89 protein-coding genes, 6 tRNA genes and 2 riboswitches are annotated in these 82,538 nt (G+C 47.3%); of the genes, 27 read left to right on the forward strand and 68 right to left on the reverse strand.

All coding sequences use genetic code 11. From position 1 onward, the window contains the following. The first annotated feature begins 181 nt into the window (after window positions 1-181). Window positions 182-343: a hypothetical protein gene (locus ACTTK7_RS09360; protein ID WP_462867651.1), complete on the forward strand. Its 162-nt coding sequence runs from the start codon at window positions 182-184 to the stop codon at window positions 341-343. 423 nt (window positions 344-766) lie between these two features. On the opposite strand, the gene ACTTK7_RS09365 is transcribed toward ACTTK7_RS09360, so the two are convergent. Beyond that, window positions 767-1,303, reverse strand: a complete 537-nt coding sequence (locus ACTTK7_RS09365; RefSeq protein ID WP_462867653.1) for a YceI family protein — start codon at window positions 1,301-1,303, stop codon at window positions 767-769. Window positions 1,304-1,548: 245 nt separating this feature from the next. Here ACTTK7_RS09365 and ACTTK7_RS09370 point away from each other — a divergent pair, with 245 nt between their 5' ends. Continuing rightward, on the forward strand, window positions 1,549-1,914 hold the full coding sequence (locus ACTTK7_RS09370; RefSeq protein ID WP_462867655.1) for a cupredoxin domain-containing protein: 366 nt from the start codon (window positions 1,549-1,551) through the stop codon (window positions 1,912-1,914). Between the two features lie 618 nt (window positions 1,915-2,532). Then, on the forward strand, window positions 2,533-3,303 hold the full coding sequence (locus ACTTK7_RS09375) for an SDR family NAD(P)-dependent oxidoreductase (RefSeq protein WP_462867657.1): 771 nt from the start codon (window positions 2,533-2,535) through the stop codon (window positions 3,301-3,303). A gap of 102 nt (window positions 3,304-3,405) precedes the next feature. Here the strand turns inward: ACTTK7_RS09375 and ACTTK7_RS09380 are convergent, their stop codons facing one another. Both ACTTK7_RS09380 and ACTTK7_RS09385 read right to left on the reverse strand, forming a co-directional pair. Beyond that, window positions 3,406-3,624 (reverse strand): hypothetical protein, encoded by a 219-nt coding sequence (locus tag ACTTK7_RS09380; RefSeq protein WP_462867659.1) that lies wholly within the window; start codon window positions 3,622-3,624, stop codon window positions 3,406-3,408. A 58-nt stretch (window positions 3,625-3,682) separates the two neighbouring features. Further along, window positions 3,683-4,057 carry a PilZ domain-containing protein gene (locus ACTTK7_RS09385; RefSeq protein ID WP_462867661.1) on the reverse strand — a complete coding sequence of 125 codons (375 nt, stop codon included), beginning with the start codon at window positions 4,055-4,057 and terminating at the stop codon, window positions 3,683-3,685. Window positions 4,058-4,443: 386 nt separating this feature from the next. On the opposite strand from ACTTK7_RS09385, the gene ACTTK7_RS09390 reads away from it, so the two are divergent. From ACTTK7_RS09390 to ACTTK7_RS09400, 3 genes are all read left to right on the forward strand, one after another. Further along, entirely contained in the window at window positions 4,444-5,226 is a 783-nt protein-coding gene (locus tag ACTTK7_RS09390; protein WP_462867663.1) for a TerC family protein, read from the forward strand. Between the two features lie 178 nt (window positions 5,227-5,404). Beyond that, window positions 5,405-6,190 (forward strand): alpha/beta fold hydrolase, encoded by a 786-nt coding sequence (locus ACTTK7_RS09395; protein ID WP_462867665.1) that lies wholly within the window; start codon window positions 5,405-5,407, stop codon window positions 6,188-6,190. A gap of 188 nt (window positions 6,191-6,378) precedes the next feature. Beyond that, complete coding sequence (locus ACTTK7_RS09400) at window positions 6,379-6,963, forward strand: hypothetical protein (protein ID WP_462867667.1); 585 nt, start codon at window positions 6,379-6,381, stop codon at window positions 6,961-6,963. Window positions 6,964-7,061: 98 nt separating this feature from the next. On the opposite strand, the gene ACTTK7_RS09405 is transcribed toward ACTTK7_RS09400, so the two are convergent. The 7 genes from ACTTK7_RS09405 to ACTTK7_RS09435 all read right to left on the reverse strand — a co-directional run bounded on the left by ACTTK7_RS09405 (window position 7,062) and on the right by ACTTK7_RS09435 (window position 13,967). Next, on the reverse strand, window positions 7,062-7,904 hold the full coding sequence (locus tag ACTTK7_RS09405) for a phytoene/squalene synthase family protein (protein ID WP_462867669.1): 843 nt from the start codon (window positions 7,902-7,904) through the stop codon (window positions 7,062-7,064). Window positions 7,905-7,968: 64 nt separating this feature from the next. After that, window positions 7,969-9,417: a phytoene desaturase family protein gene (locus tag ACTTK7_RS09410; RefSeq protein ID WP_462867671.1), complete on the reverse strand. Its 1,449-nt coding sequence runs from the start codon at window positions 9,415-9,417 to the stop codon at window positions 7,969-7,971. Beyond that, window positions 9,414-10,910, reverse strand: a complete 1,497-nt coding sequence (locus ACTTK7_RS09415; protein WP_462867673.1) for a phytoene desaturase family protein — start codon at window positions 10,908-10,910, stop codon at window positions 9,414-9,416. Before ACTTK7_RS09415 ends, ACTTK7_RS09410 begins: the two co-directional genes overlap by 4 nt. 143 nt (window positions 10,911-11,053) lie before the next feature. Further along, on the reverse strand, window positions 11,054-11,908 hold the full coding sequence (locus ACTTK7_RS09420; protein ID WP_462867675.1) for a fructosamine kinase family protein: 855 nt from the start codon (window positions 11,906-11,908) through the stop codon (window positions 11,054-11,056). Next, window positions 11,908-12,375 (reverse strand): low molecular weight protein-tyrosine-phosphatase, encoded by a 468-nt coding sequence (locus ACTTK7_RS09425; RefSeq protein WP_462867677.1) that lies wholly within the window; start codon window positions 12,373-12,375, stop codon window positions 11,908-11,910. The genes ACTTK7_RS09420 and ACTTK7_RS09425 overlap by 1 nt, the downstream gene beginning before the upstream one ends. Window positions 12,376-12,387: 12 nt before the next feature. Next, window positions 12,388-12,825 (reverse strand): YaaR family protein, encoded by a 438-nt coding sequence (locus tag ACTTK7_RS09430; RefSeq protein WP_462867679.1) that lies wholly within the window; start codon window positions 12,823-12,825, stop codon window positions 12,388-12,390. 17 nt (window positions 12,826-12,842) lie between these two features. Further along, a complete protein-coding gene (locus ACTTK7_RS09435; protein WP_462867681.1) occupies window positions 12,843-13,967 on the reverse strand; it encodes a M20/M25/M40 family metallo-hydrolase in 1,125 nt (374 codons plus the stop codon). Between the two features lie 102 nt (window positions 13,968-14,069). On the opposite strand from ACTTK7_RS09435, the gene prli42 reads away from it, so the two are divergent. Next, on the forward strand, window positions 14,070-14,150 hold the full coding sequence (gene prli42 / locus ACTTK7_RS09440) for a stressosome-associated protein Prli42 (RefSeq protein ID WP_156847924.1): 81 nt from the start codon (window positions 14,070-14,072) through the stop codon (window positions 14,148-14,150). A 71-nt stretch (window positions 14,151-14,221) separates the two neighbouring features. On the opposite strand, the gene ACTTK7_RS09445 is transcribed toward prli42, so the two are convergent. From ACTTK7_RS09445 to ACTTK7_RS09455, 3 genes are all read right to left on the reverse strand, one after another. Continuing rightward, window positions 14,222-15,238, reverse strand: coding sequence for an aromatic acid exporter family protein (locus tag ACTTK7_RS09445; protein ID WP_462867683.1), 1,017 nt, complete (start codon window positions 15,236-15,238; stop codon window positions 14,222-14,224). A gap of 171 nt (window positions 15,239-15,409) precedes the next feature. After that, window positions 15,410-15,484, reverse strand: a tRNA-Arg gene (locus tag ACTTK7_RS09450). Window positions 15,485-15,557: 73 nt separating this feature from the next. After that, entirely contained in the window at window positions 15,558-15,920 is a 363-nt protein-coding gene (locus ACTTK7_RS09455) for a hypothetical protein (RefSeq protein ID WP_462867685.1), read from the reverse strand. Between the two features lie 169 nt (window positions 15,921-16,089). Here ACTTK7_RS09455 and ACTTK7_RS09460 point away from each other — a divergent pair, with 169 nt between their 5' ends. Next, the gene (locus ACTTK7_RS09460) at window positions 16,090-16,326 is read left to right on the forward strand and encodes a hypothetical protein (protein ID WP_462867687.1); all 237 of its coding nucleotides are present in this window, start codon (window positions 16,090-16,092) and stop codon (window positions 16,324-16,326) included. Window positions 16,327-16,393: 67 nt separating this feature from the next. Here the strand turns inward: ACTTK7_RS09460 and ACTTK7_RS09465 are convergent, their stop codons facing one another. The 22 genes from ACTTK7_RS09465 to ACTTK7_RS09570 all read right to left on the reverse strand — a co-directional run bounded on the left by ACTTK7_RS09465 (window position 16,394) and on the right by ACTTK7_RS09570 (window position 38,035). After that, window positions 16,394-16,822 carry a BrxA/BrxB family bacilliredoxin gene (locus ACTTK7_RS09465; RefSeq protein WP_022793566.1) on the reverse strand — a complete coding sequence of 143 codons (429 nt, stop codon included), beginning with the start codon at window positions 16,820-16,822 and terminating at the stop codon, window positions 16,394-16,396. A gap of 80 nt (window positions 16,823-16,902) precedes the next feature. Beyond that, the gene (locus tag ACTTK7_RS09470) at window positions 16,903-17,889 is read right to left on the reverse strand and encodes a metal ABC transporter solute-binding protein, Zn/Mn family (RefSeq protein ID WP_462867689.1); all 987 of its coding nucleotides are present in this window, start codon (window positions 17,887-17,889) and stop codon (window positions 16,903-16,905) included. 129 nt (window positions 17,890-18,018) lie between these two features. Beyond that, entirely contained in the window at window positions 18,019-19,269 is a 1,251-nt protein-coding gene (locus tag ACTTK7_RS09475) for a dihydrolipoamide acetyltransferase family protein (RefSeq protein WP_462867691.1), read from the reverse strand. 13 nt (window positions 19,270-19,282) lie between these two features. After that, on the reverse strand, window positions 19,283-20,266 hold the full coding sequence (locus tag ACTTK7_RS09480; protein ID WP_462867693.1) for an alpha-ketoacid dehydrogenase subunit beta: 984 nt from the start codon (window positions 20,264-20,266) through the stop codon (window positions 19,283-19,285). Window position 20,267: 1 nt separating this feature from the next. After that, window positions 20,268-21,275 (reverse strand): thiamine pyrophosphate-dependent dehydrogenase E1 component subunit alpha, encoded by a 1,008-nt coding sequence (locus tag ACTTK7_RS09485; protein ID WP_462867695.1) that lies wholly within the window; start codon window positions 21,273-21,275, stop codon window positions 20,268-20,270. 20 nt (window positions 21,276-21,295) lie between these two features. After that, complete coding sequence (gene lpdA / locus ACTTK7_RS09490; RefSeq protein WP_462867697.1) at window positions 21,296-22,711, reverse strand: dihydrolipoyl dehydrogenase; 1,416 nt, start codon at window positions 22,709-22,711, stop codon at window positions 21,296-21,298. 204 nt (window positions 22,712-22,915) lie between these two features. After that, a complete protein-coding gene (locus tag ACTTK7_RS09495; RefSeq protein WP_462867699.1) occupies window positions 22,916-24,016 on the reverse strand; it encodes a Leu/Phe/Val dehydrogenase in 1,101 nt (366 codons plus the stop codon). Between the two features lie 31 nt (window positions 24,017-24,047). Next, window positions 24,048-24,818: a sporulation transcription factor Spo0A gene (gene spo0A, locus ACTTK7_RS09500; protein WP_462867700.1), complete on the reverse strand. Its 771-nt coding sequence runs from the start codon at window positions 24,816-24,818 to the stop codon at window positions 24,048-24,050. Between the two features lie 133 nt (window positions 24,819-24,951). Continuing rightward, complete coding sequence (recN, locus tag ACTTK7_RS09505; RefSeq protein WP_462867701.1) at window positions 24,952-26,676, reverse strand: DNA repair protein RecN; 1,725 nt, start codon at window positions 26,674-26,676, stop codon at window positions 24,952-24,954. 25 nt (window positions 26,677-26,701) lie between these two features. Further along, complete coding sequence (ahrC, locus tag ACTTK7_RS09510) at window positions 26,702-27,151, reverse strand: transcriptional regulator AhrC/ArgR (protein WP_079476774.1); 450 nt, start codon at window positions 27,149-27,151, stop codon at window positions 26,702-26,704. Between the two features lie 142 nt (window positions 27,152-27,293). Continuing rightward, window positions 27,294-28,121: a TlyA family RNA methyltransferase gene (locus ACTTK7_RS09515; RefSeq protein ID WP_462867703.1), complete on the reverse strand. Its 828-nt coding sequence runs from the start codon at window positions 28,119-28,121 to the stop codon at window positions 27,294-27,296. Next, window positions 28,118-30,016 (reverse strand): 1-deoxy-D-xylulose-5-phosphate synthase, encoded by a 1,899-nt coding sequence (gene dxs, locus ACTTK7_RS09520; RefSeq protein WP_462867705.1) that lies wholly within the window; start codon window positions 30,014-30,016, stop codon window positions 28,118-28,120. Before dxs ends, ACTTK7_RS09515 begins: the two co-directional genes overlap by 4 nt. Window positions 30,017-30,026: 10 nt before the next feature. Then, window positions 30,027-30,638 carry a hypothetical protein gene (locus tag ACTTK7_RS09525; RefSeq protein ID WP_462867706.1) on the reverse strand — a complete coding sequence of 204 codons (612 nt, stop codon included), beginning with the start codon at window positions 30,636-30,638 and terminating at the stop codon, window positions 30,027-30,029. An 858-nt stretch (window positions 30,639-31,496) separates the two neighbouring features. Next, window positions 31,497-32,384 (reverse strand): polyprenyl synthetase family protein, encoded by an 888-nt coding sequence (locus ACTTK7_RS09530; protein WP_462867707.1) that lies wholly within the window; start codon window positions 32,382-32,384, stop codon window positions 31,497-31,499. Beyond that, on the reverse strand, window positions 32,381-32,617 hold the full coding sequence (xseB, locus tag ACTTK7_RS09535) for an exodeoxyribonuclease VII small subunit (protein ID WP_322525944.1): 237 nt from the start codon (window positions 32,615-32,617) through the stop codon (window positions 32,381-32,383). Before xseB ends, ACTTK7_RS09530 begins: the two co-directional genes overlap by 4 nt. Continuing rightward, on the reverse strand, window positions 32,617-34,002 hold the full coding sequence (xseA, locus tag ACTTK7_RS09540; protein WP_462867709.1) for an exodeoxyribonuclease VII large subunit: 1,386 nt from the start codon (window positions 34,000-34,002) through the stop codon (window positions 32,617-32,619). The genes xseB and xseA overlap by 1 nt, the downstream gene beginning before the upstream one ends. A gap of 4 nt (window positions 34,003-34,006) precedes the next feature. Continuing rightward, complete coding sequence (folD, locus tag ACTTK7_RS09545) at window positions 34,007-34,867, reverse strand: bifunctional methylenetetrahydrofolate dehydrogenase/methenyltetrahydrofolate cyclohydrolase FolD (RefSeq protein WP_462867711.1); 861 nt, start codon at window positions 34,865-34,867, stop codon at window positions 34,007-34,009. Continuing rightward, window positions 34,864-35,277 (reverse strand): transcription antitermination factor NusB, encoded by a 414-nt coding sequence (gene nusB / locus ACTTK7_RS09550; protein WP_022793584.1) that lies wholly within the window; start codon window positions 35,275-35,277, stop codon window positions 34,864-34,866. Before nusB ends, folD begins: the two co-directional genes overlap by 4 nt. A gap of 96 nt (window positions 35,278-35,373) precedes the next feature. Beyond that, entirely contained in the window at window positions 35,374-35,778 is a 405-nt protein-coding gene (locus ACTTK7_RS09555) for an Asp23/Gls24 family envelope stress response protein (RefSeq protein WP_462867714.1), read from the reverse strand. 30 nt (window positions 35,779-35,808) lie between these two features. Further along, window positions 35,809-36,192, reverse strand: coding sequence for a hypothetical protein (locus ACTTK7_RS09560; protein WP_462867716.1), 384 nt, complete (start codon window positions 36,190-36,192; stop codon window positions 35,809-35,811). A 140-nt stretch (window positions 36,193-36,332) separates the two neighbouring features. Beyond that, window positions 36,333-36,890, reverse strand: coding sequence for an elongation factor P (gene efp / locus ACTTK7_RS09565; protein WP_322525821.1), 558 nt, complete (start codon window positions 36,888-36,890; stop codon window positions 36,333-36,335). Window positions 36,891-36,964: 74 nt separating this feature from the next. Next, window positions 36,965-38,035, reverse strand: a complete 1,071-nt coding sequence (locus tag ACTTK7_RS09570; protein ID WP_462867718.1) for a M24 family metallopeptidase — start codon at window positions 38,033-38,035, stop codon at window positions 36,965-36,967. Window positions 38,036-38,476: 441 nt separating this feature from the next. On the opposite strand from ACTTK7_RS09570, the gene ACTTK7_RS09575 reads away from it, so the two are divergent. Continuing rightward, window positions 38,477-38,848 (forward strand): hypothetical protein, encoded by a 372-nt coding sequence (locus tag ACTTK7_RS09575; RefSeq protein ID WP_462867720.1) that lies wholly within the window; start codon window positions 38,477-38,479, stop codon window positions 38,846-38,848. A gap of 20 nt (window positions 38,849-38,868) precedes the next feature. On the opposite strand, the gene mntR is transcribed toward ACTTK7_RS09575, so the two are convergent. After that, window positions 38,869-39,285: a transcriptional regulator MntR gene (gene mntR / locus ACTTK7_RS09580; RefSeq protein WP_462867722.1), complete on the reverse strand. Its 417-nt coding sequence runs from the start codon at window positions 39,283-39,285 to the stop codon at window positions 38,869-38,871. A 235-nt stretch (window positions 39,286-39,520) separates the two neighbouring features. Here mntR and dat point away from each other — a divergent pair, with 235 nt between their 5' ends. After that, window positions 39,521-40,396, forward strand: a complete 876-nt coding sequence (gene dat, locus ACTTK7_RS09585; RefSeq protein WP_462867724.1) for a D-amino-acid transaminase — start codon at window positions 39,521-39,523, stop codon at window positions 40,394-40,396. Between the two features lie 77 nt (window positions 40,397-40,473). Here dat and ACTTK7_RS09590 read toward each other — a convergent pair whose 3' ends face one another. Then, complete coding sequence (locus ACTTK7_RS09590; protein ID WP_462867726.1) at window positions 40,474-41,310, reverse strand: lipoate--protein ligase family protein; 837 nt, start codon at window positions 41,308-41,310, stop codon at window positions 40,474-40,476. Between the two features lie 164 nt (window positions 41,311-41,474). Between ACTTK7_RS09590 and ACTTK7_RS09595 the strand changes: the two genes are divergently transcribed. Beyond that, a complete protein-coding gene (locus ACTTK7_RS09595; RefSeq protein WP_022793593.1) occupies window positions 41,475-41,867 on the forward strand; it encodes a rhodanese-like domain-containing protein in 393 nt (130 codons plus the stop codon). A gap of 69 nt (window positions 41,868-41,936) precedes the next feature. Here ACTTK7_RS09595 and gcvPB read toward each other — a convergent pair whose 3' ends face one another. The 3 genes from gcvPB to gcvT are packed head-to-tail and all read right to left on the reverse strand — an operon-like array spanning window position 41,937 to window position 45,909. Beyond that, the gene (gcvPB, locus tag ACTTK7_RS09600; protein ID WP_462867728.1) at window positions 41,937-43,418 is read right to left on the reverse strand and encodes an aminomethyl-transferring glycine dehydrogenase subunit GcvPB; all 1,482 of its coding nucleotides are present in this window, start codon (window positions 43,416-43,418) and stop codon (window positions 41,937-41,939) included. Next, complete coding sequence (gcvPA, locus tag ACTTK7_RS09605) at window positions 43,405-44,766, reverse strand: aminomethyl-transferring glycine dehydrogenase subunit GcvPA (RefSeq protein WP_462867730.1); 1,362 nt, start codon at window positions 44,764-44,766, stop codon at window positions 43,405-43,407. The genes gcvPB and gcvPA overlap by 14 nt, the downstream gene beginning before the upstream one ends. 18 nt (window positions 44,767-44,784) lie before the next feature. After that, a complete protein-coding gene (gene gcvT / locus ACTTK7_RS09610; RefSeq protein WP_462867732.1) occupies window positions 44,785-45,909 on the reverse strand; it encodes a glycine cleavage system aminomethyltransferase GcvT in 1,125 nt (374 codons plus the stop codon). 64 nt (window positions 45,910-45,973) lie between these two features. Continuing rightward, window positions 45,974-46,062: riboswitch (glycine riboswitch) on the reverse strand. Between the two features lie 3 nt (window positions 46,063-46,065). Next, window positions 46,066-46,154: riboswitch (glycine riboswitch) on the reverse strand. A 193-nt stretch (window positions 46,155-46,347) separates the two neighbouring features. On the opposite strand from gcvT, the gene ACTTK7_RS09615 reads away from it, so the two are divergent. Beyond that, window positions 46,348-46,989, forward strand: coding sequence for an MBL fold metallo-hydrolase (locus ACTTK7_RS09615; protein ID WP_462867733.1), 642 nt, complete (start codon window positions 46,348-46,350; stop codon window positions 46,987-46,989). Between the two features lie 101 nt (window positions 46,990-47,090). Here ACTTK7_RS09615 and ACTTK7_RS09620 read toward each other — a convergent pair whose 3' ends face one another. Together ACTTK7_RS09620 and ACTTK7_RS09625 are read right to left on the reverse strand one after the other, a co-directional pair. Further along, window positions 47,091-48,245, reverse strand: a complete 1,155-nt coding sequence (locus tag ACTTK7_RS09620) for a CapA family protein (RefSeq protein WP_462867735.1) — start codon at window positions 48,243-48,245, stop codon at window positions 47,091-47,093. Window positions 48,246-48,340: 95 nt separating this feature from the next. After that, window positions 48,341-48,814: a hypothetical protein gene (locus ACTTK7_RS09625; protein ID WP_462867737.1), complete on the reverse strand. Its 474-nt coding sequence runs from the start codon at window positions 48,812-48,814 to the stop codon at window positions 48,341-48,343. 216 nt (window positions 48,815-49,030) lie between these two features. Here ACTTK7_RS09625 and ACTTK7_RS09630 point away from each other — a divergent pair, with 216 nt between their 5' ends. The 4 genes from ACTTK7_RS09630 (at window position 49,031) to ACTTK7_RS09645 (ending at window position 52,334) form a co-directional block, all read left to right on the forward strand. Next, a complete protein-coding gene (locus ACTTK7_RS09630; RefSeq protein WP_462867739.1) occupies window positions 49,031-49,303 on the forward strand; it encodes a hypothetical protein in 273 nt (90 codons plus the stop codon). A 156-nt stretch (window positions 49,304-49,459) separates the two neighbouring features. After that, window positions 49,460-50,590: a 5-methyltetrahydropteroyltriglutamate--homocysteine S-methyltransferase gene (locus tag ACTTK7_RS09635; RefSeq protein WP_462867740.1), complete on the forward strand. Its 1,131-nt coding sequence runs from the start codon at window positions 49,460-49,462 to the stop codon at window positions 50,588-50,590. Between the two features lie 158 nt (window positions 50,591-50,748). Continuing rightward, the gene (locus tag ACTTK7_RS09640; RefSeq protein ID WP_462867742.1) at window positions 50,749-51,111 is read left to right on the forward strand and encodes a DUF2513 domain-containing protein; all 363 of its coding nucleotides are present in this window, start codon (window positions 50,749-50,751) and stop codon (window positions 51,109-51,111) included. Between the two features lie 515 nt (window positions 51,112-51,626). Then, the gene (locus ACTTK7_RS09645; protein ID WP_462867744.1) at window positions 51,627-52,334 is read left to right on the forward strand and encodes a 3D domain-containing protein; all 708 of its coding nucleotides are present in this window, start codon (window positions 51,627-51,629) and stop codon (window positions 52,332-52,334) included. 76 nt (window positions 52,335-52,410) lie between these two features. On the opposite strand, the gene cynS is transcribed toward ACTTK7_RS09645, so the two are convergent. Then, on the reverse strand, window positions 52,411-52,857 hold the full coding sequence (gene cynS / locus ACTTK7_RS09650) for a cyanase (protein WP_462867746.1): 447 nt from the start codon (window positions 52,855-52,857) through the stop codon (window positions 52,411-52,413). A 384-nt stretch (window positions 52,858-53,241) separates the two neighbouring features. On the opposite strand from cynS, the gene ACTTK7_RS09655 reads away from it, so the two are divergent. Beyond that, entirely contained in the window at window positions 53,242-54,093 is an 852-nt protein-coding gene (locus tag ACTTK7_RS09655; RefSeq protein WP_462867748.1) for a glycosyltransferase family 8 protein, read from the forward strand. A gap of 34 nt (window positions 54,094-54,127) precedes the next feature. On the opposite strand, the gene ACTTK7_RS09660 is transcribed toward ACTTK7_RS09655, so the two are convergent. From ACTTK7_RS09660 to ACTTK7_RS09680, 5 genes are all read right to left on the reverse strand, one after another. Further along, complete coding sequence (locus tag ACTTK7_RS09660; RefSeq protein ID WP_462867750.1) at window positions 54,128-54,823, reverse strand: Na-translocating system protein MpsC family protein; 696 nt, start codon at window positions 54,821-54,823, stop codon at window positions 54,128-54,130. 355 nt (window positions 54,824-55,178) lie between these two features. Beyond that, the gene (locus ACTTK7_RS09665) at window positions 55,179-56,486 is read right to left on the reverse strand and encodes a Na+/H+ antiporter family protein (RefSeq protein WP_462867752.1); all 1,308 of its coding nucleotides are present in this window, start codon (window positions 56,484-56,486) and stop codon (window positions 55,179-55,181) included. Window positions 56,487-56,612: 126 nt separating this feature from the next. After that, complete coding sequence (locus ACTTK7_RS09670; protein WP_462867754.1) at window positions 56,613-57,065, reverse strand: N-acetyltransferase family protein; 453 nt, start codon at window positions 57,063-57,065, stop codon at window positions 56,613-56,615. Window positions 57,066-57,235: 170 nt separating this feature from the next. Beyond that, window positions 57,236-58,954, reverse strand: coding sequence for an assimilatory sulfite reductase (NADPH) hemoprotein subunit (gene cysI / locus ACTTK7_RS09675; RefSeq protein ID WP_462867756.1), 1,719 nt, complete (start codon window positions 58,952-58,954; stop codon window positions 57,236-57,238). 27 nt (window positions 58,955-58,981) lie between these two features. After that, on the reverse strand, window positions 58,982-60,835 hold the full coding sequence (locus tag ACTTK7_RS09680; protein ID WP_462867758.1) for an assimilatory sulfite reductase (NADPH) flavoprotein subunit: 1,854 nt from the start codon (window positions 60,833-60,835) through the stop codon (window positions 58,982-58,984). A gap of 307 nt (window positions 60,836-61,142) precedes the next feature. On the opposite strand from ACTTK7_RS09680, the gene comGA reads away from it, so the two are divergent. Genes comGA through ACTTK7_RS09720 form a run of 8 tightly spaced genes read left to right on the forward strand, consistent with a single transcriptional unit; the run spans window position 61,143 to window position 65,170 of the window. Further along, window positions 61,143-62,147, forward strand: coding sequence for a competence type IV pilus ATPase ComGA (gene comGA / locus ACTTK7_RS09685; protein WP_462867760.1), 1,005 nt, complete (start codon window positions 61,143-61,145; stop codon window positions 62,145-62,147). Continuing rightward, window positions 62,144-63,184, forward strand: a complete 1,041-nt coding sequence (comGB, locus tag ACTTK7_RS09690) for a competence type IV pilus assembly protein ComGB (protein WP_462867762.1) — start codon at window positions 62,144-62,146, stop codon at window positions 63,182-63,184. The genes comGA and comGB overlap by 4 nt, the downstream gene beginning before the upstream one ends. Window positions 63,185-63,199: 15 nt before the next feature. Continuing rightward, complete coding sequence (locus ACTTK7_RS09695; RefSeq protein WP_462867764.1) at window positions 63,200-63,352, forward strand: hypothetical protein; 153 nt, start codon at window positions 63,200-63,202, stop codon at window positions 63,350-63,352. Next, complete coding sequence (gene comGC / locus ACTTK7_RS09700; RefSeq protein ID WP_322525795.1) at window positions 63,345-63,644, forward strand: competence type IV pilus major pilin ComGC; 300 nt, start codon at window positions 63,345-63,347, stop codon at window positions 63,642-63,644. The genes ACTTK7_RS09695 and comGC overlap by 8 nt, the downstream gene beginning before the upstream one ends. Then, on the forward strand, window positions 63,644-64,096 hold the full coding sequence (comGD, locus tag ACTTK7_RS09705; RefSeq protein WP_462867766.1) for a competence type IV pilus minor pilin ComGD: 453 nt from the start codon (window positions 63,644-63,646) through the stop codon (window positions 64,094-64,096). The genes comGC and comGD overlap by 1 nt, the downstream gene beginning before the upstream one ends. Next, a complete protein-coding gene (locus ACTTK7_RS09710; RefSeq protein WP_462867768.1) occupies window positions 64,080-64,406 on the forward strand; it encodes a hypothetical protein in 327 nt (108 codons plus the stop codon). Before comGD ends, ACTTK7_RS09710 begins: the two co-directional genes overlap by 17 nt. Then, window positions 64,309-64,821, forward strand: coding sequence for a competence type IV pilus minor pilin ComGF (locus tag ACTTK7_RS09715; RefSeq protein ID WP_462867770.1), 513 nt, complete (start codon window positions 64,309-64,311; stop codon window positions 64,819-64,821). The genes ACTTK7_RS09710 and ACTTK7_RS09715 overlap by 98 nt, the downstream gene beginning before the upstream one ends. Then, entirely contained in the window at window positions 64,757-65,170 is a 414-nt protein-coding gene (locus ACTTK7_RS09720) for a hypothetical protein (protein WP_462867798.1), read from the forward strand. Before ACTTK7_RS09715 ends, ACTTK7_RS09720 begins: the two co-directional genes overlap by 65 nt. Before the next feature lie 36 nt (window positions 65,171-65,206). Here the strand turns inward: ACTTK7_RS09720 and ACTTK7_RS09725 are convergent, their stop codons facing one another. From ACTTK7_RS09725 to ACTTK7_RS09820, 20 genes are all read right to left on the reverse strand, one after another. Then, window positions 65,207-66,229, reverse strand: coding sequence for an MTH1187 family thiamine-binding protein (locus ACTTK7_RS09725; RefSeq protein WP_462867771.1), 1,023 nt, complete (start codon window positions 66,227-66,229; stop codon window positions 65,207-65,209). Window positions 66,230-66,237: 8 nt separating this feature from the next. Next, a complete protein-coding gene (aspA, locus tag ACTTK7_RS09730) occupies window positions 66,238-67,656 on the reverse strand; it encodes an aspartate ammonia-lyase (protein ID WP_462867773.1) in 1,419 nt (472 codons plus the stop codon). 36 nt (window positions 67,657-67,692) lie between these two features. Beyond that, window positions 67,693-68,664 (reverse strand): ROK family glucokinase, encoded by a 972-nt coding sequence (locus ACTTK7_RS09735; protein WP_462867775.1) that lies wholly within the window; start codon window positions 68,662-68,664, stop codon window positions 67,693-67,695. A 4-nt stretch (window positions 68,665-68,668) separates the two neighbouring features. Beyond that, a complete protein-coding gene (locus ACTTK7_RS09740) occupies window positions 68,669-68,869 on the reverse strand; it encodes a YqgQ family protein (RefSeq protein WP_462867776.1) in 201 nt (66 codons plus the stop codon). Window positions 68,870-68,929: 60 nt separating this feature from the next. Beyond that, window positions 68,930-70,111 (reverse strand): rhomboid family intramembrane serine protease, encoded by a 1,182-nt coding sequence (locus ACTTK7_RS09745; RefSeq protein WP_462867778.1) that lies wholly within the window; start codon window positions 70,109-70,111, stop codon window positions 68,930-68,932. Then, on the reverse strand, window positions 70,104-70,859 hold the full coding sequence (locus ACTTK7_RS09750; RefSeq protein WP_462867780.1) for an HAD family hydrolase: 756 nt from the start codon (window positions 70,857-70,859) through the stop codon (window positions 70,104-70,106). Before ACTTK7_RS09750 ends, ACTTK7_RS09745 begins: the two co-directional genes overlap by 8 nt. 55 nt (window positions 70,860-70,914) lie before the next feature. After that, window positions 70,915-71,685, reverse strand: a complete 771-nt coding sequence (locus ACTTK7_RS09755) for a DUF92 domain-containing protein (protein WP_462867782.1) — start codon at window positions 71,683-71,685, stop codon at window positions 70,915-70,917. After that, entirely contained in the window at window positions 71,675-72,238 is a 564-nt protein-coding gene (locus ACTTK7_RS09760; RefSeq protein ID WP_462867784.1) for a 5-formyltetrahydrofolate cyclo-ligase, read from the reverse strand. The genes ACTTK7_RS09755 and ACTTK7_RS09760 overlap by 11 nt, the downstream gene beginning before the upstream one ends. An 85-nt stretch (window positions 72,239-72,323) precedes the next feature. Next, on the reverse strand, window positions 72,324-72,473 hold the full coding sequence (gene rpmG, locus ACTTK7_RS09765; protein ID WP_079476821.1) for a 50S ribosomal protein L33: 150 nt from the start codon (window positions 72,471-72,473) through the stop codon (window positions 72,324-72,326). 185 nt (window positions 72,474-72,658) lie between these two features. After that, on the reverse strand, window positions 72,659-74,782 hold the full coding sequence (locus ACTTK7_RS09770) for a peptidoglycan D,D-transpeptidase FtsI family protein (protein ID WP_462867786.1): 2,124 nt from the start codon (window positions 74,780-74,782) through the stop codon (window positions 72,659-72,661). Window positions 74,783-74,924: 142 nt separating this feature from the next. After that, a complete protein-coding gene (locus ACTTK7_RS09775; protein WP_091611828.1) occupies window positions 74,925-75,536 on the reverse strand; it encodes a superoxide dismutase in 612 nt (203 codons plus the stop codon). A 365-nt stretch (window positions 75,537-75,901) separates the two neighbouring features. Then, window positions 75,902-75,994: transfer RNA gene (locus ACTTK7_RS09780), tRNA-Ser, on the reverse strand. A gap of 29 nt (window positions 75,995-76,023) precedes the next feature. Beyond that, window positions 76,024-76,100, reverse strand: a tRNA-Ile gene (locus tag ACTTK7_RS09785). A 24-nt stretch (window positions 76,101-76,124) separates the two neighbouring features. Further along, window positions 76,125-76,200 (reverse strand) — tRNA-His (locus ACTTK7_RS09790). Window positions 76,201-76,221: 21 nt separating this feature from the next. Next, a tRNA-Met gene (locus ACTTK7_RS09795) sits at window positions 76,222-76,298 on the reverse strand. Between the two features lies 1 nt (window position 76,299). Next, window positions 76,300-76,374, reverse strand: a tRNA-Asn gene (locus ACTTK7_RS09800). A gap of 79 nt (window positions 76,375-76,453) precedes the next feature. After that, window positions 76,454-76,936 carry a DUF456 domain-containing protein gene (locus tag ACTTK7_RS09805; RefSeq protein WP_462867788.1) on the reverse strand — a complete coding sequence of 161 codons (483 nt, stop codon included), beginning with the start codon at window positions 76,934-76,936 and terminating at the stop codon, window positions 76,454-76,456. 89 nt (window positions 76,937-77,025) lie between these two features. Further along, window positions 77,026-78,657 carry a Na/Pi cotransporter family protein gene (locus ACTTK7_RS09810; protein WP_462867790.1) on the reverse strand — a complete coding sequence of 544 codons (1,632 nt, stop codon included), beginning with the start codon at window positions 78,655-78,657 and terminating at the stop codon, window positions 77,026-77,028. A gap of 193 nt (window positions 78,658-78,850) precedes the next feature. After that, window positions 78,851-79,498 carry an NfeD family protein gene (locus tag ACTTK7_RS09815; protein ID WP_462867792.1) on the reverse strand — a complete coding sequence of 216 codons (648 nt, stop codon included), beginning with the start codon at window positions 79,496-79,498 and terminating at the stop codon, window positions 78,851-78,853. 193 nt (window positions 79,499-79,691) lie between these two features. Then, window positions 79,692-80,591: a DUF1002 domain-containing protein gene (locus tag ACTTK7_RS09820; RefSeq protein ID WP_462867794.1), complete on the reverse strand. Its 900-nt coding sequence runs from the start codon at window positions 80,589-80,591 to the stop codon at window positions 79,692-79,694. Between the two features lie 315 nt (window positions 80,592-80,906). On the opposite strand from ACTTK7_RS09820, the gene ispG reads away from it, so the two are divergent. Continuing rightward, a complete protein-coding gene (ispG, locus tag ACTTK7_RS09825) occupies window positions 80,907-82,034 on the forward strand; it encodes a flavodoxin-dependent (E)-4-hydroxy-3-methylbut-2-enyl-diphosphate synthase (RefSeq protein WP_079476828.1) in 1,128 nt (375 codons plus the stop codon). A gap of 154 nt (window positions 82,035-82,188) precedes the next feature. Continuing rightward, window positions 82,189-82,538, forward strand: a 350-nt coding sequence (locus tag ACTTK7_RS09830; protein ID WP_462867796.1) for a transposase family protein, incomplete at its 3' end; no start/stop codon positions are given.

Genomic DNA, 82,538 nt, shown 5'->3' on the forward strand with positions numbered 1-82,538 from the left:
ATCTCAGCCTGCGGATTCGCCTGGAAACCGGAAACCATCGACGACAACTCGTCAAGTCCATATTTTGGTGAAGAGCCATTTTTAAACATATAAACCATATATCATCTATAGACCTATTGTAAAAGCCGTAAAAATCCAACATACTGACTTTAGCGATAACTATTAGAAAGAGGGGCTTGAAATGAAAAAGAAAAATAGTACAGACTGTCCAAAAGTATTGGCTGAGCTGGATGAAAAACAAGCGCGTCTCGATAAGTACCGGAAAGACATACGGGAAGGCAATAACAAAGATGTGAAAGACCTTGAAGATTTAAACAGACCTTTCGAAAACCAAAAGAATTAAATTAAATTTTATATACCACGCTGATCCATCGTTTTAAAATAAAGAAGCATTTTATTGCTACAGCTTTTCATTAAAAAGAGCAGGGCCGCTTTTTCTGGGCAGAGCCTGCTCTTTTTGGTATTATTATCTTTATACGTCCTGCCTGTTTCCTTTATTGTATTTATTACTGACCGCGCTTTACAGCGTTATCCACATTTCCTTTCGAAAGGAGAAAGCAACGTTATGTGGCATTTTATCAAATTGTATTTTGGACTCGCCGTCGGGCTCGCAGTATTTTTTGCTCTTGTGCTGTTAGCTTCCGGTGCTTACGGATAAGTTCTCTCTTTCAATAGAGGGATAATGGTTTTCTCACAGGAAAAGGCCTTTTAGAAATCTCCAAAGGAGCTCTAAAAGGCCTTTTTTAAACGATACTGTGTGTAAGCTTTAGTCCTGTTTATGCAGCTCGAGCTCAATATTAATTCTCACATCTTCGCCAACGAGCACTCCGCCTGTTTCAAGCGTGGCATTCCATGTTAAACCAAATTCTTTGCGGTTGATGGTGGTCTGACCACTGAATCCAGCTACTATATTTCCGCTCATCGGATCTTTGCTCTGTCCCTCGTACGTAACATCAACGGTAACTTCTTTGGTTGTACCTTTAATCGTAAGATCTCCGGTCACGTCATATTCACTTTCTCCCGTTTTTTTAACCTCTTTGCCTACAAACTTCATGTTGGGATAGTTTTCGACGTCAAAAAAATCTTCTGAGCGTAAATGACCGTCACGGTTTTCATCGCTTGTATTAATGCTCGCCACATCGATTACCACTTCGATTTCCGCATCTGTTAAATCTTCCACATCCACCTTTAACGTTGCATCAAATTGATCAAATGTTCCCTTCGCTTTTGAAATCATCATGTGCTTTACCGAAAAGCCAATTTCACTGTGGACAGGGTCAACGGACCAGACTGTTTTTGCCATAAGTAACTCCTCCTAAAAATTCATTCGGTTGAATCAATGAAGCTACAACTATTATAAAGGTATCAAGTCTTTAAATCTACTTTTCTGTATTGAAAATAACAAAAATTCCGTCATTTCCAAATGATTTCTTTTAAACTGTAAGTCTGTTTTTGTTTTTACCTGTCATTATGTTTTACACTAAGTGTGCATCCGATGGTATGCTTTTTTGTATCACCTCATATACTATATTGAGAGGAGATTTTACTGTGAAATTTTCTGTGTCAGCACTTTTTCTTGCCTTAGTTGTTTTTCTTTCCGGCTGCGGCAGTGATGAAGGTAACGAATCCGAAAGCACCAGTGAAAACGCTGATGCTCAAACAATGGATGTTACCGCTACTGACTTTGAATTCGATAAGGAGGAGTATACAGTTAATGCCGGGGAGCCTGTGAACGTCAGCTTAACGAGTCAGGAAGGCGGACACGGGCTTGCTATCGATGGCTTTGATGTTGACATTCAGGGGGAAGGAGAAACCACGTTCACCCCGGAGGAGCCCGGGGAGTATAACATCTACTGCAGTGTGCCATGCGGGGAGGGGCATGCAGGCATGACCGCTACCCTAATTGTTCAATAGGCCCTGGAGCTTTTCGGCCTGTTTTTATTTTCTCTTCGGAGCAAAAAGCCGCCGCGCCTTTATTCAGGCGCGACGGCTAAAATTTTAATTTTGATTACTCTTTAATTGGAAGCGGCGCTTCAGTGGAAACCAGTTTTTCTTTACGCAACTCCTGCCAGAAGGCTGCAGGAATATCAGCATTTAATGCGTGGTTAGTCTTATGCATCTTATCGATAAAAAACTCACACTCTTACCAATGCTCGCTTTATTTTAGTTACCTTTCAAACCAGAATTTAAACATCAGCTTCTGACCGAATGTTACCTGCCTCCCACCAGCCCTCTTTCAGGCAAAACTGCTTATTTAATAATTGGGTACACCGTTCTTTAGCCGATACTATTATTAATACGACATCATTAAAAATCAAAAGTCACGGTAATACTGCTGCGCGCAGTGACTACCAAGCATTGATTTTCCAAGCATGTGCCAGTTACATGCTTTTTTTGTTTATACGAATGACCTGCCTTCAAATACAGAGAAAGCCGGTAAGTCTTTATCTCGGTTTTACATCTTTAGACTGAGGGGAAAACGATAAAAGGATCATTTTATAAAATAAATCCTTATATGAAAGGGGTTTTTTCATGAAAAGACTGGAAGGGTATACGTCGATAATAACTGGAGGAGCTGGAGGCATCGGCAAGGCTGCTGCTAAGAGGTTTCTTCAGGAAGGCGCCAATGTGATGCTCGTTGATATGAATCAGGAAGCTTTGGACAGTGCTAAAGCTGAACTCGATGAGTACGAGCCAGTAGAAACAACGATGGCCGATGTGACCAATGAAGACGATGTTAAAAATTACGTGGACCAGACTGTGCACCAGTTTGGCACGTTAGATGTATTTTTTAACAACGCAGGTATCGAAGGCAGAGTAGCTCCTATTCCGGAACAGACTACAGAGGATTTTATGAAGGTGATGAACGTCAACGTACTGGGCAGCTTTCTCGGTTTAAAATATGTCATGCCAGTTATGGCGAAACAAAACAGCGGCAGCATTATTAACACTTCTTCTGTGGCTGGTTTGATGGGTACGCCGGGCGTTAGTCCATACATTACCTCTAAACACGGAGTGGTCGGCCTGACCAAAACGGCGGCTCTCGAAGTCGCAGATTCCAATGTGCGCGTGAACTCTATTCATCCATCGCCGCCAAATACCCGAATGATGCGTTCACTTGAAAAAGGATTCAACCCGGATGATGCTGAATCCGCACGAACCGAACAGGAGCAGGCCATCCCAATGAACCGCTACGGAGAATCTGAAGACATTGCAAATCTCGCTTTGTTCCTTGCCTCTGACGAATCAAGCTTTATCAGTGGCTCCCAGTATCGTATTGACGGTGGCATGGCGGCCCAGTAAAAAACAGGACCCACGGGCCACAGATCCTCCGGCAGAAGGCTGGAGGATCTGTTTATATTAAAAGGCTATCCTGATATTTTTCTCTTCCCAAGGGGGCTTAGGTTACACGTTGATAAATCGGTTGCCCTTTTCTGTAACTGCCGGGTCCACATATTCGACCTTTTCTTCGTCGTCTGTTACTTTTTCTGCTTCGAGCATCGCTTCTTTGATCAAGTAATCAAAATGAGCCTCTTCATTGGCATCATCCGGGGTAATAGTTCCCTCTTCTTTAGCAGCAATACGGGCAATCAGCAGCAGCTCTTTTAATAGATCGTTATCCATACAAACCCCTCTCTTCTATCTACATGCTGAGTTAATAGTAACTTTCAGCGCCGTCGTCTTAACTTCCACGTTCTTTTTGTTCGAGGTTCAATTGATGAACCGTGCGCACCAGGTCATTTTTTTGGTCATTGGCTTTATCCGGAAAAAAGACGCCGTACATGAAGCCGTCGCTTTGCTTTTCCTTTCTTTTTATATGGCCATGGAGGATGAAGCTTTTATGGAGCGAACGAAAGGAAAAAGTCAAAAGCACACGGTCTGTAACTGGCAGATTCAAGCGGGAAAAAACCCGCAGGCCTCCCCCGGAAAGATCATAGATAACCATGTCTCCTTCTGCACTGTTTACGATCGTACTGTCCATACGGTAAATGAAAAAGGTTCCGTGCAGTGGCTGATTTTTGAAGTAGTAGCGTAGGTTTTTTCTTGAATCCGGCATACCTTTCTCCTTTTATATTCCGTGGAATAAGTGCTTTATCCATAGTATATAGTCTCTGCCAGTGGATTTCAAAACCGTTTATGCACCAGCCGCACGGGATTTTCAATGCTTTTTAATCTTCCTTCTTATATTCAGCAAATAACGATTGACTTTACCTGCCTTCCAGAATATGATTAACATAGAATAAAAGGGGAGTAGCTTTTCAGCATCTGCATCGTCATGACGGGCCTTGACGCCCCGGTGCTGATGGTAGTTATCCGACTATAAGCGAGACCTTTTCTTCTCCGCAGCACTTTCGGGGAGGAAAGGGTTTTTTTGTGCCTTTTCCTTCGAATCATTCAGGGAAAAGGCTTTTTTCATGCCTTTCCCTAAAGGAGAGAAAAGAAATGGATGTAGGTTTATTAATGGAGTACAGCTGGGTTCTGGTAATACTGGTCCTGCTTGAGGGCGTGTTAGCAGCCGATAACGCGATGGTATTAGCGGTAATGGTTAAGGACCTGCCTGAAAAACAGAGGAAAAAAGCTTTGTTTTATGGTTTGTTTGGTGCTTTTCTTTTCCGCTTTGGATCACTGTTTATCATCAGTTTTCTGGCTGGTGTGTGGCAGGTCCAGGCGATCGGAGCGGCGTATCTTCTCTACATCGCCATTAATCATATCATCAGACACATGGTCCGCCACCGCCAGCATCAAAACGAGGCTGCTGCTGCACAGGAAACGAAATCGCCCGGCTTCTGGAAAACTGTGTTCAAGGTAGAGCTTGCAGATATTGCGTTTGCCGTCGATTCTATTCTTGCAGGTGTTGCCCTGGCTATTACTCTTCCTGCTTCTGGCCTTCCGGCAATTGGCGGTTTAGACGGAGGTATTTTCGCAGTGATTTTATTCGGCGGATTGATTGGGGTAGTCATTATGCGTTTTGCTGCCAGTAAATTTGTTACCCTGCTGGAAAAACGTCCAGGTCTTGAAATAACTGCCTTCGTGATCGTCGGCTGGGTGGGTGTAAAACTTGCTGTTTATGCACTGAGCCACCCTTCCCCGCATATCATTCCGGAAGCATTTTCCCATTCACCGCTGTGGAAGGCCTCCTTCTATATTGTCCTCGTTGTGATTGCGGCCAGCGGATGGTTTTTATCCAGCCCGAAAGCAGAAGATGAAGCCGCCAAAGGACGTTAATGACTATCACAGGAGCAGACTTGTATATGAAATCAGGCACCTTTAAGCTTTCATCTGCTTAAGGGTGCTTTTTCACGGCACTTTCACGCTTTGAAGTTTATTAATATAGATTGAAGGTAAAGAAGAATTAGGATGAAAATTTAATGTTAAGGCTGACGAAAGCCGAAGGAGTCTGCTTATGCCATATTTCACTTCAGACGATACCTCACTATATTATGAACAGCGCGGCCGGGGTCCCGTGCTATTATTTATTTCTCCTCCCGGGCTCGGCTGTGCGGCCTTTGAGCAGCAGCACCCTCTTGAAGACCAGTTTAAGGTAGTTACCTTCGATCCCCGGGGAAACGGCAGAAGCGAATGCGGGGAAACGGCCGACGGGACCATCCGCCAGTGGGCGGAGGATATGTACGCCCTGGTCTCTCATCTTGGGGCCCAGGAGGTTATTCTCTGCGGCTATTCCTTTGGCGGGCTGCCCGCCCAGGAATTTGCTTACCGGTATCCTGAAAAAACAAAAGCACTCGTATTAATCAGCAGCTTTCCAAAGGTACGAACGTTCCTATTGGCCGGAAAATTCCGCCTCGGCATTTGGAGTACGTATGAACACCTACTCGGCACTATTGGCAAAGGCCTGGCCTTTTCTCATACCAAAAAGCAGGACCAGCAGGCACGCATCGAAAAAAATATTGAAAACAGCGATCCCGGCGTGATGGAACAGATGTATTTGAACGGCAGATATTACGACAGTACAGGTCTTCTCCCTCATATCACCTGCCCAGTCCTTACGATATTTGGCAGCAACGATGTGTTTGTAAAGAAACATCAGCACGACTTTAAATCGCATCTCCCCCATATGCATAATGTTCACATTCAGGGTAAAGCGCACCAGCTGCCTACCAGAGCTGCAGCTGAATTGAACGCTATCATTAGAAATTTCGCTAAAAATGATGTTTATGGCAACCTTCAATAGAAGGTTTACTAAAGAAGCATAAAGGATATATGCCTATAGCTAAAACTTACTTTGCATCATAAGCACGGTGGTAATGGTTGGACACGAAGCTAACCCATGAGCCAGCAAAAGAAAGCTTTTTCTTTGCTGACTTTTTTTATTTCCCAAACCGTTATTTCCGTATGATAAAACTAAAAGGAGTAGATACAATGAGTAATACATCAAACAGCAAGAAACTGTCCATGGTTGCACTTTCAGCCGCTGCTATCGGGGGAGGCGTCTACTGGTACACAAGACGAACCGGAAGCAGCAGTGAAAGCAGCAGCGAGGGAATCAGGGACAAAGTAAATAAAGCAAATCAGGAAGTTGACACAGAAGAGCTGAAAAGCCGCTTCCAGCGCACAGTAGAGCTTGCCAGGCAGGCGACGACCCAGCTGCAGGAGATTTACAATGATTATGGCAAGGACATTATTGAGCAGATTCAGCAGGTGAAAAAGGATTCCGAAGGCGTAGTGTCCACAGCTAAAGAAGCCGGGGACGAGCTGAAGGATGTAGCCGACACAGCTAAAGAAGCTGAGCAGGAGCTTGAAGGAGTGAAGGATCAGGCAAAACAGGGAGCTGAACAGGTTGCTTCTTCCGGTAATTCCGGCACCTCTTCCTCTGAAGGCAGCGCCAACCAAAATATCCAAAATTCTCCGGAAGAAGAGATAAAAAGAAAAGACAACCAGGCAGACATTGAACCACAGGAAGAAGGAAAAAACCAGCGGGACCCAAACAGCAAAGACACTAACTAAGCCTCGCCCGAGGAAGAAAGCGATGATACCTCTAAAAAGAGTTAAACCACCGGAATGGCCCCGGTGGTTTAATTTATCTTCTGCTCATATTGGCATTGTTACGAGGACAGCCTTTTTAAAATACTCCATTTGTCCCGTTTGGACACGTAGGCCCGCTCCTTAAATACCTGGTAATTATTTTTCCGTACCGATTCTAAAATGGCCTGATACATGTAAGCAGCGCCTTTGACGGGATACCTTGCATCCCTCGGATACTGTTCAATAGATTCAAGTGCCTCTGCATAAAGATCCTCTGCACGTGCGGCAGTTTCTTCCCACGCCTGGACAAATGACGGATCAAGCCGGTGATCATAAAGATCCCTGTTGGTATAGCCGTGCTTTTCAAGTACTTTGACGGGAAAATAAATACGCCCCCGCTCCAGGTCTTCACCAACATCCCGGAGAATATTCGTCAACTGCATCGCTTTTCCAAGGGCAACTGCTCCTGGCTTGAGGTGTTCAAAACGCTCCGGGGATAGAATAGGCAGAAGCATCAGTCCTACAGTTCCTGCTACATAATAGGAATATCCTTCAACTTCTTCCAGTGTGTAATAAAAAATTTTTTCCAGATCCATATACTGGCCCTGGATCATGTCCAAAAAGGGCTGGACTTCCATATCGAAACGTTCGAAAGTATCCCTTAGTGCAATCCATTGGAGGGACGGCTGATAAAATGGATCACGCAGAAATTGATGAAACATTGTTTCAAATTCCTTTAATTCCTGTTCGGGGTTTTCTCCTTCATCCACAATATCATCGACCGTCCGGCAGAAAGCATAGACAGCCCAAACGCCCCGTCTTTTTTCAAGCGGCAGAATATCAAATGCCTTCGAAAAAGTTTTGCTGTGCATTGTAATAATACGATGGCACTCTTCGTACGCTTCTTCTAACGTTGATTTCATACTTCTCATCCCCTCTCCCGCGTTTCAGAAGCCAAGCGATGGCTGGTCCCCTGCCGGGTGTATATCAGAACATATTCTGCTTTCTCCCTGTCCCGAGGTGCTCTGCTAACAGTTTTGCTCCCTGCATGACAATTGGGACACCGCCACCGGGATGCGTAGAGGCACCTACCGCGTATACGTTGTTGTATGAAAACGGCTTAAACTGCGGCCGAAAGGCACCTGACTGGGCAAAGCTCGGAGCTATGCCAAAGCTGCCTCCTTCATACAGACCGTATCTGCCGGCGTCCTGGGGCGTCCGGACCTGCATCCACTGAATGGAAGAACGCAGGTGCGGGAATCCTTTGTTCTCCACCGTTTCTAAAACAGACTGAATAAACTCTTCCTGCGCCTCCCAGTCGACGTTATCTCCTGATGGCACGGGAACGAGCAGATACAGTACACTCTTGCCTTCCGGGGCGAGGGCAGAGTCTATTAAAGACGGGTGAAATGCATAAATACTCGGCTCTTCTGGCAATTCCCTCGTGTTAAAAACCTGCTTCATCTGGTGGTCAAAATTGCTGCCCATAAAAAACTGGTGTATAGAGGCCTTTGTATATATTTTGTCTAATCCTAAGTAAATTAGCAAGCATCCTGATGAAGAAGTGTATTTTTTTTGTGATTTATTTTCCACCAGCTGCTCTGCGGCCGGAAGCTCGCAATTGCAGATCAGCCGTTCTGCCGGCTCTACCCGCTTGTCCGTTTTCAGGGCGGTAAACGTCTCTCCCTTAGCCTGAATGCTTAATGCCGTCTCTTCAAACCGAAATAGCACTCCGCGACGATCAAGCTCTTCTTTAATTTTTTCGATCAGCGTTGCATATCCTCCGCGTATATACCAAATGCCGTGATACTGTTCACTAAAGGAAACCAGGGAGTAAATCCCGGGAGTAGTGGAAGGGTTGCCGCCAATGTAGAGTGTCTGCAGGGAATACGCGTCCCGGAGCCGGGGGTCTGTAAAGTAATCAGCCACCTGGGTTCTAACCGACTGATAAGCTTTCATCTGCCAAAGGGAGCGAATATTAGCTGCAGTGAAAAATTCCCGTTTTCGCATAAATGAGCGGGATAAAAAATCCCTTTCTCCCTGAAGGAAATTTTTCTTCATATCGCGCATGAATCTTTCAAAATTATCTTCTTCTCCCGGAAAAACCCGGGCCATTTCTTCTTTCTGTTTTTCAGGGTCACTCCATTTGTAAAATTCCGTCCCGTCGGCGAAAACTATCCGATACAATGGATCAATCCGCTCCATATCAAGCACTTCCGGATCCATCCCCGCTTCAGCAAGTATTGATTTAATTGTTTCGGGCAGCAGAACGATTGTCGGTCCTTCATCAACTTTAAATCCGTCCTGCTCTACCCATTTGATCCTTCCCCCTGCTTCTTTATCCTTTTCCACTATCGTTACTTCTTCACCCGCCTGCGTTCTGTAAAGAGCCGTCACAAGTCCGCCGATCCCGCTTCCAACGATAATATTTTTCATTGCGCACGCTCCCTGGCATATTTAGCCGTCAGTGCCTGGGCAGTAATACGGCCGGATACAATAATTGTCGGCAGTCCGCTGCCTGGATGCGTACCTCCGCCTACCAGCCAGCAGTTCCTGATATCTTCAAACTTATTATGCGGCCGGAAATACATCATTTGATTTAAGCGGTGGGACAGATTGAACACAGCCCCTTCATAAACGTTACTGTCGAGCTGCCAGTCAGTGGGTGTATAAATTTTTTCCACTTCAATATGATCCCGGAGGCCTTTAAACTGTGACCGGCTTTCCACCTGGTCAAGCACCAGGTCCCGGAAGCTGTCCTTGTTGCTTTCCCAGTCGATGCCGCTCTGATTGTTCGGCACCGGGGCAAGCATATAAATTGGTGACTTTCCTGCTGGTGCGAGCGTGTTATCGGTAACTGCCGGATTATGGATATAGATCGACGGATCGTCTGAAACAATTTTTTCATGAATCATTTCTTCTACATTCTTTTTATAATCATTGGAAAACACGATAGAATGGTGGGCCGCTTCAGGATAAGCAGCGTCCACGCCGGCGTAAAGCATAAACGCTGAGCAGGAATAGTCTTTATCAGCCACTTTTTCTTTTTTCCATTTTTTCAGCGGTTCATCGAACAATTCGGTAGCTGCGTAGGCAAAATCAGCATTCACTACCACTTCATCTGCTCCAAATACTTCCCCGTTTTCAAGCTCTACCCCTACGGCCTGCTGTTTTTTCGTGCGGATTCTTTTAACCGGCGTATTCAGATAAAGATGTCCGCCGTCTTCTTCAAATGCTTTAGCCATTGCTTTTGGTATTTGGTTCAATCCCCCGGTAGGGTGCACTATCCCGAATTCATGCTCCATGTAGGAAAGGATGCTGAAAGCTCCCGGGCAGTCCCACGGGGACATTCCTAAATATTTGGACTGAAAGGTAAAAGAAAGCTTCAGCCTCTCATCGGAAAAATACTGGCTCAGCACGTCGTACACAGACTTACCGAGTGCCAGGTGTGGAAGGGCTTTAAGCGTCCGGGGCTTCATATAATCCAGCAGTGATCCGTGTTCATGCTCAAGCACCGGCAAAAGCGCCTCCCATCGTTTACCCAGATCATGCATAAAGCGGTCATATCCCTTTTCATCCCCCGGAAACGAAGCCGCGATTCTTCGTTTCATTTCCTTTTTATCGGAAGTCGGTCGGAAGCTTGAATCTTCGAAAAATAATTCGTACATCGGATCCAGATAGTTCCACGAAATATAGTGGGCCAGATCCTTCCCGGTTGCTGCAAAGATTTCCTCTACAATATGAGGCATGCTTAAAAATGTCGGACCTTTATCAAAGCGGTATCCGTCTACATCTACGTGGGAGGTGCGTCCGCCTACTTTATCGTCTTTTTCGAATACACTTACCTGAAAACCCTGACTTTGCAGCAGCATGGCAGCGGTAAGTCCTCCGGGGCCCGCTCCAATTACTGCGATTCGCGTATCTCTCACTCCAAAAAGCCCCTCTCTGTTGAAACCTTATGTTCACGTCCAAAGTTTTATTCCCGTTTTTTTGCATTCTCAACCTGCCCCGGAGCCCAGGAAAATAGACATTATAAAAGCATAAAAAAGACCTTTCCAAAGAAAGGTCCCATTCAGCTGCTCCCGCTGTATAACGCAAGCACCCGGTCTACCTGCCCCCCGTACATTTCCCCGAACACATTTAAATGGACAAGCAAATAGTATAATTGATAAAGAGGCATCCGTTCTTCAAATTCAGCCTCCACCGGCTGAATAGTTTCATAAGCTTCATACGTTCGTTCCGAAAAGCCGCCAAACAGCCGGGTAAAGGCCAGGTCAAATTCGTAGTCTCCGTACCAGCAGGCAGGATCGATCAAATACGGGCGCCCCTGTTCTCCCGTGAGCCAATTGCCCGCCCAAAGATCTCCGTGCAGCTTAACCGGCTGCCGGTCGTCAGGGATCCATTCTCCGAGATGGTCCAGAATATAGCGAAGTCGGCGGGCCCGTTTTTCATTCAGTTTACCGAGGGATCTGGCGATTTCCATCTGCGGCTTGAGGCGGTGGTCTCTGACAAAACGCACCCAGCTTGTTTCCCAGGAATTTTCCTGTGGAAGCTCTCCGATGAAGTTATCCTCCTCCAGCCCGAAATAATGCCCGGAGGATTGATGGAGATTAGCAAGGTCAATCCCAAGCCATTCATCGGTACGGCTGTCTCCGCTCCCCTGAATAATATCCATAATAATAAATTTTTTCGACCAGTGCAGCACGTCAGGCACATGCACCGCTTCTGACTCACGCAGGAATTCAAGTCCACGTTTTTCCTGGCGGAAAAAATCATATGGTGCCTCTTCATGCCATTTCAGGAAATAGGAGCGCCGATTTGTATCCACCCGGTAGGCAGAGCTGATGCTTCCTCCGGAGAGAGCTGCTATATTGGTTACTTCTGCCAGTGGATCTACGTATCGTATTGCTTTTTGAATATGATCCATTATGCATTCTCCTGCTCTTTAATCCACTGTAGTAAATGAAGGGTACTCGTATTAACCAGTTCAAACACATGGCTGAAATTATTATCGAAATAAGGGTCGGGCACATCCTCACTCCGGCGCTCAGGGTGAAAATCCAGCAGTTTCCATACTTTTCCTTCTTTAGTGGAAACGTTAAAATCCTGAAGCATTTCAAGGTTCTGTTCATCCATAGCTACAATATAATCAGCTTCTTCTCCGGCATTCACCATCCGGGCCGTTCCCGGACTCGCAGAAATACCGTGCTGTTCAAGTACACCGATCGTTCCTTCATGCGGAGATGAGCCTGCATGCCAATCGCCAAGGCCGGCTGAGTCCACGCTGATTTTATTTCCCACTCCCGCTTCCTGCAGATGCTTTTGCAAAAGCGCTTCTGCCATTGGCGAACGGCAGATGTTTCCTAAACAGATGAATAAAACCTTTATACTCATAGATGCCCTCCTTTATCCGTAGAGATGTATAATCATGCCTTTTATTTCCCCGGCCATACCGAGAAGGGAGAGGGGTTCCTGTTCCTGCTGCAGCATCTGGTCTGTCATTTCCACTAATTTTTTATCAATCTTTTCAATCAGCTGATGGGTTTTGAGCCGTCCGTCGCTGCCAAACGACCTTTCTTCATGCAGATTCAATCCGTGGTCCTTGAGCTCTGTAATAATTTCTCTTACAAGGCGTTTATACTCTTTTAACTCCGGAATGGTCTGGTGCTCCATCAAACGCCTGCCCTGCTGATCGAGCTGTTCGAGCATGATACCCATCTGCCGGTTGAATGTTTTGGACTGTTCGGTCTGCATCATTTCCGAGAACGGATTCTTTTCGGCTTTTCTCTCCTTCACACTGGGGAGCGGCGATTTAATATTTCCCTGAAGACGATGAATATCCACGCGTATATTGTCCTCCTTTACGCTTCTTCTGCCGGCCCGGTTACAATGGCCGCCATAAACGCCGGTACTTTCACAAATTCTTTTATAAGCAGCCGTTCTTCCGTAGTGTGGATATTTTCATACCCGACGCCCAGATTGATGGTAGGTATGCCGTAGCCGGAAATCACGTTGGCATCGCTGCCGCCTCCGCTCTGGACAGTTTTCGGCTCCACATCGAGCCGGTTAGCGGCCTGCACAGCACGCTGCACCACGTCATCTGATTCAGCCAATACGTATCCTTCATACATTGGCTGTATGTCAATAGATGCCTCGGCACCCATTTCTTCCGCTGCTTCTTCGAAAGCCTCGCGCATCGCAGCTATTTGTCTGCTCAGCTTATCCGGTTTAAAGGAGCGTGCTTCAGCAGAAATCACGACTTCATCACATACGACATTTGTCTGAGTACCTCCGGCAAAGCTTCCAATGTTGGCTGTTGTTTCTTCATCGATTCGTCCGAGCGGCATCTTAGTCACTGCTTTAGAAGCAACGCTGATGGCTGAAATGCCTTTTTCAGGCTCCACACCTGCGTGCGCTTTCTTACCGTAAATAGTCGCGTGCATTTTCGTTTGATACGGTGCTGAAGTAACGAGCGTGCCTACTGGTCCGTCACTATCAAGCGCATATCCCATATCGGCGTGCACAAGTCCGGTATCAAGATGCTTTGCGCCCACAAGGCCGGACTCTTCCCCGACTGTGATGACAAACTGAATATCACCATAAGGATCGTCTTCTTCCTGAAGTACTTTTACCATTTCAAGCATCGCCGCAATTCCTGCTTTATCATCAGCTCCGAGAATCGTTTCCCCGCCTGAAACGATATATTCATCCTGCACTTCGGGTTCAATACCTTTCCCCGGTTCGACTGTATCCATGTGGGAGGTGAAATAAATTACCGGCTTTGTACTGTCTGTTCCTTTTAACGTACAAACCAGATTTCCTGCTCCGTGCCCGGTCAGGGCCTTGGCATTGTCTTCTTTTGTTTCGAGGCCAAGCTCCTGGAATTTGCGTTTGATGACATCCGCGATTTTGGCTTCATGCTTCGTTTCCGAGTCTATCTGCACCAGTTCGATAAATTCCTGTATTAAACGTTCCTGATTTGCCATCACTATTATAACTCCTTTGCGGGTTGCTTAGGTTTATTATATATTTTTTTGCCTGCTGTGTTATAATTTGAGCATCAGTTTCTATTGAAAGCGGGGGTTAGAATGCAGAAAGTCATTATTTACATTATGATCTTTGCGCTTGTCGGCAGCAGCCTGTTAATGGGCGGAGCGGTGATGTTTTAAATAAACGCCTATCCTTGTGTGTATCGGATAAAGCAGAACTTGCGGGTTTTCATACCCACTTGTTCTGCTTTTTATTTGTTTCTGCGTGCCATCTGTCTGTTTAATCGTTTGCCCGATATTGTATGGGTACGCTTCGGGTCGGGCTTAAACATTTTTTTAATGAGCAGGTATTCTTCAATTTCATACAAAATATAAAACAGAGATGAACGTATTTCGAATTCATGCCTTGTTTTAGGCAGCTCCATCTGCTGAATTTCATACTTCATTTCGTCAAGACGGTATAAAAAATAGCCGGCAGTATTACCCGGGGAGACAGCGTCGCTTAATTCATCCATATAATCAGCCATTTTATGGCCCTGAGGCACTGACTGATCAATCGAAGAAATAAACGGCAGGATACTTTCGAGTACCGAGAACTGTTTTTCCCTCATACGGAAATAGTGATAAAAGTAGTCGTCATCCCGGAGGAAATGATTGTCTATATCCCTCAGGGCTTTTCCTTTAGCTTCATCAATAATCTTCGCTGCATCCGAAAATTCTGCCCCGTCCCAGATATTATCTCCAAAACGAAGGTAGTTTGCGTATTCCTCCCAAATTTTGCGAAAAGCGTCTTCAAGGCTTAATTGGTCCTGGGCCAGGCTTTTTTCACTGCTCGGCATATAAAGGTTCATAATTAAAGCTACCCCAATGCCGATAAAAATAATCGCGAGCTCGTTCATCCAAATACCTGCGCTCACCTGTTCCTCTGTATAAAGGTGCAGGACGATAACACTGCTTGTGACGATACCCCGGGCAGCGTTCGCTGCTACGCTGAGTGGAATGCTGATGAGAAAAAGCGCAGCGATGGCCACCGGATTATAGCCTATCAGTTCAAAGAATACACTCGCGACCCCGAGTCCGATCACACAGGAAACGAGTCGTTCAATGCTGACAGTCAGGGAGCCTCTTTTAGTCGTTGTAATACAAAGAATGGTAATGACACCTGCTGATATGTAATAATCCAGCTGCAGCAGCTGGGCAATGTATACGGATATAGCCGTGCCTACTGCTGTTTTCAGCGTCCGATATCCAATTCGGAATCTCCCCATCTAAAAAACCTCTCAGTTTATTCATTCGTTCTTTTATTATATCGTAAACACAGGCAGAGGGAAACTGACTGGCGCCTTTCATCCCGGCAGCGCCCTTTTCTGCATTTGTACCAGCCTAAAAAACAAATAAAAAAGCAAAGGAATAGCTCCTTTGCTTACACATTTATTCATTGGTGCGCCTACCAGGACTCGAACCTGGAATGCGAGAACCGGAATCTCGAGTGATATCCCTTTCACCATAGGCGCTTTTGTCATATGTTTTAACAAGACAATGAATACTATACCAATGAACGAATATGAAAGTCAACCCATTTTTTAATTACGCTTCCCCGGGAGGCCCTTCGAGCATTTTTTCAAACTGTTCGTTGATATCCTCTTCACTGTATCCTGCTTCCTTGAGGCGTTTTGTGAAATGCTGGGAATAGACCTTCGAACGTTCCTGCATCTTCCCGAACTTCTTGGACTCCTGCTTTTTTTTCGTCCGCTTCTCCCTGTCCTCCGCGTTGGACATGATGCTTTCGGTAATAAACAGGGCTTTCCACACCTGCTCCTCTTCATAGCCGGAGGCATTTGCATCAAGTTCATTGATGACGTTTTGGTAGTAGTCGCGGAACTCCTCGTACGAAATCTCTTCGTCCATGTTTAAATATTCCTGAATTTTTTCATAATGCGTCTGGATCATCTGTCTCCGCCCTTTTTATTTATGTATTCCGAAACAGTATACCATGAATATAAAGCTGAACGTCAAGCCACTCCCCTGTCTTTTCTTAATTTTGCAATTGACGTTTAAATCAAAAGCAGAGGGGGGAACAAACCTTAATAGATCTTATACGAAGAAAGAGGGATAGCATATGGCAGAAGTAACATTTAAAGCTAATGTAGGAGAACCACAGACGACGATCGCTTCCAACGGTAAAACGCTTTGGTACAGCGTGACAAAGGAAGATGGCCCTTCATCAAAAAGTAATGACTTCCGGGTAGGGTTTGAAACTTCCCAGGAATTCGAGCCGAAAACGAGCGAAATTGTTTTTCCGGATGTTGATACTACTGTAGAGCAGGACGGCAATATCTATCATTTGGAAAAATAAATCCAATGAGCTTCTTCTTCAGGAAGGAGCTCTTTTTTTACAAAAAAAGCGCCCCGGAGGGCACTTTTTATTTTGTGCAGTATTGATCGAAAGCTTCTTCGAGTTTTTGAACAACCTGAATCGGCTCATGGCCTTCAATTTCATGACGTTCAACCATGCGCACCAATTCTCCGTCTTTTAAGAGCCCAAACGATGGAGACGATGGCGGGAACCCTGTAAAGTAAGAACGGGCCTGCTCGGTCGCTTCTTTATCCTGACCTGCGAATACGGTCACAAGCCGGTCCGGCTTCGTGTCATAATTCGTCATATAAGCTGCCGCTGGACGGGCAATGCCTCCAGCACAGCCGCATACGGAGTTCACCATTACAAGTGTTGTGCCTTCCTTGTTCAACACTTCATCAACTTCTTCCGGGGTACGAAGAGACTGGTAGCCCGCTTCTTCGATTTCATCTCGGGAAGCTTGTACTATATCATTGACGTAAAAATCAAAATTCATTAAAATCCTTCCTTTCCTTCACCGAATACCTATATTGTAGCGGATAAGAACAGGAAATCACAAGTGAGAAGCTTGAAAAGTTATTCGTTCAATGCTTTTTCAAGGTTATCGATATTTTCATTCATCAATGAAACGTAGCTCGCGCCATCAGCAATCTCTTCCTCGCTGGCTGATTCAAGATTATTCAGCGTATACACTTCTGCTCCGATTTCCTCCTGAAGAACATCTGTCGTGTCAGAGGGGATGTTTTCTTCCACCATAATGGCGTTCAGGTCATTTTTTTCTGCTGTGTCGATGATATCATTGATTTCCTGGGTGGAAGGTTCACTCTGGGCGTTTACACCGTTAACAGCAATTTCTTCCAAACCGTATCGTTCTTCCCAGTACCCGTATGCTGCATGGGAAACAATAAATTGATTTTTACTGCTTTCATCCACAAGAGTCTGGAACCGCTCATCTAATTCGTCGATCTCCGCCGACAGTTCTTCATAATTATTTTCATAGGCCTGCTCATTATCCGGATCCGCCTCTACCAGCTGGTCTTTAATCACGCCGGCTGCTTCTTTCGCCTGAACTGGGTCGATCCATACGTGAGGATCCGTACCGCCATGGTCGTGCTCTTCCCCGCTGTGACTTTCTTCGGCATGCTCAGCATGTTCTTCTTCAGATTCGCCCTCCTCATGATCGTGGGCTTCTTCTCCGCCTGCAGCCTCTGCCACCCTGGCTATCTGTACGTCCTGGTTGCCGATCGTGCTCTCCACTTCGTCAGCAAACCCTTCCATCCCGTTTCCGGTCATAACAAACATATCTCCTTCTGCAATGTTTGTTAGTGTCTGCGGCGTTGGGTCATATGTATGCGCATCCGACCCTGCCGGTACGACGTTTTCTACATTCACATGATCGCCGCCGATCTGTTTTGTGAAGTCCTCCCAGGCAAAAAGTGTGGTATACACTTCGAGCTTTTCCTCACTTTCGGTTCCCTGTTCGTCCTGGCTGTCTGCCGATCCGCAAGCACTTAAAGAAGCAAAGACTGCCCCGGCTGCCCCTAAAATAAATAGTTTTTTCATCATTGCACCTCTTTATCGTAATGATTACGTTTTGTATGTACATTGATTTTAGCGCAAGGAAATCCGTTTGTAAATAAGAACGATTCTTTTTTATAACAAAAAAAGAGAGCTCCCGCGGGGAAGCCTCTCTTAAATGTTTTCGGTGCCTTTATAATTTTCAAGCCGCTGCTTTAAATCAGCTAAAAACCGTCCGCACAGCAGGCCGTCCAAAATCCGGTGATCCAGGGAAAGGCACAGGTTAACCATATAGCGTATCGCTATCATATCCCCCTGCATGACGACCGGTCGTTTTACGATCGATTCCACAGAAAGAATGGCTGCCTGCGGGTGATTAATAATCGGCATGGACTGAACCGAGCCGAATGAACCAGTGTTATTCACCGTGAACGTTCCGCTTCTCATTTCTTCTGCCTTAATGGTGCCCTGGCGGACTTTAGTGGCCAGAGACTGCATATCCCTGGCGAGACCGCGGATGTTTTTTTCGTCTGCCCGCTTGATGACCGGAACGTATAAAGCTTCCTCACTGGCTACAGCCATCGACAGGTTCACTTCCTTGCGCTGAATAATCCGGTCTCCGTCCCAGGTGGAATTAAGACTCGGAAACAGTTGCAGGGATTCGGAAACAGCTTTCATGAAAAACGGCAGATACGTCAGCGAAAAGCCTTCTTTTTGTTTAAACTCATCCTTCACGCTGTTGCGGTACGCCACCAGATCCGTCACGTCCACTTCAATCATTGTCCAGGCATGGGGGATTTCCTGCTTGCTTTTCACCATATTGTCTGCAATTGCTTTTCTTGCTCCGGTTACCGGAATAATCGTGTCGCCTTCACGCTCTTCCTGATTTTCAGAAGGCTTTGTTGAATAGATCGGAAATGGCGAAGGGGCAGCTTCTTCCTGTTTGGTTTTTTCCGCTCTTTCCCGGATCGCTTTTTCAACATCTTTTTTCGTAATACGTCCCTGTCTGCCGGACCCCTGAATCTCTTCAAGATCCAGACCGTTCTCCTGGGCGAGCCGCCACACAACCGGCGAATACCTTTTTTTCATCGACTTTTCTTCCTCCCCGGCTGTTTGTTGTGCCGGGGCCGTTTGTTCCGTTTTTGCAGAAGGCTTCTCAGCTTCCTCCACCGCGGCCGGCTGTGCTTCTTCTGTTTCCACATAGCATATGAGCGTGCCCACAGCTACTGTTTCGTTTTCTTCAGCGACGAGCTCGCTGATTTCGCCTGTATAAGAGCTCGGGATCTCTGCACTCACTTTATCCGACAGCACTTCTGCGATAGGGTCATATTTTTTTACTTTATCGCCCGGTTTTACAAGCCACTGGGACAGCGTGCCTTCGGTGACACTTTCCCCGAGCTGCGGCATTGTTACTTCTTTGCGCATCCTTGATACCCTCCTAAAATTCCGCCAAATCTCGTATCGCTTTCGTAATTTTATCCGTGTTCATTAAAAATTCCTTTTCAAGTGTTGGTGCGTAAGGCATGGCCGGCACATCGGGAGCAGCCAGTCTCCGGACCGGGGCATCGAGATCAAACAAATTGTGTTCGGAAATGATGGCCGACACTTCACTCATGATGCTTCCTTCGAGATTATCCTCGGTGACAAGCAGCACCTTTCCTGTTTTAGCTGCGGCTTCTTTAACTGCTTCCCGGTCGACCGGATAGACGGTTCTCAGATCCACCAGATGCACATCAATGCCTTCTGCGGCAAGTGTATCGGCAGCCTGAGTGGCCAGATGCACACACAGTCCGTATGTAATCACGGTGACATCCGTGCCTTCGCGTTTGACCGCCGCTTTTCCGATCGGCACCGTGTAGTCTTCTTCCGGTACCTCGTCTTTAAGCATCCGGTACGCACGCTTATGCTCAAAAAACAGTATCGGATCGTTATCCCGGATCGAAGCCTTCAGCAGTCCTTTCGCGTCATAGGGCGTGGACGGAATCACGACTTTCAGTCCCGGCGTGTTTGCAAACAGCGCCTCCACAGACTGGGAATGATACAGGGCGCCGTGCACCCCGCCGCCAAACGGTGCCCGGATCGTAATCGGGCAGTACCAGTCATTGTTGGAGCGGTACCGGATTTTCGCCGCTTCAGACACAATCTGGTTGACTGCCGGCATAATAAAGTCCGCAAACTGCATTTCCGCTACTGGGCGGAGCCCGTACATCGCAGCTCCTATGCCCACTCCTGCGATCGCTGATTCGGAGAGCGGAGTGTCGATGACGCGCTGGTCTCCGTAGGTGCTGTGCAGTTCTTCAGTCGCACGGAACACCCCGCCCTTCAAACCGACATCCTCGCCGAGTACGAACACATTTTCATCACGCGCCATTTCTTCTTTCATCGCTGTATTGATTGCCTGAATATAAGACATGACTGCCATATTAGTTCCCTTCTTCCTCGTAAACATACTGCCCAAGCGTCTCAACAGCCGGGTATTCCGCGGCTTCTGCAGCATCTGTTGCGGCATCCACTTCCTCGCGGATCCGCTGCTCCATGGCCTGCTCTTTTTCTTCGATAAGTATCCCTTCAGCCCGCAGGTAATCCGCAAAAGCTACAACCGCATCGGTCTGCTTTTCCTCATCCATTTCTTCGACACTGCGGTACAGCTTGTCGTTATCGTCACTTGAATGAGGTGTAAGTCTTGCCACGAGCGCTTCCACAAGGCTCGGACCTTTACCGTCCCGCGCACGGTCAACTGCTTCTTTCATCGCCTTATACACCTCAAACGGCCGCGTGCCCTCCACGGTTACTCCCGGCATGCCGTAGCCCTTTGCGCGATCAGCTACATGCTCGCAGGCGAGCTGTTTACTTAGTGGTACGCTAATGGCGTATTTATTGTTTTCACAGAAAAACACGACCGGAAGATCATGAACGCCGGCAAAGTTCATACCTTCATGAAAATCTCCCTGGTTGGAGGAGCCTTCGCCAAACGTGACCATCGTAACAAAATCCTTGTTTTTCATTTTAGCTGCCAGTCCGAATCCGGCAGCATGGGGAATCTGAGTGGTTACCGGAGAGGACTGGGTCACAATACGGTTTTTACGTTGGCCAAAGTGTCCCGGCATCTGCCTGGATTCAGAGTTAGGATCCCCCTGTTTGGCAAAAGCTGCCAGCATTAAGTCCTTTGCGGTCATTCCAAATGCCATGACGAGACCAAAATCCCGGTAATACGGCAGCAGGTAGTCCTTATCACGGTCAAGTGCCATAGCTGCAGCCGCCTGCGCCGCCTCCTGGCCCTGGCAGGAGACAACAAAAGAAATTTTGCCGGCACGGTTCAGCAGCCACATCCGTTCATCAAGACGTCTCGCCTGCAGCATAATTTCATACATTGTGAGCGCTTCTTCGTCGCTTAAGCCTACTTCCCGGTGAGTACTGTATTCCTGAATCATTTTTGTTCCTCCTCGTTATTTCACCCGTGGTGAATAGCTTTTCCGTCTACAGCCAAGGCACCTTCAGCATAAATTTCCGCCAATGTCGGATGCGCGTGCACGGCTCCCTGAATTTCAAGGTGCGAAGCATTCATATAGACTGCAAGCGCTCCTTCATTAATCAGTTCGGTCGCTTTTTTTCCAACAATATGAACGCCGAGCACGTCTTCAGTGTCTTTATCTACAATCATTTTCATAAATCCTTCGGGATCACTTTCTATTAGGGCCTTGCCTATTGCCTGAAAAGGCACGGTGCTTGTTTTAATATCCAGGCCGGCGTCTGTAGCTTCACGCTCTGTCCAGCCTACGGAAGCTATTTCAGGATCCGAGTAGACACAGGAAGGAACGTGCTTATAGTTAAGAGGCTCGGGGTGATTTCCGAGCATATGCTCTACAGCAATGATGCCTTCACGTGATGCCACGTGGGCGAGCTGCATGCCGCCGATAACGTCGCCGATAGCGTACATGTGTGATTCCTTCGTCTGATACACCCCGGACGTCTGGATGAAGCTGTTCTGGACTTCGACTTCGGTATTGTGGAGCCCCAGCTCTCCCGTGTTGCCGGTTCTTCCGACAGCGACGAGCATCTTCTCAGCCGTCAGTGCTTCTCCGGACGCTGTACGGACCGCTACTTCCCCGTTTTTCGAAAGTGAAGAAGGATCAAGCTGTGTATTCGTATAAATACGGACCCCTTTTTTCTTCAGGCGTTTTTCCGCCTCTTTTGACACGGCTTCGTCCATCATCGGAAGCAGACGGTCGCCGAGTTCCACCATCTGTACCTCTACGCCGAAATCCTGAAGCATTGAAGCCCATTCCACGCCAATAACTCCTCCTCCGACAATAACGATCGACGAAGGAAGCTTTTCTGCCTCGAGCAATTCCTCGGAGGACAAAATGTATTCGCCATCAATATCGAGTCCTGGTACAGTCGCCGGACTGGAGCCTGTGGCGAGCATAATCTGTTTGGGCTGCAGCATGATATTTTCTCCTTCAGTTTCTGTCTCGACTGAAATGGTGCTTGCCGTTGGAGAAAATATGGAAGCCCCGAGGATGCGCCCGTGTCCGTAGTATACATCTACCTGATGCCTTGAGAGCAGATGCTGGACTCCTTTATGTAATTGTTGTACCGTCTGATTCTTTTTTTCGCGTACCTTCCCGAACTGAAGCCCCACGTTGTCTGCTTCTATGCCGTAGTCCAGGCTTTCCTGCACCATTTTATATACCTCTGCACTTTTTAAATACGATTTACTTGGGATGCATCCACGGTGCAGGCAGGTGCCGCCAATATCCCGGGCTTCTACCACCGCCGTCGATAATCCTCTTTTTGCTGCATGCACAGCGGCCACGTATCCGCCGGTACCAGCTCCTAATATGACCAGGTCATATTCTTTAGCCATAAAAATTCCTCCTGCGGGCTTTCACCCAGGATTTTATTCATTTATCTCTACTTTATTTTAATGGATTTTTCCGTTTCATCATAGCACGAAAATAGATCTGATGCAGAGAAGTTTTGGCATTTGGAGATTATTATAGCACATCCCTTTGATCAGCCGTAAAACAGACCCCGGCGCTAAAATAAAAAAAGCAGCGCTCAGGCTGCTTTACCGGTTCGTTAAAATATGCCGCGAACGGGGCAGAAACTGCTTCCTTGAACGCTTGATGGATTCAATGCGTTCTTCGGCCAGCCGGTTGGCGGCCTGGAACGACGGGATGCCATCCCGCCCCGCAATTTCAAATACACGGACAATATTATCGTAAATACCGTCAACTTTCTTCAGAGCCCTCTCGCGGTCGTACCCGTAGAGCTCGTCGGCGATATTAATGACGCCGCCTGCATTGATAATGTAATCTGGCGCATAAACGATGCCACGATCCTCTAAACGGATGCCGTCCTCCTCCGTCTGCAGCTGGTTGTTCGCTGCTCCTGCTACTACCTTTGCCTGCAGACGGGGGATAGTGCGTTCATTCAATCCGCCTCCGAGCGCACAGGGGCTGAAAATATCGCACGGAACATCGTAAATTTCTTCCGGCGCCACCGCTTTTGCTCCGTAGGTATGAACAGCACGCTCCACTGAAGCTTCCCGGATATCCGTTACAATTAACGAGGCTCCCTCCTCATGAAGAAATCTGCACATTTCAAACGATACGTGCCCCACGCCCTGAACTGCAATCGTTCTGCCGGCAAGGCTGTCGGTACCGAAGGCTTCCTTCGCCGCTGCTTTCATGCCCTGATACACGCCCCGCGCGGTGACCGGTGAAGGATTCCCGCTCGATCCGGAAGCAGAAGACAGGGAAATACCGGTCACAAAGTTCGTTTCTTCATGGATAATATCCATATCATGCTCTGTCGTACCGACATCCTCTGCCGTAATGTAGCGCCCGGCAAGACCTTCAATATAACGGCCGAATGCACGAAACATCTCTTCATTCTTATCTGTGCGGGCATCTCCTATAATTACAGCTTTTCCCCCGCCAAGATTCAGTCCGGCTGCTGCATTTTTGTATGTCATCCCTTTGGCGAGACGCAGAACGTCCTCAAACGCTGCTTCTTCGTTCTCATACGTCCACATCCTTGTGCCGCCCAAAGCCGGGCCGAGTGTCGTATCATGTATCGCTATAATTGCTTTTAATCCTGAATTCCGGTCCTGGCAGACCACTACCTGCTCATAATCGTGCAGCTCCATACGTTCAAACATTTCCATTTTTCGTTCTCCTTTTTTTATAAATTCACATTTATATATGCTCCGTGCGCAGCCGGTCAGCTACTACTGCGATAAATTCACTATTTGAAGGCTTATAGGGGAAAGCACCGTCCTGGCTCCAGCCGAACAGATCAGAGATCGCCTGTGTATGACCGCGGTCCCATGCTACAACAATGGCATGTCTTAACGCCCGTTCGACCCGGCTTGGCGTCGTCTGAAATTTCCGCGCGATTTCAGGATACAGCTGCTTGGTGACTGCGTTAATCATCTGCATATCATCCACCACAAGTTTTACCGCCTCCTGCATATATATATATCCTTTAATATGGGAGGGAATACCAACATATTGAATAATATCTTTAATACGCTCTTCCACCGATTGACGGCCAGCAGCTTTTTCCGGCATATCCTCCGTCAGCACTTGGGAATTCAGGCTTTCTCTGTGCACATCCCGGATATTTGCCATCAGTGCCTCCATATCAAATGGCTTTAAAACGTAATAGGCAGCCCCGAGCTCCACCGCTTTTTTTGTTACATCCTCCTGACCGAACGCAGTTAACATAATAACTTTCGTGTTAACAGTATGTTTATTTTTCAGTGCCGTTAATACAGAAAGCCCGTCCCGGTGCGGCATAATAATATCAAGGAGTAAGACTTCCGGCCGCTTATGTTCCACTACCTCGAGCGCCTCTTCCCCATTATGGGCCGTGCCTGCTATTTCCATATCTTCCTGTTCTTCTATATGTTCAATTAATACTTCGACGAGTTCTTTATTATCGTCGGCCACTACGACCCGTATCATTTCTTTCCACTCCTTTTGCCGCAGGCTTTTGCTGCACTCCTTTTCTCTCTCAACATTATTTTACCATAGCGTGTCGCATAGAAAAAGACAACTTCAGCAGTTGTCTTTTTCAGGTGGACAGATTCTATTGGGGCTACACATTGCTTTTGGCTTTCTCGGCCATTTCCAGCAGTTCAGTCGCATTTTCTCTTGTCAGTGCCGTCACTTCGACTCCCGAAATCATCCGGGCGATTTCATCGATTTTATAATCAGCCGTTAACGGTGTAACGATCGTTTGGACTCTTTCTTCTTTTTCTTCTTTTTGAATATACAAATGGCTGTCTGCCATTGCAGCTACCTGTGGCAGATGGGTGATGCAAAGTACCTGGGATCCTCTGGAAACCAGATGGATTTTTTCCGCAATCGCCTGGGCAACCCGGCCGCTTACACCAGTATCAACCTCATCAAAAATCAGGGAAGTAACGTGCTGGAAGCCGGACAGGATCGTTTTCAATGCCAGCATGATCCTGGAAATCTCCCCGCCGGAAGCTACTTTTGCGAGCGGCTTTAACGGCTCGCCCGCATTGGCTGAAATAAGGAACTCAATTTTGTCCGCTCCCTTTTCATTAAATACCCACGTTTCCCCTTCAGGCGTCTGATAGGTTTTCCCCCGGCTGAGAGGTGCAATCTGCACTTCCATTGTAGCCTTCTCCATGTACAGTGCCTGAAGCTCCTGCTGCACACTGCCGGCAAGCGAATGACCCGCCTGGCGGCGAAGATCGGTTAATGTTTTTGCTTCGGCAATCAGCTCTTCTGCTGCCTGGGAAAGTGCCTGCTCATATTCGGCGATTCGCTCTTCTTTATTGGCGAGTGAATCGATTTCCTCTTCGATTTTGGAGGCATATACTAAAATTTCTCCAACGGAATCTCCGTATTTTCTTTTCAGCTTATTCAACTCATCGAGCCGGTTTTCCACTTCGTTTAATCTCTCAGGGTCAAACGCCATGGAATCAGCTTTGTCCCGAAGCGTAAACGTTGCCTCTTCCAACATGTAATAAGCCGAGCTGATTGATTCGGAAAGCTCTCCGAGATCTGTATCGATTTCTGCGGCTTCTTCCACGCTCGATACGGCCATACCTGCCCAATCGAGAGCCTTTCCTTCACCGTACAAGTGATCATAGGCTCCCCGGATCGCCTCAAACAGTTTTTCGCTGTTGGCCAGAATGTGGCGTTCCTTTTCCAGATCTTCATCTTCACCAGGCTGCAGGCCGGCGGCCTCAATTTCCTGAAGCTGGTATTGAATAAAATCCAGCCGGTTTGCTGTTTCCTGGTCACTTTCCTTCAGCTGCTTTAATTTGGCCTGCAGCTGTCCAAAACGGTAGTAGCGTTTTTGATAGTCTTCAAGCGCTTCTTCAAGCTCCGTTTTCCCGAACCGGTCAAGCATCTGCTGATGACGCTCAGCATGCATCAGGTCCTGATGTTCATGCTGGCCATGGATATCCACGAGGCTGTGGCCAGTCTCCCTCAATACAGCAAGCGTCACCAATTTACCGTTGATGCGGCAGATGCTCTTGCCCTGATGCGTAATATCCCGGCGCAAAACGACCATATCATCTTCAATATCAATGCCTGCGGCCTCTAATTTCTCAACTGCGGGGTGGTTATCCTCCAGGCGGAACAGCCCTTCCATTTCGGCCCGTTTTTCTCCGTGGCGTACATATTCAGCCGATCCCCTTCCACCGATAAGCAGGCCGATCGCATCAATGATGATGGATTTTCCGGCACCCGTTTCACCGCTTAATACTGTTAATCCATTTTCAAATGAAACGGTTAACTCCTCGATAATGGCAAAATTCTTGATGGAAATTTCTTCAAGCATTTCTGCACCCCATTTCCAATTAGCGTTAAAGCATTTCTAAAAATCGGTTTACAATCTCCGGCGAATTTTCCTTCTGCTTACATATAATGAGAATCGTGTCATCCCCGCAAATGGTTCCCATAATATTTTCCCAGTCCAGATTATCAATGAGTGCACCTACAGCATTGGCGTTGCCCGGCAGTGTTTTCATGACAATTAAATTCTCCGAATGGTCAATGCCGACAAAGCTGTCCACGAGCGCCCGTTTTAATTTCTGCATAGGGTTGAAGCGCTGATCGGCAGGCAGACTGTACTTGTATCTGCCGTCAATCATCGGCACCTTCACAAGGTGAAGCTCTTTAATATCCCGCGACACCGTTGCCTGGGTTACGTTGTAGCCGTCTCCCCGGAGTCTCGCTACTAAATCATCCTGCGTTTCTATGTCTGTATTTGAAATCAATTCCCTAATTTTTATGTGCCTCTGTCCCTTATTCATCCCGAAACCTCCCGTGCAAAACTACTTTCATCATAACTATTTCATTATAATTATACAAGTTTATGAGTAAATAGCATGTCATGAGTTAAAAATTCTTTCTAAACCATGAGTTAAACAAAAAAACGCCGAAGGGGATCGGCGTTTACGAAGGTTCCAGTTTTTTCTTAAATGATTCATGCGCTTCCCGGACTACATCTGCTATTCGCTCCTCACCAAAATGAGGCGGCTTATCGCTTAATACCGAACCATACAGCAGGTATTCAATATTGCCGTTTCCCCCGGTAATCGGTGAAAAGTCGAGCGCTTCCGGCACTAAGCCAAAGCTTTCGGCTGACTGAACTGTTTTTTTCAGTACTTCCCTGTGCACTGCAGGGTCTCTGACGATGCCTTTTCGGCCAACCTTTTCCCGTCCTGCTTCAAACTGCGGCTTGATGAGTACGCAAAAGCCGGCACCTGCGGCCAGCACCTGCGGCATAACAGGGAAAAGCTTTTCCAGAGAAATAAAGGATACGTCAGCGATCAGCAGTACAGGCAGCCCGCGCGTCAGCTGACTTTTATCGAGGTATCTGAAATTCACCCTTTCCATCACCTCTACCCTGGGGTCCTGGCGCAGCTTCCAGGCGAGCTGATTGTAGCCGACATCCAGCGCATATACCAAAGAAGCTCCGTTTTGCAGCGCACAGTCGGTGAAGCCCCCGGTAGAAGCTCCGACATCAAGCACCACAGCGTCCTGCAGCTCCAGCTGAAACGATTGAATGGCTTTCTCCAGTTTTAATCCGCCCCGGCTGACGTAGGGCATCTGCTTCCCCTTCAGGCGTAAAGCTGCCTCATCACTGATTTTTGCACCGGGCTTGTCCACCACTTCATCATCTGCCAGCACAAGGCCTGCCATAATTGCCCGTTTGGCTTTTTCCCGGGAATCAAACAGTCCCTTCTGCACCACCAGCGTATCAATGCGTTCTTTATTCATCCGCGGATATTTGTTCTTTCTTTACTGGTCATCGCCGTCACTTTTTCTGCTACTTTCTCTGGAGTGAGACCCAGTTCTTCATAAAGCTCCGGCACACTGCCATGTTCTACATAGTAGTCGGCAATGCCCATCCGGCGGATTGGAAGCGAGTCATGTTCATGGTCGGCCATATATTCAAGCACGGCGCTTCCGAAGCTGCCCTTCAATGCTGCTTCTTCCACTGTCAAAACCGGCTTTCCCTCTTCAGCTAATTCTTCGAGCATTTCGTCGTCAAGCGGCTTGGCTGAACGGGCATTAACGATGCGTACACTAGTGCCCTGTCCGCTTAAAACAGCGGCTGCCTCCTCTACGATTGGAAGCATTGTTCCAAACGAGAGGATCGTACAGTCCGCCCCTTCACGGACAATTTCCCATTTGCCGTAAGGAATCATTTGAAATTCTTCGTCCATTTCCACTCCGAGCCCGTTACCACGCGGATAGCGGACAGCTGTCGGGCCATCGTCATTATGGAAAGCCGAATACAGCATATGCTGCAGTTCATTTTCATCCTTCGGCATCAATATTTTCATATTCGGCAGGTGGCGCAGGTATGCAATATCAAACACGCCCTGGTGCGTCTCGCCATCAGCGCCGACCAGGCCTGCACGGTCAATGCCAAAGAGCACATTCAGATTCTGGCGGCAGACATCATGCACAAGCTGGTCATAGCCCCGCTGCAAAAACGTGGAGTACACGCCGAACACCGGCTTCATTCCCTGCGTGGCAAGCGCGCCTGACATCGTCGTAGCGTGCTGCTCGGCGATGCCTACGTCAAACATGCGGTCCGGAAATTTTTCCGCAAACGTGTCGAGCTTTGTACCGCCGGCCATAGCCGCCGTTATGGCCACCAGACGCGGATCCTGTTCCGCTATTTTTTGCAGGGTATTGCTGAACACGGCACTGTAGGCAGGCGCGGTTGCCGGCTTTTTAATTACTTCACCGGATTCAATCTTATATGGCCCAAGACCATGCCAGGTCCCTTTGGCATCCTCCTCCGCCGGGGTGTAGCCTTTGCCTTTTTTGGAGAGAACATGCACAATCACCGGTCCGTTAGTGTCTCTGGCATATTTAATGTTAGCGTGCAGGTCATCGAGATCGTGACCATCCACCGGACCGAGGTAAGTAAATCCAAGCTCTTCAAAAAACATGCCGGACAGAACCATCTGCTTCATGCTGTCCTTCATCCGGTCGGCATAGGAGGCAAGCTTCGACCCGAACGCAGGAATTCTGCGCAGCATATGGTCGACGTCTTCTTTTGTTCTGCGGTAAGTACCGGCTGTCCGAATGCGGCCGAGCATACTGTGAAGTGCCCCTACGTTCGGAGAAATCGACATCTCATTGTCGTTCAGAATAACAGTAACGTCCGTCTGTTCATGCCCGATATGGTTAAGTGCTTCGAGAGCCATACCGCCAGTAAGGGCTCCATCACCGATAATAGCTGCTACTTTGGCATCTTCCCCCTTCAGCTGATTCGCAAGCGCCATTCCTTCTGCTGCAGACAGCGATGTCGAGCTGTGGCCGGTCTCCCACACGTCATGTTCACTTTCTGAGCGTTTAGGGAAGCCGCAAAGCCCCTGGTACTGGCGCAGCGAATCAAATCGATCCGCACGTCCAGTTAAAATTTTATGCACGTAGGACTGGTGCCCGACGTCCCAGATGAGCTTGTCTTTTGGCGTATTGTACAGCTGATGCAGGGTGAGCGTTAATTCCACTACTCCGAGATTGGGACCGAGATGGCCGCCGGTAACGGATAATTTTTCAATCAGGAAAGCCCGTATATCTTCACCCAGTGCTTTTAATTCTTTGTCGTTGTACTGCTTCATGAATCCAGGGTCTTGGATCGTTTCCAGGTTCATTTAAATCCCCCTACCTGCTATGTTTTTCTGTTGATGATTTCCATCTTCTTTTCTTTGGAATCAGCTTAATTTTTAACTTATTTTCAATAAAATACAAGATTCTTCCTACCTGAAAAACAATATTGTTTGCATACGTAATCGCAAATGTTTTTCCAAGTGCTTTTCCGCTGACTGTGAGCGCTGCCACTATAGCTGTAAATATAGTGCTCAGAACCAGCTGGCCGTTGGAGCTGTTATTTGTGCCAATGGTCATACCAAGCTGCACGACAACTGCCGAGCTGGCCGTCCCGCTTACAACCCCGCTGATATCACCGATCACGTCGGCACAGAAGTTCGCGACCCGGTCGGCATTCCGCTGAATAAAAACACTGTGGGAGGCTCCGGGAACTTTTTTAGCGGCCATTGCATTGAACGGTCTCGGCTTTGCTGCTGTGGCAGCTACGCCGATCACATCAAAGGTTACACCGGTAAATACGATGATCAGCACGACTACCATGCCAATCGCCCAGCCAACCCCAGAAAGTACTGCTGTCGAGACTACTGAGAAGATTGCTGCAAGTATCAGGGTAACAAACCCAATTAACGTACTCCAACGGAGCGATTTTTTCCATAAACTATTCATGTTCACTTATCACCAAATTCTTTGTTTTTATCATAACGTACATCTCATTCTTTTAATATCATTTTATGCTCTGGCCTGATTGTTTATACCCTAAATAACATACATTTAAGCTTTTCCCCGCTTCACCCTCAAACACTCACGTAAAAGAAAAAAGCGCCTGTCAGCGCTTCTTCAACTACTTATGTATAAAGTTGAATGGTCGCCCGGAGCGTAAACCTTGTGGCTTAGGTCCAGTAGGATTTCCCACCAGGCAGCCAATTCGTCGCCGAATCGGTGGTTTCCCTTTAATGCCTGGTGAACGCCGTCACCGGCAGTTCGACTGAATTACCACTCAGACCACACTGCAATCCACTCCGGACGTGCGTCAAACAGCCTAGGGGTTTTCCCCGGCAGTTCCGTGCCACTTTCTTATCCTCTTTTGCAGAACAAGTTTCAGTTGTTGGGTCCCATACCAGTTGGCCGACCGGTATGATACCAATTGAACAACCTCCCCACTGTTCCACTCAAGGCAGGCTACGCTGTTGAAAGGCCTTCCCTTGGCCCTTGCAACAGGTCTTACCGCGGCATGCGTCCGGGACGGTATCCGTCTTCCAGGATGACCCGGATGCATTACCACAGCCTCCACGGCGAAAGGGTTCGCGCCCACATGCCATTGTGGATCGCCCTTACGCCTTAACTCCCAGCACCGACCCAGGGCTGGGCGCCGCAAGCCGACGCCAGGAACTTCATCGATGTGCCCTTCAGCGGATTTTTAGGCCCGCCTTCGAAAATGGAGAACCGACTAGGATACTGCACCATTCAACTTTTCAGAATTATTTTAGCATGGTTTTTCTGTTCTGAAAACTAATTCGTTCTGCTTTAGTGATTGCGCTGACCAACATATTGGAGAAAGGCTGTTAAAAGAGACGTATCTACTGCGATGCGCCCGAGCAGCTTTTCTGCCTGTTCAATATGATGGGCAAGTTTCTCTTTTGCCCCTTCAAGGGTCAGCAGTTTTGGATATGTGCTTTTTTCTTTCGTTTCATCGCTTCCGGAGGACTTTCCCATTTCCTCGAGGGATCCTTCAACATCCAGAATATCATCCTTAATTTGAAAAACGAGACCGAGTTCACGGCCAAACGCACGCCAGTTTTCCACATCTTCGACTGCCGCTTCTGCTATCAGCGATCCGGAAACAGCAGCGAAGGTCAGCAGATCTCCCGTTTTATGATGATGAATGTATTCGAGCTCCTCCAGGGTGAGAGACTGCTTCTCCCCTTCGAGGTCAGCCATCTGGCCGCCGACCATGCCTTCGCTTCCAGAGGCCTCAGCCAGCTCCTGCACCAGCTGTAGTCTGGCAGCGGCAGAAGCCGGCCGTTCCGATTCCACAATCCAGGAAAAGGCTGTCGTCTGCAGAGCATCCCCCGCTAAAATGGCAGCGGCCTCCCCAAATTTTTTATGATTCGTCGGCTGTCCCCGGCGCCAGTCATCATCGTCCATTGACGGCAGATCATCATGGACGAGCGAATACGTATGAATCAGCTCCACGGCAGACGCGGCCGGAAGATCCTCTTCTTCCACCGGGCGGTAGCATTGGAGCACAGCCAGTGAAAGCAATGGACGCACGCGTTTCCCTCCTGCTTCGAGAGAATAAAGCATCGCTCCTTTCAGCGTCTCCGGCGTTTTTAATGCACGTACCCGGTCAGTCAGAGCCCGGTCGACAGACGGCCGATATGTATCGAAAAAATGCTGAAGGTCCCCATTCATTCGCCCGGCTCCTCGTTTTCAAGCGGTGTTACCTCTCCGTTCTCATCCACAATTTCGTCCATCTGCTTTTCAACCTTCTGCAGCTTTTCGTGACACGTGTTGGAAAGCGTCATGCCCTCCTGATACATCGTGATCGCTTTTTCCAGAGGCACTTCACCCTCCTCAAGCCGTTCTACGATCTGCTCGAGTTTTTCCATCGCCTGTTCAAAAGTTTGTTCCTGTTCTGCCAAGATTACCGCTCCTTTTCCGGACGGGAAAGTGCCTCAAAGCCATCTTCCCCTTTTTCTTTAACTTCACATTGCAGATATCCATCCGTCATATACATCCGCAGGCGGCTTCCTTCGTCTGCCTGGGCAATCGAAGACAGCACCTTATCATTTTCGTCGTAAGCAACATTGTAGCCACGCTGTAAAATAGCAAGCGGATTCAGCAGTTCAAGCGCCTGCAGCGATTTTGCAAAAGTGGCTTTTTTCCGTTCCACCTGCTGATTCATCGCTTTTTGCAGCCGGGCCCGCTTTTCGTACATCCGTTCGCGTTCAAGTTCGATTAAGCGCTCGGGGTGCTGGCGCATAAGCCGCTTTTCTGTTTCTTCAAGCTTCTGTCTGCTTGTTTTTACCGTCTGCAGCGTCTGCTTTTCAAGCCGTTCCATCATCCGATCAAGATCCTGTTCCTTTTGCTCAAACAGGCGGGCCGGGTATTTAAATGCATACGAACGACGAAGCTTGGCAAGCCGGGTGCGCTGCTCCTGTATTTTATAATTCATCTGCCGGTGCAGGCGTTGCTGCAGCTGCCGGACTTTTTCTTCGAGTTCGCTGATCATCGGGACGGCTATCTCAGCAGCCGCTGTCGGCGTCGCTGCCCGCACATCCGCAGTAAAGTCGGCAATCGTGACATCTGTTTCGTGTCCCACCGCGGAAATCACCGGCACGCTTACGTTCCGGATGGCTCGTGCCACCACTTCTTCGTTAAACGCCCACAGGTCTTCGATAGAGCCGCCTCCACGCCCAACAATGACTACATCTGCGCTGGTCATTTTTTCGACTCTTTCAAGAGCCCGGGTGACCGATCCCGGCGCCTGTTCCCCCTGCACCAGCACAGGGAACAGCGTGATTTTCACCGGGGGAAAACGCCGCTTCAGGGTGGATACAATGTCCCGTATGGCGGCACCGGTCGGCGACGTGATTACGACGATATGCCTTGGGATGGGTGGGAGCGCACGCTTATGCTCCTGTGCAAACAGCCCTTCAGCCTCCAGCTGTTTTTTCAGCTGTTCAAAGCGTACGTACAGCTGTCCGATACCATCCGGCTCCATCGCGTTCACATACATCTGATACTGGCCGAAAGGCTCATACACAGAGACGCTGCCTGTTATGAGAACCTTCATGCCGTTTTCCGGAATAAAAGAAAGGTTTTTGTTTTTTCCGGCAAACATAACCGCCGATATTCTCGCCTGCTCGTCTTTCACGGTGAAATACATGTGACCCCTGCTGTGCTTTTTAAAGTTCGAGATTTCTCCGCGCAGCCATACTTTCTGAAGCCCCGGGTTCTGTTCGATGGAACGCTTGATGGCCCCCGTCAGCTGGGAAACGGAAATCCATTTATCTGCAGGTGACTGCATGCCCTCATGCCTCCTGCCGGTGAAAACGTTTAGCAGACTGCAGCGTGTTGTAGAGGAGCATCGTAATCGTCATCGGACCGACGCCACCCGGTACCGGCGTGAGATACGAGGCTTTCTCGCTCACTTCTTCAAAATCAACGTCCCCGCACAGCTTTCCGTCATCCTTGCGGTTCATCCCGACGTCTATCACGACAGCTCCCGGTTTAACATCTTTTCCTTTTACGAATTCCTGCCGGCCAATGGCCGCGATCAAAATATCTGCCGACTGCATGTACGACTCCAGGTCTTTCGTGCGTGAGTGGCAGTGGGTAACCGTGGCATTTTTATTTAAAAGCAGCTGCCCCATTGGTTTACCGACGATATTGCTTCGTCCGAGAACGACAGCATGTTTGCCTTCAATTGAAACTCCGGTGTATTCAAGCATTTTAATAATGCCGTATGGAGTACAAGGGAGAAATGCCTCCTGACCGGTCATCATCCGGCCGATGTTGATGGGATGAAATCCATCTACATCTTTATCAGGCGAAATGGTTTCAATTACTTTTTTATCCGAAATGTGGTCCGGCAGCGGCAGCTGCACCAAAATTCCGTGGATATCTTCATTGTCGTTATAATCCTTTACAATCTGTAAAAGTTCTTCCTCAGTAACTGATTCCGGCAGTTCTTTTAATTCTGAATGGATACCGACTTCTTTAGACGCCTTCTGCTTTCCTTTGACATACGACCTCGAAGCCGGATTATCTCCTACTAAAACCACGGCAAGTCCAGGTATTTGCTCTCCATTATTCCAGGAGGCGACCTCCTGCCTGATTTTCTCACGCAATGAAGCTGCTACTTCTTTGCCGCTGATCAGTTGGGCACTCATTCGCTCTCTCTCCCTTCCCGCTCACAATCGCTTAAAATATTCGACAGCACGCCGTTGACAAATTTCCCTGCCTCTACACCGCCGAATGCTTTGGCCAGTTCAATGGCTTCATTGACGCTTACATGCAGCGGAATATCAGGCACATATAACATCTCATGAACGCACTCTCTTAAAATAGCCCGGTCCACGTTCCCAACCCGTTCAAGAGTCCAGTGTTCAAGCTGATCTACGAGTCGTTCATCAATTTCTACTAGGTGTTCCCATACGCCATGCACCGCAGAAATCAGAAATTCATCTGCTTCTTCATCCTCGAGCATGGAATTTTTTATTGCCTGGTCCGCATCAACATCTGTAATATCCATCTGGTACAGTGCCTGTACGGACCGAAGCCTGGCTAAACGTCGATTCATTTCGTGTTCTCCTTTTCTCCTATGTACCCGGAGCCGTATTCGTAAATGAAAGAAGGACGGCTGTCCCGAAAAACGGTGGCGGGAGAGCCCCCCTGTTCATTTTTCCTGTTCCTGTAACGGCTGCTCTTCTTCAGGGAACTGCAGGCCGATAATGTGTACGTTCACCGCATTGATGTGAATATCTGTCATGCCCCGTACGGTCTGCTGAATGTTTTCCTGTACCTGCTTAGCCGTGATGGGCACAGAGCTTCCGTAATGAATCAGCATGCTGATCGTTACCACCGCACCGCTTTCAGTCAAGTCTATCTTCACGCCTTTACCGTATGATTTCCGGCCGAGACGCTCGGCTACATCATCTGCGATGCTGCCCTGCAGGTCATATACCCCTTCGACTTCGAGCGCGGCAATGCTTGCCACTACTTCAATCACGTCCCGGGCAATCTCAATATTTCCCAGGCTTTCTTTTTCTTCGCCTATCGTAAGCAGCGTATATTCACTCACAGCGCTCCCCGCTTTCTATGCAGCATGATTTTATTCGTCCTGCTCCGCCTCTGCTTCTGCTCTTTCTTTTTCTTCTGCTTCTTTCTGCTTTTGTACGTATTCGTATTTATATTGGCGGAATACGGGATATTCAGAAAGGTTCTCAGGGATTTTTCCTTTTTCAAGCAGAATCAATTTGACAATATCCTTATTCCGGGCCATATGATACTTTTCTCCGTACTCATTTTCTTCAGCAAACTGTTTAATGCTCTGGTAATCTTCTTCCTGAATCGATACAGTATATTCATGGCCGGGTTCTCCGTACTGGTGCTCAAACCCTATTTCAAATTCCACGATCTGTATTTGGTCGCTTTTCATATTGCGGGTCTGTTCGAGTACCGCTTTTGCGCCTTCCGTTAAATCATTCCATTCCATATAATAGCCTCTCTTTCCGTATTACCGCTCAAAATTCCATTCCATTATATCACGGTGATTCTGCAATTTCACCGGTCCGGAGCTGCCTGCGTCTATTTGTTCAAGAAAAAACGGCCTCCCCAATGGCAGGCCGTTAGTTTTTAGGCACGGGAGGCGTATGCGCCGGTCCTTGTATCGACCACGATCCGCTCGCCTTCTTCAATGAAAATAGGGACCTGCAGACGGTAGCCGGTCTCCACCACTGCCGGCTTGGAGCCCCCGGACTGAGTGTTACCTTTAATACTTGGGTCTGTTTCTTTGACTTCAAGCTCTACCGTATTAGGCACTTCAACACCAAGTGTTTCTGTCCCGTAACTGGTAATGGACACTTCCATGTTTTCTTTCAGAAAGTTTAATTCATACTTCAGCTGGTCGCTTGTCAGCTCCATTTGATCAAACGTCTCCATGTCCATAAATGTATGCACATCACCGCTTGCATACAAATACTGCATTTTCCGGCGTTCGATGTGGGCATTGTTCACTTTTTCACCCGCGCGGAAAGTTTTCTCCTGAATGTTACCCGTACGCAGACTCCGGAGTTTGGAGCGGACAAATGCTGCCCCTTTTCCAGGCTTTACGTGCTGGAATTCGACAACCGTCCAGATATCGCCGTCTGTTTCAATGGTGAGTCCTGTTTTAAAATCGTTAACTGAAACCATAAACGTTCCTCCACTCTTCAATTGATCGATTATTACTATATCACAGCTGTGCGTTTTTTTATACGCGCCCCCGGTTAATTGCCGACAATCGTCAGCTCTTTTGCGGAGTAGCTGAGCTTTTGGATGCCTGTTTCGGTAATAAGAACGTCGTCTTCTATTCGAACGCCGCCAAGCTCCGGTACATAAATCCCCGGTTCAATGGTAATCACCATGCCCGGCTCGAGCTTGACATCGCTTTTCGGGGAAACGCCCGGCTGTTCATGCACTTCCATACCGAGTCCATGCCCGAGGCTGTGGCCGAAGCGTTCGCCGAACCCTTCTTTATTAATATGCTCCCGTGCGATCGCATCTGCTTCTTTTCCGGTCATTCCCGGCCCAACCTGCTCCACAGCCTTCATCTGGGCCTCATACACCGTCTGATATATTTTTTTCAGGTCGTCATTGGGTTCACCGACAGCGAGGGTTCTTGTAATGTCCGAGCAGTAGCCGTTCACGTAAGCCCCGAAATCAAGCGTCACCAGCTCCCCATCCTCTATCACTTTATCGGAAGCGATACCGTGAGGAAGAGCACCTCTCCACCCCGAAGCAACGATTATATCAAATGAAGATCCCGCTGCCCCGTTTTTTCTCATATAAAATTCCAGCTCGTTACTTACATCGAGCTCGGTCATGTTCGGGGCGATGATCGATTTAATGTGTTCAAACGCATCCTCAGCAATATTGACCGCTGTCTGGAGCTTTTCCACTTCTTCTTTAGATTTGTACGCCCGCTGCTTTTCCACGATTCCCGATACCGGAGAAAGGGATCCGCTTAATTTTTCTCTCATATCTTCAAACTGTGCATAGGTTACGTGCTGCTTTTCAAACCCAATGGAGGTCACTTCTTCGCTTTGGGCAATCTCTTCGACCGTATCCCATGCCGAGCCCCTCTGCTCGATCACCTCGAAATCAAGGGCTTCATCATTAGCCTGCTCCACATAACGAAAATCCGTAATCAGCCGGGCCGATTTTTTTGTGATAACCAGCGTACCGGCCGAACCGGTAAAACCACTCACATAACGGCGATTGTAAGGGCTTTGTATCACTAGAGCGTCGAGCTTTTTATGTTCAAGGTCTTCCCGAATACGTGCTGTGATCTCATGCATTACCGACACCTCTTTTTCGATTAACTTTGCTTCCCTGTTTATCGTAACACAACGCCCGGTAGGGAAACAGACATTAGGAGGGTGGAAAGCTTCATTTATATATCACGTGTATTTTCATTAGAATATGGGAATATTAATATTACCGTGAGAGAATGTTTAAAAGTAGCGCATTTCAAATCTTTATTGTAAAATTTAAGTACTATTTCTACTAACACTCTCTCACCCCTAACGCCCTATGCCTCTGAAGAAAGTTTTACTGCCTCGCCCAGCGGGTATGGAAGTAAATCTTCTCAAGGAAGCTGTCCGATCCGGGAAGAAGGATATCAGGGTATTTCTGATTTTTACTATTTAATGCACTATACTATTTAATCAATTTTCGATATAACTGTCCCTGCCCGCTGATCATGCATGAAAATTTTAACGAAACGAGAGGTGTGTTCCATGCAGCAAGCGCTGAAAAATCCCATTGCCACTGTTGTGCTGGGACTTGCCATTTTAGGGGTGGGTTACCGGCTCGTAACAGACCCGCTTGGTCTGCTTCTTTACCTTGTTATTGGTGCAGCTATCGCTGTTGGATTATATTTCCTTTTCACAAAAGTTATCATGAAACGCGCGATGATGAACCAATACCAAGCCGGCTCTAATGCTGCTTCGGGTCGATCCGGAGCAGCGAAAGGCACTCAGGCGAAAAATTTTAAACAGGCCCAGAAGCAGCAGAAGAAAAAATCCGCTAAAAACTCCAGTAAACGACGGAACGATGCAAATCTGAAAGTAATTCAGGGAAACAAAAACCGAAAAAAAGATCGGGCGTAAAATAAACGCCTGATCTTTTTTTATTCGTATGAACGCTGAACATCGCGCAGCGCCTGCACACGTTCATCATCCTCTTCAAAATACTGAAGAACATCTCCAATACGATCAATCGCATCCCAGCTGAGATGATGTTCAATTCCCTCCACATCGGCATATATTTTGTCCTCATCCACACCGATAATATGTAAAAACTTCTCAAGCAGTTCATGCCTGTAAACCAGGCGCTTTCCTATTTTATTTCCTTTTGAAGTCAGCACAAGTCCCCGATACCGTTCATAAATCAGATATTCCATTTTATCGAGTTTCTGGACCATTTTTGTTACCGAGGAAGGATGCACCTCGAGCGTCTCTGCAATGTCCGAGACCCGCGCATATCCTTTTGATTCAATTAGCTGATAAATCCGCTCTAAATAATCTTCCATACTAGGAGTCGGCATCGAGACCCTCCAATAAATATGATAAAAAACGTCACACAAAAAAATTGGCTTTCTTCATTTTAACGAAACTATTTCTAAAAAACAAACCTTCTTTTTCTTATAATTAACCCCTATTTCAAAATTGCCCCTAAGAAACTTTTTTGTTTTCTGAATAATTCTTTCCCTTTTGAAGAGCTTTTCTTTTTTTCGGATCTGCAATCTTGTACAATATAAAGTATTGAAGGAGGCAGCATTCATGAGCTATGTGATGTATAACGAATCCATCATTCCAAAAGAGGAAGCCGCTATTTCATTTGACGACCGCGGGTATTATTTTGGCGACGGCATTTATGAAGTGATCCGGGTATACAACGGAAAATTATTCCTCCAGGAAGGTCATCTTGAGCGTTTCCAGGACAGTGCTTCTAAACTCGACCTGGCCGTTCCGTATTCCCCCGATACTATGAAATCGCTTCTCCGCCGGTTGATTAATAAAAACGGGCTTACCACGGGCTATATTTACTTTCAGCTGACCAGAGGTATTCAGGCCCGGGATCATTTGTATGAACGCGGCAACGCGCCTGTATTAACCGGTTTTACAAAGGCAGCCGAGGTGCCGTTTGCTAAGCAGGACGACGGTATTGATGTGTACGCCACTGAAGACATCCGCTGGCTTCGCTGTGACATAAAAACCATTAACCTGCTCGGAAACGTGCTCGCTAAACGGGCCGCAGAGGACCATCACTGTGCAGAGGCTCTCCAGCACCGCGGGGACGTTATTACAGAAGGGTCTTCCACTAACGCCTTTATTGTTAAGGATGAAACGATTATTACCCATCCGCAGAGCAATTATATTCTCGAAGGTATTACTAAACGCTATGTGCTTCAGCTTGCAAAGCAGCTGAATATTCCCGTTGAACAACGTCCGTTTACTATCGGGGAGGCCCAGGAGGCTGAGGAAATGTTTATGACGAGCACTTCAATTGAAATTGTACCTGTGCGATCCATTCAGGGCTCCTTTGAAGCCAGATATGGACATTCTCCGGTAACGAGAGAGCTGCTTGGAGAATTCCGCCGGGAGGTCGAACTATTCGAAGCAGGGGACACCCAGCCGCTTGTCACCTATAACTAAGTATTTATACGCGTAATCAATAAAAGACCGCTCCGGAGCGGTCTTTTATATTTTGATGCCGTTATTTATGCACTGTATCAGCGTCTGAAATTCCATTCCTCCGACTGGTAGCGCTCTTTGGCCAGCTTCTGCACCTCTTGTTCCTGGTCGGTGGTCAGCTTATATTCTTCAAGGCCGGCATTCAGACCGGCGGCAAACCCTTCCTTAAATGCTTCGCGCAGATCGCCAAGGGTAAATGGTTTATCCGTCAGCTCATTAATTGCTACAGCCTTGCTTTTAAATGCTTTCTGCATTCTTTCCCGCACGCGCGCGCTCGGATATTTAAACAAATCGAACAATTTATCCTCATCAAGATCCAGTATAATCGAACCGTGCTGCAGGATAACGCCGCGCTGTCTCGTCTGGGCACTTCCGGCAATTTTCCGGTCCTCCACCACCAGCTCATACCACGACGAGGCATCAAAACAGTTAGCCGAACGGGGATTCTTCAAAGAATCCTCTTCTTCCTTCGTTTTCGGCACGGAAAAATAAGCATCCAGGCCGAGCTTTAAAAATCCCTGCAGAATCCCTTCCGACAGCACGCGGTAGGCTTCCGTCACCGTTTCCGGCATTTCCGGATGGTCTTCTGACACGATGATGCTGTAGGTCAGCTCCTGATCATGCAGAACCGCCCGGCCTCCCGTCGGCCGGCGCACAAAACCTACGCCGTGCTTTTCCACTGCATCCATATCAATATCTTTCTTCGCCTTTTGGAAGTAACCGACCGACAGCGTCGGCGGATTCCATCCGTAAAATCTGATCACCGGCGGAATCTGTCCTTCACTGTGCCATTGCAGCAGCTTTTCATCGAGCGCCATATTATAGGCCGGGGACTGGTTGCCTGAATCTATAAAAAGCCAAGTATCTTTTGCCATTAGTGCTCATCTCTCTTTCTCGATTTTTCCCTTTCCATTGTAGCAGAGATCGCTGCTTTCCATATATAAAAATGACCGCCCGTTAATTAGAAATCTAGCAAAACAACAGGGTTATGCGTTATAATTAATTTGCAATCGACCTGGAAAGAGGTGAAATAATATATATGATATTTGAATGGTTATGGGTAGTGCTTATTGCGGTATTAGTTTTTCTTATTGTACGCCGGTTTGTCGGCCCGAAAGACTTAACTGCATTACCACAGGAAGATTTTATTAAAGGCTATCGCAAAGCCCAGCTCATCGATGTGCGTGAGCCGAAGGAATATGACGGCGGCCACATCCTCGGGGCCCGGAACATTCCTGTTTCCCAGATGAAGCAGCGGATGGTGGAGATCCGGGAAGACCAGCCTGTTTATTTATACTGCCAATCCGGCATGCGTTCAAAGCAAGCTGCAAAATTGATCAAAAAGCATAAGGGAAACCGGGATATCTATCACCTGAAAGGCGGCTTCAAGCGCTGGACAGGTAAGATCAGCAAAAAGAAAAAAAGCGCATAATTAAAAGGAAGAGCGGAGATGCTCTTCCTTTTTTGCAATGTTTGAAGCCCAAAGACCTCATAGGCTTATTTATTTCATGGACTTGAGCGACGTTTCAGTATTATATGTCAGCACAGGTTTACGTGCCGCCAGCGTCTCATCCAGCCTTCCGACTACAGTAGTGTGAGGCGCTTCCTGCACCATTTCCGGGTCTTCTTCTGCTTCTTTGGCAATTCCGATCATCGCGTTTGCAAACGCATCAAGCGTTTCCTTCGCTTCGGTTTCTGTCGGTTCGATCATCATGCACTCTTCGACGTTGATCGGAAAATAAATGGTCGGCGGATGATAACCATAATCAAGCAGGCGTTTAGCCATATCGAGCGTACGTACGCCGAGCTTTTTCTGGCGGCGGCCCGAAATCACAAATTCGTGCTTGCAGTGACGGCCGTAGGGGAGGTCAAAATACGGCTCAAGCCGTCTCATTAGATAATTGGCGTTTAATACAGCATACTCTGATACTTTTCTGAGTCCCTCTGCACCCATCGTACGGATATACGTGTAGGCACGCACGTTAATACCAAAATTACCGTAATACGGCTTCACGCGGCCGATGGAATACGGCCGGTCTTTATCCCAGTAGTACTTATCATTTTCTTTTGAAAGCACTGGCCCAGGCAGATAAGGAATCAGCTCTTTTTTCACGCCAACCGGTCCACTGCCGGGCCCTCCGCCTCCGTGAGGGCCGGTAAAAGTTTTATGCAGGTTCAGGTGAACGACATCAAATCCCATATCCCCAGGTCTTGTGATGCCCATAATGGCATTGGAATTCGCCCCGTCATAATAGAGCCGGCCACCAGCCTGATGGATTGTATCGGCCATTTCCATAATATCTTCCTCAAACAAACCGAGTGTGTTCGGATTCGTGAGCATGAGGGCAGCCGTTTTTTCGCCCGTTACTTCTTTTAAATGCTCAAGGTCCACCAGCCCGCGTGCATCGGTCCGGACCGTTACATGATCGAATCCTGCCACTGTTGCCGAAGCAGGGTTTGTTCCGTGCGCAGAGTCGGGCACGATCACCTCCGTACGTTTTGTTTCTCCATTCGCTTCGTGAAGCGCTCGTATCAGCATCAAACCGGTCCACTCTCCCTGGGCACCGGCCGCCGGCTGCAGCGTTACTTCATCCATACCGGTTATTTCAGCAAGCGCCTGCTGCAGGTCGTACATCATTTCGAGATTCCCCTGCACCTGTGCTTCCGGCTGGTACGGGTGCGTCGCGGCAAAACCGGCCATGCGGGCTGTTTCTTCATTGATTTTCGGATTGTATTTCATCGTGCAGGACCCAAGGGGGTAAAAGCCTGAATCCACTCCGTAATTTCGATTCGAAAGCGCCGTATAGTGGCGCATCAACTGCAGTTCAGATACTTCCGGCAGTGCCGGCTCTTCTTCCCGGATATTAGCCCCCGGCAAAATGTCACTCAGGCTTTGTACAGGTATATTCGTCTCCGGAAGGGAATACGCTACCCTACCTGGTTTGCTTTGTTCGAAAATTAACGGCTGGTTAGGCTGTTTCATGTACAAGCACCTCCAAATGTTTGGCAAAGGTCTCCAGCTGTTCTCTTGTGCGAAGTTCGGTCACGCATACGAGCATCTGCCCGTTTTTATCCGCCGAAACCTCGCTTAAATCATACCCGCCGATGATTCCCTGCCTGAATAGCTGTTCATTCACTTCTGCAACGGGACGGCCGAGATCAACAACAAATTCATTAAACGATGGTGACTCATGGACAAGCTCGATGCCTTTTTGTTTGAGCAGCTGTTTAAAGAAATGAGCACTTTTAACATTTCGTTCGGCCGTTTCCTTCAGCCCTTTTTTACCGAGAGCCGTCATTGCGACAGAAGCAGCCAGCGCGTTCAGAGCCTGGTTTGAACAAATGTTGGATGTCGCTTTGTCCCGTCGGATATGCTGCTCTCTTGCCTGCAGCGTCAGTACATAGCCCCGGCTTCCGTCTTCATCCTCCGTCTGTCCGACAAGACGTCCGGGAACCTTCCGAATATGCTTTTTAGTGGTGGCAAAAAACCCGCAGTGAGGTCCGCCAAACTGCATTGGAATACCAAGCGGCTGAGCGTCTCCTGCCACAATATCCGCCCCGAAACGTCCCGGCGGCGTCAGGACGCCGAGCGCGAGGGGGTTTGCCGACACAATCATCAGCGAGTTTTCTTTATCGGCTGCCTGCCTTACAGCAGCTAAATCTTCAATAGTCCCATAAAAGTTTGGGTACTGCACGATCACTCCTGCGGTATCAGCATCAATCATGTCTTCAAGCTTACCTATGTCGGTACGTCCATCCTTTTCGGGAACGATTTTCACTGTAAGTCCGGGACCGGCAGCGTATGTTTTCAATACATCGAGCGCTTCAGGGTGAACGGTTCCAGAAACGACGATGGTGCGGCGCCTTCCCCTGTTTTCACTTGCGGCCATCAATGCTGCTTCTGCGAGCGCCGTCGGCCCGTCATACATAGACGAATTAGCGATATCCATTCCTGTAAGTTCACTGATCATCGTTTGAAATTCAAAGATTGCCTGCAGCTCACCCTGCGAAATTTCCGGCTGGTACGGAGTATACGCCGTGTAAAATTCCGAGCGCCGGAGCACGTGATCGACGACTGTCGGTATATAATGCTCGTACACACCTGCCCCGAGATAGGAGACGCACTCCTGTACATTAGTATTTCCGTCGCTGAGGCGCTTCATTTCCTTTAGAAGGTCCGTTTCCCCAAGAGCTTTCGGCAGGTTCATTTCTCCGGAAAAGCGTATATTTTCCGGCACGTCCTCAAACAGTTCACCGACCGACTCCACGCCAATTGTTTTAAGCATTTCTTCTTTATCCTCGCCGGTTACCGGCAGATAGCGATAATCCATACCTGATGCCTCCTCTGTTTATTTTTCTCTTTTATAAAAAGGTACAGCTGCCACTTTTGCCCGTTTGGCTTTGCCCCGCACATCCACTTCGACAGCCTGATCCAGATTTGTCCATTCGATATTCAGAAGTGCAAGTCCCACGTTTGTTTTCAGCGTCGGCGACTGAGTGCCTGTAGTGACCCAGCCGATTTCCTCCCCGTCATCATTGTGTACCATGTAACCTGGGCGGGGTATGGCTTTATCAACCATTTCGATCCCGACGAGCTTACGTTTTAAGCCCGTTTCTTTTTGTTTTTTTAAAGCTTCTTTACCAATAAAATCGTCCTCCTGCTTCAGCTTTACGCAAAATCCGATGCCTGCTTCAAGCGGTGTAATATCTGCGCTCAGCTCCTGGCCGTAAAGCGGCAGCTTTGCTTCAAACCTCAAGGTGTCCCGCGCACCGAGACCGCATGGAATGAGTTCTTCCGATTCTCCTGCTTCCATGATCGTCTCCCAGCAGCGGATGGCCTCTTCAGCCCGGCAGTATAATTCAAAGCCGTCTTCTCCGGTATAGCCGGTTCTTGAGATGATAATATTTTCCGCTTCTCCGACTGAAGCGCCGGCAGAAAAACGAAAAGGCAGAATCTCTGAAAGAGAAGCATCGGTTATTTTCTGCAGCACTGCTTCTGCCATCGGGCCCTGGACAGCAATTAGTGCTGTATCCTCCGAAATATCGGTAATACTTACGTTTTTCGTTACGTGGCGGCGGAGCCATTCCAGATCTTTTTCAATATTGGATGCGTTTAAAACGAGCATGTATTTTTCCTTTTCGAGCTGGTACACGAGCAGATCGTCAACCGTACCTCCATCTTCATAGCACATGGCGGTATAAAGCGCTTTTCCGGGTTCTGCATTTTTTATGTTATTTGTGAGCATATACTGCAGAAATTCAGCAGCACCCTTCCCTTCTATGATCGCCTCACCCATATGGGAAACGTCAAACAGACCAGCCTTTGTACGAACCGCCTCGTGTTCGTTTTTGATGCCAGAAAACTGAACAGCCATTTCCCACCCGCCAAAATCGACGGTTTTTGCTCCGTATTTCTCATACACAGGATACAGGGGAGTTCGTTTTAATTCTGCCAAGAAAATCACCTCATTCATTATTTTCTGAAAAATCAAAACAGGAAAAAGCATAAAAAAGACAGAACTCCATAAACTATGGAAGCTCTGTCCTATAACCAGAAAGTTTCTCCTTTCCGTCGTACGGAAAGAGTGTCTTCGTGGGTGGCTTCTAAAAAGAAGCGCTCTCCAGAGGAGCGTCCAGTAAGAGTCTGTTTGCCTGAGAGATTCACCTGTTACGGCTTGCTCCTTCGGCGCTGCCGGGCAGTCTCTCCCCTTACCATCATCCGCGCATTATATGTACACCTTTATTTGCTCATATTCTATCACTAATTCAGTTAAAAACCAATGCTGAAAAAAATTAACCCGAACATTTTCGAAAAGTTTACCATTATCATTCGTTCATTACTTTGGATCGGTCATTTCTTCTTACAGAAATATTGTTTATACTAAAACCAGCATAAAAATTGGAGGGAAACTATGAACTGGAAACAGCTTCCACTGGGACCACTGCAGACAAACTGCTATGTTCTGTACGATAATGATAAAAACGCCGTGATTATTGACCCGGCAGGAGATGCCGATAAACTGATCACCTATCTTCAGGAAAACGAGATGCGTCCTGTCGTCATTCTGTTAACCCATGCCCATTTTGATCATATTGGTGCGCTTGATGCCGTGCGGGAAGCCTATGATATCCCTGTTTATCTTCATGAGCAGGAAAGTGACTGGCCTGGGGACGCCCAAAAAAACGGATCCGGACGCATGATGCCGGAGGCTGCATTTACTGCAAAGCCCGCGGATCATCTGCTGCAGTCTGAAGGAACGCTTCAATTCGGCGCCTTTGAATTCCAATGGCTTCATACGCCGGGTCATTCGCCGGGGAGTGTTTCCTACTGGCATAAAGAAACCAATACAGTCTTCTCCGGCGATGTATTGTTTTCAGGCGGTGTTGGCCGTACCGATCTCTACGGAGGCGACATGGATACACTGTTAGCCTCCATTCATGAGCAGCTGCTGGAACTCCCGGAAAATACGGTAGTAGCCTGCGGCCACGGTCCCTTCACCGATATTGGAGCCGAAATGGATTCCAATCCGTTCATTAATGGGTTCGGCGCATAATAAGTAAAAAGACCTCTGTTTAAAATCAGAGGTCTTTTAGTATCCTGATACAGTAATTGAAATTATCTAGGCTTCCCGTCCAGCTTCAGACGGTTAGTACCTTAATCGTTTTCTTCGATCCATTGGTACACATGCTCGCGCAGCTCCTCTTCGGTTTCGCCGCCTTCAGCCGGGTGGTCTGCTTCGGCCATCGGCTTCACGGTATACTGGTCTTCAGGACCTGGAACAACCTGGGTAAAATCAACGTTAGGCTCTGTAATCTTCACGTCTTCCCCGTCTTTTTCCACATCGAATGTAGCAATGCCGCCTGTATCGGTATGTTCCTGATCCTGCCCGGAATAGAAATTACCGAGAGAATAATAAACAAGTGTTTCATTGCCTTCTTCACCCTCTACCCATTCCATCGGCTGAAGCACGTGAGGGTGATGACCGATAACTACGTCCACTTCCAGGTCTGCAAGAAATTGGGCCAGCTCTTTCTGTTCTTCATTTGGAAGCCGCTCATATTCATCACCCCAGTGCATATTTACGACCACGACGTCTGCGTCATCTCTCATCGCTTCGACGTCTTCCTGTATCTGTTCCTTGTCAATTTTCTGAACGACATATTCATGCCCCTCCGGCACCTCGATGCCGTTCAGGCCGTAAGTATAGGAGAGAAAGCCTACATCCACGTCTTTTACGTCCACAATACGCTGCCGCTCTGCATCTTCTTCGTCCTTATATACGCCTACGTAATCCATACCTGTCTGCTCATAATGATTAATCGCATTGTTTACAGCATCCATTCCACGGTCAAGCGTATGGTTATTGGCCCCGGAGAGCATGCCCACTCCGGCATCCTGAAGATCGTCTACGATTGCATATGGACTGTTAAAGGAAGGATAGGCTGATAAGCCAAGCTCTTCGCCGCCGGGTATTGATTCCTGGTTCACAATCGTGTAATCCGGTTCTTCAAGCATCGGAGCAACCGCCTTCAGCGCCGGGGTGAAATCGCACTCCCCGTCTTCTTCCATTCTTTTATATACACGCCCGTGCAGCAAAACGTCTCCGGCCGCGCCAATCGTAACGCTTTCATCTTCCTGCTTCTGATTTTCGGAATCTTCTTCCGTCTGTGCTTCTGAATTTTCATTCTGCGCCTCTGAGTTTTCATTCTGTGTCTCAGAATTTTCATTTTCCCCGGTAGATTCCCCGGCACTGCTGCAGCCACTCAAAAGGAAAATCCCGCACGCTAATCCATAATAAAGTTTTCGCATGACGTCCTCTTTTCTTTTAAATAGAATTCCTAGTCTAAATATACTATAAGTTTACTAATATATTCATTGGAATTGAAGAGGTCTTCATGCATTTTTTATGACTGCCGGGTCGAAATATTTTTCCTTCCACACAAAGCCAACGTTCCAAGGAGACCCGCAAGCGGCACAATCACCCACCATTCCTGATAAAGCAGAGGGTACGAAAAATTCTTCGAGGTTAATGGGAATAAAAACTGGGTACCGTTTCCCAGAAAATCAATCAGCATAGAGCCGATGGCCAGTGTAAAAAATGCAGCTGTCCAGGCCTTAGGGAAGCCTCCCCCGAGCACGCGGTGGACAACCGGGGCGAAAGCTGCCGCAATAAATGGCATGGTCAGCAGCGTATGAAAAATATAGTTGCCAAACAGCTTCGGGATATCCGGTACAAGCACCATCACACCGAACGCCATCACCTTCAAGCGCCGCGAAACAGTTAAATTCCGACTTCCGTAAAATATATACATTACTGCTGCACCGGTCAGCAGATGCAGCAGTGTACTCGGTACATGTTCAATCAAAATTTCAATCAAAGGCCGTTCCTTCTTTCTGCGGGAGATGATTATTTTATTCACGGTTTTCTTTTTTCATAAACTTCATCCAAAATGCTTTAAACAGCTGGGTTGAATGATACAGCTTCCGGGGTATGGAAAGAAAAGCAGCTAAACTATTGTCAGGAGGAACTTTATAATGACCCCCGTAGAAAAACCGTCTGCGCTAAACCGGGCGAGAAAAAAAAAGCCCCCGCCATGAAGGCAGAAGGCGAGTTTGCCCGCCAGCTTAAAGCTATTCTCGTTTTTCAGCAAATCGATAAGCAGACTGCTGACAAAATGGACAACAGCTTCCGTCCCAAAAAAACGATTTATGCCCTCACCGGGGAAAAACTGAGTATGAAAGATATTGCGTTTGTCATCAAATTGAAAGGCTTTAACGGCCTTTACCGTTTATTTTCCGCTTACAATGCTGTTTATCATACAAATGACCTCGGGGAGCCGGTGGTTGTCTTTCAGCGGCGCCTTTAACGGACCGCGTACGAAAGAAATCCCCATTCGCTTTTCATTTTCCTGGAAGTACGTCCTGCTTCTGAGGGTTTCTGTAGACAAACCATCATCGGCTTCCATATACTATTAGTAGGAAAAACATACAGGTATTTTTGAATTATTACATATTACAGAGGAGTGGATGGTTTGACAAAAGCACCGTTTCGCGCAGAACACGTAGGAAGCTTTCTCCGTCCGGAGCGACTCAAAAAAGCCCGGCAGCAGTATACAGAGGGAGAATTAAGCGCTGAGGCGCTATGGGACATTGAAAATGAAGAAATTACTGCTCTTGTTGAAAAGCAAAAAGAAGCTGGTCTCCCGGTCGTTACAGATGGTGAATTCCGCCGCGCCTGGTTCCATCTCGATTTTATGCAGGAGGTCGAAGGGGCAGAATTTATTAAATTGGACCACGGCCTTGTATTCAGTGATAATACTGAAACAAAAGCCGAAGGGGTTAAAGTTGTTAATAAATTAGCTTTTCGCGACCACCCTGTTGTCCGTGAGTACGAATTCCTGCACAGCCTGAAAGGGGAACACGCCGCCCGCGTGACAGTTCCAAGTCCAAGCATGTTTATTTTCCGGACTGTAGTCGAAGAAGAAAAAAATGTTTATCAGTCCGAAGCTGAGTTGTTTTCAGATCTCGTGCAGGTGTATAAGGATACGATACAGGCTCTTTATAAGGCTGGCTGCCGCCACCTTCAGTTTGATGATACGACCTGGTCTTTATTTCTCGGCGCTGAAAAGGACAAGGACCTCGTACTTTCCGGTGGCCTGCTTGAAGCACGCGGTTTGGACCCGAAAGAAACTCTGGACATGTTTGTAAACACCGTCAATGAAGCGATCGCTGATAAACCTGAAGATATGCGGATCTATATGCATGTCTGCCGTGGCAACTACAAGTCCACCTATGCATCCAGCGGCAGCTACGACGCTGTTTCAGAATATATGTTCAGTAAATTAAACGTCGACGCCCTCCTGCTGGAATTTGATGACGAGCGCTCCGGAGGCTTTGAACCATTAAAGTATGTGAACCGCAGTGATCTGCAGGTGGTTCTCGGTTTAATCACTTCGAAATTTCCTGAACTTGAAGATACGGATTTAATTAAATCCAGGCTGCAGGAAGCAGAAAAATATGTACCACTTGAACAACTTGGTTTAAGCCCTCAATGCGGCTTTGCTTCTACCGAAGAAGGCAATATTCTCACTGAAGAAGAGCAATGGGCGAAAGTGCGCCATGTCGTTTCTCTTGCCGAAGACGTCTGGAAATAAGCATTCGGAAAAAGAAGCCGGCGTTTCCCGGCTTCTTTTTTAACAGGTGCGTACGAGAATATTCCTTATCAAAACACCAGAGCAGGTAAATCTTTTCTGGCATTTAAGTCAGTCCAAATATTATAATTTCAGTAAGTATAAAAAAGGTGGAAGATAAAATGGTTATGGAACGAGACATGGAATCAATCAGGAAGCTTTTGATTGACTTGAAAGAGCAAAAGCCCGGCTTCAGCCTCACATCTAAAAACGAAGAAACCGATTACTACATGTATCTGCTCACCGACGGAGGCCTGATCGAGGCTACCCGGCATAAAACCTTGAGTAAGCAGGTGACAAGCTACCATAATATTAAAATTACATTTGCCGGCCATGATTTCATTGACGTTGCCGAAGACGACAATATTTGGAACAAAACAAAGGAAAAAGCCATGGAAAAAGGATGGTCGATGTCCAATATCCCTCTGACTGTCCTGACAGATTTACTTAAAATCACCCTTTATCAGCATTTAAGCAACGACTGACGCACAACTAATTTCTCACGATTTATGTTTTCCACATAGCTTTCTAAGAGCCTCCTGATAATTCAGGGGGTTCTTTGTTGTACTGCGGAGTGTTTTTCCCCGCCCTGCCCCCCTTTTTTCTTCTGCAGCATATTACAGCCTTACTGATGTTTATAGATTAGTTCATTCCTCACGAAACGTCAAAATTAGGTTATTTTTCTCACGTTTTTCATTTGTAATATTACGTTCGTTTTTTCATTGGAATCTTAAGTTAAATTGCCTTAAAACCTTAATTTAAAGGGATTTTATAAATATTACACATAATTTCTCATATATTTCATAAAGCTTAATCTTGTTACGTTTGCATTACATTCGTCCTATTCGCTTGAAAGTTCTTCTTCTTCAAGTTAAATTTACAAACGTGCGATAGGTTGTTTTCACATACGCATCCAATACTAATTTGTTTACGTTCATTCACCCTTAATGCTTACTAAATAAAAAAATTTTTATACTCTCCGAGGAGGAATTTTTCAAACATGATGAAATCTACGAAAGCTTCACATTGGATCGGCGGCGCAGTTCTTGGTACAGCTTTAGCTTTTGCAGCACCAGCGGTAAGTGATGCATCAGACAGCCTACTGATCCAGGGAGACTCCAATGACTCTGTATCCGAAGCCCAATCTGTACTCGATGATAAAGGATATTACGATTATGAAGTAGACGGGATTTTTGGTTCGATTACAGCAGCAGCTGTCCGTGATTTCCAGGCTGATGAAGGTCTTACAGTCGACGGCATTATTGGCCCGAATACAAAAGCAGCGCTGTACGGAGAAAGCTCCAGCAGCTCCAGTGATAACGATACTGAAGAAAGCTCTGAAGCAGACGACAGTGATAATGAAGCTGTAGAATCTGCCTCCACTTCCGAAAGCAGCAGCTCTGAAGACACCTCCGGCGGAGAGTCCATGACAGTCGAAGCCACTGCTTATACGGCAGACTGCGCAGGCTGCAGCGGCATTACAGCTACCGGTGTAAATTTAAATACTAACCGTTATGCGAAAGTAATAGCTGTAGACCCTGACGTAATTCCACTTGGCTCTGAAGTACAAATTGAAGGCATGGGTACTTATACGGCAGCGGATACCGGCGGAGCGATAAACGGAAACCGTATTGACGTTCACGTTCCAAGTAAGTCCGAAGCTTATTCCTTCGGCCGTCGAAGCGTGGAAGTAACCGTAGTAGATTAATCTACTTATAAGCTTTTATAAATACAGAGCCGCCTCTCCATCAAATTGGAAAGGCGGCTTTATTGTGTTTACTCGTTCACCACTTAGTATATGGAAGAAATTTGCCGTTCAACGTGACAACCACCCGGTCCCCTTTTGGGTCTTCCTCACGTTCTACATCCATTTTAAAGTCAATGGCGCTCATAATACCATCACCAAATTCCTCATGAATGATTTCCTTTAATGTCGTTCCGTATACCTGAGTAATTTCATGAAAACGGTAAATAAGCGGATCTGTCGGAACGCCTTCGCTTAGAGAACCTTTGTACGGCACAGCCATCAGTTCATGCTTAATTTCTTCATAAGGAACTTCGAGGTAGTTAATGAGCGCGTCTGCTTCTTTTTCGTCCATTGATGCCTGACCCTGAATTACAGCAGCAACCCAGGTTTTATTGCGGCCCACGGCTTCCGCTAGATCCTGATAAGTAGCTCGCTTCCTGTTTTTTGCTTCTATCAGCTTGGCGGTGACTTCACTCATTTCCATTATTTTGTCCCCTTCCTTATTCTGTTCTCCTTCACTTTAACATGCACCCATTCCCCTGATACATGATTTTTGCCATCTTCTTTCAGGCATCTTCCATTCAACCTGCTTTCACCCTAGTTCCAAAAGCTTATTTTTTGTTCAATCGCTGTTAATTTGTTTCAAAAAGATGCATGAAGGATATATGTATAGTTACCTGCATATTTTTATGCTGTTTTTAAAAATGAATAAAATCCGCTTCAGCAGCAATGAGTTAGACCATTGGGAGCTAATCATAAGCTGAAAAGAAAAAGCCTGACAGCTGATTCTTTTTAGTTCCAGGCATGCATCGGGTGCTTCTGTGACTAAAACAGATTATTACTATTACCCCACGAAGGAGTGCTTGTTATGTCTTATTCTTCTCCCTATATTGTTACGACTGTAGCTGACGCCAATTATGCGGAGCATACAGCCGTTTCCCTGACTTCGCTGCTTACGAACACAGCCAGGCCGGAAAGAATCGAATTTCATGTTATTGAAACCGGGTGGAGCAGCTATCAAAAGCAAATGCTCGAGCAGCTCGGAGCTCATTTTAAATCCCGTGTCGTGTTTCACGCCATCGACACAAACAAATATAAAAATCTTTTTCAGGCAAATCACAAATATTCCTATCATATTACCAATGCTGCCTATTACCGGTTGTCCATTCCGTACTTGTTTACGGATGTAGACAAAGTATTGTATATCGACTGTGATACTATCATTCAGGAAGACATTACAATTTTATGGAAGATTCCTTTGCGGCGCCAGGTTATTGCCGCAGTAGAAAACTTTGGCGGATTTTACCGCAACGACGATTTATTCATGCCGCCGGATGCTAAGTATTTCAATTCCGGCGTTATGATGATTCAGGTGACGAATTGGAAAAAACAACAGGTGACCGACCAGGTCGTACAGTTTATCCAAAAGCATGAGAGCCGAATGCTTTATCACGATCAGGACGGCTTAAACGCTGTGCTTTACAACCATTGGTTCGAGCTTCATCCTAAATGGAATACAATGACCGATATGTTTTTGAAGGCTGTGCCTGATACCCGTCAGGGAAAAAAGGTGATGAGCGCTGCCGAAAAGCCGGCGGTTATTCATTTTACCGGTCCGGAAAAACCCTGGCAGCCAAACACTAAACATCCTTTAAGGCATTTGTATCATGAATGCGCTGCCCAAAAAGACGAAATTGTCGTAAAGCCTACTTCCCTTTAATACCGGTGCCGCTCTTTTAATCAAAAGAGCGGCTTTATTTTGTCTCAGGCTCCTTGCTGCTGCAGACAAATATTAAATAATTAATGTCTTTATCCACGTCCCAGATAATAAATGGATCGATCACTTCCCGCGGCATCCGTGCCAGTAAATCTGTTTCTTCAATAATGCCTTTTACGAGGGACGTTTTTGCTGCTTCAACTTTCTCTGCATATCCTTCTTCAAGAAGCTGGCGTTCTACCGGAGTCAATACATTCGTTCGTTCAATCAGCACTACGCGGTGATTTAAAGGTTTTGTATTTACCGAGGCAGACAGACCTTCTTTGTTTTCTCCTGCTTTTTTTACGACGCTGTTTAACTCCTCCTGCCACTTTTCCACAATCCCCGATTCCGCAGGCGCATCAACTGTACCGAAAATTACTCCGGAACGTTGATCGAGGTTCCAGTTTGTATAAATATCGAGTATTTCCTTTCCGGTAACCGCTTCGAGTTCTGATTTTATATCTGCATAGAGAACGCTCATCAGCATCTCTCTTAATTCTTCCACTTTCCTGCCTTCGTTTTTTTGAATTAAAATTTGTTCCATTGGTACTAAAAAATCACGGATATGGACACAAAAATAAGGCGGAGCCCACGTAGTATGTACAGAGATCGGACCTTTTCCAAAGCTTTCCCTCAAAACCTTTCCAATAAATCCAGCTATCGCTGATTGTACTTCCTTTACTTCTGACATCACATTCTTCTCCTTTTCTTCCAAACATCATTTTGTTTTGCCTTCGCCCTTTCGCGGTCTTCACAGAAGAAACGCAGGCTTATAAAAGCATAAAAAAAGCCACAGAGGAAAAATATCCTTTGTAGCTTACCGTTTAGCTCAACTGTCTAACGATCCTGCATCATTTACTGTTTATTAAATTTTATAGGGAGCCGCCTGAGACGACTCCCGGGGTTTCATTTCCTGGCAGTGTAACGACTTATTTTCAGCCCTATTGTCTAAAAATTTCTATCGTTCGTATAAAACATACATTGTTTATTCATGTTTTACTTTACCTTTTTTGGACTAATTTTGCAATCCATTTGCTGCGGGAATCCTACAGAAGAAACGCTGCAGCCAGTCCGCAGATAAACAGCGGAATGTTGAAGTGTAGGAATGTCGGTACACATGTGTCCCATATATGATCATGGCGTCCATCGGCATTCAAGCCTGCAGTCGGACCGAGCGTGCTGTCAGAAGCCGGAGATCCTGCATCCCCAATTGCCCCCGCGGTGCCGATTAAAGCTGCAGTGGCGAGCGGAGAGAAGCCGAGTGTGGCACTCAGTGGCACAAACAACGCCGCAAGAATTGGAATCGTCCCGAATGAAGAACCAATACCCATGGTGATCAGCAGTCCTGTTAAAAGCATTACCAAAGCCCCGAGCATCTGGCTTCCCCCAAGAACATCCGATGTAACTGCCACTAACTGCTCTACTGCTCCGGTGTCCTGCAGCACAGTTGCATAACCGGAGGCGAGCAGCATTACAAAGGCGATCATTCCCATCATGCGAACTCCGTCGTTCACCGTCTGATCGGCCTCTTTCACCGGAACGATCCGGAAGATAAACATAGCTGCAATACCCATCAATGCACCAATCACCAGCGACTCTGTCCATACCTGTACCAGCAGCGCCAATACAATCGCTATCAGCGTCAGCAAATGCGACAGCCGAAATTTTTTCGTATCCTTCAGGGAAGCCTCTGCTTCCGTAACATCTACGCTTCCGGTGTCCATTTCTTTGTCTTTGCGGTACGTCACGAATACAGCTATCAGCAGACCGGCCACCATCCCGCCTACTGGAATAATCATTGCCTGCCAGATCTGACCGAAATCAATATCCATGCCATTTTCGTTCATGCTTTCAAAAATAATATTGTGAAAAATTAACCCATAGCCTGCAGGAATCAGGATATACGGCGCCTTTAAACCGAAGGTCAAACTCACGGCCACAGCTCTCCGGTTGATTTTCATATGATCAAACAAATGCAGAAGCGGCGGTATAAGTATTGGAATAAAAGCAATATGTACCGGAATAAGGTTCTGTGATAAACAGGCCACTCCTGCAATTGTCAGAAGCAAAGCCGCCCGTTTATTTTTTAACAGCTTCACCAGATTCGTCACTAAAAATCCTGTAATACCTGAATAGCCAATCATAACTGCAAAAACACCGAGCAGAATGTAGCTGAGAGCGGTGTCAGCCCTCCCGCCCATACCGGATACGAGCATTTCAATGGTATCGGTAAATGACAGGCCGGCCAGCAGTCCTGCCGTCACTGCTGCACCCATCAGTGCCAGAATGACATTCAGCCGGAAAAGGCTGAGCACAATCAACACCAGGACTGAAACTATAACTGCGTACTCCACTTTGTTTCCCTCGTTTCTCTTCATTTATCGTTTATGTACATAGATACAGTTTAAACGCACAAAGAAGATTTTAGCATAGATCCTTTAGTCTGCTCAAACTTTATCAGAGTAAAATATTTTGCTTAATTAAAACTCCCACTCGTAATGCGTCCATGCGCTTTTGGCCCCGCCGAGTGATTCGTAAAGTCTGCGTGCTTTTTTATTACTCCGGTCTGTTTCAAGCACCATGCCGGCAAAATCCTCCGACTGCACGTAAGAAAGAACAAATTCGAGAAGTTCTTTTCCGTAATGCTGTCCCTGGAATTCGGGATAAATATACAGATCGTTTAAGATCGCTGTTTTTTTAACCTGAAGGGTACTGAATGTCTGATATAAGGTAGCAAAACCGATCAATTCGCCGTAATGCTCCACAATAAACTGGATGCCGATTTCCGGCTGGGCCAGAAGCTTTTTGATTAACGTTTTTAATTTACCGATGCCGGGATCCGGATGCTCGTAATGATCCACAATATAGGTCTGCATAGCTTCTGCGAGACTGGGGATATCTTCTGCTTCTACGGTTCGTATTCTTATACTCATGACGGCCTCCTGCATAGTTCGATTACCTTGCGTATAATTGTTTTAACGCACTATATTTCATCTTATGGCACATGGAAACAGGGTACAACCCTGAAAAAAGCACTGAAGAAAAAATAGTCCTTTTAAATTCACAGAAAAACGGGAGCCGCTTATGCGCGCCCCCGTTGTTATCAGTCATGAAAATTCATTCCGTCTGTAGTTGCTTTAACGTAGTCTGCGCGGATAACAAAATCCCCGAAATGCTCTCCCTCGTAACGCTCCTTCGCAAAACGGGCAATCATCGGTTCGAGTTCACTTAAAATTTCCTCTTCCCCGATGTTTTCCCGGTAAAGCTTGCTCAGGCGGTCTCCGGTAAAGCTTGCGCCTAAATACATATTGTATTTTCCGGGTGCTTTTCCGATAAAGCCGATCTCTCCGAGCGCTGACCGGGCACAGCCATTTGGACATCCCGTCATCCGGATAATAATATCTTCATCCCGAAGGCCCTGCTCTTCAAGCATCACTTCAAGTTTATCGACCAAAGACGGAAGATAACGCTCTGCTTCCGCCATGGCGAGTCCACAGGTCGGAAAGGAAACACAGGCCATCGAATTGCGGCGGAGAGCGGAATAATGCTTTCCGTCTGTCAGACCGTAATCCTCGATCAATTTGCTGATCTGCCGTTTTTTATAGCTCGTAATATCGGATATGACAACGTTCTGGTTCGGCGTCATCCGAAAGTCGCCGGTATGAATTTTGGCTATTTCCCGCAGGCCGGTCATCAGCTGATAATTTTCTTCATCCTTGATCCGTCCATTTTCAATAAACAGGGTGAAATGCCACTTACCGTCGTTGCCTTTGATCCATCCATATTCGTCTCCGTTGCTTTCAAATTCATACGGACGGGCAGCTTCTATTTCATAGCCGAGCCGTTCATTCAATTCGCTTTTCAGCCATTCGACACCGTAGCGGTCAATCGTATATTTGAAACGGGCGTTTTTCCGGTTGGAGCGGTTGCCGTAATCGCGCTGAATCGTCAGCAGTTTTTCCGCAGTATTTACCGCTTCATCTTTTGGCACATATCCGATAACGCGTCCAAGCTGCGGATACGTATCCGGCTCTCCGTGTGTCATTCCCATGCCGCCGCCGACTGATACGTTAAAACCCTGCAGCTCCCCGTCTTCCACAATGGCAATGTAGCCGATGTCCTGGGAGAAAACGTCAATATCGTTGGACGGCGGAACCGCCACCCCGATCTTGAACTTTCTCGGCAGGTACGTTTCACCGTAAATAGGCTCCACTTCTTCTTTACTGTCTGCCACTTTCTCTTCATCCAGCCATATTTCATGGTAAGCCGTGGTGCGCGGCAGCAGATGGTCGCTAATCTGTTTGGAATACTCATAAACTTCCCCGTGCACATCGGATTGATTCGGATTCACATTGCACATAACGTTTCTGTTCACGTCCCCACAGGCGGCAATCGAGTCCATCATGGCTGCGTTAATCTCCTGCAGGTTTTTTTTCATATTCCATTTGAGAATCCCGTGCATTTGAAACGTCTGGCGGGTAGTCAGCCGGAGAGTACCGTTTCCGTATTTATGCGACACCTCATCCATTGTGAGCCACTGTTCCGGCGTAATGACCCCGGCCGGCAGGCGGACACGGAGCATAAACTGATAAGCTGGTTCAAGCTTTTGCTGGCGGCGTTCGTTGCGCAGGTCCCGGTCGTCCTGCATGTAGCTGCCGTGAAACTTCATCAGCTTTCCATCTGCTTCAGGAATGCTCGCAGTAATAGGGTTTGCCATCGTTTTAACAAGCGTACCGCGTAAGAAGTTACTGTCTTTTTTCAAGTGCTCCATTCCATCTAACGGGGCATCCTGAATGTTTTTTAAGCTGCTGTATTCTGACATATGCGTTTGGTTCCTCCCCGGTAGTTATTAATATACATCACGCTGATAGCGTTTTTGCTGCTGCAGATCGAGCATGTACGCTTCAGCTTCTTCATGTGTCATATTTCCTTCTTTTTCAAGCACTGTCACCAGGGCTTCATGCACGTCATGGGCCATTCGTTTTTCATCTCCGCAGATGTACAGAAACGCACCATCCTGCAGCCACTGATAAACTTCTCCGCTATTTTCGAGAATCCGGTGCTGGACATATACCTTTTCTTCGTTATCCCTTGAAAAGGCTACGTCCATTTTTGATAACGAGCCCTCTTCAAGCCATTGCTGCCATTCTGTCTGATACAGAAAGTCTGTCCGGAAATGCTGGTCTCCGAAGAACAGCCACGATTTGCCGTCCGCCTCGACTTCTTCACGTTCTTCAACAAATGAGCGGAACGGTGCAATGCCAGTTCCCGGACCTACCATAATAACAGGGGCGGACGGGTTATCCGGAAGTTTGAAATTCGGGTTGTGCTGAATATAAATAGGGAGCGTATCTCCCGGCTCCGTGCGCTCTGCACACTGTCCGGAGCAGACACCTGTCCGTGGTCTCCCGTGCGCATCGTAGCGAACGGCTCCTACGGTTAAATGCACTTCATCAGGATTGGCGGAGGGACTGCTTGCAATCGAGTACAGGCGCGGCGGTATTTTCCGTAAATTACCGACCACGTCTGCAGCTCCCCCCTGCCATGGCCCGTAATCCTTCAACAGATCCAAAAGGTCACGTCCTTCGAGATATGAGCGCAGGTCATCCGCCTGTTCTGTTTCCAAAAGCTCCGGGAGTTTTTCATTGTTTGTCAGCCTGCTCATTTTTTCAAGCAGCGGTTTCGTTAAAACCGTAATTTCAAAATGAGAGAGGAGCGCTTCACGAAGCGAGCGAATATCGCCCTGCTTATTCAATACTACTGTTTCTTCCGGATTCCAGTCCATTTCGCGAATCAGCTGATCAACCAGAAGCGGATCATTTTCCGGAAACATGCCGAGGCTGTCCCCAGGCTCAAAAGTCAGGCCTGATCCTTCAAGCGAAAGCTCTACATGACGGGTTTCCTTTGCGGAGCCCCGGCCATTTAAATTAATATTTTCCAATATTTCCGCCCGGAACGGATTAGTTCTTGAATATGACGGCTGTTCCGTGGCAGAGGCAGCTGGCGCGGCCGCTCCTGCAGGGGCTTCTGCCGCCTGCGCCGTTTCTTCCTGAAGCTCGTTCAGGCTCGAAAGAACACCCTGGATCCATTCTTCGGCATCATCGTCGAAATCAACATCGCAGTCTACTCTTGGATACAGACGGGTGCCTCCAAGCTCTTCAAGCCGCTGATCAAAATCCTTGCCTGTCTGGCAGAAGTATTCGTAGGAGGTGTCCCCAAGCGCAAGTACGGAAAAACGTGCATCTTCGAGTTTCGGCGCCTTACGCCCGTTCAGAAACTCATGGAAGGAAATAGCGTTATCCGGAGGATCGCCTTCCCCGTGTGTACTTACAATGACTAATAGGTTTTCCACCTTTTTCATGTTTTTCGTCTTAAAATCGTCCATCGAACTTACAGTTACATTGTAGCCCTGATCTTTAAGTCTTCTTGAGCTGTCTTCTGCAATCATTTGACCGTTACCAGTCTGGGAACCAAATAAAATGGTCACTTCCTTGGAAGCCGCCTCCGCCTGGGACGTCTGGGGTACAGCCGCTTCCTGGACAGCCGGCGCTTCAGCTGCTGCCGGTGCAGCACCCGAAGCTGCCTGGGAAGCCAAATATCCGCTTAACCAAATTTTCTGATTTTCTGTTAATGTCGGCAGGAGCTGGTTCAGTAAATCTACCTGCTCCTGGCTAAAAGGACTATTCGTAACCTGCAATTGCACTCTCTCCACCTCACAAATAAATTTAACTGCAATCTAAACGTTCTGAGGACAAAATAATTTTCTCTTTAGCTTTATCTTATCCATGTATATAAACTGGTCATTTTATTATGGTCAATTTTATCCGTATAATTCTTATGTGTCAAGTTGGTTTTAAATTCCTGACGGAATATTGGGATGCCCTTTATATTTTATCACACCACTGCTTCCGTTACGCTTTTCTTAAAAAATTAATACATTGAAAAAAATGGTAGATTATTCCTTTGTTTTACCATATAATAAAATTACTTTTCAGAAAGAAGGTGAGGCCTTGACCAACATCGAATCATTTACACGGCAATTGATCCATCAGGCAGCGGCCGCCGGCGCATCAGATATTCATCTGCTGCCGTCTTATTCAGAAGCATCTGTCTATTTTCGTATCAATGGGCACCTTGAGCTTTCAGATACGTATTCCGCAGCTTTCGCTCACCGGCTTATTACGCACTTAAAGTTTAGGGCCGGTATGGATATCGGCGAACGAAGGCGTCCGCAGGATGGCTCACTTACTTACCGCTCGCTTCATCCCCCTGTACAACTCCGTTTTTCCACCATGCCTTCAGAACGTATGGAAAGCTTTTCCATACGGCTGCTTCCGCAGACTTTTCAGTTTACCCTCCCGCAATTGTTTTTAACTTCCACCACTACACGCTCGTTCGAAGACGTTCTTGCCCACCGTAAAGGATTGATTCTTTTGACTGGCGCTACCGGGTCTGGTAAATCCACCACCCTTTACGCCATGCTCGAGCACCTGCTTGCCTCCCACCCGCAGCGTATTATTACTATCGAAGACCCTGTAGAGCTCCGGATACCCGGCTGCATTCAGACCGAAGTTAACGAAAAAGCGGGGCTTACCTACGCATCTCTTCTGAAAGCTTCTATGAGGCATGACCCAGACGTTATTATGATTGGAGAAATACGTGACACTGAAACAGCACAGCTGGCACTGCGGGCAGCACTCACCGGCCACCTGGTTCTCACTACACTGCATGCTGGCAGTACCTTTGGGGTCCTTCGCAGACTGCTGGACCTTGGCCTTTCAAAAACAGACCTCCTTGAAACCACCACCTTCATTGCCCACCAGCGGCTTATTTCCACCACTTCTCTTTCCACCCCCGGACGCTTAGCGCTATTTGATTTTTCCACCCGAAAGGATATCCATTCCATGCTTGATTCCAATAAACCACTCGAGTCACCCCGGATAAATGAGCAGCTGAAGCGGGGTTATGCGCTCGGCTTGTTTGGCAAGGAAGCCTTTGCGGAGACCAGGGTATGAGCAAGCTGTTAAAAAGAAGCTGGAAGCCGGAGGCTAAAGCACTGTTTCTTCAACAGCTGGGCGAGCTGCTCGGCAGCGGGTATCATCTGGATCAATCCATACAGATGCTTTCCTGGGAACAGCCCGCTTTCGTCACCGCTTCCCTCCGCAGCATACGAAGAGACCTACGCAGCGGCCGGGAGCTGCATGAGCTTTTACTTGAACACTATTTTCCCTCTGACATTGCTGCTTTTGTTTATTTTGCGGAGCAGTCCGGCCGTCTCTCTGAAGGATTGACTGCAGCAGGTAATCATTATATGAGCCGCCTCGAGGCCTGGAGCAGCTTCCGTAAAGTTCTGTATTACCCGTTATTTCTTCTGTGGCTGCTGATAATTCTCGCTTATGTATTTGTCCGCTACCTTTTTCCACAGTTTCTCGAGCTGTTTGAACAGCTGAGCATGGATCTTCCTTTTTACACCCGGATGGTGATGAAAATGATTTCTGCTGCCCCTTTTTTCTTTGTCTTTATTTTTATTCTGCTCGCCGGCTTCGGAATATTTTATGCTTTGGCTGTCCGCCCGAAACCCGCCTCTCGTCGGACTCTTTTTTGGACCAGGCTGCCGTTTCTCCGTCCTTTTATTACTATGAGAACTACCGCTTCTTTCACTGAACAGTTCGGCTATCTGCTCTTAAATGGACTGTCTCTTTCCGAAAGCTGCCTGGTATTAAAAAACCAAAAGCATTCCCCGCTGATTCAGGAAGAAGGTGCGCGTATTGAACAGATGCTCGCTGCCGGGACTCCTCTGCCGGAAACGTTCCGGCGACCGTGGTACCTTGAAAGCCTCGGCCAGGCGGTGCAGTACGGCCAGTCTATTGGAGCACTCGGCCAGGTGCTTGTGCAGTACAGCAGCCAAACGCAGCACAAACTCGAAACAGACATCCAGCGGATGACCATGACTGCCCAGCCCATTCTTTTCTTTTCAGTCGGCATTCTGATTTTAAGTCTTTTCGCTGCAGTATTTTTACCTATGTATCACATGATTACTTCCATACAGTAAAAGGAGTGACCTTCCATGCAAATACCTCACGATTATTTTTCTGAACGACTCACGGTACTTGAAAAACGCTTGACGGATCTTGAAACGCAGAAAGAAGAAGACATCGCTTCTTTATTAAAGATGCTTCGAAAATCCCGCCCTTCCAGAAAGGAAAAAACATATGCTTAAAAACAATAAAGGTTTTACTATGGTGGAAATGCTGATTGTGCTGCTCATTATTACTGTGCTTCTTTTAATTGCTATCCCGAACATCGGTACAAACAACCAGGTCGCACAGTCCAAAGGATGTGACGCCACCATCCAGCTTTTAGAAACCCAGGCTGCTGCTTATGAAGTTGAATACGGCAGCGAACCGTCTTCCCTTCAGGATCTCGTTGACGCTGACTATGTTGAAACGACCACCTGCCCGGACAACACTCCGCTTGTATATAACAACGGAGCCGTCAGTAAAGGATCCTGATGCCTCTTTTCAGTTCGAAGGGCTACACCTTCCCGGAGGCTATCATAGTACTGCTTGTGTTTAGTGTGCTTGCCGCTGTGCCATTTATTCATTTCTCTTCGGCCTATGATAGCGCACGTGAAGATCATTTCGTTCAGCAGCTGCAGGCTGATCTCGTTTACAGCCAGCACTATGCCTATACTCACCATACAGCCACCCGTCTCGATTGGAAGGAAGATAAGGGCTACTACGCCCTTATAGGCAACGACCGCAGTGAACCTTTAATCCAGCGCGACATCCCCGAAGGCTTCTTTGCTCCTACTGCCTCTAAGCTGCAGTTTCATACATTGTCTTATACCGAGAAAGGAAATATTAAAAAAGCTGGCACAATAGCTCTTCACGGCCCGTCCCGGTCGTACCGGTTTATATTTCAAATCGGAAGGGGGCGGCTGCGCGTTGAGACACCTTCGTAATGGATTCACGCTGATCGAAGCCGTCAGTGCCCTATCGCTTCTGTTCGCTGTCACTTTATTTATGCTCCCTCTTCTCCATCAGACTTATCAGACCTGGAACAGCCAGCAGCTGTATTACGATCAGCTGTATGTGATGGAAAAGGAAGCAGGGCGCATTCATCAGTCTGCCTCTGCCGCAGTCACTGCTGCTACCTATTCGAAAGGAAGGATCCATGTTCAGATTAAAGAACACGAAGAAGGATATAAAGTGTGTACTTCGATCGAAGGGAGCCGGAACAAACAGTGTGTTTACGTCCTTCCGAAGCAATAAGGGGGTGACACTTCCTGAAATGATTATTACTCTTTTGCTGTTCAGCCTGTGGGCACTGGCCGCCGCTAAATTCAGCAGCCTTCTTTTAACTGATGTCCCGTCTCCCGATACCGAAGCACGTTTATTCGTTCAGCAAATGGAAGAAGATATGCAGATTGCTCAGTCATTAACGTATGAGAAGCAACGGTTTTATATTGAATCCGGACAAAATACGTACGAATATTTCATGTCTAACGGACGGGTCGTACGCCGGGTGGATAACGAAGGATTTGAAATTATGCTCCAGGAAGCTTCTGCCTTTTTTGTGGAGACAGGAGACTACGGCGCAGACGTGGAAGTGATTTTAAATAATGGGCAGTACATTCAATCGTTTCTTTCCTATCATGCAGCGACGAAGAAGCTCTTCCCTTCGTAAAAGTGAAGGCTTTATTCTTCCTTCCACTATTTTCTTTCTTTTATTCATTTTCTTATTTATGATACTCGCTGCCGGGCTTTTAAAGCTTCAGCTTCTGCAGCAAAATGAAGAGTTTGGCTCCCTGGATGTAAAATGGATGATCCGGAATGCCGAAAATATTTATATTGAAGCACCTTCTGAATCCGGCAGCGTATCGATGCCGGATGGCACCGTCGAGTGGAAAGAATCCGGGAGCGGCGAAATCAAATTCACTGCCCGTCACCGCCTGGGATTTTCCAAGCAGGTAACTTATCCCGCAGAATGGAAAGCCTCTGTTTATGAAGCTCTTTCTTACCCGGAACATAGGTAAAGCCGGCAGAGTTAATTCTGCCGGCTTTCGTATTGGTTACTGCTTTCGTGCATTCCGTACTGATTCCATTTTCTTTTTCATCTGCTTGCCTTCTGCATCACGGCGGTCGTCAATGCGAATATTTGTTGATACACGCTGATAGCCTTCTTCAAAAGGAATTTCGTGTATTTCTCTGACGGCCTGAAGCAGATCGTCAATATTTCCTTCGAGAAGCGTACTCATTGGCGTCATTTCAATATCAATTTTATCATTGTGTTTTTCAAGCACGTCCTGAATTTTTGCTACTGTGTCCGACATCCCGGTTCCCTGTTTGTCTACAGGAGAAACTGTCACATCAACAATTGCCATAGATAACTGCTCCTTTCGTTTTCTTCCGGGCCGGTGCGGGAATTCACATTCAGCAAGCACCCGAAACGCTGTAATCGCTATTTGAACGTGCAGCTTCTCCGGCTCAGAACATGTGATGTTTCGTTGAAGCCAGTATGAAGGCTTCATCCATATATTTCTGCTGCCGTTAAAGTGCCGCTGAAGCACTTTTTCTGCCAGGAAAGCCATTGGCAGGGATATATAAGCACTGACAGCTATAAAAACGTTTCCCGGAGAAGAAACAATGTAAACCGGAGACGCCATTACAAGAAACAAAACGAAGTATATAAAAACAATGTTCGTGGAGCAGTGACGATTTGTAATCGATGCCCTTCCTACTCTTTCCCACGAGCTTTTTTCAGGCACGCCGGTAAAGCTGAAAACTTTATGCTCTGCGCCGTGAAACTTTTTGAGCTGCTGCGGAAAAATAAAATGAGTCCCCATGATAAACAGTAAAAACGAATATAAAGGAAGCAGCTGAAAAATGGCCGCTGTGAGCCAGGCCATAGCTGTTAGCTTATACCAAATGGGCATCGCCCCTATCACCACTGCCGCCACTCTTAAATAAGACCGCATGGAAAGAGGGTGCAGTTCAGCATGTATCTTTCCTTCACTGCCAACATAGCCTCTGCTGATAAAGGAAGCTCCAAAGAAAAACACGCCGCGCTGATAGGAAAGCCCGCGAATTTTCATGTCGGCTGTTACTCGCCGTACATGAATCGTGAACCGGCGATCCCCGGTTTGGTCATTTCCTTGGCATCTAAAATTTCATCGAGCTCCTCTTCAGACAATATCCCCCGTTCGATGCAGATCGAGCGTACACTCTGATCTGTTTCAATCGCTTCTCTTGCTATTCTCGCAGCTGTTTCATACCCAACGTGCGGATTGATGGCTGTAATAATGCCTACGCTTCGTTCTACCATGCTCCGGCAGTGTTCAATATTGGCTGTTATTCCTTCAATAGTAAATTCCCGGAACACCTTCAGACCATTCTGCAGCACCGACAGGGACTGAAGCAGATTAAATACGAGCACCGGCTCCATGACATTCAGTTCGAGCTGGCCGGCTTCCGAAGCATGGCTGATCGTATGGTCATTGCCGATGACCTGGAAAGAGATCTGATTGATTAATTCACACATGACCGGATTCACTTTTCCGGGCATAATGGAGGAACCCGGCTGACGGGAAGGGAGGTTAATTTCATTCAGGCCGGTTCTCGGCCCGGAGCTCATCAGCCGGAGATCGTTTGCCATCTTGGACAGGTTAATCGCATGTACTTTAAGTGCTGCTGACAGTTCGGTGTAGGAATCCGTATTCTGCGTTGCGTCCACAAGATCAGTAGCACTGTAAAACGGCATTCCTGTCTGCTCAGCAAGAATTTCTGCTACCCGGCCAATGTATTCGGGCATCGCATTGAGTCCTGTGCCTACAGCTGTCGCCCCGAGGTTAATTTCATACAAATGATCCACTGACCGCTTAATGCGGCGCAGGTCTCTCGTCAGCACCCGGCGGTAGGCACCGAATTCCTGGCCGAGACGGATCGGCACGGCATCCTGCAGATGCGTACGTCCCATTTTAATAACATTGTCAAACTCTTCTTCTTTTTCGCCCATCGCTTCGATCAAATTATCGAGCGCAGTTACAAGTCCCTGTGAAAGACGAAGCGCCGAAATGTGAATAGCTGTAGGAAATGAGTCGTTGGTGGACTGGGCCATGTTCACGTGGGAATTCGGACTCACCCTAAGGTAATCCCCTTTTTCACCGCCCAGTAATTCAATGGCGCGGTTAGCAATAACTTCGTTTGCGTTCATGTTAAAGGAAGTCCCCGCCCCGCCCTGAATAGAGTCCACGATAAATTGATCATCAAATTTACCTTCGATCACTTCGTCTGCTGCTTCTATGACCGCCTGAGCAATAGATTCATTCAAAAAGCCCACTTCGGCGTTGGCAGTTGCCGCTGCTTTTTTTACGTAGCCGAATCCTTTAATCAATTCCGTGTGCGGCGGATAGCCGGTTATTGGAAAGTTTTCTTTTGCCCTCAGTGTCTGAATTCCATAATAAGCATCTTTAGGTACTCTCTTTTCTCCTAAAAAGTCACGTTCCACACGGTAGTTTTCCATGTTTTTAGCCCCTTTTTAACGATCATTTTTTCTATTTTATCCGTTCAAGTAATGATTTTTAGCCAGCCAGGCGGCCCCTGCCACCCCAGCGTCGTTCCCGAGATCGGCAATAACAAAATCCGTTCCTTTTTTGACCTTGTCGAGCGCAAACATATCAAAATGAGCGCGCAGCGTCTGCAGTAAGTCATCACCGGCAGCAGCCACTCCTCCTCCGATCACGATTCGCTCCGGATTCAGGGTGTTGGCCATATTGCCGACCGCAAGTCCCAGGTAATACATAGCGTGGTCAATCACGCCGGCACAATACGGGTCCGCGGATGTGGCATAGGCGAACAAATCCTTGGTCGTAATCTCTTCCCCGCGCTGGTGCACATCATAAATCGGAGAGCCTTCGGCTTTGTCGATATGCTCCAGGGCTCCGCGTACCATACCTGTTGCTGAGGAGATGGTTTCCAGGCAGCCGCGTTTACCACAGTTACAAAGCCGGCCTCCCTCCGGCTTTACGGTAATATGGCCGATTTCCCCTGCCATGTTATCTTTGCCGTTCACCAAATCTCCGTTAAGCACAATACCTCCTCCGACTCCCGTGCCGAGCGTGATAAAAATCATATCCTGGACGTCCGTCCCGGCCCCTTTCCAGTATTCGCCCGCCGCTGCAAGATTTGCATCGTTATCGAGCGCCACGGGAAAACCGAGCTTTTCTTCGAGAATACGTGCGACCGGGTAATCCTTCCATCCTATGTTTGTTGCGAATTCAATAATGCCATTTTCTATGTCGATAAAGCCGGGAAGCCCCGCCCCGGCGCCCGCGACTTCCGTAAGTGGAATATTTTTTTCGTTCAGTTCTTGCTCAATCGAGGCGGCAATTTCATCGAGCACGTATTTTCCGTTTTCTTCCTTGCTGGTTGTAATGCTCCATTTATGCTGCATGTCACCGTCCTGGTCAAAAAGCGCCATTTTTACCGCGGTGCCGCCGATATCGATTCCGATCACGTATTTTTCAGCCATTTGTCTACCCCTTTTCCTGCTCGATTCGTCGTTCTCTTTTTAGTGTTAACAAAGCATTCTGATACATTCTGACATCCAAAAGCCCATTTTTATAGGCCTCTCTGATTTCTTCTTCCATTAGATCTAAATCCATGAGGCGATTTTTCGTATAGATGAAGGCTCCGACCGTGCGCAGCCACATCCGGATTTCTGTCATGGATTCCATAGTTATCCTGCTTCCTTTCATTATAGCAAGCGAAGAGCGTTTTTCTACTACGTATTTTGATTAATTCCACCGATACATACCAATCGCAAAAAAGACGGCAACCACTAAAACAAAAAATGCAAACGCTCCTATTCGCATGACCTGCCAACGATGCCCTGGCAGATGTACAAAGACGGAGGCGATAAATCCGCCGACCAGACCGCCAATATGGGCTCCGTTATCCACTGCCTGCACGGTAAACCCAAATACCAGGTTAATCCCGAGAATAACAAGCACGTTCATGCCAAGCGTACGGAAAAACAGCCGCTGATGGGCAAGCCCCAGATATAAAAGTGCTCCGAAGCAGCCAAAGATAGCACCGCTGGCCCCGGCTGACACCTGTTCATTCATAGCAAAGCTGACCGTCGATGCAAATACACCCGCGGCAAAATAAATGATAATAAAGCGCGTTGTGCCGTAAATACGTTCTGTGATGCCGCCAATAAAAAACAAGGCCAGGCTGTTCATAAACAAATGCAGAAAACCAATATGCAGAAACATAGCAGTAATGAGCCGCCACCATTCTCCGTCTACAATCCCCGGGTTATATTTCGCCCCAAGCTCGATGAGAGTGTTGACGTTCATACTGCTTCCCGCTCGTTCCAGCACTAAAAAAATCACGGCAAGCAGTGCCAGCACAATATAGGTCACAATCGGCTTCCCGCTTGAAAAAAAGGACATGTCCTGCTGTTCAAGCTCCCGCTGCTTTTTTTCCGCCTGGCGGCGGTAAAAGGAGGCTCTTTGTTCGTGCTCTTCGGGTTCGAGTTCTTCCTCCAGGCCGCCCCATGTCCATTCATTGGTTTTTAGATACGTACTGACAGACGGGGGCGTATCCGCCAGGCCCCGCCCGTTGTCATCAGCGAACAAAAAGGAGCGGGCTTCGCGGTCTCCGCTCTCCATCGGCTCTGTCATATCCGCCGGAGGATAAGAAGTAATATATACGTTCGCAAATTTTGCTTTACTCAAGGCGAGCCGTCGTTTCCACCCGTGAAAGCTTTTTTCCGCTTCATGCCTGTCTTCTTCCAGCCGCCCGAGGCGTTCATATTCAACCCTCGCCATGCGCACAACCCAGGGCTGTCCGTCGACATCCCCCTGAAGCCATACACGCTTCCGGTCCGGACCGACGTCAATCAGGCGGAAGGATTCTTCCTCCATCAGCTGCTCTGTAAATTTCCAAAACTGGTGAGCTTCCCGTTTAGACATCCGAACTCCGTCCTTCTTCGACTATTTCTCTTAAATATGATGCTGCCTGATTGAATTCACTAAACTCTTTTACTGGATGTGCTGAAGGTCCTGCTTTCTCTCCGCGGGTGTTCACATAGATAGCTTCCCAACCTGCATTTTCCGCTCCCTTTATATCGTGGGCCCACGAGTCGCCGACAAACAGCGCCCGTTTTTCCCGGCTGTCCAAAAGCTGCAGTGCTTCATCAAAAATTGCCGCTTTCGGCTTCGGAGCTTCGGCCATTTCAGAAATAAAAAGATGACGGCGGTCGATCCAGCGATCAAGCTCAAGCTGATAAAACTTTTCCTTTTGCAGTTTCTCTGATCCATTTGTAATAATCCCCAGGCGGACATTGCTTTTTGTGAGCGATTCCAACAGACCAGGTACACTCTCAAACAGTTCGCTGAATTCCGGCAGCCGCTGCTCGTACTCCTGATGAAACTCGAGTGCTTCCCGGCGTGACGACGGGAGCCCGAACGCGTGCATCGTTTCTGCATACCGCTTTGCCCGGTACTGCTCCTGCGTAAGGCTGCCTTCCTCATATTCCTGCCAAAACAAATCACAGTGATATTTAAACACTTCGAACCATTTGTCTTCATGAACGAAGGGAGCTTCTTTATTCATCTGCTGTCTGATGGAAACAAACACAGCTTTAATTGTTTTTTGAAAAGCTTTTTCGTGATCGTAAAGAGTGTTGTCCAGATCGAAACAAATCGTTGACCAGCGCATGTACTTCTGCCACCTTTCTTCCTTCCATTATAGCAACCTCCCGCTAAAGGCGAAATCAAAAGGAAAGGAAAGAAACAATGTACAGCACTACAACCACTATACCGCCTCCAAAGGAGCTTAACGCATTCACAGCGTTGTTTGTCATCCATGGAATGCCCGAGGCGTGAATGGTTGCCCTTCCATGATGGACTTTGGCTTCCGTATAGGTTCCACATACGCTGCAACGATTCATCCGTTCTGCGTAGGCTCCGAGAAAGGTATCAATAAAGCAGCCGCATACGCCAGCAGCACTTACAGCAATAAGCATAAAGACGTTCAGCTCGGAAGAAATGAAATAAACCACCCCTCCCACAAGCAAAGCACCGCCGAAAGCCCCCATCGTTCCTGCTCCGGAAACCGCTCCGGAAAAACCGTTTTCTATTCGTTTTCGGCTGCGCACGTGAAACGGCCGGCCACCAAACCGGCGGCCGATCTCTGACGCCCACGTATCCGCATTTGACGCCGCCGCTGCACCAACAGCAGCGGCTAAAAACCCTTCCCACGATACAATGCCGTACAAAGCAGCAAATATAAGCATCGGTCCTCCATTCGCCCATACCTGCCCGCTGTCCCGCTGTTCCTTTTCCTGGTTATTCAGACGGGACAGGACTGTTGAACTCACAAAAAAAGTGATCAGGGCTGCTGTTCCGGTCCACCCTGTCCACGTATAAATAAACGTGCCGAGCACTCCGGCTGACAACGTGCCGGCAAGCGTTAATGATCCTTTTTGCCAGATCACCAGCAAAAACAGCACGAATGCTAAACCGAGCGCCGCTTCAGTCCACATGAATAAAACCTTCGCTGCTGATGAGGGTTTGTACCGGCACGTCGTGCGCTTCCACCGGGATACGATCCTGAAGCTGAAAAGGATGAATCAGGGCTGCCGTGGAGAAATCTGCCCGATTTAAAAAGCGGTCATAGTATCCGCCCCCAAATCCAATGCGGTAGCCCTGCCTGTTAAATACAAGGCCAGGTACAAGAACAAGGTCAAGCTGCTCAGGAGGCACGAGGGGACATATATTTTTTTTAGGCTCGTATATCTGGCCGATAGTACGCTCGAGCTCCCCGAATTCCTGTATTTCATAAAAATCCATTCCCCGCTGTTCAGGCTCGACTTTAGGCACACACATCCGTTTTCCCTGCTGCCATCCAGTCTCAATAATCGGGCCAGTATTTATTTCATTTTTAAGTGAAACAGTAACAGCAATTGTATCCGCCTGTTTCCAGCCGCTCCATTGGAATAAATGCTCGTAAATCCTTTTTTCCGCTTTCAGCCGGTCATTCCCGGAAAGAGCCTGATACATGTCATTTACCTGCTGCCGGAGCGTATGTTTATTCAATTGCCTTCCCCTCCCGTGTCTTTTTCCTGTTAGAATGCTTTAAAGACAAAAGAAAAAGCAGCTGGGAGATGTAATCTCCTGCTGCTTATTTCGTTTCGCGATGAAGAGTGTGCTTTCCTAAACGAGGAGAATATTTGTTCAACTCAATACGCTCAGGGTTTGTGCGTTTATTTTTGCTGGTGATGTAATTACGGTCACCAGTCTCTGTGCAGGCAAGCGTTATTTGTACACGCATGTGATTCCCTCCCTACTTTCGTACATTTTTCATACTTAGTAATACTATCAGATTCCTATTTGTGCTTCAAGCCTGTGATGTTAGTTTTTCTCAGGAAAGTTAAGAATATTTTTTGTAAAAGCGGCAAATCAGTAAAAAGTGATAAGAATAAAACGACCTTACCGCCGTGTTTCATCCCGCCGGAATTACTGTTCTTCTCCGCCATCGCCGGATTCTTCCTCATCTTCTGAGGTTTCTTCGTTGTCTTCCGCGTTCTCATCGTCTTCCTCATTTTCACCTTCAGCTTCGTCTTCGCTGTTTCCGGCGCCCGGACGTTCTTCTTTCAGGTTCACATATGCCTGCATCGTATCGGCGGCAATGCTGTTGGCGATACCCGAGCGTCCACCCTCATCACTTGAATAAACGTTAGGAACGACGACCGCAATCGCAATCTCCGGGTCTTCATACGGGCCGTAAGCGATAAAGGTCTGGTTGTTTACATCTACTAATTCATTATCACTTTCCCTGCGGACACTGCGCTCGGCCGTACCGGTTTTCCCGGCAATTTCCATATTTACGTCTGTGAAATAGCTGTCTGCGGTTCCAAGCTCTGTGTTTACCACATCGTACATGCCCTCCTGGGCAATATCAAAGTATTCTTTATCAATATTGACCCGGTTCAGCATCTCTGGCTCAAACTGGTGAAGCACCGCCCCCATTTCATCGGTATTACGGTTAGGTTCACGAATTTCTTTTACCAGGTGCGGCTCCATCCGTTTCCCATCCGAAGCAATAGTCGCAGAATACTGCGCCAGCTGCAGCGGCGTGTACGTATCCAGCTGTCCGAATGAGAAGTAAAGCAGGCTCCCCGCCTTTGCTCTTCCAGCGTTAAGACCTGTGGATTCTGATGGGAGATCAACGCTAGTCTCTACTCCAAGACCGAACTGATGGTAATAGTCTCTCATCGTCGTGTACGCTTCATCAACTTTTTTCTCGTTAAACCCATTACCATTTCCAATTTCATAATCCATCAGCCGCATCGCAATTTCGGACATAAACACGTTGGAGGATTCTTGAATAGCGCCAACAACATCAATTGTGCCGATCTCATGAGAAGAACTAATTGTCGGGCTATTTGGCAGTTTAATCGGACTATCATTGATTTTCGTATCTTCTGTGATAACTTCCTCCTGAAGACCGATCATGCCTGTGGCCGGCTTGATCGTCGAACCCATCTCGTACGTATTGGTCACGTTTCCGAGCTGATCATCATAGCCATTCATGGCGAGTATTTCCCCGGTATTCGGGTCGATCGCTGTTACATATGCCTGCTGGTCGTTTGGAAACGAGCCCTCTGACTGCCCCATCTGATTATCAAGTATCGTCTGTACTTCCCGCTGCAGATCCATATCAATGGATAGCACGAGGTCATTGCCACGGCTTCCGTTATTTGTTTCCTCGGCGTCATTATCCTCACCGCTGACGGTTCCCTTTTTGCCCCTCAGGGTGTCTTCATAGTATTCCTCGAGAAAGCTCTGGCCAACCTCGTCGGAACGCTGATACCCTTTAGCAAGGAATTCGGTTACGGTTTCTTCAGGGATTGACCCCACCTTCCCGTAAAGGCTCTGGAAGGCCTGCGTATACTGATAGTCACGTCGGAAGTCCCTTGTTACATCCACGCCTTCAAGTTCGTCGAGACGGGCGCTGATCGCTGTGGCCTCTCCTTCTGTCAAATCCCGTTTGACGCGCTGAGGCGAGTCATAGTATCCGGAAATCATTTCACTCCAGATGGCTACAACTTCCAGCTCTTCGTCACTGATATCATTCAATTGCTCCTCTGTAATCCGGTCGAGCTGTACTTCATATGGATCTTTATCGTTTTCCATCAGCCGCTCTTCTTCTTCGTCTGAGACAAGCTCCTCAGCTTCATTTTCACGCGTTAAAAGCCAGTAGTCCTGCAAATTTCTTTCCGGCATGCTGTCACGGTTTGTTTCCTCTTCATCAAATTCGATCAGTTCAGCCAGTTCTTCAGCCGTCTGGAGGCGTTCTTCGTCCTCATAGCTTCTCTGGTTTGTATACGTTAAAGTCAGAATAAGATTATTATCCACCAGCTCGGTTCCATTGCGGTCATACATAATTCCACGCGGGGCATCGACCCGGCTCGCCGATGTGGAGGCCGTTTCATTTACCTCCTCTTCATACGTATCACCTTCAACGATCTGTACGTATCCAAGCCGCAGGATTAATATTGAAAACAATATAAAAACAGCGAAAAAAAGAACGTTCAGCCGAAAAGGAATGGAAGGTTTTTTATTTTTTCTGGAAGCCACACGCAATCCCTCTCTTAATATATGTAAGTTTGCTTGTTTCCAGTTAAGTATAGCATAGAAAAAAGCCGATGCCGAACTTCCACTCTCTTCCTAAACAGAAAAAAACCGTTCCCGGTTTCCGGGAACGGAGTCTTCGAATATATTATTTGGCTGCCTGATAGTTCTTTTCAACTTCGTCCCAGTTTACAACATTCCAGAATGCTGCTACATAATCTGGACGACGGTTTTGATACTTCAGGTAATACGCGTGCTCCCAGACGTCCAGGCCGAGGAGAGGAGTTTTTCCTTCCATGATCGGGGAATCCTGGTTGAGCGTGTCCATCAGCTCAAGCTCGCCGTTGTTTAGCACGAGCCACGCCCACCCGGAACCGAAACGTCCAACAGCTGTTGCGCCGAATTCTTCTTTGAACTTGTCAAAGCTTCCCCATTTGCTCTTAATGGCATCTGCCACTTCGCCTTTTGGTTCGCCGCCGCCATTAGGGCTGAGAAGCTTCCAGAAGATGGAGTGGTTGGAGTGGCCGCCGCCGTTATTTCTTACTGCGGTACGGATATCTTCAGGTACAGCGTTCAAATCGCTGATCAGTTCATCAACGCTCTTGTTTTGAAGGTCGCTGTGATTTTCCAAGGCTGAATTTAATTTTGTCACATACGTGTTATGGTGTTTATCATGGTGAATGTTCATTGTCTGCTCATCGATATGAGGCTCCAATGCGTTTGGTGCGTAAGGTAGATCTGGTAGTTGATGTGTACTCATACAAAATGCCCTCCTTGAAAGTTCTGGTCGTTTGTTCAAAGTGACTTTGCGATAATTTAGTATACAAAATTACACTTAGTCTACTTTCACTCTACCAAAACAATTCTTATTTTTCAAATCGGCTTTCTGCTTTATTCAAACTAGAAAGCCTGCCACGGATGATTATTCCCTTTTGATTCTTCTTTAAACATAAAAATCCTGCAAGTTTTTCCTGCAGCCGGCAAAACCAAATAATCAAATCCGGCTCTATTGCCGACTGACTCCCGTTTCGGGCGGAGCTTCCTTCAAAATAAAAAAACTTTCCCGTTCAGGACGGAAAAGCTTACTGCGCAGTTATATAAGAATTGATATTTAAATAATAATTATGGCGGAGGAAGAGGGATTCGAACCCTCGCGAGCCGTAAAGCTCCTAACGGTTTTCGAGACCGTCCCCTTCAGCCGTACTTGGGTATTCCTCCAGATAATATTTACCCACTGCTTCTTAAAGTGGTGGACCCTGTAGGACTCGAACCTACGACCGGACGGTTATGAGCCGTCTGCTCTAACCAACTGAGCTAAGGGTCCTTAAAAGCATTACAGACAAAAAAATGGGGCGGTTGATGGGAATTGAACCCACGAATGCCGGAACCACAATCCGGTGCGTTAACCACTTCGCCACAACCGCCGTATGAGTATGTAAATATATTGGTAGCGGCGGAGGGGATCGAACCCCCGACCTCACGGGTATGAACCGTACGCTCTAGCCAGCTGAGCTACGCCGCCATGGCTCCGCAGGCAGGATTCGAACCTGCGACCAATCGGTTAACAGCCGATTGCTCTACCACTGAGCTACTGCGGAATGTGTTACTGCCGTTTTTACGACAGTAATTACTATATCATTTCCCTAAAAACGCGTCAAACAGATTTTTGTATTTCTTTTAAACAAGAATTATTATAATATAAATGGCGTTCACTAGCAATATACCGCCCTTTATAACAACACTTGCGACAAATCCGCCAACGGAACCTACCCCAATTTTACCAAGCTGCTTCCACGATTTCTGGCCGCCGATTAATTCTCCAATAACGGCTCCGGCAAGCGCACCGATCAGAATACCGGCGACCGGAATAATAAACGGCCCGACGACCAGGCCGATCAGGCTTCCCCAGATGCCGTATTTTGTACCACCGCTCCGCTGGATGCCATAATAATTAGCCGCGTAGTCAATTACAAACAGCAGAACAGCAATGATTGCCTGAATCACCCAGTATACAACACCGATATCCGTAAACCCGTAGCCCAGGGCAAACATCAGAGCTGCCGCTGCATGAAAAATCCCGCCCGGAAGAATCGGATAAACAACCGCGACCAGCGCCAGCGCGTAGCAGGCAAGCCCCAGTAAATACCAAATTAGTTCCATACGTGCCTCCCTTTGCAGATATATTGTTATTCTATAGCCGCTTTTCTCCCGATATAATCAATAAAAAAGAAGGAGGACCGCCTCCTTCTTTATGAAACCTCCCGGTCATCCAGTACTGTTTCGGCAATGTTTACCGAATGATCGCCAATACGTTCAAGGTTACTGATCATGTCGACAAACACAATACCTGCAGATCCGGAGCATCGTCCTTCATTCAAACGGAGAATGTGTTTTTTACGAAGCTTCCGTTCCATCTTATCAATGTCTTCCTCCTGTCTGGCAACCTGCTGGGCAATTTCATAATCATCTTTTTCAAGCGCTTCAACAGCACGGTTAAATGTACTGATCGTCAGCGTAAACATTTCATTTAAATCTTTGTACGCTTCCTCTGACAGCGTTACCTTGTTGGTCAGTTGATAGTCCACGAGCTCCATTATATTTTCAATGTGGTCGCCAACACGTTCAATGTCACGGACGGTGTCCATCACCACAGAATGCTTACGTGAATTTTCTTTAGACAGGGACCGTGCAGAAATACCGATCAAATAATCCGTAATGTTTTTATCAAGATTATTGATGGCTTCTTCGTAGCGCACGAGTTTTTCCGCGTCTTTTTTATTTTTTGTTTCCAGATAGCTTTCGCTTTTCCTTAAGCCTCTTCCCGCATAGTCGGCCATCCGGAGAGTTTCGAGCTTCGCCTGGTCCAAAGCGATCGCCGGAGACTGGTAAATAAAGCTTGGATCCAGGTGCTTCGGCTTGTATTCAATTTCTTCGTCACTTCCAGGGACAAGCTTGGTTACTATATAAGCAAGAACCCCGACAAACGGCAGCTGTATAATCACGTTCGACATATTAAATATACCGTGCGCAAACGCAATTGTCATCGGCTGGTTTAAATTAAGCGCCTCCTGCAGAAAACCAATAAAAGCCGTATAAGGAACAAGCAGAATAAGGATAATCGTTGCTCCGATCAGGTTAAAAATGACGTGGGTTAAAGCGGTACGCTTTGCTGCCACAGAAGCGCCAATAGCCGCAATAACTGCTGTGACGGTGGTGCCTATATTATCCCCAAAAAGTATTGGAAGCGCTGCTTCCAGTGATATCGCATTTTGGGTATACAGTTCCTGAAGCAGCCCGATGGTCGCTGAGGAACTCTGCAGTCCTACTGTAAAGATGACCCCTACCAATAATCCTAAAAGCGGGTTGTTACTCATGCTGATGGTTAAATCGTTAAATGCCGGCAGTTCTTCAAGAGGAGCTACTCCGTCCCCCATAAGTGAAAGCCCGAAAAACAGAGCCCCAAAGCCGAAAAAAGTTTGTCCTATGTTGTTTACCTGTTTGTTTTTAAAGAAAAAGATCAGTACTGTACCAATAAATATAATCGGAAGAGCATATTCTTCGAGTTTAATCCCGATAATAAACGCCGTTACCGTTGTTCCGACGTTTGCTCCCATAATAACGCCGATCGCCTGCCGCAGTGTCATAAAGCCGGCGCTTACGAGCCCGACTGTAAGTACTGTAGTTCCTGAGCTTGATTGAATAAGTATAGTTACGATAATCCCGACCAGTACGCCCATAAATGGGTTGGAGGTGAATTTATCCAGAAGATCCCGGAGCCTGTCGCCAGCAATTTTCTGCAGACCGTCGCCCATGTATTTAATCCCGAACAGGAATATCCCCAAACCACCAAAAAAAGTAAACAAAATCGTTTGAATATCCAAACTCTACATCCCCTTAGTCGCTTTATGAATTTTGGCAGTTTTTTGCCGCACCCAATCTATTTTTAAAGTAAATTGAGTGGTTTGTAAAGGAAATATTGTTTTTTCCCAAAGTTATTTAACTTTTGTTTTTTCCCGCAAAAAAAGAGCAAGCCGAAGCTTCCTCTTTTTACATGAATAGCCTTTAATATGGTAATTACTGTTCTTTTACAGCTGTCTCAAGACGCTTGACGCGGATGCGCGTCCCATCGACAGATGTTACTTCGATTTCTTCTTCAGCATTCAGCCACTGATCGCCGCTGGTGGCACTGTAGCGTTCTCCTTCAATATCAATCGTCCCCGTCGGACGGAAAGGAGTAACGGTGGTCCCCGTTTTGCCGACTAGTCCACCGTACGTCTGATTCATAGAATTATAGCCCTGTTCGCTCGTCAAACTGTCCTTTAGCATCAGCTTCGACCACAGATCGCGGCGGGGAAAAACCTTCAGGAAAAACATCGCTGAGATAGCCCCGGCCAAAAAGCCGAAAATAACGAGTACTCCGTATATGATAGTAGGAGTCGGCACAGCGATCGATACTCCCATTAGCAAAAGACCTACAATAGAGACAGTTCCGTCTCCTATAAGCTTTCCGTCAAGCAGGATCAGCCCAAGGCCGGCTGCATATAATACAAGCACCCAGATACCGGCTGCCCCTTCAAGATGATAGGAAAAGAATAAGACCATAAAGGCTGTTCCCAGAATAAAAAATAAGCTTTTGGACTTAACTAGAAACTCTGAGATTAAAAACATCGTTCCAAGAAAAACGACAATAAAGCCGACACTCGGGTTCGCTAACCATTCCATTATATATACTCCCTTCCATAAACTTCTGTAATCACTGACTAATGCGGCTCGTAAAAGCTTGGTAATCATATATACGCGTAAACACCCGTAATCGTTTCACAATTATTGTAACTCTTCTGTCTTCAGGTTGTCAGCTTTAAGCGTCTTCTTCGCGTAAAAAAGAGGCCACGGGGCCTCTTTTCTTTTACTAATATTATGCTGATTCTTCAGAGTCGTTGTTAAACCATCCCTGCACGGAATCAAGCATCTGTTCGAGGAAAGCAACGATGCGCGAAAGGAAATTCTGCGTATCTTCACTGTTTACAAAGCTGTCGATGTTTTCCGAAGCTTTATCAAGCTGGCTCTCCATCTGCGACCAGTCGATATTTAAATTCTGCATCCGGTCAAATAGGGAAACAAGCTCATCTGTCTGCTCTTCGCTCAGTTCAATATTCATATCGCCTGACACATTTTGCACAATGACCCGAATATCTTCCGTATTATTAATCTCCGTATTGTTTATTTCCTGCTTAATCTGTGTAATCAGTGTTGTTGCTTCTTCTTTGCCGATATCTTCGCCAAGCTCAGCAGTTTTGGCAATCTCTTCGTTTGCCACCTGTTTTTGATCCTCAGATATATTGACATTGTTCTGCTGTTCGTAAGCTTTTAAAATTCCGGTCAGTGCTGCCGTTCCGGATACCTCAAACGGAGCTGTCACGTAAACCTCTGCATCCTCCACGCCCGCTGTTGCCAGCGCGTTTGCATACATTCCTTCTGTAACTGTATCTATTTTGTTCGTTTCAATATCGATGCCTTCCCCGTCTTCAGCTGCAGTAATCCTTGCAGAAGATAACGCGCGCGAGCCAATTTCAGAGCTGCTTAAATAATCTCCGAGATACTGGTATTCTTCTTCATTTGTGACCTCCACAACCGGTACTTCACCCTCAGTCACATCCATCTCTTCAAGCAGAGAACTTTTTTGATCTGAAGACAGGTCCTGACCGAGCGTCACCGTTACATCTCCTGCTACAGCGTCTGCTGACGCCTGCTGACTTACCCCAAGAACCCCTAACGTAACTACCCCGGCTGCTAATGTCTGCTGCCACCACTTCATTATGCTCAACTCTCCTTCTTATGCCCTTTCATTTCCAATCCTATACTTTAATGACCAATATTTTTATATTCGTCGCATCTATAGTCGTAAGCCCGGAGAAAAGGTTACACCATCCGCACTCTTTCGTTAGTTTCTCATCATTTTACAAATTACCGGCTTTTGTACTTCCGATTTCCGCTCTCTGGAAGCAACTGCTTGCCAAGAGTACACACCCACTGATACAATTACGATGTGTTATAGACCACTGTCAACTATTGTTGTTACATTAGACGAGGCACGAAATAAATTCACCAATATAAAGGGGCGAATGGATACATGAGCCAAATAACCCACCGCAGCGAAACCCGAGCAGTCAAAGTAGGTAATGTGACGATCGGTGGCAGTAATGAAGTAGTAGTACAAAGCATGACCACAACAAAAACTCACGATGTGGAAGCGACCGTCGCAGAAATTCATCGCCTTGAAGAGGCCGGATGCCAGATTGTCCGCGTCGCATGCCCACAAATGAAGGATGCTGAAGCAATTCCGAAAATTAAACAGCGCATCAATATTCCGCTCGTTGTCGATATCCACTTCGACTATAATATGGCCTTGAAAGCTATTGAAGGCGGCGCTGATAAAATCCGGATCAATCCGGGCAACATCGGAAAACGGGAAAAAGTGGAAGAGGTTGTTGAGGCAGCCAAAGCCAAAGGCATTCCGATCCGTATCGGTGTAAACGCCGGATCCCTCGAAAAACGGATCCTTGATAAATACGGATATCCAACCGCAGACGGAATGGTCGAAAGTGCTCTTTACCATATTTCCATCCTTGAAGAGCTCGGCTTTTACGATATCATCGTTTCAATGAAAGCTTCAGACGTGCACCTGGCTATTGAAGCTTATGAAAAAGCGGCTCAGGCATTCAGCTACCCGCTTCACCTGGGGATTACTGAATCAGGCACTCAATTCGCAGGCACGGTCAAAAGCTCTGCTGGACTCGGTGCTATTCTGAGTAAAGGAATCGGAAGCACACTGCGCATTTCCCTCAGTGCCGATCCGGTAGAGGAAGTAAAAGTCGGACGCGAGCTGCTGAAAACATTCGGCCTCGCATCCAACGCAGCTACTCTTATTTCATGTCCGACCTGCGGACGTATTGAAATCGATTTGATCAGCATCGCCAATGACGTGGAAGAATACATTTCCACAATTAAAGCTCCGATTAAAGTAGCCGTGCTCGGCTGCGCGGTTAACGGCCCCGGCGAAGCACGAGAAGCCGATATCGGTATTGCCGGTGCAAAAGGCGAAGGTCTTCTTTTCCGTCACGGGGAAATTATCCGCAAGGTTCCGGAAGAAACCATGGTGGAAGAGCTAAAGATCGAAGTTGATAAAATTGCTGAAGAGCACTACGCTAAAGAAGCAGAAAAAGAACGGGAAGCGAAAGAAAAAGAACTGACAAATTAAGCTCTCGACGCAAAAAGCTCCACCCATTAAGGGCGGAGCTTTTTTTGTTGGCTCTATAATATTTGTTGGGGTTGAAGCACAAAAAAACACGCAGACTCCCATATCCGTTATACTTGCGTCGACGAAAACCAAGCAGGATAGGAGTTGCGTGCATATGAATCATAACATAACGATCCCCGGCCTCCAAGGGGTAAGGGTCCTCCACACCGACGAGCGGGAAGGCGTGGTGCACCTTCAGGTGGAGGTACCCCGGAAACGGTCCCGGTGCCCGTCCTGTGGCACATGGACCCGCCGGGTCCATGATTACCGGTGGCAGCGGGTCCAGCATACGGCCTGGTTTGAACGGCCAAGCGTGCTTCATTATCGCCGCCGGCGGTACGCCTGCCCCTGCGGGAAACGCTTTGCCGAAGCCAATCCCCTGGTGGACCGGTATCAGCGGCACAGCCGGGAATGGAATCAGGCCCTCGGCCTTCGGCTGGTCACCGGCAAGAACTTCACCGATAC

This window comes from Marinococcus tarijensis, from assembly GCF_054971385.1.

Excerpts from the sequence above, each read along its gene's own strand:
- ACTTK7_RS09475 (WP_462867691.1), bottom strand. The coding sequence starts at position 19,269 with ATGCGCAAAGAAGTAACAATGCCGCAGCTCGGGGAAAGTGTCACCGAA.
- ACTTK7_RS09495 (WP_462867699.1), bottom strand. The coding sequence starts at position 24,016 with ATGGAAATGTTTGAACGTATGGAGCTGCACGATTATGAGCAGGTAGTG.
- ACTTK7_RS09385 (WP_462867661.1), bottom strand. The coding sequence starts at position 4,057 with ATGCCGGATTCAAGAAAAAACCTACGCTACTACTTCAAAAATCAGCCA.
- ACTTK7_RS09655 (WP_462867748.1), top strand. The coding sequence starts at position 53,242 with ATGTCTTATTCTTCTCCCTATATTGTTACGACTGTAGCTGACGCCAAT.
- ACTTK7_RS09670 (WP_462867754.1), bottom strand. The coding sequence starts at position 57,065 with ATGAGTATAAGAATACGAACCGTAGAAGCAGAAGATATCCCCAGTCTC.
- ACTTK7_RS09465 (WP_022793566.1), bottom strand. The coding sequence starts at position 16,822 with ATGAATTTTGATTTTTACGTCAATGATATAGTACAAGCTTCCCGAGAT.
- spo0A (WP_462867700.1), bottom strand. The coding sequence starts at position 24,818 with ATGATACGGGTCGTAGTGGCCGACGATAATAAAGAACTCGTCGAAGTA.
- ACTTK7_RS09410 (WP_462867671.1), bottom strand. The coding sequence starts at position 9,417 with ATGAAAAATATTATCGTTGGAAGCGGGATCGGCGGACTTGTGACGGCT.
- dxs (WP_462867705.1), bottom strand. The coding sequence starts at position 30,016 with ATGAACCTGGAAACGATCCAAGACCCTGGATTCATGAAGCAGTACAAC.
- ACTTK7_RS09530 (WP_462867707.1), bottom strand. The coding sequence starts at position 32,384 with ATGAATGGGGACCTTCAGCATTTTTTCGATACATATCGGCCGTCTGTC.
- ACTTK7_RS09750 (WP_462867780.1), bottom strand. The coding sequence starts at position 70,859 with ATGCGCTGGTCAACGATTTGTTTCGATCTGGACAACACTCTTTACGAT.
- ACTTK7_RS09485 (WP_462867695.1), bottom strand. The coding sequence starts at position 21,275 with ATGATTCAGGAATACAGTACTCACCGGGAAGTAGGCTTAAGCGACGAA.
- ACTTK7_RS09480 (WP_462867693.1), bottom strand. The coding sequence starts at position 20,266 with ATGGCAGTCATGTCTTATATTCAGGCAATCAATACAGCGATGAAAGAA.
- ACTTK7_RS09570 (WP_462867718.1), bottom strand. The coding sequence starts at position 38,035 with ATGCATGAGATCACAGCACGTATTCGGGAAGACCTTGAACATAAAAAG.
- ACTTK7_RS09725 (WP_462867771.1), bottom strand. The coding sequence starts at position 66,229 with ATGAAAATTCGCGGGCTTTCCTATCAGCGCGGCGTGTTTTTCTTTGGA.
- ACTTK7_RS09620 (WP_462867735.1), bottom strand. The coding sequence starts at position 48,245 with ATGCGAAAACTTTATTATGGATTAGCGTGCGGGATTTTCCTTTTGAGT.
- comGD (WP_462867766.1), top strand. The coding sequence starts at position 63,644 with ATGCCTCTTTTCAGTTCGAAGGGCTACACCTTCCCGGAGGCTATCATA.
- efp (WP_322525821.1), bottom strand. The coding sequence starts at position 36,890 with ATGGTTTCAGTTAACGATTTTAAAACAGGACTCACCATTGAAACAGAC.
- comGB (WP_462867762.1), top strand. The coding sequence starts at position 62,144 with ATGAGCAAGCTGTTAAAAAGAAGCTGGAAGCCGGAGGCTAAAGCACTG.
- gcvPB (WP_462867728.1), bottom strand. The coding sequence starts at position 43,418 with ATGAAACAGCCTAACCAGCCGTTAATTTTCGAACAAAGCAAACCAGGT.
- ACTTK7_RS09735 (WP_462867775.1), bottom strand. The coding sequence starts at position 68,664 with ATGGCTGAAAAATACGTGATCGGAATCGATATCGGCGGCACCGCGGTA.
- ACTTK7_RS09390 (WP_462867663.1), top strand. The coding sequence starts at position 4,444 with ATGGATGTAGGTTTATTAATGGAGTACAGCTGGGTTCTGGTAATACTG.
- ACTTK7_RS09515 (WP_462867703.1), bottom strand. The coding sequence starts at position 28,121 with ATGAATAAAGAACGCATTGATACGCTGGTGGTGCAGAAGGGACTGTTT.
- prli42 (WP_156847924.1), top strand. The coding sequence starts at position 14,070 with ATGCAGAAAGTCATTATTTACATTATGATCTTTGCGCTTGTCGGCAGC.
- ACTTK7_RS09375 (WP_462867657.1), top strand. The coding sequence starts at position 2,533 with ATGAAAAGACTGGAAGGGTATACGTCGATAATAACTGGAGGAGCTGGA.
- rpmG (WP_079476821.1), bottom strand. The coding sequence starts at position 72,473 with ATGCGTGTACAAATAACGCTTGCCTGCACAGAGACTGGTGACCGTAAT.
- ACTTK7_RS09660 (WP_462867750.1), bottom strand. The coding sequence starts at position 54,823 with ATGTCAGAAGTAAAGGAAGTACAATCAGCGATAGCTGGATTTATTGGA.
- ACTTK7_RS09590 (WP_462867726.1), bottom strand. The coding sequence starts at position 41,310 with ATGGCAAAAGATACTTGGCTTTTTATAGATTCAGGCAACCAGTCCCCG.
- ACTTK7_RS09740 (WP_462867776.1), bottom strand. The coding sequence starts at position 68,869 with ATGGAATCCATGACAGAAATCCGGATGTGGCTGCGCACGGTCGGAGCC.
- gcvPA (WP_462867730.1), bottom strand. The coding sequence starts at position 44,766 with ATGGATTATCGCTATCTGCCGGTAACCGGCGAGGATAAAGAAGAAATG.
- recN (WP_462867701.1), bottom strand. The coding sequence starts at position 26,676 with ATGCTTGAAGAAATTTCCATCAAGAATTTTGCCATTATCGAGGAGTTA.
- ACTTK7_RS09820 (WP_462867794.1), bottom strand. The coding sequence starts at position 80,591 with ATGAAGTGGTGGCAGCAGACATTAGCAGCCGGGGTAGTTACGTTAGGG.
- cynS (WP_462867746.1), bottom strand. The coding sequence starts at position 52,857 with ATGGAAATGAGTGAAGTCACCGCCAAGCTGATAGAAGCAAAAAACAGG.
- ACTTK7_RS09775 (WP_091611828.1), bottom strand. The coding sequence starts at position 75,536 with ATGAGTACACATCAACTACCAGATCTACCTTACGCACCAAACGCATTG.
- lpdA (WP_462867697.1), bottom strand. The coding sequence starts at position 22,711 with ATGGCTAAAGAATATGACCTGGTCATATTAGGAGCTGGTACCGGCGGA.
- ahrC (WP_079476774.1), bottom strand. The coding sequence starts at position 27,151 with ATGAATAAGGGACAGAGGCACATAAAAATTAGGGAATTGATTTCAAAT.
- ACTTK7_RS09470 (WP_462867689.1), bottom strand. The coding sequence starts at position 17,889 with ATGAAAAAACTATTTATTTTAGGGGCAGCCGGGGCAGTCTTTGCTTCT.
- ACTTK7_RS09380 (WP_462867659.1), bottom strand. The coding sequence starts at position 3,624 with ATGGATAACGATCTATTAAAAGAGCTGCTGCTGATTGCCCGTATTGCT.
- ACTTK7_RS09630 (WP_462867739.1), top strand. The coding sequence starts at position 49,031 with ATGAAGGCAGAAGGCGAGTTTGCCCGCCAGCTTAAAGCTATTCTCGTT.
- ACTTK7_RS09595 (WP_022793593.1), top strand. The coding sequence starts at position 41,475 with ATGATATTTGAATGGTTATGGGTAGTGCTTATTGCGGTATTAGTTTTT.
- ispG (WP_079476828.1), top strand. The coding sequence starts at position 80,907 with ATGAGCCAAATAACCCACCGCAGCGAAACCCGAGCAGTCAAAGTAGGT.
- ACTTK7_RS09460 (WP_462867687.1), top strand. The coding sequence starts at position 16,090 with ATGGCAGAAGTAACATTTAAAGCTAATGTAGGAGAACCACAGACGACG.
- ACTTK7_RS09560 (WP_462867716.1), bottom strand. The coding sequence starts at position 36,192 with ATGGAATGGAATGATTTAACGGAAGGCGCAAAAGCGGTACTCGAACAG.
- mntR (WP_462867722.1), bottom strand. The coding sequence starts at position 39,285 with ATGCCGACTCCTAGTATGGAAGATTATTTAGAGCGGATTTATCAGCTA.
- ACTTK7_RS09815 (WP_462867792.1), bottom strand. The coding sequence starts at position 79,498 with ATGGAATGGTTAGCGAACCCGAGTGTCGGCTTTATTGTCGTTTTTCTT.
- ACTTK7_RS09745 (WP_462867778.1), bottom strand. The coding sequence starts at position 70,111 with ATGTCTAAACGGGAAGCTCACCAGTTTTGGAAATTTACAGAGCAGCTG.
- cysI (WP_462867756.1), bottom strand. The coding sequence starts at position 58,954 with ATGTCAGAATACAGCAGCTTAAAAAACATTCAGGATGCCCCGTTAGAT.
- ACTTK7_RS09400 (WP_462867667.1), top strand. The coding sequence starts at position 6,379 with ATGAGTAATACATCAAACAGCAAGAAACTGTCCATGGTTGCACTTTCA.
- ACTTK7_RS09360 (WP_462867651.1), top strand. The coding sequence starts at position 182 with ATGAAAAAGAAAAATAGTACAGACTGTCCAAAAGTATTGGCTGAGCTG.
- folD (WP_462867711.1), bottom strand. The coding sequence starts at position 34,867 with ATGAGTGCCCAACTGATCAGCGGCAAAGAAGTAGCAGCTTCATTGCGT.
- ACTTK7_RS09715 (WP_462867770.1), top strand. The coding sequence starts at position 64,309 with ATGTTCAGATTAAAGAACACGAAGAAGGATATAAAGTGTGTACTTCGA.
- aspA (WP_462867773.1), bottom strand. The coding sequence starts at position 67,656 with ATGGAAAACTACCGTGTGGAACGTGACTTTTTAGGAGAAAAGAGAGTA.
- xseA (WP_462867709.1), bottom strand. The coding sequence starts at position 34,002 with ATGCAGTCACCTGCAGATAAATGGATTTCCGTTTCCCAGCTGACGGGG.
- dat (WP_462867724.1), top strand. The coding sequence starts at position 39,521 with ATGAGCTATGTGATGTATAACGAATCCATCATTCCAAAAGAGGAAGCC.
- ACTTK7_RS09695 (WP_462867764.1), top strand. The coding sequence starts at position 63,200 with ATGCAAATACCTCACGATTATTTTTCTGAACGACTCACGGTACTTGAA.
- ACTTK7_RS09405 (WP_462867669.1), bottom strand. The coding sequence starts at position 7,904 with ATGAAATCAACGTTAGAAGAAGCGTACGAAGAGTGCCATCGTATTATT.
- ACTTK7_RS09640 (WP_462867742.1), top strand. The coding sequence starts at position 50,749 with ATGGTTATGGAACGAGACATGGAATCAATCAGGAAGCTTTTGATTGAC.
- ACTTK7_RS09395 (WP_462867665.1), top strand. The coding sequence starts at position 5,405 with ATGCCATATTTCACTTCAGACGATACCTCACTATATTATGAACAGCGC.
- ACTTK7_RS09805 (WP_462867788.1), bottom strand. The coding sequence starts at position 76,936 with ATGGAACTAATTTGGTATTTACTGGGGCTTGCCTGCTACGCGCTGGCG.
- ACTTK7_RS09615 (WP_462867733.1), top strand. The coding sequence starts at position 46,348 with ATGAACTGGAAACAGCTTCCACTGGGACCACTGCAGACAAACTGCTAT.
- ACTTK7_RS09425 (WP_462867677.1), bottom strand. The coding sequence starts at position 12,375 with ATGAGTATAAAGGTTTTATTCATCTGTTTAGGAAACATCTGCCGTTCG.
- nusB (WP_022793584.1), bottom strand. The coding sequence starts at position 35,277 with ATGAATCGACGTTTAGCCAGGCTTCGGTCCGTACAGGCACTGTACCAG.
- ACTTK7_RS09525 (WP_462867706.1), bottom strand. The coding sequence starts at position 30,638 with ATGAATAGTTTATGGAAAAAATCGCTCCGTTGGAGTACGTTAATTGGG.
- ACTTK7_RS09445 (WP_462867683.1), bottom strand. The coding sequence starts at position 15,238 with ATGGGGAGATTCCGAATTGGATATCGGACGCTGAAAACAGCAGTAGGC.
- ACTTK7_RS09435 (WP_462867681.1), bottom strand. The coding sequence starts at position 13,967 with ATGGCAAATCAGGAACGTTTAATACAGGAATTTATCGAACTGGTGCAG.
- gcvT (WP_462867732.1), bottom strand. The coding sequence starts at position 45,909 with ATGAATGAGGTGATTTTCTTGGCAGAATTAAAACGAACTCCCCTGTAT.
- ACTTK7_RS09720 (WP_462867798.1), top strand. The coding sequence starts at position 64,757 with ATGGGCAGTACATTCAATCGTTTCTTTCCTATCATGCAGCGACGAAGA.
- ACTTK7_RS09575 (WP_462867720.1), top strand. The coding sequence starts at position 38,477 with ATGCAGCAAGCGCTGAAAAATCCCATTGCCACTGTTGTGCTGGGACTT.
- comGC (WP_322525795.1), top strand. The coding sequence starts at position 63,345 with ATGCTTAAAAACAATAAAGGTTTTACTATGGTGGAAATGCTGATTGTG.
- ACTTK7_RS09420 (WP_462867675.1), bottom strand. The coding sequence starts at position 11,908 with ATGGATCATATTCAAAAAGCAATACGATACGTAGATCCACTGGCAGAA.
- ACTTK7_RS09365 (WP_462867653.1), bottom strand. The coding sequence starts at position 1,303 with ATGGCAAAAACAGTCTGGTCCGTTGACCCTGTCCACAGTGAAATTGGC.
- ACTTK7_RS09755 (WP_462867782.1), bottom strand. The coding sequence starts at position 71,685 with ATGTGGACTGAAGCGGCGCTCGGTTTAGCATTCGTGCTGTTTTTGCTG.
- ACTTK7_RS09455 (WP_462867685.1), bottom strand. The coding sequence starts at position 15,920 with ATGATCCAGACGCATTATGAAAAAATTCAGGAATATTTAAACATGGAC.
- ACTTK7_RS09645 (WP_462867744.1), top strand. The coding sequence starts at position 51,627 with ATGATGAAATCTACGAAAGCTTCACATTGGATCGGCGGCGCAGTTCTT.